Annotated in this window: 100 protein-coding genes and 2 pseudogenes (2 of these 102 only partly in view); 59 read left to right on the top strand and 43 right to left on the bottom strand. The window is 72.1% G+C overall.

Annotated features, from left to right (window positions below; genetic code table 11):
• Positions 1 to 713, bottom strand: the 5' portion of a protein-coding gene (locus OG753_RS14195) for a TIGR01777 family oxidoreductase (RefSeq protein ID WP_327262155.1). 175 nt of this gene lie to the left of the window's left edge; the window shows 713 of its 888 coding nt (coding positions 1-713); the start codon lies at positions 711 to 713; its stop codon lies off the left edge, out of view.
• 188 nt (positions 714 to 901) lie between these two features.
• Complete coding sequence (locus OG753_RS14200) at positions 902 to 1,660, bottom strand: VIT family protein (protein WP_405788637.1); 759 nt, start codon at positions 1,658 to 1,660, stop codon at positions 902 to 904.
• 89 nt (positions 1,661 to 1,749) lie between these two features.
• Between OG753_RS14200 and OG753_RS14205 the strand changes: the two genes are divergently transcribed.
• Positions 1,750 to 2,844 (top strand): PP2C family protein-serine/threonine phosphatase, encoded by a 1,095-nt coding sequence (locus OG753_RS14205; RefSeq protein ID WP_405788638.1) that lies wholly within the window; start codon positions 1,750 to 1,752, stop codon positions 2,842 to 2,844.
• Between the two features lie 166 nt (positions 2,845 to 3,010).
• On the opposite strand, the gene OG753_RS14210 is transcribed toward OG753_RS14205, so the two are convergent.
• Positions 3,011 to 3,262, bottom strand: coding sequence for a hypothetical protein (locus OG753_RS14210; protein ID WP_327262157.1), 252 nt, complete (start codon positions 3,260 to 3,262; stop codon positions 3,011 to 3,013).
• Between the two features lie 107 nt (positions 3,263 to 3,369).
• Between OG753_RS14210 and OG753_RS14215 the strand changes: the two genes are divergently transcribed.
• Both OG753_RS14215 and OG753_RS14220 read left to right on the top strand, forming a co-directional pair.
• Positions 3,370 to 3,741 (top strand): ArsC/Spx/MgsR family protein, encoded by a 372-nt coding sequence (locus OG753_RS14215; RefSeq protein ID WP_405788640.1) that lies wholly within the window; start codon positions 3,370 to 3,372, stop codon positions 3,739 to 3,741.
• A gap of 23 nt (positions 3,742 to 3,764) precedes the next feature.
• Entirely contained in the window at positions 3,765 to 4,148 is a 384-nt protein-coding gene (locus tag OG753_RS14220) for a VOC family protein (RefSeq protein WP_327262159.1), read from the top strand.
• Positions 4,149 to 4,180: 32 nt separating this feature from the next.
• Here OG753_RS14220 and OG753_RS14225 read toward each other — a convergent pair whose 3' ends face one another.
• Positions 4,181 to 5,074 (bottom strand): alpha/beta fold hydrolase, encoded by an 894-nt coding sequence (locus OG753_RS14225; protein WP_405788642.1) that lies wholly within the window; start codon positions 5,072 to 5,074, stop codon positions 4,181 to 4,183.
• A 172-nt stretch (positions 5,075 to 5,246) separates the two neighbouring features.
• Here OG753_RS14225 and OG753_RS14230 point away from each other — a divergent pair, with 172 nt between their 5' ends.
• The 3 genes from OG753_RS14230 to OG753_RS14240 all read left to right on the top strand — a co-directional run bounded on the left by OG753_RS14230 (position 5,247) and on the right by OG753_RS14240 (position 8,853).
• Complete coding sequence (locus tag OG753_RS14230; protein ID WP_405788643.1) at positions 5,247 to 5,669, top strand: MarR family winged helix-turn-helix transcriptional regulator; 423 nt, start codon at positions 5,247 to 5,249, stop codon at positions 5,667 to 5,669.
• Positions 5,666 to 7,066 (top strand): PLP-dependent aminotransferase family protein, encoded by a 1,401-nt coding sequence (locus OG753_RS14235; RefSeq protein WP_405788645.1) that lies wholly within the window; start codon positions 5,666 to 5,668, stop codon positions 7,064 to 7,066. Before OG753_RS14230 ends, OG753_RS14235 begins: the two co-directional genes overlap by 4 nt.
• Positions 7,067 to 8,328: 1,262 nt before the next feature.
• Positions 8,329 to 8,853 carry a hypothetical protein gene (locus tag OG753_RS14240; protein ID WP_327262163.1) on the top strand — a complete coding sequence of 175 codons (525 nt, stop codon included), beginning with the start codon at positions 8,329 to 8,331 and terminating at the stop codon, positions 8,851 to 8,853.
• On the opposite strand, the gene OG753_RS14245 is transcribed toward OG753_RS14240, so the two are convergent.
• A complete protein-coding gene (locus OG753_RS14245; protein WP_327266753.1) occupies positions 8,846 to 9,712 on the bottom strand; it encodes a Gfo/Idh/MocA family oxidoreductase in 867 nt (288 codons plus the stop codon). The two genes, OG753_RS14240 and OG753_RS14245, sit on opposite strands and share 8 nt — an antisense overlap.
• Positions 9,713 to 10,012: 300 nt before the next feature.
• Here OG753_RS14245 and glnII point away from each other — a divergent pair, with 300 nt between their 5' ends.
• Both glnII and OG753_RS14255 read left to right on the top strand, forming a co-directional pair.
• Complete coding sequence (gene glnII, locus OG753_RS14250; protein ID WP_327262164.1) at positions 10,013 to 11,032, top strand: glutamine synthetase; 1,020 nt, start codon at positions 10,013 to 10,015, stop codon at positions 11,030 to 11,032.
• A gap of 524 nt (positions 11,033 to 11,556) precedes the next feature.
• Positions 11,557 to 12,165 (top strand): winged helix-turn-helix domain-containing protein, encoded by a 609-nt coding sequence (locus OG753_RS14255; protein ID WP_327262165.1) that lies wholly within the window; start codon positions 11,557 to 11,559, stop codon positions 12,163 to 12,165.
• Positions 12,166 to 12,229: 64 nt separating this feature from the next.
• Here the strand turns inward: OG753_RS14255 and OG753_RS14260 are convergent, their stop codons facing one another.
• Both OG753_RS14260 and OG753_RS14265 read right to left on the bottom strand, forming a co-directional pair.
• Positions 12,230 to 13,762 carry a PepSY domain-containing protein gene (locus OG753_RS14260; RefSeq protein ID WP_327262166.1) on the bottom strand — a complete coding sequence of 511 codons (1,533 nt, stop codon included), beginning with the start codon at positions 13,760 to 13,762 and terminating at the stop codon, positions 12,230 to 12,232.
• Between the two features lie 63 nt (positions 13,763 to 13,825).
• Complete coding sequence (locus OG753_RS14265; RefSeq protein ID WP_327262167.1) at positions 13,826 to 14,533, bottom strand: hypothetical protein; 708 nt, start codon at positions 14,531 to 14,533, stop codon at positions 13,826 to 13,828.
• Positions 14,534 to 14,617: 84 nt separating this feature from the next.
• Here OG753_RS14265 and OG753_RS14270 point away from each other — a divergent pair, with 84 nt between their 5' ends.
• The 3 genes from OG753_RS14270 to OG753_RS14280 all read left to right on the top strand — a co-directional run bounded on the left by OG753_RS14270 (position 14,618) and on the right by OG753_RS14280 (position 18,206).
• Positions 14,618 to 15,205 (top strand): rhomboid-like protein, encoded by a 588-nt coding sequence (locus OG753_RS14270; protein ID WP_327262168.1) that lies wholly within the window; start codon positions 14,618 to 14,620, stop codon positions 15,203 to 15,205.
• A gap of 164 nt (positions 15,206 to 15,369) precedes the next feature.
• Positions 15,370 to 16,164 carry a tyrosine-protein phosphatase gene (locus tag OG753_RS14275; RefSeq protein WP_405788648.1) on the top strand — a complete coding sequence of 265 codons (795 nt, stop codon included), beginning with the start codon at positions 15,370 to 15,372 and terminating at the stop codon, positions 16,162 to 16,164.
• A gap of 131 nt (positions 16,165 to 16,295) precedes the next feature.
• Positions 16,296 to 18,206 (top strand): hypothetical protein, encoded by a 1,911-nt coding sequence (locus OG753_RS14280; RefSeq protein WP_405788649.1) that lies wholly within the window; start codon positions 16,296 to 16,298, stop codon positions 18,204 to 18,206.
• A gap of 55 nt (positions 18,207 to 18,261) precedes the next feature.
• Here OG753_RS14280 and OG753_RS14285 read toward each other — a convergent pair whose 3' ends face one another.
• The gene (locus tag OG753_RS14285) at positions 18,262 to 19,515 is read right to left on the bottom strand and encodes an NAD(P)/FAD-dependent oxidoreductase (RefSeq protein ID WP_405788650.1); all 1,254 of its coding nucleotides are present in this window, start codon (positions 19,513 to 19,515) and stop codon (positions 18,262 to 18,264) included.
• A 574-nt stretch (positions 19,516 to 20,089) separates the two neighbouring features.
• Between OG753_RS14285 and OG753_RS14290 the strand changes: the two genes are divergently transcribed.
• The 5 genes from OG753_RS14290 to OG753_RS14310 all read left to right on the top strand — a co-directional run bounded on the left by OG753_RS14290 (position 20,090) and on the right by OG753_RS14310 (position 24,943).
• Positions 20,090 to 21,514, top strand: a complete 1,425-nt coding sequence (locus OG753_RS14290) for a hypothetical protein (RefSeq protein WP_405788651.1) — start codon at positions 20,090 to 20,092, stop codon at positions 21,512 to 21,514.
• Positions 21,515 to 21,618: 104 nt separating this feature from the next.
• Entirely contained in the window at positions 21,619 to 22,515 is an 897-nt protein-coding gene (locus tag OG753_RS14295) for a metal-dependent hydrolase (RefSeq protein ID WP_327262173.1), read from the top strand.
• Positions 22,512 to 23,558 carry a PDR/VanB family oxidoreductase gene (locus OG753_RS14300; RefSeq protein WP_405788653.1) on the top strand — a complete coding sequence of 349 codons (1,047 nt, stop codon included), beginning with the start codon at positions 22,512 to 22,514 and terminating at the stop codon, positions 23,556 to 23,558. Before OG753_RS14295 ends, OG753_RS14300 begins: the two co-directional genes overlap by 4 nt.
• 23 nt (positions 23,559 to 23,581) lie before the next feature.
• Entirely contained in the window at positions 23,582 to 24,310 is a 729-nt protein-coding gene (locus tag OG753_RS14305) for a TetR/AcrR family transcriptional regulator (RefSeq protein ID WP_405788655.1), read from the top strand.
• 96 nt (positions 24,311 to 24,406) lie between these two features.
• Positions 24,407 to 24,943 carry a GNAT family N-acetyltransferase gene (locus OG753_RS14310; protein WP_327262176.1) on the top strand — a complete coding sequence of 179 codons (537 nt, stop codon included), beginning with the start codon at positions 24,407 to 24,409 and terminating at the stop codon, positions 24,941 to 24,943.
• Here OG753_RS14310 and pulA read toward each other — a convergent pair.
• Together pulA and OG753_RS14320 are read right to left on the bottom strand one after the other, a co-directional pair.
• Complete coding sequence (gene pulA, locus OG753_RS14315) at positions 24,930 to 30,275, bottom strand: pullulanase-type alpha-1,6-glucosidase (RefSeq protein WP_405788657.1); 5,346 nt, start codon at positions 30,273 to 30,275, stop codon at positions 24,930 to 24,932. The two genes, OG753_RS14310 and pulA, sit on opposite strands and share 14 nt — an antisense overlap.
• Positions 30,276 to 30,369: 94 nt before the next feature.
• Complete coding sequence (locus tag OG753_RS14320; protein WP_405788659.1) at positions 30,370 to 32,082, bottom strand: carbohydrate-binding module family 20 domain-containing protein; 1,713 nt, start codon at positions 32,080 to 32,082, stop codon at positions 30,370 to 30,372.
• A gap of 320 nt (positions 32,083 to 32,402) precedes the next feature.
• On the opposite strand from OG753_RS14320, the gene OG753_RS14325 reads away from it, so the two are divergent.
• A complete protein-coding gene (locus OG753_RS14325; RefSeq protein ID WP_405792666.1) occupies positions 32,403 to 32,663 on the top strand; it encodes a multicopper oxidase domain-containing protein in 261 nt (86 codons plus the stop codon).
• Positions 32,664 to 33,034: 371 nt separating this feature from the next.
• On the opposite strand, the gene OG753_RS14330 is transcribed toward OG753_RS14325, so the two are convergent.
• The 5 genes from OG753_RS14330 to OG753_RS14350 are packed head-to-tail and all read right to left on the bottom strand — an operon-like array spanning position 33,035 to position 38,946.
• Positions 33,035 to 34,045, bottom strand: coding sequence for a LacI family DNA-binding transcriptional regulator (locus tag OG753_RS14330; protein WP_327262180.1), 1,011 nt, complete (start codon positions 34,043 to 34,045; stop codon positions 33,035 to 33,037).
• Positions 34,033 to 35,622 (bottom strand): glycoside hydrolase family 13 protein, encoded by a 1,590-nt coding sequence (locus OG753_RS14335; protein WP_327262181.1) that lies wholly within the window; start codon positions 35,620 to 35,622, stop codon positions 34,033 to 34,035. The genes OG753_RS14330 and OG753_RS14335 overlap by 13 nt, the downstream gene beginning before the upstream one ends.
• 51 nt (positions 35,623 to 35,673) lie before the next feature.
• Entirely contained in the window at positions 35,674 to 36,600 is a 927-nt protein-coding gene (locus OG753_RS14340) for a carbohydrate ABC transporter permease (RefSeq protein WP_327262182.1), read from the bottom strand.
• Between the two features lie 2 nt (positions 36,601 to 36,602).
• Positions 36,603 to 37,664, bottom strand: a complete 1,062-nt coding sequence (locus OG753_RS14345) for a sugar ABC transporter permease (RefSeq protein ID WP_327262183.1) — start codon at positions 37,662 to 37,664, stop codon at positions 36,603 to 36,605.
• A 7-nt stretch (positions 37,665 to 37,671) separates the two neighbouring features.
• Entirely contained in the window at positions 37,672 to 38,946 is a 1,275-nt protein-coding gene (locus OG753_RS14350; RefSeq protein WP_327262184.1) for an extracellular solute-binding protein, read from the bottom strand.
• 222 nt (positions 38,947 to 39,168) lie between these two features.
• Here OG753_RS14350 and OG753_RS14355 point away from each other — a divergent pair, with 222 nt between their 5' ends.
• The 4 genes from OG753_RS14355 (at position 39,169) to OG753_RS14370 (ending at position 44,239) form a co-directional block, all read left to right on the top strand.
• The gene (locus tag OG753_RS14355) at positions 39,169 to 40,902 is read left to right on the top strand and encodes a glycoside hydrolase family 13 protein (RefSeq protein ID WP_327262185.1); all 1,734 of its coding nucleotides are present in this window, start codon (positions 39,169 to 39,171) and stop codon (positions 40,900 to 40,902) included.
• Between the two features lie 26 nt (positions 40,903 to 40,928).
• Positions 40,929 to 41,963: a LacI family DNA-binding transcriptional regulator gene (locus tag OG753_RS14360; RefSeq protein WP_327262186.1), complete on the top strand. Its 1,035-nt coding sequence runs from the start codon at positions 40,929 to 40,931 to the stop codon at positions 41,961 to 41,963.
• 275 nt (positions 41,964 to 42,238) lie between these two features.
• Positions 42,239 to 43,246, top strand: coding sequence for a DUF389 domain-containing protein (locus tag OG753_RS14365; RefSeq protein ID WP_405788661.1), 1,008 nt, complete (start codon positions 42,239 to 42,241; stop codon positions 43,244 to 43,246).
• Between the two features lie 102 nt (positions 43,247 to 43,348).
• Complete coding sequence (locus OG753_RS14370) at positions 43,349 to 44,239, top strand: phosphatase PAP2 family protein (protein WP_327262188.1); 891 nt, start codon at positions 43,349 to 43,351, stop codon at positions 44,237 to 44,239.
• A gap of 23 nt (positions 44,240 to 44,262) precedes the next feature.
• Here OG753_RS14370 and OG753_RS14375 read toward each other — a convergent pair whose 3' ends face one another.
• The 4 genes from OG753_RS14375 to OG753_RS14390 form a co-directional block, all read right to left on the bottom strand.
• The gene (locus tag OG753_RS14375) at positions 44,263 to 44,694 is read right to left on the bottom strand and encodes a GNAT family N-acetyltransferase (RefSeq protein ID WP_401680973.1); all 432 of its coding nucleotides are present in this window, start codon (positions 44,692 to 44,694) and stop codon (positions 44,263 to 44,265) included.
• 143 nt (positions 44,695 to 44,837) lie between these two features.
• A complete protein-coding gene (locus OG753_RS14380; protein ID WP_327262190.1) occupies positions 44,838 to 45,335 on the bottom strand; it encodes a GNAT family N-acetyltransferase in 498 nt (165 codons plus the stop codon).
• 39 nt (positions 45,336 to 45,374) lie between these two features.
• The gene (locus OG753_RS14385; protein ID WP_405788662.1) at positions 45,375 to 46,163 is read right to left on the bottom strand and encodes an SMI1/KNR4 family protein; all 789 of its coding nucleotides are present in this window, start codon (positions 46,161 to 46,163) and stop codon (positions 45,375 to 45,377) included.
• Between the two features lie 64 nt (positions 46,164 to 46,227).
• Positions 46,228 to 47,433, bottom strand: coding sequence for a hypothetical protein (locus OG753_RS14390; protein ID WP_405788663.1), 1,206 nt, complete (start codon positions 47,431 to 47,433; stop codon positions 46,228 to 46,230).
• 576 nt (positions 47,434 to 48,009) lie between these two features.
• Between OG753_RS14390 and OG753_RS14395 the strand changes: the two genes are divergently transcribed.
• Positions 48,010 to 48,783 (top strand): CAP domain-containing protein, encoded by a 774-nt coding sequence (locus OG753_RS14395; protein ID WP_405788664.1) that lies wholly within the window; start codon positions 48,010 to 48,012, stop codon positions 48,781 to 48,783.
• 133 nt (positions 48,784 to 48,916) lie between these two features.
• Here the strand turns inward: OG753_RS14395 and OG753_RS14400 are convergent, their stop codons facing one another.
• Positions 48,917 to 51,904, bottom strand: a complete 2,988-nt coding sequence (locus OG753_RS14400; protein WP_405788665.1) for a bifunctional [glutamine synthetase] adenylyltransferase/[glutamine synthetase]-adenylyl-L-tyrosine phosphorylase — start codon at positions 51,902 to 51,904, stop codon at positions 48,917 to 48,919.
• A gap of 541 nt (positions 51,905 to 52,445) precedes the next feature.
• Here OG753_RS14400 and OG753_RS14405 point away from each other — a divergent pair.
• Positions 52,446 to 54,506 carry a PIG-L family deacetylase gene (locus OG753_RS14405; protein WP_405788667.1) on the top strand — a complete coding sequence of 687 codons (2,061 nt, stop codon included), beginning with the start codon at positions 52,446 to 52,448 and terminating at the stop codon, positions 54,504 to 54,506.
• A 23-nt stretch (positions 54,507 to 54,529) separates the two neighbouring features.
• Here OG753_RS14405 and OG753_RS14410 read toward each other — a convergent pair whose 3' ends face one another.
• The 3 genes from OG753_RS14410 to OG753_RS14420 all read right to left on the bottom strand — a co-directional run bounded on the left by OG753_RS14410 (position 54,530) and on the right by OG753_RS14420 (position 57,289).
• On the bottom strand, positions 54,530 to 54,922 hold the full coding sequence (locus OG753_RS14410; protein ID WP_405788669.1) for a hypothetical protein: 393 nt from the start codon (positions 54,920 to 54,922) through the stop codon (positions 54,530 to 54,532).
• A gap of 4 nt (positions 54,923 to 54,926) precedes the next feature.
• Entirely contained in the window at positions 54,927 to 55,856 is a 930-nt protein-coding gene (locus tag OG753_RS14415) for a MerR family transcriptional regulator (protein ID WP_405788670.1), read from the bottom strand.
• A 248-nt stretch (positions 55,857 to 56,104) separates the two neighbouring features.
• Positions 56,105 to 57,289: an IS701 family transposase gene (locus tag OG753_RS14420; RefSeq protein WP_405788671.1), complete on the bottom strand. Its 1,185-nt coding sequence runs from the start codon at positions 57,287 to 57,289 to the stop codon at positions 56,105 to 56,107.
• 114 nt (positions 57,290 to 57,403) lie between these two features.
• On the opposite strand from OG753_RS14420, the gene OG753_RS14425 reads away from it, so the two are divergent.
• Entirely contained in the window at positions 57,404 to 57,616 is a 213-nt protein-coding gene (locus OG753_RS14425; RefSeq protein WP_327262198.1) for a hypothetical protein, read from the top strand.
• A gap of 141 nt (positions 57,617 to 57,757) precedes the next feature.
• Here OG753_RS14425 and OG753_RS14430 read toward each other — a convergent pair.
• Positions 57,758 to 57,844 (bottom strand): annotated as a pseudogene (locus OG753_RS14430) (glutamine synthetase); the annotation flags it as partial.
• A gap of 346 nt (positions 57,845 to 58,190) precedes the next feature.
• Here OG753_RS14430 and OG753_RS14435 point away from each other — a divergent pair.
• Positions 58,191 to 58,838: a hypothetical protein gene (locus tag OG753_RS14435; RefSeq protein WP_327262199.1), complete on the top strand. Its 648-nt coding sequence runs from the start codon at positions 58,191 to 58,193 to the stop codon at positions 58,836 to 58,838.
• A gap of 36 nt (positions 58,839 to 58,874) precedes the next feature.
• Here OG753_RS14435 and OG753_RS14440 read toward each other — a convergent pair whose 3' ends face one another.
• Positions 58,875 to 59,204 (bottom strand): hypothetical protein, encoded by a 330-nt coding sequence (locus OG753_RS14440; RefSeq protein ID WP_405788673.1) that lies wholly within the window; start codon positions 59,202 to 59,204, stop codon positions 58,875 to 58,877.
• A gap of 289 nt (positions 59,205 to 59,493) precedes the next feature.
• Here OG753_RS14440 and OG753_RS14445 point away from each other — a divergent pair, with 289 nt between their 5' ends.
• Both OG753_RS14445 and OG753_RS14450 read left to right on the top strand, forming a co-directional pair.
• Positions 59,494 to 59,751 carry a hypothetical protein gene (locus OG753_RS14445; protein WP_327262201.1) on the top strand — a complete coding sequence of 86 codons (258 nt, stop codon included), beginning with the start codon at positions 59,494 to 59,496 and terminating at the stop codon, positions 59,749 to 59,751.
• 150 nt (positions 59,752 to 59,901) lie between these two features.
• Positions 59,902 to 60,960, top strand: a complete 1,059-nt coding sequence (locus tag OG753_RS14450) for a pentapeptide repeat-containing protein (protein ID WP_405788674.1) — start codon at positions 59,902 to 59,904, stop codon at positions 60,958 to 60,960.
• Positions 60,961 to 61,616: 656 nt separating this feature from the next.
• On the opposite strand, the gene OG753_RS14455 is transcribed toward OG753_RS14450, so the two are convergent.
• On the bottom strand, positions 61,617 to 62,978 hold the full coding sequence (locus tag OG753_RS14455; protein WP_030012459.1) for a glutamine synthetase family protein: 1,362 nt from the start codon (positions 62,976 to 62,978) through the stop codon (positions 61,617 to 61,619).
• 232 nt (positions 62,979 to 63,210) lie between these two features.
• Here OG753_RS14455 and OG753_RS14460 point away from each other — a divergent pair, with 232 nt between their 5' ends.
• From OG753_RS14460 to OG753_RS14475, 4 genes are all read left to right on the top strand, one after another.
• Positions 63,211 to 63,531, top strand: a complete 321-nt coding sequence (locus OG753_RS14460) for a hypothetical protein (RefSeq protein WP_405788675.1) — start codon at positions 63,211 to 63,213, stop codon at positions 63,529 to 63,531.
• 57 nt (positions 63,532 to 63,588) lie between these two features.
• Entirely contained in the window at positions 63,589 to 64,290 is a 702-nt protein-coding gene (locus tag OG753_RS14465; protein WP_327262205.1) for a DUF3105 domain-containing protein, read from the top strand.
• On the top strand, positions 64,287 to 64,994 hold the full coding sequence (locus OG753_RS14470) for a DUF305 domain-containing protein (protein ID WP_405788677.1): 708 nt from the start codon (positions 64,287 to 64,289) through the stop codon (positions 64,992 to 64,994). Before OG753_RS14465 ends, OG753_RS14470 begins: the two co-directional genes overlap by 4 nt.
• Positions 64,995 to 65,149: 155 nt before the next feature.
• Positions 65,150 to 65,569, top strand: coding sequence for a CBS domain-containing protein (locus OG753_RS14475; protein WP_327262207.1), 420 nt, complete (start codon positions 65,150 to 65,152; stop codon positions 65,567 to 65,569).
• 10 nt (positions 65,570 to 65,579) lie between these two features.
• On the opposite strand, the gene OG753_RS14480 is transcribed toward OG753_RS14475, so the two are convergent.
• On the bottom strand, positions 65,580 to 66,422 hold the full coding sequence (locus OG753_RS14480; RefSeq protein WP_327266754.1) for an alpha/beta hydrolase: 843 nt from the start codon (positions 66,420 to 66,422) through the stop codon (positions 65,580 to 65,582).
• Positions 66,423 to 66,541: 119 nt separating this feature from the next.
• Entirely contained in the window at positions 66,542 to 67,243 is a 702-nt protein-coding gene (locus tag OG753_RS14485) for a DUF998 domain-containing protein (RefSeq protein WP_327262208.1), read from the bottom strand.
• Between the two features lie 72 nt (positions 67,244 to 67,315).
• Between OG753_RS14485 and OG753_RS14490 the strand changes: the two genes are divergently transcribed.
• From OG753_RS14490 to OG753_RS14505, 4 genes are all read left to right on the top strand, one after another.
• Positions 67,316 to 67,843, top strand: coding sequence for a hypothetical protein (locus OG753_RS14490; RefSeq protein ID WP_405788678.1), 528 nt, complete (start codon positions 67,316 to 67,318; stop codon positions 67,841 to 67,843).
• Positions 67,844 to 67,983: 140 nt separating this feature from the next.
• Positions 67,984 to 69,582: a multicopper oxidase family protein gene (locus OG753_RS14495; RefSeq protein ID WP_405788680.1), complete on the top strand. Its 1,599-nt coding sequence runs from the start codon at positions 67,984 to 67,986 to the stop codon at positions 69,580 to 69,582.
• Positions 69,583 to 69,744: 162 nt separating this feature from the next.
• Positions 69,745 to 71,031 carry a DUF4190 domain-containing protein gene (locus OG753_RS14500; protein ID WP_405788682.1) on the top strand — a complete coding sequence of 429 codons (1,287 nt, stop codon included), beginning with the start codon at positions 69,745 to 69,747 and terminating at the stop codon, positions 71,029 to 71,031.
• A 71-nt stretch (positions 71,032 to 71,102) separates the two neighbouring features.
• Positions 71,103 to 72,857, top strand: coding sequence for an NAD+ synthase (locus OG753_RS14505; RefSeq protein ID WP_327262212.1), 1,755 nt, complete (start codon positions 71,103 to 71,105; stop codon positions 72,855 to 72,857).
• 67 nt (positions 72,858 to 72,924) lie between these two features.
• On the opposite strand, the gene OG753_RS14510 is transcribed toward OG753_RS14505, so the two are convergent.
• Positions 72,925 to 73,953, bottom strand: coding sequence for an endonuclease/exonuclease/phosphatase family protein (locus tag OG753_RS14510; protein ID WP_327262213.1), 1,029 nt, complete (start codon positions 73,951 to 73,953; stop codon positions 72,925 to 72,927).
• A 287-nt stretch (positions 73,954 to 74,240) separates the two neighbouring features.
• Here OG753_RS14510 and panB point away from each other — a divergent pair, with 287 nt between their 5' ends.
• The 3 genes from panB to OG753_RS14525 all read left to right on the top strand — a co-directional run bounded on the left by panB (position 74,241) and on the right by OG753_RS14525 (position 77,133).
• Entirely contained in the window at positions 74,241 to 75,119 is an 879-nt protein-coding gene (gene panB, locus OG753_RS14515; protein WP_327262214.1) for a 3-methyl-2-oxobutanoate hydroxymethyltransferase, read from the top strand.
• Positions 75,120 to 75,271: 152 nt separating this feature from the next.
• Positions 75,272 to 76,285, top strand: coding sequence for an ATP-binding cassette domain-containing protein (locus OG753_RS14520; protein ID WP_405788684.1), 1,014 nt, complete (start codon positions 75,272 to 75,274; stop codon positions 76,283 to 76,285).
• Positions 76,282 to 77,133 (top strand): ABC transporter permease, encoded by an 852-nt coding sequence (locus tag OG753_RS14525; protein ID WP_327262216.1) that lies wholly within the window; start codon positions 76,282 to 76,284, stop codon positions 77,131 to 77,133. Before OG753_RS14520 ends, OG753_RS14525 begins: the two co-directional genes overlap by 4 nt.
• A gap of 57 nt (positions 77,134 to 77,190) precedes the next feature.
• Here the strand turns inward: OG753_RS14525 and OG753_RS14530 are convergent, their stop codons facing one another.
• Positions 77,191 to 80,568 carry an AfsR/SARP family transcriptional regulator gene (locus OG753_RS14530; RefSeq protein ID WP_405788686.1) on the bottom strand — a complete coding sequence of 1,126 codons (3,378 nt, stop codon included), beginning with the start codon at positions 80,566 to 80,568 and terminating at the stop codon, positions 77,191 to 77,193.
• Between the two features lie 72 nt (positions 80,569 to 80,640).
• Here OG753_RS14530 and OG753_RS14535 point away from each other — a divergent pair, with 72 nt between their 5' ends.
• The gene (locus tag OG753_RS14535) at positions 80,641 to 81,441 is read left to right on the top strand and encodes a site-2 protease family protein (protein WP_327262218.1); all 801 of its coding nucleotides are present in this window, start codon (positions 80,641 to 80,643) and stop codon (positions 81,439 to 81,441) included.
• Positions 81,442 to 81,447: 6 nt separating this feature from the next.
• Here OG753_RS14535 and OG753_RS14540 read toward each other — a convergent pair whose 3' ends face one another.
• Both OG753_RS14540 and npdG read right to left on the bottom strand, forming a co-directional pair.
• Positions 81,448 to 81,636: a hypothetical protein gene (locus OG753_RS14540; RefSeq protein ID WP_327262219.1), complete on the bottom strand. Its 189-nt coding sequence runs from the start codon at positions 81,634 to 81,636 to the stop codon at positions 81,448 to 81,450.
• 90 nt (positions 81,637 to 81,726) lie between these two features.
• Entirely contained in the window at positions 81,727 to 82,431 is a 705-nt protein-coding gene (gene npdG, locus OG753_RS14545) for an NADPH-dependent F420 reductase (protein WP_033226682.1), read from the bottom strand.
• Between the two features lie 94 nt (positions 82,432 to 82,525).
• Here npdG and OG753_RS14550 point away from each other — a divergent pair, with 94 nt between their 5' ends.
• Positions 82,526 to 83,146 carry a hypothetical protein gene (locus tag OG753_RS14550; RefSeq protein WP_405788688.1) on the top strand — a complete coding sequence of 207 codons (621 nt, stop codon included), beginning with the start codon at positions 82,526 to 82,528 and terminating at the stop codon, positions 83,144 to 83,146.
• Between the two features lie 3 nt (positions 83,147 to 83,149).
• Here OG753_RS14550 and OG753_RS14555 read toward each other — a convergent pair whose 3' ends face one another.
• Positions 83,150 to 83,407: a hypothetical protein gene (locus OG753_RS14555; RefSeq protein WP_327262223.1), complete on the bottom strand. Its 258-nt coding sequence runs from the start codon at positions 83,405 to 83,407 to the stop codon at positions 83,150 to 83,152.
• Positions 83,408 to 83,478: 71 nt separating this feature from the next.
• Here OG753_RS14555 and map point away from each other — a divergent pair, with 71 nt between their 5' ends.
• On the top strand, positions 83,479 to 84,336 hold the full coding sequence (map, locus tag OG753_RS14560) for a type I methionyl aminopeptidase (protein ID WP_150257214.1): 858 nt from the start codon (positions 83,479 to 83,481) through the stop codon (positions 84,334 to 84,336).
• 138 nt (positions 84,337 to 84,474) lie between these two features.
• The gene (locus OG753_RS14565) at positions 84,475 to 85,122 is read left to right on the top strand and encodes a biliverdin-producing heme oxygenase (protein WP_327262224.1); all 648 of its coding nucleotides are present in this window, start codon (positions 84,475 to 84,477) and stop codon (positions 85,120 to 85,122) included.
• A 96-nt stretch (positions 85,123 to 85,218) separates the two neighbouring features.
• On the opposite strand, the gene OG753_RS14570 is transcribed toward OG753_RS14565, so the two are convergent.
• From OG753_RS14570 to OG753_RS14580, 3 genes are read right to left on the bottom strand one after another with little or no spacing between them, the layout of a single operon-like run.
• Entirely contained in the window at positions 85,219 to 85,884 is a 666-nt protein-coding gene (locus tag OG753_RS14570) for a PhzF family phenazine biosynthesis protein (protein ID WP_405792669.1), read from the bottom strand.
• A gap of 11 nt (positions 85,885 to 85,895) precedes the next feature.
• On the bottom strand, positions 85,896 to 87,311 hold the full coding sequence (locus OG753_RS14575) for an HtaA domain-containing protein (RefSeq protein ID WP_405788690.1): 1,416 nt from the start codon (positions 87,309 to 87,311) through the stop codon (positions 85,896 to 85,898).
• Positions 87,312 to 87,363: 52 nt separating this feature from the next.
• On the bottom strand, positions 87,364 to 88,878 hold the full coding sequence (locus tag OG753_RS14580) for an HtaA domain-containing protein (RefSeq protein WP_405788691.1): 1,515 nt from the start codon (positions 88,876 to 88,878) through the stop codon (positions 87,364 to 87,366).
• 115 nt (positions 88,879 to 88,993) lie between these two features.
• Between OG753_RS14580 and OG753_RS14585 the strand changes: the two genes are divergently transcribed.
• The 6 genes and pseudogenes from OG753_RS14585 (at position 88,994) to efeU (ending at position 95,826) form a co-directional block, all read left to right on the top strand.
• Positions 88,994 to 90,010 (top strand): ABC transporter substrate-binding protein, encoded by a 1,017-nt coding sequence (locus OG753_RS14585; RefSeq protein ID WP_327262228.1) that lies wholly within the window; start codon positions 88,994 to 88,996, stop codon positions 90,008 to 90,010.
• A 1-nt stretch (position 90,011) separates the two neighbouring features.
• Positions 90,012 to 91,358, top strand: a complete 1,347-nt coding sequence (locus OG753_RS14590; protein WP_405788693.1) for a FecCD family ABC transporter permease — start codon at positions 90,012 to 90,014, stop codon at positions 91,356 to 91,358.
• A 17-nt stretch (positions 91,359 to 91,375) separates the two neighbouring features.
• Positions 91,376 to 92,188: pseudogene (locus OG753_RS14595) on the top strand (heme ABC transporter ATP-binding protein); the annotation flags it as partial.
• Positions 92,189 to 92,455: 267 nt separating this feature from the next.
• Positions 92,456 to 93,607, top strand: a complete 1,152-nt coding sequence (gene efeO / locus OG753_RS14600) for an iron uptake system protein EfeO (protein WP_327262230.1) — start codon at positions 92,456 to 92,458, stop codon at positions 93,605 to 93,607.
• 39 nt (positions 93,608 to 93,646) lie between these two features.
• Complete coding sequence (efeB, locus tag OG753_RS14605; protein WP_327262231.1) at positions 93,647 to 94,942, top strand: iron uptake transporter deferrochelatase/peroxidase subunit; 1,296 nt, start codon at positions 93,647 to 93,649, stop codon at positions 94,940 to 94,942.
• 26 nt (positions 94,943 to 94,968) lie between these two features.
• Positions 94,969 to 95,826 carry an iron uptake transporter permease EfeU gene (gene efeU / locus OG753_RS14610; protein WP_327262232.1) on the top strand — a complete coding sequence of 286 codons (858 nt, stop codon included), beginning with the start codon at positions 94,969 to 94,971 and terminating at the stop codon, positions 95,824 to 95,826.
• A gap of 76 nt (positions 95,827 to 95,902) precedes the next feature.
• On the opposite strand, the gene OG753_RS14615 is transcribed toward efeU, so the two are convergent.
• Genes OG753_RS14615 through OG753_RS14625 form a run of 3 tightly spaced genes read right to left on the bottom strand, consistent with a single transcriptional unit; the run spans position 95,903 to position 98,186 of the window.
• Positions 95,903 to 96,526, bottom strand: a complete 624-nt coding sequence (locus OG753_RS14615; RefSeq protein ID WP_327262233.1) for a GNAT family N-acetyltransferase — start codon at positions 96,524 to 96,526, stop codon at positions 95,903 to 95,905.
• Complete coding sequence (locus OG753_RS14620) at positions 96,523 to 97,383, bottom strand: PhzF family phenazine biosynthesis isomerase (RefSeq protein WP_327262234.1); 861 nt, start codon at positions 97,381 to 97,383, stop codon at positions 96,523 to 96,525. Before OG753_RS14620 ends, OG753_RS14615 begins: the two co-directional genes overlap by 4 nt.
• Positions 97,384 to 97,424: 41 nt before the next feature.
• Positions 97,425 to 98,186, bottom strand: coding sequence for an SDR family oxidoreductase (locus OG753_RS14625; protein ID WP_405788696.1), 762 nt, complete (start codon positions 98,184 to 98,186; stop codon positions 97,425 to 97,427).
• Between the two features lie 108 nt (positions 98,187 to 98,294).
• Here OG753_RS14625 and OG753_RS14630 point away from each other — a divergent pair, with 108 nt between their 5' ends.
• The 7 genes from OG753_RS14630 (at position 98,295) to OG753_RS14660 (ending at position 104,604) form a co-directional block, all read left to right on the top strand.
• On the top strand, positions 98,295 to 99,614 hold the full coding sequence (locus tag OG753_RS14630; RefSeq protein WP_327262236.1) for a Bcr/CflA family multidrug efflux MFS transporter: 1,320 nt from the start codon (positions 98,295 to 98,297) through the stop codon (positions 99,612 to 99,614).
• 241 nt (positions 99,615 to 99,855) lie between these two features.
• Positions 99,856 to 100,716 carry a helix-turn-helix transcriptional regulator gene (locus tag OG753_RS14635; protein WP_327262237.1) on the top strand — a complete coding sequence of 287 codons (861 nt, stop codon included), beginning with the start codon at positions 99,856 to 99,858 and terminating at the stop codon, positions 100,714 to 100,716.
• Positions 100,717 to 101,408: 692 nt separating this feature from the next.
• Positions 101,409 to 101,636: a hypothetical protein gene (locus OG753_RS14640; RefSeq protein ID WP_405788698.1), complete on the top strand. Its 228-nt coding sequence runs from the start codon at positions 101,409 to 101,411 to the stop codon at positions 101,634 to 101,636.
• Complete coding sequence (locus tag OG753_RS14645; protein WP_405788699.1) at positions 101,629 to 102,447, top strand: hypothetical protein; 819 nt, start codon at positions 101,629 to 101,631, stop codon at positions 102,445 to 102,447. Before OG753_RS14640 ends, OG753_RS14645 begins: the two co-directional genes overlap by 8 nt.
• Positions 102,448 to 102,815: 368 nt before the next feature.
• Positions 102,816 to 103,076: a hypothetical protein gene (locus OG753_RS14650; protein ID WP_327262240.1), complete on the top strand. Its 261-nt coding sequence runs from the start codon at positions 102,816 to 102,818 to the stop codon at positions 103,074 to 103,076.
• Between the two features lie 118 nt (positions 103,077 to 103,194).
• Positions 103,195 to 103,509 (top strand): hypothetical protein, encoded by a 315-nt coding sequence (locus tag OG753_RS14655; protein WP_405788701.1) that lies wholly within the window; start codon positions 103,195 to 103,197, stop codon positions 103,507 to 103,509.
• A 96-nt stretch (positions 103,510 to 103,605) separates the two neighbouring features.
• Entirely contained in the window at positions 103,606 to 104,604 is a 999-nt protein-coding gene (locus tag OG753_RS14660; protein ID WP_405788702.1) for a small ribosomal subunit Rsm22 family protein, read from the top strand.
• Positions 104,605 to 104,610: 6 nt separating this feature from the next.
• Here OG753_RS14660 and ddaH read toward each other — a convergent pair whose 3' ends face one another.
• Complete coding sequence (gene ddaH / locus OG753_RS14665) at positions 104,611 to 105,483, bottom strand: dimethylargininase (protein WP_383199146.1); 873 nt, start codon at positions 105,481 to 105,483, stop codon at positions 104,611 to 104,613.
• 81 nt (positions 105,484 to 105,564) lie between these two features.
• On the opposite strand from ddaH, the gene OG753_RS14670 reads away from it, so the two are divergent.
• The 3 genes from OG753_RS14670 to OG753_RS14680 all read left to right on the top strand — a co-directional run bounded on the left by OG753_RS14670 (position 105,565) and on the right by OG753_RS14680 (position 108,817).
• The gene (locus OG753_RS14670) at positions 105,565 to 106,176 is read left to right on the top strand and encodes a TetR/AcrR family transcriptional regulator (RefSeq protein ID WP_327262244.1); all 612 of its coding nucleotides are present in this window, start codon (positions 105,565 to 105,567) and stop codon (positions 106,174 to 106,176) included.
• Positions 106,177 to 106,345: 169 nt separating this feature from the next.
• Positions 106,346 to 107,095 carry a bifunctional DNA primase/polymerase gene (locus OG753_RS14675; protein WP_401280978.1) on the top strand — a complete coding sequence of 250 codons (750 nt, stop codon included), beginning with the start codon at positions 106,346 to 106,348 and terminating at the stop codon, positions 107,093 to 107,095.
• A gap of 306 nt (positions 107,096 to 107,401) precedes the next feature.
• Positions 107,402 to 108,817, top strand: a complete 1,416-nt coding sequence (locus OG753_RS14680; protein ID WP_405788705.1) for a DUF2079 domain-containing protein — start codon at positions 107,402 to 107,404, stop codon at positions 108,815 to 108,817.
• A gap of 55 nt (positions 108,818 to 108,872) precedes the next feature.
• Here OG753_RS14680 and yaaA read toward each other — a convergent pair whose 3' ends face one another.
• The gene (gene yaaA, locus OG753_RS14685; protein WP_327262247.1) at positions 108,873 to 109,676 is read right to left on the bottom strand and encodes a peroxide stress protein YaaA; all 804 of its coding nucleotides are present in this window, start codon (positions 109,674 to 109,676) and stop codon (positions 108,873 to 108,875) included.
• A gap of 112 nt (positions 109,677 to 109,788) precedes the next feature.
• Here yaaA and OG753_RS14690 point away from each other — a divergent pair, with 112 nt between their 5' ends.
• The gene (locus OG753_RS14690; RefSeq protein WP_405788706.1) at positions 109,789 to 111,231 is read left to right on the top strand and encodes an RNB domain-containing ribonuclease; all 1,443 of its coding nucleotides are present in this window, start codon (positions 109,789 to 109,791) and stop codon (positions 111,229 to 111,231) included.
• Here OG753_RS14690 and OG753_RS14695 read toward each other — a convergent pair.
• Complete coding sequence (locus tag OG753_RS14695; RefSeq protein WP_405788707.1) at positions 111,228 to 112,070, bottom strand: hypothetical protein; 843 nt, start codon at positions 112,068 to 112,070, stop codon at positions 111,228 to 111,230. The genes OG753_RS14690 and OG753_RS14695 overlap by 4 nt on opposite strands.
• Positions 112,067 to 112,760, bottom strand: partial view of a MerR family transcriptional regulator gene (locus OG753_RS14700; protein ID WP_327262250.1) — the 3' portion only. It continues 41 nt past the right edge of the window; only the last 694 of its 735 coding nucleotides appear in the window; its start codon lies beyond the right edge, outside the window; the stop codon is at positions 112,067 to 112,069. Before OG753_RS14700 ends, OG753_RS14695 begins: the two co-directional genes overlap by 4 nt.

Consider the following 112,760-nt stretch of genomic DNA (forward strand, 5'->3'; position numbering starts at 1 on the left):
CGCGCCATGGCCTCGGTGACCTGGCGGTTGGTCAGCGGCTCCGGGGCGGTGAGGTTGACCGGGCCGGCCAGGCCGGGGGTGTCGATGATGTGCCGCAGGGCCGCGATCTCGTCCCGGAGGGAGATGTACGACCAGTACTGGCGGCCGTTGCCGAGCCGGCCGCCGAGTCCCGCGCGGAAGAGGGGGAACATCCGCCCCCAGGCCCCGCCCTCCCCGGCGACGACCAGGCCGGTACGGGCGAACGCGGTCCGGATCCCGGCCGCCCGGGCCGGGGCGGCGGCCGCCTCCCACTCCACGCAGACCGAGGGCAGGAACCCGCGCCCGGCCGGGGCGCTCTCGTCCACGGCCCGGTCGCCGGTGTCGCCGTAGTAGCCGACGGCCGAACCGCTGACCAGGACGGTGGGCGGCTCGTCGAGGGCGGCGAGGGCGGTCGCGAGCGCGGCCGTGCCGAGCACCCGGCTGTCGCGGATCTCCCGCTTGTACGCGGCCGTCCACCGGTGGTCCCCGACCCCGGCCCCGGCCAGGTGCACGACGGCCCCGCAGCCGGCCAGCCCGGCGGGATCCACGTACCCGCGCGCGGGGTCCCACCGCGCCTCGTCGGCTGCGGCGGGCTCCCGCCGCACGAACCGCACGACCTCGTGCGCGTCCGCCCGAAGGGACCGCACGAGTGCACTTCCGATGAGCCCGGTCGCCCCGGTGACAGCAATCCGCATCCCCCCATCCTGCCGGGTCGCTGCGCGGGCTCGGCGGGATTCGGGGGTGCGTCGTTGTCCTTCGCCGGACGCGCGTGCCCTGGCGGGCGCCACCCCACGGCGCTCCGCGCCCGCGCCTCAATCGCCGGCGGGGCTGGAAAACCAGCCCCGCCGGCGATTGAGGCGCGGGGTCCGGGGCGGAGCCCGGTTCAGGCGGTCGTGCCGAGCCAAGTGCCGACCGCGTAGGTCACGGCCATGGCCAGGGCGCCGCCCAGGACGTTGCGGGCGACCGCCCTCGGCACCGGCGCCCCGCCCAGCCGCGCGCTGATCACCCCGCACAGCGTCAGCGCCGCCAGCACCGCAAGCACCGTCACCGGCACCCGCGCCGACGGCCCCGGCAGGAGGATCGCCAGCAGCGGCAGCAACGCCCCCACCGTGAAGGCGATCAGGCTGGCGAAGGCAGCGTGCCAGGGGTTGGCCAGCTCGTCGGGGTTGATCCCGAGCTCCACCCGGGCATGGGCCCGCAGCGCGTCCCGCTCCGTCAGCTGCTCGGCGGCCTCCCGCGCCACCTCCCGGCTGAGTCCCCGCTCCGCGAGCAGGTCGGTCAGCTCGTCGAGCTCCGCCTCCGGCTCCTCGGCCAGTTCCCGGCGCTCCATGTCCAGGGCGGCCCGCTCGGAGTCCCGCTGCGAGCTCACGGAGACGTACTCCCCCGCCGCCATCGACAGCGAGCCCGCCAGCAGCCCGGCGACGCCCGCCGCCAGGATGGCCGGGCGCGAGGTGGTGGCCCCGGCCACGCCGACGACCAGGCCCGCGGTGGAGATGATCCCGTCGTTGGCGCCGAGCACACCCGCGCGCAGCCAGTTGAGCCGCGTGCTGATCTCCGCGCTCTGCGTGCCGCCGCCCTCCCCGTGCGCCTCGATGTGTGCCCGGCCGGGCGGCCGTTTCCCCGCGCTCTCGCTTCCGCTCACGCCCCCACTGTCAGGGGCCGGGGCCCATGGGGCCACCCGGCGGACCGGTCCGGGGTGCGCGGGCCCCGCCCCCGTACCAGGGTGGAGTAGTGAGACGCCGACGTCAGGAGACGGGCTGGCTGCGCGGCGAGCCGCCGCCGCGCTGGGCCCGGATCGCGCCCGCGGTGGCCCTGGTCGTGCTGGTCCTCGCCCAGGCGATCACCCCTGGCGATGTCGAGCTCGGGTTCTTCCTGGCCGGCCTGCCGCCGGTGGCCGCCTTCGCGTACGGGGCGGCCGGCACCGCGGTCTTCGCCGCCATCGTGCTCCTGCTTCTGGGGGTGCACGAAATCGGCGTCGCCCACGCCCGCGGGACGGACCTGGCCACGGTGGCCGTCGTCGGCGTGCTGAGCGTGGTGATCGCCTGGGTACGGCAGCGCCGGGACGCCCAGCTGGTCAGCGTGCGTACGGTGGCGGAAGCGGCCCAGCTCGCGGTCCTCCCGCCGGTGCCGGAGCGGGTGGGTCCGGTGCGCTGCTCCGGCCTCTACCGGGCGGCGCAGCAGGGCACCCTGGTCGGCGGGGACCTGTACGACGTACGGGCCGGGCCCTACGGCGTGCGGGCACTGGTCGGGGACGTGCAGGGGCACGGCCTGGCGGCGGTCGGCACGGTGGCGGCGCTGCTCGGCGCCTTCCGCGAGGCCGTGATCGACGACGTCGGACTGGGCGCGGTCGCGGCCCGGCTGGACCGGCGGCTGGTGGCGGACGCGGCGGCCACCTCGGTCGAGCCTGCGGAGCTGTTCGCGACGGCGATGCTGCTGGAGTTCCCGCCCGGGCTGGATCTCGTACGGATCGTGTCGTGCGGGCATCCGCCCGCCCTGCGGGTGCGCGGGTCGGTGGTGGAGGAAGTGACCGTGGAGCCGGGGCCTCCGCTCGGCCTGGGTCTCTCGGGCTCCAGCCCACCGGCGGTGAAAGAGCTGTCGGTGCGCCCCGGGGACCAGCTGCTGCTGCACACGGACGGCGTGACGGAGGCCCGGGACGCGACGGGGCACTTCTACCCGCTGGCGGCCCGGGTGCCCGTACTCGCGCGGGATCCGGACGGCCTGATCGGGGCGGTCTGGCGGGACCTCGCGGCCTTCACGAACGGCGGTCCGCACGACGACGTGGCCATGCTGCTGCTGTCCCTGGACGGCGCGGAACCGGAGGTTTAGGCGAGGACCGGACAGCCGTGCGCGGTGCAGCCGTGCGCCATGCAGCCGTGCGCCGCGCCCGGGGCCCCGACCACGCTCGGTCGGGACCCCGGCTCACGGTGACGCGCCGCAGCGACGACCACCGCTGCGGCCGCGACGGCGACTGCGCCCGGGCCTACGCTTTCGTCTACGCCTCCGTGATGAACGCGCGCACCATCTTGCAGGTGACGTTCGACGGCCGGTGGATCCCCGTCCGGACAGCCATCGTCCGGATCTTCCGGTTGGTCGCGCGCCGAGCGTCGTACGTCCCCGAGTCGAGCAGGGATATCGCCAGCCGCATCGCCTTCAGCCGCCGGTTGTGGCTCTCGTACCACTCGCGGGGCAGGCCCGCCGGCAGCGGCTTCTTCTTGACGTGCTGAATGGTGGTGGCAGTGGCCATCTACAGCCTCCCAAACGGTAGTTGGCTTCCTGTCGTTCTCCCTCGATTTTACCGGGGACCACTGACAAAAGACCCTGGCCAGACCGGCCCTGGGTAGGGTTGGCGGCATGGAGATCTGGATCAATCCCGCCTGTTCCAAGTGCCGCAGTGCCCTGACCCTGCTGGACGCGGAGGGCGCCGACTACACGGTGCGCCGCTACCTGGAGGACGTGCCCTCCGAGGACGAGATCCGCGAGGTGCTCGGCCGCCTCGGACTGGAGCCCTGGGACATCACCCGCACCTCGGACCCGCTGGCGAAGGAGACCGGCGTACGGGACCTGCCGCGCGAGGAGACGGCCGTGGCGCGCGGGCTCTGGATCGCCCACCTGGCCGCCCACCCGAAGCTCATCCAGCGCCCGATCATCACCGCCGAGGACGGTACGGCCGTGGTCGCCCGCTCCGAGGAGGCCGTCCGCGACGCCCTGTCCCGCAAGAGCTAGAGGTTCTCCCTAGACTGGCGGGCATGGCATGCCGCATCAGTGAGCTCGTCATCGACGCCGCCGACCCCGGCCGGCTGGCCGCGTTCTGGAGCCAGGTCCTCGGCTACGTCGAGATCGGCCGGGAGGACGACGGAAGCATCGAGATCGGGCCGCCCGGCGTCGGTTTCGGCGGCCCGCAGCCCACCCTCGTCTTCGGCCCCAGCAGCGACCCGCGGCCCGGGAAGCTCAGACTGCACATCGACGTCAACGCCACCGACCGCGACCAGGACGCCGAACTGGAGCGGCTGCTCGCCCTCGGTGCCAGGCCCGCGGACGTCGGCCAGAGCGGCAACGAGAGCTGGCACGTCCTGGCCGACCCCGAAGGCAACGAGTTCTGCCTCCTGCGCAGGCGGCTCCAGCCCTTGTGACCGGCCGGTGCGGCCCTACGACCCGTACGGCCTCAGGGCGCGAACCGCTGCGCGATCTCCGCGGCCCCGGTCAGCGGCAACGCGTGGTGCGAGACGCCGGGCAGTACGTCGACCCGCGCGCCCGGCAGCACGGCACGCGCGGCCCGGGCGGCCCGGGCGGAGTCGTGGCAGCGGGCGCGTTCGGCGAAGAGGACATCGACCCGCGGGCCCGCGAGTCCCGCCAGGTCCGGGCGCGGCCCGGTGACCGGCCGGACGGCGGGGAAGCCTGCGCTCTCCTCCTGCAGCCGCAGCCAGGCCGCGTCGAGCGCGGCCCCACGGGTCTCCCAGGCGAGGAAGGAGCGGATCCGCTCCGGGGTGGGCCGTACCAGAATGGGCAGCGCGCGCACCGCGTACCCCGGGCGCAGCCCCGCGAAGACCTGCGTCGGGTCGAGCAGCACCAGCCGGCCGAGCCGGGCCGGGCGCCGGGCCGCGTAGTGGGCGGCGATCCAGGCCCCGTACGAGTGCCCGGCGAGCGTCACGGACCTGCGCGGACCGGGCCCGCCGCGGTCCTCGCCAAGGAGGCCGTCGCGGCCCTCGCCAAGGACGCCGCCCACGACCGCGTCGAGGACTGCATCGAGCCAGCCGATCAGGTCCTCGGCCGTCCGGATCGCCCGCCCGGGCGCCGGGACGCTGAGCCCCGGATCCCCTACCAGGTCCACGGCGTGCACCCGGTGGGCGCGGGCCGCCCCGGCGGCGACGCAGGACCCCCACACGACGGAAGTGGCCCCGCCGCCCGGCAGCAGCACCAGCGGCGGGGCGTCGGCCGGGCCGCAGCTGTTGACCCGGGTGACCCCGTACGGGGTGGCCAGGTCGACGGCCTCGACCGACCCGGGCCACCGGCCGAGCGCCTCCTCGTAGGCGGCGCGGAAGGAAGACGTTCGGGGCATGTCCGGCTCCAATGTCTCGCCAGGCGTTAATCTCGCTCAGCGAGAGATTTTAGGCGGGGACGAGATGGACGACAACGACGGCCTGGACCAACGAGCAGCCGGGGGCGGGGAATTGAGGAGCGAGGAGCCCGTGGCCGGACCCGCGAACCGGGAACCGGACAACCTTCGACTGGTGCATCTACTGAGGGCGGTGACCGTCGAGTTCGGCCTGCGCCAGGCCGACTTCGCCGCCCGCAACGGCATGCACCCCACCGACGTACGCGCCCTCATCTGCCTGCTGGACTCGGCCCGCGCGGACGAGCCGGCCACCGCCGGCCTGCTCGGTGCCCGGCTCGGCCTCAACTCCGCGGGCACCACTGCAGTGATCGACCGCCTCGAGCGGCTCGGCCACGTGGCACGGATCCGCGACGGCCATGACCGCCGCCGGATCCTGCTGCGCGTGGAGCCGGGGGCGATCCGCCTGGGCCGGGAGTTCTTCGGCCCCCTCATCGACGGGGTGCTCCACGTGCTCGACTCCTTCGACCCCGCCGAACGGGAGACCGTGCGCCGCTTCCTGACCGCCGCCCACACCGTCTTCACCGCGGAGCGCCCATGACCTCCCCCGACCCGGGCGGCTCCGACCTGCACCTGGAACTCCCCGCCGGAGGCGCCCGGCGGACCGCCCTCGCCCAGGCCCTGCGCGAGGCCGTACGCAGCGGGCGGCTGGCCGGCGGGACCCGGCTGCCGCCGTACCGGACACTGGCCGCCGACCTCGGGCTGGCCCGCAACGCCGTCGCCGACGCGTACGCCGAACTCGTCGCCGAGGGCTGGTTCACGGCCCGGCAGGGCTCCGGCACCCGCGTCGCCGAAGGAGCCGCCACCGCGGACGCACCGGCCGCCGCGGCCGGACCCGCGCCCGCACGGCCGCGCCACGACCTCCTCCAGGGCAAACCGGACCCCGCCTCCTTCCCCCGTAGCGCCTGGGCCGCCAGCGCCCGACGGGCCCTGGCCGAGGCACCCACCGAGGCCTTCGGCCCCGGAGATCCGCAGGGCCGCCCCGAACTGCGGCGGGCCCTGGCCGGCTACCTGTCCCGGGCGCGGGGCGTGCACTGCACCCCCGAGAACATCGTGATCTGCTCCGGCTTCGCCAACGGACTGCGGCTCCTGGCGTCCGTCCGGCCCCGCGACTGGGCGGTCGAGGAGTACGGACTCCCCTTCCACCACGGCATCCTCCAAGCCGCCGGGGTACGACCGCACCCGGTCGCGATCGACGAGGACGGCGCCCGCACGGACGAACTGCCCTCCCGCGCACGTACGTTGCTGCTCACTCCGGCACACCAGTTCCCGACCGGCGCCCGCCTGCTGCCCGCGCGGCGCGCGGCTGCCGTGGAATGGGCCCGCGCCGGCGATGCGGTGATCGTGGAGGACGACTACGACGGGGAGTTCCGCTACGACCGCAAACCGGTCGGCGCACTGCAGGGGCTGGCGCCCGAACACGTGGTGTACGCGGGCTCGCTGAGCAAGAGCCTCTCCCCCGCGCTCCGCCTGGGCTGGCTCGTCCTCCCGGACCACCTCCGCGATCAGGTCCTCGCCGCCAAGGGCATGCGGGAGTCCTGGGCGAGCGCGCTGGACCAGCTGGCGCTGGCCGACTTCATCGAGTGCGGGGCGTACGACCGCCACGTCCGCCGGATGCGGCTGCGTTACCGGACCCGCCGCGACCAACTGGTCGCGGCACTGGCGGCACGCGCCCCGGAGGTCAAGGTGACGGGCATCTCGGCCGGACTGCATGCCGTACTGGAACTCCCGCCGGGCCGGGAAGCCCCCGCTCTCGCGGCGGCCCACGCCGCGGGCCTGTCCCTGGACGGCCTCTCGTCCTACCACCACCCGGCGGCCGGCACCCCACCCCGCGAGGGCCTGGTGGTCGGCTACGCGGCACCCCCGGACGCGGCATTCACCCGGGCGGTGGCAGCACTGGCGCGGGTGACGGGCGGGCACGGCGGGGCGGGGGCCTGAGAGGCGGGGGGCTTCGGGGGCGGCGGGAGCCGAGCGCTCGGGAGTCAGGGATGTGTATGGGGGTTTCCCGTCAGTCCCATCGTCTCTCCGTGTCGGGCCGGCCCCTCAAGGGCGCTCCCTACGGTCGCGTCGCTGCGCGATGGCCTGCGGCCACCCTTGACCGACCGTCCCGCCCCGGACATACGAAGACTGTCGGGAAGCCCCCAAAGGAACGGGCCGGGGGACAAGAGGCAGGAGCGGGGCGGCCGGAGAAGCCCTGCCCGGTCGGGCGCGAAAGGGCACCTTCCCGAGACGGGGCCCATCCAGACCACCGGCCGGGTCGGTGGGCGCATCAAATCGCTACGCGCTCCTCATCTCTCAGCGTCCGACGACCGTCCGGGGCCGGACATAGGCCGCCCACGGCCTCGGTTCGTCTCACGAGATGCGTCCGACGGCCGTCCGGGGCCGTTGAGAGGGATTGACGGCTGATTCCCCTGCCATTCCGTCGTGGATCCGGGTCAGTGCACAAGTGACACCACAAACCCGCCCCCAAACAGGGGTAATTGGGGCAAACGGTCGGCGATCCGAGCGGTCCGCTCTCGCTGACCCGACTCCACGACGGAAAGGCCGCTGTCCGACGCTTTTCCACCCCGGACAGCCCTCAGACGCCCTCCATGAGGAGTGCTGGGGCCTCTTGGGCGGCTTATGACCGGCCGCAGACGGTCGCCGGACGCATCTCGACAGAGGAACTGAGGCCGTGGGCGGCCTATGTCCAGCCCAAGACGGTCGTCGGACGCCGAGAGATGAGGAGCGCGTAGCGATGGGACGCGCTTCCCCCGACCCGGGCCCTGGTCCGGATGGGCCCCGTCTCGGGGGCGTGCCTTCCCCCGACCGGGCAGGGCTTCTCCGGCCGCCCCGCCCTTGGAAGCTCGGACCGGCTCGTTCTTTTGGGGGCTTCCCGACAGTCTTCGTATGTCCGGGGCGGGACGGTCGGTCAAGGGTGGCCGCAGGCCATCGCGCAGCGACGCGACGACGAAGGAGGAGCGCCCTTGAGGGACCGGCCCGACACGGAGAGACGATGAGACTGACGGGAAACCCCCATACACATCCCTGACTCCCGAGCGCTCGGCTCCCACCATCCCCCAGCCACCCCGCGCCCCTCAAGCCCCCGCCCCACCACCTCCGCCCCGCCCCGCCCCACACCCTCTTCATCTCACCCCCACCTCGCACCCCCTAGGGTGACCGGAGAGCCAAAAAGGATGAATCGCACCAAAGGACGCGTCGTGAGTGAGCAGCAGTCGCAGCCCCAGGCCCGGCCGGCCCGACCCTCCCGGCGGGGGGCCGACTGGATGTTCGGCGGGGTGTACGGGACCGTTCTGGCGAGTGCGTTGCTGGCCGCGCTCGACCAGAAGGGGGACGAGTTCACCCCGTACTACGACGCCAGCTGGGTGTTCGTGACCGCCGCCACGGCCGGGCTCGCGCACGGGTATTCGCACCACATGGCCTCCCACCATCAGGACTCCGCCGCGCACCGGTGGCGGATGCTGGTCCTGGCGCTGTGGAACGAGTGGCCGCTGATCGTGGCCGCCCTGCCCACGGTCCTGCTGCTGGTCGCCGCCGGGCTCTTCGGCTGGGACTCGTACGGGGTGACCGCCGTCGGGCTGGGGCTGAACACCGCCCTGCTGTTCGGCTGGGGGTCGTTCGTGGCGCTCCGCGTGGGATACCGGCTCGGCTCCGCCCTGCTGATCGGCCTGGCCGACGCCACCATCGGCCTGGCCATCATCGTGGCGAACGCGGTGATCAAGTAGGGAGCTGGGCCTCCGCCTCGGCCAGGATCTCCGTCAGGCGGGCCCCGAACTCCACCCCGCGAGGGTCCGGCACTCCGGTCCGGGCCGCGGTGAGCAGGGCGTCAAGCGCACGGCCGTAGGCACCGGGTACGTCGCTCCAGCCGGGCAGTTCGTGCACGCCTTCGGTGCCGCGCAGTTCGAGTCCCACGCCGGCGGCGGCGCGCGGCGCGCCCAGGCTGAGCACTGCGGTGCTGGCCGCGCCCGAGGAGTGCCGGAGCGCCAGCTGGACGACGTCGGAGGGGCCTCGGGTGGCGCTGACCTCGGTGACGTCGCCGAGGATCGGGATCAGGACGGAGAGTGCGTGGGGGCCGACGTCCCACAGTCCGCCCTTGGCCTTGCGCCAGGGCGAGTCGGCGTAGGCGCTGGGCGTTCCGTCGGGCGGGAAGACGGCGCCGAGCCAGTGGGCCGCGGCCGTGAACCAGCCGGAGCGTCCGGCCTGCTCCTCGACCCAGCCGGCGGTGGGTTCGGCGAAGCGCAGGGTGAGGAAGACGACGGAGGCGACCCGGTGGCGCGCGACGGCTTCGGCGAGTGCGCGGGCGTCCTCGGCGGTGGTGGCGACGGGCTTGTCGAGGAGGACGTGGCATCCGGCGGCCGCGGCGCGGACGGCCATGGGGGCCTGCACGTCGGGCGGCAGGGCGAAGGCCACGGCGTCACATTCGGCGAACAGCTCGTCGGGGTCTTCGTACACCTTCACCCCGTACTCGTGCGCCAGCTCGGCGGCGGCCTCGGGCCGGCGGCCCCATACGCCGGCGAAGTCGGAGCCTGCGTGCGCGGCGAGGGCGGGCGCGTGGGTGCGGTGCGCCCACGGGCCGGTGCCCATGAGTCCGACCCGGGGCAGGCGGCCTGCGGCGGCCTGCTCGGCGGCATGTCCGGCCACGCTCTCGGCGGGACCCTCGGCAGAGTTCAAATCAGACGAAATGCTCACGCGGCAAGTCTGCCGCACCCGGAAGGGCGCGCCGCCACCAACCCGCACAACCCGCCCGACCTGCGGCGCAAACCTCGGTAACACGGGGTTCACACACGGGCAACGGAAGAGAAATCGCGGGCGGGCACGCTGCGGTCATCACCGCAGCGATGAAGCAGCGACCAGCAGCACCCGCAGAGTCTGAGGATGGGGCCCGTGAGCTACAAGGCTGAGTACATCTGGATCGACGGCACCGAGCCGACGGCGAAGCTTCGCTCCAAGACGAAGATCCTCGGAGACGGCGACGCGCTGCCGATCTGGGGCTTCGACGGATCGAGCACGAACCAGGCCGAGGGCCACGCCTCCGACCGGGTGCTCAACCCGGTCTTCTCCTGCCCGGACCCGATCCGCGGCGGCGACAACGTCCTCGTCCTGTGCGAGGTCCTGAACATCGACATGACGCCGCACGAGTCGAACACCCGCGCGCTGCTGCGTCCGGTCGCCGAGAAGTACGCCGGCCAGGAGCCGATCTTCGGCATCGAGCAGGAGTACACCTTCTTCGACGGCATCCGCCCGCTCGGCTTCCCGGTGGGTGGCTTCCCGGCCGCGCAGGGCGGCTACTACTGCGGTGTCGGCTCGGACGAGATCTTCGGCCGCGACATCGTCGAGAAGCACCTGGACCACTGCCTGGCTGCCGGTCTGAGCATCTCCGGCATCAACGCCGAGGTCATGCCCGGCCAGTGGGAGTTCCAGGTCGGCCCGGTGGGTCCGCTGGAGGTCTCCGACCAGCTGTGGATCGCGCGCTGGCTGCTCTACCGCACCGCCGAGGACTTCAACGTCTCCGCGACGCTGAACCCGAAGCCGGTCAAGGGCGACTGGAACGGCGCGGGCGCGCACACCAACTTCTCCACGAAGGCGATGCGCGAGGACTACCGCGCGATCATCACCGCGTGCGAGTCGCTGGGCGAGGGCAGCAAGCCGCTCGACCACGTGAAGAACTACGGCGCCGGCATCGACGAGCGTCTGACGGGTCTGCACGAGACCGCCCCCTGGAACGAGTTCAGCTACGGCGTCTCGGACCGCGGCGCGTCGGTCCGCATCCCGTGGCAGGTGGAGAAGGACGGCAAGGGCTACATCGAGGACCGCCGCCCGAACGCGAACGTGGACCCGTATGTCGTGACCCGCCTCATCACGGACACCTGCTGCACGAGCCTGGAGAAGGAGGGCCTGGTCTAGGACCCGGCCCCGCACAGCCGGAACCGCATCCGGCCGATGACCAGCTACGCCCGCCGCGCCCCCCGGGGCCGGCGGGCGTTGTGCGTGGCTGCGGCACGACGGCGGCGACGCCCGCCAGTTGGAGAAGGGCCGGGCAATCGGGCCCCCGGGGTGGCAGCCCGGGTGCGGGCACAGGGGGCGTTGCGGTTTGTCCTGGATTGACAGGGGGGTGGGCTCGGAATGTGAGATTTCGATCCATGAGGTGAGACGGGGCCTGCCCCGGAGGGGCGGCATCTGCTTGAATGGGGCCATGGCCAGCCATTCGCACACCTCGTCAGGTCGCAGCGACCTCGAGCCTTTCTGGCCGTCCCGTCAGGATCACGATTACGACCGGGAGTGTTGCCGCGCGAAGAACGCGCCGGCCCTCTAAAGCCTCCGGGATCACCCATCCGACCTTTCCCGAGGCCTTCGGTCTGCGCGGTATCGACATCGACGACGTACGCACGTCTCCCTGCCGACCACTCGCGTGAAAGAGCTGACCACTCATGGCGAACACTCGCTCCCTCTCCTCCGCCGCCACCGCTGCGACCGCCTCCCTGACCTATCCCCCCAGTCCGCGCCACCGGCTCCGTTCCGTTGACCGGGACGAAGTGGCCCGAGTCGTGGACTTCCTCCCGCCGGGGGCCACCTGGCTGCCCGCGCCCCAGCACACCCTGCCGACGCTGCCGGGCCAGCCGCCGATGATCGGCTACCTGGTTCTCGTACCGGCCGACCAGCAGCCCCCGGTCGCCTTCGCCCCGCAGGCGGTGGCCGCCGCCGTCCCGACCACACCCGCCGCACCCACCCAGGCTCCGGCCCCGGCCGGTCCGGGTGACGGGCTGGTCCGCATCGACTCGGCGCAGCGCACCGCGCAGGTCGACGGCCGGGTGCTCGACCTGACGTACCTGGAGTTCGAGCTGCTGGCCCACCTGGTGCAGCACCCGCACCGGGTGCACAGCCGGGACCAGCTGGTCACCACGGTCTGGGGCTACGGCCACGTCGGCGACGGCCGGACCGTGGACGTCCACATCGCCCGCCTGCGCCGCAAGCTGGGCGCGTCCCACCGCTCCGCGATCCAGACCGTGCGCCGGGTCGGCTACAAGTACGCGCCCTGACCGGCCGGTTGACCCGAAAACGACGGCGGGCCCGTACTCCCCCGGGGAGTACGGGCCCGCTTCGCTACGCGGCCTTGGCCCGGCGGCCCGCGACGAAGCCCAGCAGGACGTCGATCGCGAGGAAGACGACCAGGCTGATTCCGAGCAGCGGAATGAACCAGCCGGTCAGGGCGGTCACCGCGGCCAGCGGCAGCAGCGCGGTCACCGGCAGCCTGCGCCAGGCGCCGCGCGGCTGCGGACGGCCGGCGGACAGCTTGCGGTCCTTGGTCGGACGGCGCAGCCACCACATGCGGTAGCCCCAGAAGACCAGGAACATCACGGCTATGGCGAGCGCGGCCAGCGCGAGCTGGTTGGCGAGCCCGAAGGTCGTGCCCATGTGCAGGTCGATACCGAAGCGGGTCATCTGGGCGAGCACGGGATAGTCTCCGAAGCGCAGTTCGTCCATGACCCGGGCGTCCGCGGGGTCGACGGACACCGCGTCCAGGTGCACCGGCACCAGCTTGTCCTGCTCCTTGATGACGTACCCGTTGCCCTTGGCGGGCAGGGTCACGCGCAGCGCCTCGGTGACCCCGGCGTCCCGGGCGGCGTCCACGGCCCTGTCGAGACCGACGTCGGCGGTGGGCGCGGGCGGCGGGGTCATCTGCGTGCCGTCGGGCATGGTGTGCCCGGCGTGCTCGCCGGAGCCGGTGTCCGCCCCGGAGCCCAGCTTCGCGGAGACGGCGGGGGTGGCCCCGCCGAGCTTGTCCTGGAGCTGCCCGATGTTCTCACCGGCGTACTGGGACCAGGTCAGACCGGTGGCGGACAGTACGACGAGTCCCGCGACGGCCCACAGACCGACGGCGCCGTGCCAGGACAGGGTCCGGCGGCGGCCGGTGGCCTTGCGGTCCGGGAGGACGAGCTGCGCACGGCTCTTGCGGCGGCGGCCTGCCCACAGGGCGAGGCCGCCGAGCGCGACGACCCACATCCAGCTCGCGGCGAGCTCGCTGTAGTTCCGGCCGAACTCGCCGAGCTGGAGGCTGGAGTGGAACTCGCTGAGCCAGGCCCGCAGCGGCAGCGCGTCGCCGACGGTGGCGAGCTGCCCGCGCACCTCGGCCGTATACGGGTCGACGAAGACGGTGAGGGTCTCGCCCTCGGGGAGGCCCGGGGCCTCCATGATCACCCGGGTGGTGGCCTCGGTGTCGGGGGCGGGCCACACGGACACGACCCGGCCCTCGGGGGCGGCGCCCTTGGCCGCGTTCACCTGGGAGCTGAGCGGCAGGACGCTCTCGCCGACGCGGGCGACGGTGAGCTCGTCCGAGTAGATGATCTTCTCGGCCTGCCAGGAGGCGGCGTAGAGCAGCCCGGTGGCGGCGGCGAGGAAGAGCAGCGGGGCGATGAGCAGGCCGGCGTAGAAGTGCATGCGCAGGAGCAGCGGGCGCACGGCGGCCCAGTTGCCGCCGCGGCTGTTGGCCGCCGCGGCCGGTTCGGTCGCCTCGGCCGGTTCGGTCACACCGGCCGGTTCGGTCGCCTCGGCCGGCTGGGTCGTATCGGCGGATTGGGTCGTATCTGCCGGTTCGGCGTCCGGGGTGCGGACGTCCTTAACCTCGTCAAGAGACATGGGGATCCTAGGTGTTGGCGAAGACATGGGGAGTCGGCCCCGGTCGTCGCCGCTTCGCCAGGGTCAGGCGTGGGCAGGGCGGCCGGGGGCCGTGAAGTTCAGGAGCGGACGGCGTCCGGGCGGTCCGCGGCGCACCACGGCATGGGCGTGCACGGCTCCGCGCAGGCGGCGCGGCCGTTCGCAGGGGGCCGGGAAGGCGGGCGGTGCCGGTACGGCGGCCACTCGGGCCCGGACCAGGGCGAGCGCGCGGGCGAGCGGGCGGGCCGCGTGCAGTGCGGCGGCGGCCAGGACGCGGGCCAGCCGGAAGACGGCGGCCTCGCCGCGCGCGAGCCAGGCGGCGCAGAGCAGCCCGGCGAGCACGTGCGCGGCGAACATTCCGGCGCCGCCGTGACCGGCCGCGCCCGTCACACCGGCCAAGTCGGCCATGACTGCCATGTCGGCCGTTCCGGTGACTTCGGCAGCCAGCGCGCCCGCCTCCGCGGCGGGCATGTGCTGGTGCCCCGGCATAGGGGCGGAAGCGCTGAAGGGCTCGGCGGAGGCGCCGGTCCCCGAGAAGACGAGGTGCAGCACGCCCTGCACGGCGAGCACCGAGACCGTGATGCCCACGGGTCCGCGGCGCCGTCCGGCGGCGAGCCACGCGAACCCGGAAGTCACCCCGAAAGCACCCAGAAGGCCGTAGAGGGGAATATCCGTTCCGGACATGTACGAATGCCCCACCGCGCCCAGGGCGACGCACATCGCCGCGAAGGTCGCGGCTCGCGTGGCGCGCATCGGCGCGAAGGATTCGAACATGGCCGGGACATGTTCGCACGGGGCCCCTTGGTTTCCGCCAGAGGCTTATCCGATCATGAGTGGATGAACGCAATTCCGTGGGGAGCGGTGTACGCCGCCGGGGTCCAGCTCGGGGCGTACGCCCTGGAGCGCACGGGAACGGCCGAGCGGGAACGGCTGCTCCGGGACTGCTCGACGAATGTCGACAATCTCGCCGCCGGCCGTTGGGAGACGCTGCTGAGCAGCGCTTTCCTCGTCGAGGAGCCCATGCCGCTGCCCTACGCGCTGCTGCTGGTCGCGGTGCTCGGATACGCCGAGTACGCCTACGGGGCCTGGTGGGCGGCCGCGGTGTTCCTGTTCGGGCACGCCTCGGCGACCCTCCTCGTCTACGGCGCCCTGCGCAGGACGACCGATCCGCAGACCCGGCGCTCGCTGGACGTGGGGACGAGCTACGGGTTCAACGCCGTGCTCGGCGCGCTGACCTCGGCCCTTCCGCGCGGGGCGGTCCGCACGGCCGCCCGGGTGGGGCTGCTGGCCCTCGCGGCGGCCCCGGTGGTCCGGCGCGGGCGGAACTTCACGGACGCCGGACACCTGGCCGCCCTCGGAGTGGGCGTGGGGGTCTCGCTGGCCTTCGATTGCCTTTCCGGGGCGAAGCATCAGAAAATTGCATGAACCGGAACACGGTCGCCGTACAACCGACTGACCTCCCGGCCCGACCCGCCGGCCTGGCCCCCGGCCCGACCGCGGACCGGACCACCGCCACACCACCGCTGGACCACCGCATGGCAGTACCGCCTCATGACACGAGTAACTCGCACCTCGCTGGAGCCGCCACGATGACCGCCACCCCGTCCACCACCGTCGCCAATCTCCGCGACCTCGGCGGCACCCCGCTCCCCGGCGGCCGCACCGTCCGCCCCGGCCTGATCCTGCGCTCCGGCCAGCTGGACCGGCTCGACCTCGACGCCGACCCGGTGGTGGCCGCGCTCGGCCTGCGCACCGTCATCGACTTCCGCACCGACGCCGAGCGCGCCGACCACCCCGACCGGATACCCGCCGGGGCCCGGGTCCTGGTCGGCGACGTGCTCGCCGACAAGCTGAACTCCGCCAGGGTGCCGGCCGCGGTGCAGCTCAAGGACCTGCTGTCCGACCCGGCCGTGGCCGAGGAACACCTGGGCGGCGGGCGGGCGCAGGCGCTGTTCGCCGACACCTACCGGTCCTTCGTGAACTCCGGCTCCGCGCAGGCCGCGTACCGGATGCTGCTGACGGAGGCCGCCGACGCCGGATCGGGCCCGCTGCTGTTCCACTGCACGGCCGGCAAGGACCGTACGGGCTGGGGCGCGACGGTCATCCTGGCGCTGCTGGGCGCGGACGACGAGACGCTGATGGCGGAGTACCTGTCCGTCAACCCGGCGGTCAAGCAGGCCTTCGCCCCGATGATCGAGGGCTTCACGGTGGCCGGCGGCGACCCGGACATCGCGCTCGCGCTGATCGGGGTCTTCCCCTCCTACCTGCGGGCGGCGCTGGACGAGGTCGAGACGCGCTACGGCTCGATGGAGAAGTACGTGCGCGAGGGACTCGGCATCGGCGACGAGACGGTCGAGGCGCTGCGCGCCCGTCTGGTGCTCTGACCCCGAAGCCTTCCTGACACCGGGATACCGGAGGCCGGGGCACGGGACGCCAGGGCACCGCTGACCGGTGACCATCCGACGATTCGCTCGTTCTGCTGAACGTGACTGCGCCGGATACCGCCACCCGCTCCATGCCTCCCGTGTCTCCCGTGCCTCCGGACGTCGAGCAGGCCGAGGCCGCCATCGTCGAGCACTACCCCCGGCTGGTGCGGCTCGCCTATCTCGTGCTGCCCCCCTCGCTCGGCCGCAACCGGCGGGTGCTCACCGCGCACTCGCTGGTCCAGCGGGCGCTGCCGCGCGGGCGGCGGGACTCGGCGGCCGCCGCGGCCACCGTGCAGGGCGGGGTTCCGGGGCAGCGGGGCGGCCCCGACGACTCCGGGTACGCGTACATCCGGCTGCGGGTCCTGCGCGCCGCCCTGGAGGCGGGTATTCCGCTGACGTTCCGGGCGCTGCCCCGGCGGGCGCAGCTCCCGCCGCTGCTCCCCCAGGTGTGGGGGCTGCGGCTGTTCCCCCGCGCGGGCGGGGCCGAGGAGCTCGCCCTCGACCAGTGGCTGGCCACCCTCGACGGGCCCGGCCGGGCGGCCTGCGTACTGCGGGCCCTGGAACGGCTGCCCGAGTCGGACGTGCTCCGGGTGCTCGACGAGGCCGGGGTCCCGGACCCGGCCGCCGCGGTCGCCGAGTCCGGCGATCCGGCGAACGACGCCCTGTTCGCCTCCCCCGAGTTCGACCCGTGCGTGCTCCAGGCCCGGCCCACCGACCTGCTGCGGCGGCGCCGTCTCGGGCGGGCCGCCCTGGCAGCCGGGGCCGCCCTCGCCGTGTGCGGGGCACTGCTCGCGCTGCCGGGCGGGGGCTGGGGGTCGGACGGGGCCGCCGCCCCGCTGTACTCGCGCAACGCGGCGGCCGAGCAGGCCCTGGATCCCGGGAAGCTGGTCCGGGCCGCGCCCGCCCTCTGGCGCGCCTCGTCCCGTACGGACTTCTCGACGTGGCCCGCCCGCGGCGACCGCGCCGCCGACACGGAGCTGCTGCGCCGGGCGCTGGCCGTCTGGGCCCGGCCCGGCCCCTCGGTGGTCACCTCGGCCACTCCTGGCACGCCCTCCGGACCGCCGATGGGGCCGGCGCAGCTGCTGTTCGCGGGCGCCGTGGACCAGGCCGTCGTGGTCCTGATGTACGACGGCCTGCGCGTGGTCCGCTACGCCGAGCCGCGGACCGGGACGGCGGGCGCCGCCCTCGACTTCGCCCGGACCGACGGCGCCTCCGCGGACACCGCGACCGCGCTGGTGCTCAGCCGGGTCGACGGCAACGTCCGCTACCTCACCGCGCCGTGGGTCACCGGCGTGGCCGTGCGGGACCTGATCAAGCCGGCCGCTGCGGCGGTGGTGCTGAAGCCCGCTCCGGACGGGGTGACGCCGCCGGTGGCGAGCCCGGCCCCGGCGGGCAGCTGCACGAGCTGGAACGCCCTGGCCCTGACCGGTGACGGCGCCACCCGGCTGATCACCGACCTCGGTGAACTGACCCCGGCCCGGCTGACGTCGGGCGCGCCGGGCGCGGAGCGCAATGTGACGGAGGCCGCCGAGCTCGGGGACTGGTCGAGGATCGCCTGCCTGCTGCCGGCGGTCCGCTCGCACGGGGTGCGTACGGTCAACGCCTGGACGTACGCGAAGCAGCCGCTGCCGGAGGGCGACGGGACGGCGGCCTGGCTGTGCACGCGCGCCGAGACCTGGCAGGGCGCGGCGGACCGGGTGCAGGCGCAGTTCCTGGCCCCGGGCGCCCCGATGGCGGCGCAGGCTGCCAGGTCGGAGGGCTCGGCCGCGTGCGGGCCGCGGGAGCCGCGGGTGCTGGCGGGCGTGCTGTGGAAGTCGCGTGCGGGCCAGTGGTACGTACTGGCGGCGGGCAGCGCGCAGTTCGCGTCGTTGTCGGTGTCGGGCGGCGGGGTGAACGGTTCGGCGAACGGCAACCGGCTGGCGGTGAAGGCACCGGCGGGCGCGCAGGTCGACCTGTCGGGCAGGCTGACGGACGGGACGAAGGCGGGCGTGCTGCGCTAGGAGTTGTCGTCAAAGTGTCACGCCCACATCAGGAGCGATGCCTGGACGTAGCCGTTCACGCCACGCCATTGCGCCGCAGGTCGTGCAGTACCTCGCGGGCGGCCCGCGCACCGGAGGCCAGCGCACCCTGGGTCGAACCGGTGGCCCGGTGGTCGCCGCACACGTAGCGGCCCGGCGCCACGCGCGTGGTACGGGTCAGCGGCTGCGGCGGAGCCATGACGGGCAGCGCGTCCTCGATGGTGCGGACGGTGACGAGGTCCCAGCCGTCCGTGCCCGTGCCGTACGCCTCCGCGAGGGCCGTTCGGAGCTCGTGCTCACGGCCCTGCCGGTCCCGGCCGGTGACCGACGTGGCGATGAGGGCGTGGCCGGGTGGGGCGTAGCCGGGCGCGACGTCGCTCAGGACACAGGTGTTGAGGAAGCGGCGGCGGGCATCCACGAGCAGGGTCGGCTCGCCGATGGGGGACCGCGGAGCGACGTGGTAGTACGTCGTCACCATTCGGTAGGCGGGCAGGGTCACCTCGGGAAGCAGTGCCGGGACGGCTCCCGGTCCGGTGGCGACCACGACGGCGAGCGCCGGGATCTCCCGTCCCTCGGTGGTGAGCACACCGTCGGCCGTGAGCTCGGCCACCGGGGCCTCGAGCTGCACGGCCCCCTCTGGCAGGCCGGTGGCGAGGGCCTGCGGGACCGCCCCGATGCCCTCGGCCGGCAGGCAGATGGTTCCGCGCAGCATGCTCCGCCAGACCATGTGGAACACCCGGGCTGAAGTCTCCAGTTCGTCCTCCAGGAAGACCCCCGCCACGAAGGGGCGGAAAAACCGCTCGACGAACGCTTCGGAGATCCCGGCGTCGGCGAACGCGGTGCGGGCGGTGGTGTCCGGCCGCCGTTTGAGCCGAGCAGGGGGCAGCAGCATGTCACGAGCAGACAGCAGGCCGAGGGCGGCCAGGTCGCGACGGCCGGCGAGGCGCCCCGAGAGCAGATCGGGCAGCGTGCGCGGGCGACGGGTGGGATCGTTGAAGCTGAGCCTGCCGGTCGGAGTGTGGACGAGGAAGCCTGGCGTGAAGGGCCGAAGGCGGAGCTTCTTCAGGTCGAACCTGCGCCGGACCTGGGGGTAGGCGGTGTTGAACACCTGGAACCCGCGGTCCACGAGGAAGCCGTCGACCCGGTCCGAGCGCATGCGTCCGCCGACCGCGTCGCCGGCCTCCATCACCCGTACGCGCATGCCGGCCGCCAGCAGGTCCCGGGCGCACGCCAACCCGGCGACTCCGGCACCGACGACCAGCACGTCCGCCGCGTCGAGGCCTGAGGACATACGACCACCTCTCTCACGTGTCGCTTCGATGCGGCCCGTGCCGCTCGTTCACTGTGTGCCGCGTACGACCCCGACACACAGGCGACACCGCCCGGAGGCTCGACGGCCGCCCGTCCGGGTGTGTCCCTGTGCGTGTGCGGGTACGGGACGGACGGCCGTCGCCGACTTCCTGCGCGCCTCCGGCACGGGCAACCGACCAGCGTCGCACACCCCCGTCGGCCGCGTCGGGATGGACGGTGGTGCCGGCCGCCGAGGTGGTGCCTGCGGCATCGACCGCAGCGTCCACGAGCGCCACAACGTCGTCGAACGGTGCTTCAACCGCCACTCGGGAGCCCCGACAACGCAGGCAGGCGCGGTGCCGGGCAGCGGGGGCCGGGGGCACCTTTCAGCGGTAGCTGGGGGAACAAGATCCGGAAGAGACGGCCCAGGGGTGGGTGAAGCTTCAACAGTGGGGCAACGCAGGGCAGTTGGCGGGATCCGGACATGACGGTCGCAGGGGACACATGGCATGATCGGGTTCCGGTTACCAAGCGGTAACCGCCAACACCCCTCCCCCACCTGAAGGTCACCCCACGTGCGCACGCTCGCCCGACGCCTCCTCATACCCGGCCTGACCGCCCTCGCGCTCACCGCCACCGGCTGCTCCTCCTCCCCCCACACCGGCGCCGCCGGGTCCACCTCCCCCGCCACCCGCACGCCCGCGGCCGACGGCACGTCGCAGCAGCTCGACGTGGCCGCGGCGCCCGAGGGGTCGCCCACCCCGGCGGCCGTGGCACGCGCCGACGGCAAGGGCCGGACCGAGAAGTCCACTCTGAAGGTCGCCTCCTACGACAAGGCCAGCGGCCGGGCCGTCATCGCCAAGGCCGCGCAGGAGCCCGGCCGTTCGCCCTCCCCGGGCAAGTCCCCCGACAAGTCGCCCGGAAAGTCGCCCGAGGCGGACAAGCCCGTCGCCGTGGGCGACGTCATCGCCAGCGCACCGGCGCCCGGCGCCCCCGCCGGTCTGCTCGCCAAGGTCACCGAGGTCGTCGGCAAGACCGACAAGGGCACCGAGGTCAAGACCGCCCCCACCACGCTGGCTTCCGTCCTGGGCGACGACAAGGCCGACGGCAAGGTCCCCGTCGATCCGGCGGCGGTCACCGTCGAGCCCCTGATGAAGGGCGTCACCTTCTCCTGGGCCAAGGGTCAGGGCCTGACGTTCGGCCCCGAGGGCGCGAAGCTGCCGCTCGGCAACCTGCGGCTCGACGTGAACGCCGCCGTCGACACCGCCCCGGGTGCCCCCGCCTCGGCCGGCGCCTCGGTGTCCGGGTTCGTCCAGCTCGCCCCGCAGGTCGAGTTCGCGTACGACGGCGGCCCGGGCGGGACCCCCGGGCCGCGCGGCGCCTTCCTCGGCATGAGCGGCGACTGGTCCTCGCAGTGGAAGCTCCAGGGCCGCGCCGCCGCCAGTACGGGAGCGCCCAAGCGGATCCCCTTCGCCAAGCTGCACAGCTCCCCGGTCATCCAGGTCGGCCCGGTGCCGGTCGTCGTCAACCTCGACCTGACCTGCTACATCCAGGTGGAGGCCGACGGCAGCGTGACCCTCGAGGTCCAGCAGGACGTCAAGGGCGACTTCAAGGTCGGCGGCAGCTACGCCGCGGGCAAGGGCTGGACCCCGGTGAGCACCTCCAACGTGCAGAGCACGCCCGTGCGGGCGAGCGTCACCGCCGCCGGGCGGGTCAAGGGCGCGCTCGGCGCCGAGGCCTCCGTCGGCCTCTACGGGGCCGTCGGCGTGACCGCTGACTTCGCCCCGTACCTGCGCGGCGAGGCCGACCTCAAGGCGGCCGCGTCCAGTGACGGCAAGACCTCCGTCGAGGGTGCCTGGGCGCTCTACGGCGGCTTCGACCTGAGCGGGAACCTCCAGCTCCAGCTGTCCCTGTTCGGCACGCCCCTCTTCGAGCGCCGCATCCCCCTGGGCACGCTCAACCGCGAGTGGGCGCTCTCGACCGGCCACACCGGCCGGTAAGGGCCAACGGCCGGCCCACGACGGGCCCACGGCCGACACCGGCCGGGAGGAGAAGTCCGCGCAAGGGGCTTCTCCTCCCACTTACCCATCAGTACATTGACGCCATGTCTAATACGCCGCTCGCGCCCGCCCCCGTGGCGTCGGAACACGTGGACCTGAGGCCCCGGAACGTGTCCTTCGGCTGGGAGGACACCCCGCTCCACTGGCTCCCCGGCGACCCCTTCGCCGGGCACATGATCAATGTGCTGCACCTGCTCCTCCCTGCCGGAGAGCGCTGGTTCGTGCACGTCTACAAGCAGGTGCTCCCCCACATCAAGGACGAGCGGCTGCGGGCGGACGTCGTCGGCTTCATCGGCCAGGAGGCGATGCACGCCACCGCGCACGACGACGTGCTCCCCCACCTCAAGCGGCTCGGGCTCGACCCGACCCCCTACACCGCCCAGGTGGACTGGCTGTTCGAGAAGCTGCTCGGCGACCGGACCCTGCCGCCGGGCCGGGCCCGCCACTGGTGGCTGATGGAACGGGTCGCGATGATCGCGGCGATCGAGCACTACACCGCCTTCCTGGGCGACTGGGTGCTCAACGCCGACGCGCTCGACCGGCGCGGCGCCGACCCGACCATGCTGGACCTGCTGCGCTGGCACGGCGCGGAGGAGGTCGAGCACCGCTCGGTGGCCTTCGACCTCTTCATGCACGTGGACGGCAACTACCGCCGCCGGGCGCGGACCTGGGCGACCGCCTTCTCGGCCCTGGTCTTCCTGTGGCAGCGCGGGGTCCGCTTCTTCATGGAGAACGACCCGCACCTGGCCGACGGCAAGGCCTCCCTCGGGCAGTTCTTCCTGGCCGGGCAGCAGGGCGTGCTCCCGTCGACGGGAGCGATGCTGAAGTCCATCCCGAAGTACCTCTCCCGTACCTACCACCCCTCGCAGGAGGGCTCGACGGCCCAGGCGGTGGCCTACCTCGCCGCCTCCCCCGGCGCGAACGGCGGGGTGCGGGCATGAGGCGCGCGCTCGCCGTCACGGCCGTCGCGGGAGCGGCCTGGGTGACCAGGCGCGCCCTGCGGCGCCGCATCGAACGGTCCCCGCTCTGGCCCCTGCCGGCCCTGGAGACCCCGGTCTCGGGCCACTCTCCGCGCCGTGCGCTGCGCGCCCTGATCGTCTCCCGTACGGAGCCGGCCCGCGGCGTGCTGCAGCTGACCCTGGAATCACCGGACCTCCCGGCGTGGTCCCCGGGCGCGCACGTGGACGTCACCCTGCCCTCCGGCCTGGTCCGCCAGTACTCGCTGTGCGGGGACCCGGCGGACGGCGGCCGGTACACGATCGCGATCCGGCTGATCGAGGACGGCCGGGGCGGCTCCCGCGAGGCGCACGCGCAGCTGGTCGAGGGCGCCGAGCTGGAGCTGCGCCCGCCGCGCAACCGCTTCGAGCTGGTTCCGGCGGCCTCGTACGTCTTCGTCGCGGGCGGCATCGGGATCACCCCGATCCTGCCGATGCTGCGGGCCGCGACGGCGGCCGGTGCCGACTGGACCCTCCTCTACGGGGGCCGCTCGCGCGCCTCGATGCCCTTCCTGGCCGACCTCGCGTCCTACGGGGAGCGGGTGTCGGTCCTCGCCGAGGACGAGTCGGGCCTGCCCGACCTGGCCGCGGTCGCCGGGGCGGGGCCGGGCACGCCGGTCTACTGCTGCGGTCCGGAGCCGCTGATGCGGGCCGTGACGGAGGCGGCCCCGGATCCGGCGGCGGTGCACCTGGAGCGCTTCTCCCCGGCGGCGGAGCCCGGTCCGGGGAGGGCGTTCACGGTCGAACTGCGCCGCTCGGGACGGGTCGTCGAGGTGGCGGCGGACGAGAGCGCGCTGGCCGCGGTGCGCCGGGAGCTGCCGGACACCCCGTACTCCTGCGAGCAGGGATTCTGCGGTACCTGCCAACACCGGGTGCTGGCGGGCGGAGTGGACCACCGGGACGAACTGCTCACGGACCAGGAGCGCGAGGACTCGATGCTGCTGTGCGTCTCGCGCGCGAAGGAGGACCGCCTCGTCCTGGACCTGTGAACGCGCCCCAGTAGGGTGTCCGCATGACAACCGGAGTGCGACGCAGGATGGGTGTCGAGGAGCGGCGGCAGCAGCTGATCGGGGTTGCCCTGGAGCTGTTCAGCCACCGCTCGCCCGACGATGTGTCGATCGACGAGATCGCGGCGGCCGCGGGGATATCCCGGCCGCTCGTCTACCACTACTTCCCGGGCAAGCTGAGCCTGTACGAGGCCGCGCTGCGGCGGGCGGCCGACGAGCTGGCGCTGCGGTTCGTGGAGCCGCGGGAGGGGCCGCTCGGGGCCCGGCTGCTGCGTGTGATGGGGCGGTTCTTCGACTTCGTCGACGACCACGGGCCGGGCTTCTCGGCGCTGATGCGCGGCGGTCCGGCCGTCGGCAGCAGCCGGACGAACGCGATGATCGACGAGGTCCGGCAGGCGGCGTACGAGCAGATCCTCACGCATCTGGGCATCGGGGCCGAGCACACGCCGGCCCGCCTGGAACTCGTGGTGCGGTCCTGGGTGTCGCTCGCCGAGTCCACGGCGCTGATCTGGCTGGACGGGCGCCGGATCCCGCGGGCCGAGCTGGAGTTGCAGCTGGTGCACGACTTCGCGGCGCTGGCCGCCGTGAGCGCCGCGTACAACGCGGAGATGGCGGGGGTCCTCGTACGGATCCTGGCCGACGAGCCCGCCGACGGGCCCTTCGGGGAGCTGGTGGGGCGGCTGGCCGGTCTGGTGCCGGGCGAGGCGCCGGCCGAGGTGCCGCAGCCGCGCTGATCCGCGGCGATCACAGGTGATCAGGGGATGATCTGCGGGCGATCCGGGGGTGATCCGGGGGTGTGGCGGCCGCCCATGATCATCGATAATGCCCGCGTGATCATTGACGACGAGATCCTGTTCCGGCCGGCCCAGGAGAAGGACGCCGGCACGCTGGTGCAGCTGTACGACCAGGCCGCCCGGTGGATGCGCAAGCACGGGATCGATCAGTGGAAGCCCGGCGACAAGGACGCCGCGCACTTCCGGTCGAAGATGCGCGAGGGCGAGGTGTGGCTCGCCGGCGACGCCGACGGGCGCGTCTGCGGGGCCTACGAGTTGTGGTGGTCCGACGAGGAGGCCTGGGGGGTCCAGCCGCCCGTGGCCGGCTACGTGCACCGGCTGATGGTGGCCCGCGAGGTGGCCCCCGCCGGTGCCGGGCGGCGCCTGCTCGAACATGCGGAGCGGCGTACCGCCCGGACCGGTCGGGAACGGGCACGGCTGGACTGCGTCTCCACCAACCCCCGGCTGCTCGCGTACTACCGGGGTGCGGGCTACCGGGTGGTCGGGGAGCTCCCCGACAAGCAGGGGAAGGACGGCAGGACCTACGGGGTGATCCTGCTGGAGAAGCGGCTGGACCGGCTCAGCGCCGTGTGAAGACCGAGACGGTGCGGGCGGGGACGGTGAACTCTCCTGTCTTCGCGTCGTACGCGGACTGCTTGACGGTGGCGTCGGAGCCCGCCGCCTGGACCGGGTGCAGCCGGTAGGCGGTGCCGGCGAGGGCGGGAACGCGCTGGGCCGAGGCGGTGGGGGCCGCGTTGAAGACGACCACCAGGTCGCCCAGGGTCATGGTGATCACGCCGGGGGTCTCGTCCTTGCCCGAGAGGGGGAAGGCCAGCCGGGACTGGACCGCCTCGGTCGTGGTGAGGGCGAAGTCCGGTTCGGTGGTGCGGATCCTCAGCAGGTCGCGGTAGGCGGCCGAGGTGGCGTTGATCTCGGTGCAGGTGGGCGCGGGTCCCGTCAGGAGCGGCTTCGCGTGGAGCCACTTCGAGGCGTTGTCGGCGGCCGGGGGCAGGCCGCGGCCGAAGCCGTTGCCGTCCCGGCAGTCCCAGTGGATGGCGTTGAACCAGTCGCCGCTGTCGTAGGAGTTGCGGTCCAGGGACTTGGAGCGGAGCAGGTCGGTGCCCGCCTGGGAGAGGGCCGGGCCCTGCGAGAGGGCGGCCGTCGCCATCGCCAGGACCTGCATGCGGGCCTGGTCGCGAGGGGTGGTGCCGGTCGCGAGCTTGTAGGTCAGGGCGTCGGCGAGGCTCTCGTTGTCGTGGGCGTCGGCGTAGGCGAGGGCGTCGCCGGGTGCGGCCGCGTAGCCGGCCGGGGCGCCGTTGTAGTCCAGCTCGGAGCCCTTGATGCGGCGGCCGGTGGTGTCGGTGAAGGCGTACGAGGCGAGGTTGCCGGAGAGCCCGACCTTGATCAGGTCCTGGGAGTGCAGGAGGCGGGCCTTCTGCTGCTCGGCGGTGCCGTTCGCGGGCGAGGTGTTCGGGCTGGTGAACAGGCCCGACGCGAAGCCCTGTACGCGCGGGTCCTCGTCGAAGGGGCCACCGCCGCGGACGGCGTCGCGGGCCCGGTCGGAGAAGGTGGCGATGCCGGTGCCGGCCATGTTCTTCTGCGTGGCCTGTACGAAGCGGGCGTCGTCGGCGATCTCGCCGAAGTTCCAGCCCTCCCCGTAGAGGACGATCTTCTTCCCGTCGACCCCGTCCTTGGCCGGGGTCAGGGCGTCGAGGGCCTGGCGGACGGCCAGGATGTTGGCCTTCGGGTGGTGGCCCATCAGGTCGAAGCGGAAGCCGTCGACCTTGTACTCCTTCGCCCAGGTGACGATCGAGTCCACGACCAGGCGCCCCATCATGGCGTTCTCTGGGGCGGTGTTGGCGCAGCAGGTGGAGGTGGCGACGCTGCCGTCGGCCAGCAGGCGCTGGTAGTAGCCGGGGACGATGCGGTCCAGGACGGACTTGTCCGACTGGCCGGCGGCGACGGTGTGGTTGTAGACGACGTCCATCACCGTGCGCAGCCCGGACCCGTTGAGGGACTGGACCATCCTGCGGAACTCGACGGTGCGGGCCGTGCCGTTCGGGTCACTGGCGTAGCTGCCCTCGGGGACGGTGTAGTGCAGCGGGTCGTAGCCCCAGTTGTAGGCGTCCTTCGCGGCCGCGGCGGCCACGCACGCCTGCTGTTCCTGCGAGTCCGGGGCGTACACCTTCAGGTCGCACGCGGGCTCGGTGCGGTCGGCGGCCTTCTCGGGGATGGTGCCGATGTCGAAGGCCGGGAGGAGGTGGACGTACGAGGTTCCGGCGGCGGCCAGGTCCCGCAGGTGCCGCGTGCCCGCCGAGGCGGTGTCGGTGAAGGCCAGGTACTGGCCGGGGTGGGTGCTGGTGCGGTCCGCGACGGAGAAGTCGCGGATGTGCAGCTCCTGGATCTGCGCGGAGGTGAAGGGGACGGCCGCGGGCTTGCGCAGGGTCTTCCAGCCGGGCGGGGCGAGCTTCGGGTCGGCCAGGTCGACGACCAGGCTGTGGACGGAATCGGCGGTCAGGGCGGTGGAGTAGGGGTCGGTGACGAGGTTCCGGACCACCTGGCGGGTGGTCGGGGCCCAGACGGTGACGTCGAAGCGGTACGGCTTGCCGGTCCAGGAGCGTTCGCCGCGCACCGACCAGACGCCGGTGGCGTCGTCGCGGCGCATGGCGACGGTGCGGCCGTCGAGTTCGAGGGAGACCTGCTGGGCGGTGGGGGCCCAGACGGAGAGGGTGGGGCGGCCGTCCTTGAAGACGGGGCCGAGGGAGGCGGTGGTCGCGTACAGGTCGTCGAGGACGCCGGCGAGCTGTACGCCGGTGGCGGCCAGGACGGCCCCGCCCGCGGCGCGGGCGCTCGCGACGAGCTGGCCGCGCAGGGCCTCGCGGACGCGGTCGCGGTCGCGCGGGTCGACCGTGTACGCGCCGTAGGCGGCGAGGTGCGGGAACTTCTGCTTCTGGGCGGCGGTGAGCTCGGTCCGGGCGCCCAGGCGCAGCCACTGGGCGCGGCCGGTCAGGGTGCCGTTCTCCGCCTTGACGGCGCCTTCGCGCGAGGCGAGGAGCTGTACGGAGGCGGCTGTCGCGGGTGCGTTCCAGGCGAGGGTGTCGCGGTCGATCCAGACGGCCTGGGACTTGGTGAGGTCCAGGGCGGCGGCGGAGCCGGCGGGCTGCGGGAGGAGGTACTTCTCCTGGCCGCCGAGCATCCAGACCTCGTGGCCGGTGGCCTTGAGGTCGAGGGACTGGTCGGAGGGGAGGTCCTTCTCGTCGCCCTTGTGGAGGATGTAGCTGAGGCCGGTGGCGCCGGCCGCGAGCGGGACCTCGTAGACCGCGCCGTAGGAGTCGGTGCGGGTGGGGAGGACGGGCTTGGACCAGTCGGTGGGGTTCGCGGCGCCGGTCCAGACGTGCAGGCCCCAGCCGTCGTAGGCGCCGTCGGGGCGCTGGTAGTGCAGGACGGCCTTGTTCTGGTCCTGCGGCGGGTAGGAGGGCCGGTCGGTGCGGGCGGGCTCCTTGCCCTGCTCCAGCCAGATCTCGCCGGTCTTCGTCACGTCGACGGTGCGGTCGGCGGCGACGTCCTTGTTGCCGTCCTTGTCGATGACGAGGTAGCCGACGGAGGAGGCACCGGGCTTGAGCTTGACGTACGCGAAGGCGCCGTAGGCGTCGCGGCCGGTGAAGTCGTGGCCGGCGGGCCAGGGGGTGGCTTCGCCGTCGGCGATGTCGCCCCAGGCGTAGAGCCGCCAGTTCGTGTAGTCGCCGTCGGGGCGGTTGTAGTGAACGACCGCGTAGTCCCGCTGGGTGGCGGTGGGTACCTCGGTGGGCGGGGCCTGGCCGGCGGCGGACTCGGCGAGGGCGCTCGCGGTGCGGCCTGCGGCGTCGATGACGACGGCCTTGTAGCGCAGGGCGGTGCCGGCCGGGGCGGTGACGTGCTGGGTGACCTTGTAGGGGGCGTGGTCGGCGGAGCCGAGGACCTGCCACTTGTCGGTGCCGGTCTGGGCGGCGAAGACGACCCGGTTCTGGCCGCCACCGGTGACGTCGGCGGAGAGCTCGACGGTGCCGGTGGCGCCGGGGGCGGGGGCCTTGAGGGTGAGGCCGGGCTTGACGGCCGGCTTGGCGGCGGGCGTCACCGCCTGGAGGACCACGGAGCCGAGGGCCGGCACGGGGACGGTGAGCTTGCCGGCGGCGGAGGCGCGGATGAGCGCGGTGCCGCCGTGGAGGGTGCGGTACTGGGCGCCGGCCGGGGCGTCGATCTCGATGGTGCGGGACTCGGCGCCGTTGTTGGCGGCGACGAGGTATTCGGTGCGGGTCTTGGTGTCGGTGCGGGCGAAGGCGTAGACGGAACCGTCGGAGAAACGTTCACTCTGAACGCCGTCGCGCAGGGCGGGGTGCGCCTTCGTCAGCTTCGCGAGAGCACTGATCTGCTTGTAGAGCGGGTGTCCCGGATCGTAGGCATCGCTCCCATGCGTGCGCACCGTTCCGAGCTGGTCGTCATCGAGGTAGTCGGCGACCTGCGTGGCGAACAGCGGCTGCCGGGCGTCCTTGTCACCGCCCGCGCCCGTGAAGCCCTGCTCGTCACCGGAGTAGATCACCGGGTTGCCCCGGGAGAAGAACATCAGCTCGTTGGCCAGCCGGTAGCGGTCCAGCAGCTCCTGCTCCGTGGCACCCGGCCGGTCCTGCTTCAGGAAGGCGGCGAAGCGGCCCATGTCGTGGTTGCCGAGGAAGGTCACCTGCTCGTAGGCGTTGGCCTTGCCGGAGGTGTACCGGTAGTCGTCACCGAGTACGGAGGCCAGCCGGCCGGCGGGCGCGCCCTGGGAGGCGTACGCCCGGATCGCGTCCTGGAGCGGGAAGTCGAGGGTGGCGTCGAGCTTCCCGCGCGTCACGTACGGGGAGGTGACGGCGGTGTCCGCGGAGTAGACCTCGCCGAACATGAAGAAGTCGTCGCGGCCGCGCTTGGCGGCGTAGGTGTCGAGGGCCGTCGCCCACTGCGTCCAGAACCCGGTGTCGACGTGCTTGACCGTGTCGATCCGGAAGCCGTCGATGTCGAAGTCGCGGACCCACTTCTCGTAGATCTTCTCCATCCCGTCGACCACCTCGGGACGCTCGGTCCACAGGTCGTCGAGACCGAAGAAGTCGCCCTGGTCGGAGGACTCACCGGCGAAGGTGGAGTCCCCGCGGTTGTGGTACATCGTCGGGTCGTTCAGCCAGCCCGGCACCTTGAGGTTCTTCTTCGCGTCCGGCACGAAGGGAGTCCTCGGGAAGGACTCGCCGTCCACCTTCGGGAACTTCCCCTTCCCGCCCGCGTAGTCGGCGTCGTCGAACGGCACGCCGTCCTTCGTCAGATAGGGGAACGCCCCCTTCGACAGGTAGGAGTAGGAGGCCTCCCGGTAGTCCACGACATCGGCGGTGTGGTTGGTGATGACGTCGAAGAAGACCTTCATCCCCTTCCCGTGCGCCTTGTCGATCAGCCGCTCCAGGTCCGCGTTGGTGCCGAAGTGCGGGTCGACCTGGGTGAAGTCGGTGATCCAGTAGCCGTGGTAGCCGGCGGAGACATCGGCCCCCTTGCCCTGCACCGGCTGGTTCTTGAAGATCGGCGCCAGCCAGATGGCCGTGGTGCCGAGCCCCTTGATGTAGTCGAGCCGGTCGGTGAGCCCCTTGAGGTCGCCGCCCTGGTAGAAGCCCTTGTCCGTGGGGTCCAGGCCGGTCTCCAGGCGCGAGCCGGTCAGGCCGCCCCGGTCGTTGCGCGGGTCACCGTTCGCGAACCGGTCCGGGAGTACGAAGTAGAACTGCTCCCTGGTCAGGTCGTGCCGGGCCGGTTCGGCGGCCAGTTTCGCGTCCGAGGGCGGGGAGGGCGGCCCGGCCGGGGCGGCCGCGGCGGGGAGGGCGGGCAGGAGCGTCACGGCCAGGGCGGCGGCGAGCACTCCTGCGGCAGGGCGTATCAAGGCAGGTCTCCTTGTGTACGTGTCGCATGGATGAGGGCCGCCCGGCACGGCGGGGATGAAGGTGCCGGACGGCCCTGGTCGGTGGAGCGGCGGCTCAGCTGCGCCAGGTGTCGGTCAGCGTGACCCTGCCGCTCGCGGGGACGGTGGCGGTGCGGTTGGCGCCGCTCTCCCAGGTGACGTTTCCGACGGCGTCCTTGCGGACGTACTTGTACGAGAACGCGGTCCCGGCCGGAAGGCTCACGTCGAGCTTCCAGACGGGGTAGGCCGCCGGGTCGAGCTTGAGGGCGCTCCCGGTGTTCCAGCCGCCGAGCTCGGCGCGGTCACCGGTGACGTAGATGTTCTGCCCGGGAACGGTGGTCGCGCTCACACCGAAGGAGGCTCCGGCGGGCCCCGCCGGGGTGCCCGGGCAGGTGCGGGCACCGGCGTGCAGGGCGAGGGCCGTCCCGGCGCCGAGGGTGGCGGTGAACTGCCCGCCGGCGTTCACGGTGACGGTCCGCCCGCTCTGCACGTCGCAGTAGTCGCCGCCCGGCAGCGAGGTCTGGAAGGTCCGGGTCAGGGCGGAACCCTCGTGGTTGATCGCCACGTACGCCTTGGTGCCGCGCCCGAAGGCGATCCGGTCGCCGCCGTTGTCCCACCAGTTCGTGACGGACTGCCCGCGGGCGGCGTTGCGGAAGCCGACCATGGAGGAGATCTCCCGCCAGGCGTGCTGGCACTTCCAGCCGTCGGAGTAACAGGCGTTCACCGTGCCGCCGTTCGGCGGGCCTGCGTCCTTGTCGCTCCACTCGTAGCCGGAGTGCACGTCGGGCGAGCCGTAGGGCCAGGCCAGCGCGAAGACGCTGGCCAGCGTGTAGGCGGACCCGTCCTTGTAGCTGAGGGTGTCGCCACCGCGCTCGGTGTCGTGGTTGTCGACGAAGACCCCGGCCTGTCCGCCGGGCATGTAGCCCCAGGCCTCGCCGAAGTTCTTCAGGTGGGCGAGGTTTTCGCTCTGGAAGACGCGCTTGAGGTCGCGGGCGTACCGGAACTCCTGCACGTCCCCGTTCCCCAGGTACTCGCTCGGCGAGACGGCCTCGCCCGCCCCGTATATCGCCTCCTGCTTCCAGTACACGCCGGGGTTGGTCAGCCGGGACTTGATGTTGGCGAGGTCGCCGGCGGGCATGTGCTTGGCGGCGTCGATCCGGAAGCCGTCCACGCCCAGCGACAGCAGGTCGTTCAGGTAGCCGGCGATGCGCCCGCGCACGTAGTCCTCACCGGTGTCCAGGTCGGCGAGCTGCACGAGTTCGCAGTTCTGGACGTTGCCCCGGTCCTGGTAGTTCGTGATCGAGGCGCGGCAGTCGTCCATGTCGGCGCCCGAATAGATCCCCGGGTACCCGTACTTCGTGTACGAAGATCCCCCGGTCCCGGTGTGGGTGGCGCCCGCGTCCGCGGGGCCGGCCATGTGGTTGACGACGGAGTCGACGACGACCTTCACACCGGCGGCGTGACAGGTGTCAACCATCGCCTTGAAGGCGGCCCGGTCACCCAGCCGTCCGGCGATCTTGTAGCTGACGGGCTGGTACGAGGTCCACCACTGGCCGCCCTGCACGTGCTCCTGCGGCGGCGAGACCTGCACGTACCCGTACCCTGCGGGCCCGAGCGAATCGGTACAGGCCCTGGCGACGGAGTCGAAGCGCCACTCGAACAGCACGGCGGTGACGTCCTTCTCACCGGGGGGCGTGGCGACGGCCTGCGGCCCGACGGCGGTGAGCGTGGCGGCGGCGAGTGCGGTGGTGGCGAAAAATGTTGCAGCTCTGGCGGCTCTGGCAGGCATGCGGGGGGCCTCCTGGCGGAAGACGTGGGGATTGGAGCGACCGTAGGGGCCAGGTAGGAGCCCTGCAAGAGTTTGCGCAAGAGATTGCAGAATTGTTTCCGAGGCGTGTCCTGCCGGGCGGGGGCCCCGACTCCGGGTGCTGCACGGCGAGTTCGGCCTCCTGCCCCGTCCTCGCGGCCGCCCGGAGGGAGGGCGGACCGCCGTCGGCCCGACACCCCGGGGGGCGGAAACGGCCCGCACCGCACGCTCCACCGGGCGGGTCGGTTTACAGGAATTCGGACGGGCGGTAATCATTCGATGCCAAGGCGGGCGCGAAGGAGATCTGGGAGTACGTCAATCCCCACCACGACGCGCACCCCATGCACGTCCACCTCGTCAACTTCCAGGTGCTGAACCGGCAGCCGATCGACGCGGCCGCCTATCAGGCGGATTCCGAACAGCGGAACCGAGCTCCCGGCGACGTACGTCCACCACTGCCACCTCCTCGAGCACGAGGACGACGACCTGATGCGCCCGTTCACGATCGTCGACCCCGACGCCCCGCTCCCGGTCGAGCAGGACGGCGGCCACCGCGGGGGTAACGGCGGCGGAGGCCATGGCCGATGAGGTCGCGGCCGCTGCCGCATCGACCGCGCGCTGATGATCGGACAGCCCGCCCAGGGGGCCACGTGGGCGGGTCATCACAGCGTCGGCTCGGCATCGCACCGGGGGCGGCGTCCGCCGCCGGGTTCGGGACGGCCGCAACGGCCCTGGGCGCCGTCGTGCTGGTGGCCTCGCTGTGCTCGGGGGCCGGAATGGACGACGTGGACCACTCCGGGACCTGGACCGCCCGCGAGGGCGGCCCCGCCCTCACCCTGAGCAGCAGCTCCCCCGGGCAGAGAGAGGAGCGGAAATGGCGGAGCGGGGCCGGGCGGGGCCGCTCGCGCACCCCGGTCCGGCCCCGCCCGGAAAACTACGGCACCTGTCCCGTCGAGCCCCGTACCACCAGTTCCGGCTGGAAGACGTACTCCGTGCGCTGGACCGGGGTGCCCGACACCGCCTCCAGAAGGGCGCCCACCGCCGCCGTCGCCATCGCCCGCACCGGCTGGCGGACCGTCGTCAGCGGCGGGTCCGTGAACGCGATCAGCGGTGAGTCGTCGAAGCCGACCACCGACACGTCCTGCGGCACCCGCAGCCCCCGCTCGCGCGCCGCGCGGATGACGCCGAGCGCCATCGGGTCGCTGCCGCACACGATGCCCGTGCAGCCGCGGTCCAGCAGGGCCATGCCCGCCGCGTGTCCGCCCTCCACCGTGAAGAGGGTGCGCTGGATCAGCCCGTCCGCCTCCGCCGACGGCAGGGCGGTGAGGAAGCCCTGCTCCTTGCGGGCCGACGGCACGTACCGCGTCGGTCCGATCGCGAGGCCGATCCTGTGGTGCCCGAGGTCCTGGAGGTGCCGTACGGCCATGTCGGCGGCCGCACGGTCGTCCGGGGAGATGAACGGGGCGTTCACCTGCTCGTTGAAGCCGTTGATCAGAACGAACGGCACCCCGCGCGCCGCCAGTCGCTGGTAGCGCGCGGGGTCCGCGTGGGCGTCGGCGTGCAGGCCCGACAGGAAGACGATCCCGGTGACCCCGCGTTCCTCCAGCTGCTCCACCAGCTCGTCCTCGGTGGCCCCGCCGGGGGTCTGCGTGCAGAGCACCGGCGTGTACCCGTGCCCGGCCAGCGCCTGCTCTATGACCTGCGCGAACGCCGGGAAGATCGGGTTGGTGAGCTCCGGGATGAGCAGCCCCACCAGCCCGTTGCTGCGCCGCTTGAGCCGTACGGGCCTCTCGTAGCCCAGCAGGTCGAGCGCGGCCAGCACCTTGTGACGGGTGCCGGCCGCGACGCCCGGTTTGCCGTTCAGCACGCGGCTGACGGTCGCCTCGCTGACCTCGGCCTGCGCGGCGATGTCCGTCAGCCTCAGCGGGGAAGTCACCCCTGCCACCACACCGTGCAGTCCGCCGGAAGGACATCGGGCTCGGCGAGGTCACCGCTCGCGAGCAGGACCGTGCCCTGCGCGGGCAGCCGCACCGGCTCGTCCGTGGTGTTCACGGTGCAGACGAAGTCCCCGCGCCGGAAGGCCAGCACGCCGGCCGGGGCGGGAAGCCACTCGACGCCGTCGCCCGCGCCCAGCGCCGGGTGCGCGCGCCGCACCTGCAGGGCGGAGCGGTACAGCTCGAGCGTGGACTCCGGGTCTCCGGTCTGCGCCTCGACGCTGAGCCCGGCCCATTCCGCGGGCTGCGGGAGCCAGCTGCCGCCCGTGCCGAAGCCGTACGGGGCCTGGTCGCCGCTCCACGGGATCGGTACGCGGCAGCCGTCGCGGAGCCCGTCCTGGCCGTTCGCCTTGAAGAAGGAGGGGTCCTGGCGCACCTCGTCCGGGAGGTCCACCACCTCCGGCAGCCCGAGCTCCTCGCCCTGGTAGACGTACGCCGACCCGGGCAGGGCCAGCATCAGCAGGGCGGCGGCGCGCGCCTTCTCCAGGGTGCCGAAGCGGGTGCGGTGGCGGACCACGTCGTGGTTGGACAGCACCCAGGTGGTGGGGGCGCCGACGGGCCGCATCGAGTCGAGCGACTCGTCGATGGTGGCGCGCAGGGCCTCGGCGTCCCAGCCGGTGTTCAGGTAGTGGAAGTTGAAGGCCTGGTGCAGCTCGTCGGGGCGCAGGTACATGGCGGTGCGGTCGGCGCTGGGGGTCCAGGCCTCGGCGACGCCGATGCGGTCGCCCGCGTACTCGTCGAGGACCAGGCGCCAGGAGCGGTAGATCTCGTGGACGCCGTCCTGGTCGAAGAAGGGCAGGACCTGGTTGCCGAGCAGCTTGAGCTGTTCGTCGCGGCCGAGGTCGGGCAGGCCCGGGGCCTTGACCAGGCCGTGGGCCACGTCGATGCGGAAGCCGTCGGCGCCGAGGTCGAGCCAGAACCGCAGGATGGAGCGGAACTCGTCCTGGACGGCGGGGTGTTCCCAGTTGAAGTCGGGCTGCTCGGGGGCGAAGAGGTGCAGGTACCACTCGCCGTCCGCGACGCGGGTCCACGCGGGACCGCCGAAGATCGACTCCCAGTCGTTGGGCGGGAGCTCACCGTTCTCGCCCTGTCCGGGGCGGAAGTGGAAGCGCTCGCGCAGCGGGGTGCCGGGGCCTTCGCGCAGGGCCTGCTTGAACCATTCGTGCTGGTCGGAGCAGTGGTTCGGGACGAGGTCGACGATGATGCGCAGGCCCAGTTCGTGGGCTTCGCGGATCACGGCGTCGGCATCGTGCAGGGTGCCGAACATCGGGTCGATGGCCCGGTAGTCGGCGACGTCGTAGCCGGCGTCGGCCTGCGGGGAGGCGTAGAAGGGGCTGAGCCAGACGGCGTCGACGCCCAGCTCCTTGAGGTAGGGCAGTCGGCTGCGGATGCCTTCGAGGTCCCCCATGCCGTCCCCGTTGGAGTCGGCGAAGCTGCGCGGATAGACCTGGTAGATCACCGCTTCTCTCCACCAGCCGGGCTGCGTGCCGGTGGAGGTGGGGAGCGCGTCGGCGAGGTGCTGGGTCATGGTGTCCTTGGAGAGATCGGGCCGGGGGTGAGAGGGGGCAGGCTCGGGTGGTCAGCCCTTGGTGGCGCCTGCCGTCATCCCGGCGACGAGGTGACGCTGGGCGAAGACGAAGAAGATCGCCGCGGGGATGGCGATGAGGACCGAGGCGGCGCTCATGGCTCCCCAGTTGGAGGTGTACTGCGTGACGAAGGTCTGCAGGCCGCCGGCCAGGGTGAGGTTCTCCTCGCCGACCATGAAGGCGGAGGCGTACGCGACCTCGCCCCAGGCGGTGATGAAGGCGTAGAAGCCGGTGACGGCGAGGCCGGGCTTGGCGAGCGGCAGGATGAGGCGCCAGAAGGTGCCGAAGGGGTTGAGCCCGTCGACACGGCCGGATTCGTCGATCTCCACCGGGATGGTGTCGAAGAAGCCCTTCATCATCCAGGCGCAGAACGGCACGGCGATGGTGAGGTAGGTGATGATCAGGCCGAGGGGCTGGTTGAGCAGGCCGAGATCGCCCATGAGGTTGTAGAGCGGGACGATGAGGATCGCCATGGGGAACATCTGCGTGATGAGCAGGGTCCACATGAGCGGCCGCATGCCGGGGAACTTGAACCGGCTGACCGCGTATCCGGTGGTGGCGGCGATGAAGACACCGAGGACGGTGGTGACGCCGGCGACCAGGACGGAGTTGGCGAACCAGCTGAGGAAGTGACTCTGTTCCAGCAGGTACGTGTAGTTGCCGAGGGTCGGTTCCTTGACGAAGTCGGTGGTGATCGCGTGCTTGGCCGGCTTGAGCGAGGTCAGCAGGATCCACAGCACCGGGAAGACTGCGATCACGGATGCCACGACGAGGGTGGCGTGCAGGGCGACGGAGGCGAGCGGGGAACGGCTGCCCCGGGGGCGCCCGGCCGGCGCGGCCGCGGTCGCCCCGGGGGCGGCGGCCTTGGGGGCGGTCGCCTCGGGGGCGGTGGCCGTACGGGCGGTGTTCGCAGTGGACATGGTCACCACACCTCTCCCTGCTTGCGCAGCGAGCGCCGGTAGACCAGCGCGAAGATCATGAGCAGCGCGAGGATCAGTACGCCCCACGTCGCGGAGCCGGCGAAGTCGCGCGGGCTCGACACGAACGCCTCGCGGAAGGCCTGGGTCACCAGGATCTCCGTGGAGTCGCCCGGTCCGCCCCGGGTGAGCAGGAAGATCACCGGGAACATGTTGAAGGTCCAGATGGTGGAGAGCAGGATCACCGTCATGCTCACCGCGCGCAGTCCGGGCAGGGTGATGTGCCGGAAGCGCTGCCAGGCGCTGGCACCGTCCATCTCGGCGGCTTCGTAGAGCTCGCCGGGGATCGACTGCAGGCCGCCGAGGAGGGCGACCATCATGAAGGGGACGCCGAGCCAGACGTTGACGGCGACGACCGAGAACTTGGCCCAGGTCGGGTCGTCGAGCCACGGGATCGCGGCGATGCCGCCACCGTCGAGGATCTTGTTGAGGATGCCGTTGTCGCGGTTGAAGAGGAACCGCCAGGCGAAGACGGAGACGAAGCCGGGGACGGCCCAGGGCAGGATGAGCGCCATCCGGTAGGCGGCGCGGCCCCGGAACTCCCGGTTGAGCATGTTGGCCAGGGCCAGGCCGAGCGTGAAGGTGATGGACACGCACGCGACGGTCCACACCACCGTCCACACCAGCCGCTGCAGGAACACCGGGTCGCTGAGCACGTCCACGTAGTTGTCGAGTCCGATGAACTCGTACGTGGCCTCGATGTGCCGGACGCCGATGGTCCGCGAGACGTTGCGCTCATTGGCGTCGGTCAGCGACAGGTAGATGCCCCGGACCAGCGGCCAGCCGATGATCACGCCGAGGACGAGCACCACCGGGGCGACCATGGCCCAGGCGTACCAGTGCGTGCCGAGGGCGCGCCGGAGACCGGACGCGCCTTTTGCACCGCGGCTGCCGCCGCGGTTACCGCTGTCGCTGTCAGTCCTGCGGCTCCGGCCGCGGGCGGCGACGTCGTTCTCGACGTCGTCGCCCGCGGCCTTCGCCACCGACTGGCTGGTGTGAGCAGCCATGGTTTCGTTACTTCCAGCCCTTGAGGATCTTGCGGAACTCGACGCCGGCCGCCTTGGCCGCGTCCTCCGGGCTCGAGGCCCCGGTGATCGCCTTGGTGTATTCGACCTTCAGCGGCTCGAAGAGGGAGCCGTTCTCCGGGATCCAGGCGCGCTCGACGGCCTTGTCGACGGCCGGCTTGAAGAACTGGACCATCTCGCTGCTCTTGACGTCCGGCTGGTCGTAGGCGGCGGTACGGGTCGGGAGCAGGCTGAGCTCCTTGGCCGACTGCACCTGGACCTCCTGCGAGGTCATGTACTCGACGAAGGCGTGCGCCGCGGCGGTGTTCTTGGAACCGGCGTAGACGGCGAGGTCGTGGCCGCCCTGCGGGGCGCCCGCCTTGACGGAACCGGCCGGGACCGCGGCGATGCCGAGGTTGGCCTTGTCCTTGAACTGGTCACCGGCGAAGCTGTCGGCGACGGCCCACGGACCGTTGATCATCATGGCGGCCTCGCCGGACTTGAAGGCCGTCTGCATGTTGGTCCAGCCGTCGGTGGCGTTGGTGATCGCCGCGCCGGAGGTGACCAGGTCACGAGCGGTCTTGAAGGCCTTGACGCCCGCCTCGTTGTCGACGGTGACCGTCTTGTTCTTGGCGTCGACCAGGTCGCCGCCCTCACCGTAGATGAGGGGGAGGAACCAGTACGAGTCGTCGCCGCGGAGGTAGAGGCCGGCCTTGCCGGTCTTGCTCTTGATGGCGGCGGCGGCGGTCTTCACCTCTTCCAGCGTCTTGGGGGGCTGGACGCCGGCGTCGGCGAGCATCTTCTTGTTGTAGAAGAGGCCGAGGGTGTCGATGACCTGCGGGACGGCGTAGGTCTTGCCCTCGTACTTGCCGCTGGCCGCGGCCTGCGAGAGGAACTCGGCGTCGATCTTCTTCGCCGTCTCGGCCGGGACCTCGTCGAGGTAGCCCAGCGAGGCGAAGTCCGCGACCCAGCCGACGTCGGCGCGGATCACGTCAGGTGCCTCGGAGCCGCTGCTGAAGGCGTTCTTGACCTTGTTCTGCGCGTCGCCGTACGGGACGTTGACGTACTTGACGGTCACCTTCGGGTGCTTCGCGGTGAACGCCTCGGCGAGCTTCTGGAAGCTCGCCTTCTCGGCGTCGTTCGAGGTGTCCCACCACGTGACCGTGCCGGAAAGCTCGCCGCCAGCCTTGGACCCGCCGGCTGCGTCCTTGTCGTCCCCACCGCAAGCCGTTGCCGCGAGCGCCAGGGTCGCGACCAGCGCGGTGGCCGCTATGCCACGCCGCATATGAACTCCTTCGATGATCCCGGCCGCGCCCTCGCGGTCCCGAGTTGCCGAGAACGTAACAAGACTGAAAGAGGACCGAAAGGCCTTGCGGCAATTTTCTGCAAGCGACGCCGATCGTTACATCCGTGTGTCCGGACGGTTGCCGTGCCTTGCTGTTAGTTCGAGTCACCTTCGACCGTCCGGGCCCGCAACCAGGGGGCGTGTAACCGCGTTGACCCCGATATGACCCATGACGCGACGGCCGTCGAGCTTGCAAGATCTTCCAGCAACGTGACCGCGACCGGTGGCGGCTGGTGGCGCGATGCCGTCATTTATCAGGTGTACGTACGCTCCTTCGCCGACAGCGACGGGGACGGCATCGGCGACCTGCGCGGGGTCCGCTCCCGTCTCCCCCACCTCGCCCGCCTCGGGGTGGACGCCGTGTGGCTCACCCCCTTCTACGTCTCCCCGCAGGCGGACGGCGGCTACGACGTCGCCGACTACCGGGCCGTCGACCCCCTCTTCGGTGACCTCTCCGACGCCGACGAGCTCGTCCGGGCCGCGCACGCCCTGGGCCTGCGGGTCATCGTGGACGTGGTCCCGAACCACACCTCCGAGCAGCACCCGTGGTTCCGGGCCGCGCTCGCCGGCGATCCGGGGGCCCGTGAGCGCTACCACTTCCGGCCGGGCCGGGGCGCCGCCGGGGAGCTTCCGCCCAACGACTGGGAGTCGATCTTCGGCGGCCCCGCCTGGACCCGGGTCGCGGCGCCGGCAGGCGATGGGGGCACCTCCCGGCCGGAGGCCGGGGGAGACTGGTACCTGCACCTCTTCGCCCCCGAGCAGCCCGACCTCGACTGGAGCCGTCCCGAGGTCTCCGCGGAATTCGCCTCCGTCCTGCGGTTCTGGCTCGACCTCGGCATCGACGGCTTCCGCATCGACGTCGCCCACGGCATGGTCAAGGCCCCCGGCCTCCCGGACATCGGCCGCGGCGCCCAGGCCACCCTCATCGGCACCGAGCCGCTCCCCTTCTTCGACCAGGACGGGGTCCACGAGATCCACCGCTCCTGGCGCCGCCTCCTCGACTCCTACGGGGGCGGGCGCATCGGGGTGGCCGAGGCCTGGGCGCCGACCTCCGAGCGGCTCGCCCTGTACGTGCGCCCCGACGAGCTCCACCAGGCCTTCAACTTCCGCTTCCTCAATTGCCCGTGGGACCCCGCCGCGATGCGCACCGTCATCGACGAGTCCCTGGCCGCCACCACCGCCGTCGGCGCCCCGACCACCTGGGTGCTGTCCAATCACGACGTCGTACGCCATGTGACCCGCTACGGCGGCGGGGCCCGCGGCCTGGCCCGGGCCCGGGCCGCCGCCCTGCTGATGCTGGCCCTGCCCGGGTCCGCGTACATCTACCAGGGCGAGGAGCTGGGCCTGCCGGAGGTGGTGGACCTCCCGGACGGGGCACGCCAGGATCCCGCCTTCCTGCGCACCGCCGGACAGGACGGACTGCGCGACGGGTGCCGGGTACCGCTCCCCTGGTCCGGTGCGGAGCCCCCGTACGGCTTCGGGCCGACGGGCAGCTGGCTCCCGCAGCCCGCCGGCTGGGGCGACCTCAGCGTCGCCGCCCAGACCGGCGACCCGCACTCCACCCTGGAGCTCTACCGCGCCGCACTGGAACTGCGCCGGGTGATGCCGGGCCTGGGCGCGCCCGAGGCCGGGAGCGGGCCCGGAGCGGAGAGCGGGCCCGGAGCGGGGGCCGGCCCGGAGGACGAAGCCGCGTACCCCTGCGGGATGCGCTGGCAGTCCGCCCCCGAGGGCGTGCTCCTCTTCACCCGCCCCGGCTTCGCCTGCACCCTCAACAGCCGCTCCGTCCCGGTCGAACTTCCGGCGCCCGGACGTCCCGTACTTTCCAGCGCCCCGGTGGAGACGGACGGCCGGACCGTCCGGCTTCCCCCGGATTCGTGCACCTGGTGGTCATCGTGAACGTCCGACCGGTACAGTCCAATCCCGTGACCGCACGGCTAGCCGACATCGCAGCCCAGGCGGGGGTCAGCGAAGCCACAGTCAGCCGCGTGCTCAACGGCAAGCCCGGTGTGGCCGCAGGCACCCGTGAATCCGTGCTGGCCGCCCTCGACGTACTCGGCTACGAGCGGCCCGTGAAGCTGCGCCAGCGCAGTGCGGGGCTCGTCGGTCTGATAACTCCGGAACTGGACAACCCCATCTTCCCGGCACTCGCCCAGGTCATCGGCCAGGCCCTGACCCGGCAGGGGTACACGCCGGTGCTGGCCACGCAGACGCCCGGCGGGTCCACGGAGGACGAGCTGACCGAGATGCTGGTCGACCGCGGGGTCTCCGGGATCATCTTCGTCTCCGGCCTGCACGCCGACACCACGGCCGACATGGGCCGTTACGACCAGCTCCGCGGGCAGGGCGTTCCCTACGTCCTCATCAACGGGTTCTCCGACAAGGTGCAGGCCCCCTTCGTCTCCCCCGACGACCGGGCCGCGATGGTCCTCGCCGTCACCCACCTCACCGCGCTCGGGCACACCCGCATCGGGCTCGCGGTCGGGCCGAAGCGGTTCGTGCCGGTCCTCCGCAAGATCGAGGGCTTCCGGCTCGGGATGAAGGAGCGGCTCGGGCTCGGCGAGGCCGAGGTCGAGGAGCTCATCCAGCACTCCCTCTACTCGCTGGAGGGCGGCCAGGCCGCCGCGGCCGCACTGATCTCGCGGGGCTGCACGGCGGTGGTGTGTGCGAGCGACATGATGGCGCTCGGTGCGATCCGGGCGGCCCGGCAGCTGGGGCTGAAGGTGCCGCAGGACGTGTCGGTGGTCGGCTTCGACGACTCCCCGCTCATAGCGTTCACCGATCCGCCGCTCACCACCATCCGGCAGCCCGTGCTGGCGATGGGGCAGGCCGCCGTCCGGACCCTGCTGGAGGAGATCGGCGGTACGCCGGCCCCGCACAGCGAGTTCGTCTTCCTGCCCGAACTGGTGGTGCGCGGCTCCACGGCCTCGGGCCCCGGCCAGCGCCGCAGGGACAGCTAGGCCGTCTCTTTCGGATCTTGCCGGGCCCGCGTTGCCCGGCACCGCACCTCGCTGTGTTGTCGGGGCTCCCGAGTACGTCCAGTACGCGGGGAGCTCCTCCGCCTTGCGATGCACGGCACCGGGCAACGCGGGCTCGGCCGACAAGATCCGAAAGAGACGGCCTAGCCGTCCAGGGACAGCCGGGCGGTCCGGGCGCGGCAGGAACGGCCTGGCGGCCCGTGCCGACGGACGTGTCCCTGCGGGGGCGGACCGGTCCCGGTCCCGATACTGGGCAGATGCCCATGCCCGGCCGTGTCCGCGACAGGATCCTGCCCGACCATCAGCGCCGCTCCCTGGAGGACCTCCAGCAGGATCTCGATCTGTCGTCGGGGGACCACCGGGCGAAGCAGTCGGCCTTCTGGACCATGCTCACGCTGTCCTCCGTGATCGCCGCGTGCGGGATCCTGACGGACTCCACCGCCACCGTCATCGGCGCGATGATCATCGCGCCGCTGTCCACGCCGATCATGGGGATCGCCCTCGGCGCCGTGCAGCGCCGCCGCTCCACGGCCGCCGCCTTCGTGGCGCTCGGCGGGCTGCTGGTCCTCGCCATCGGCGCGGTGGCCTCCCTGGTGGTGCCCGGCTCGTACGACCTGCTGACGGACAGCCAGATCTCCAGCCGGACCTCCCCCGGGCTGCTCGACCTGGTCGGCGCGCTGGCCACGGGTTTCGCCGGCGCGGTGGCGCTGTCCCGCAAGGACGTCGCCGCGGTCCTGCCGGGGGTGGCGATCGCGATCTCCCTGGTGCCGCCGCTCGTGGTCACGGGCGTGTGCGCCGGCCAGCAGGCGTGGTGGCTCGCGCTGGGTGCGCTGGTGCTGTTCCTGTCCAACCTGCTGTCGATGGTCTTCGCGGGCATGGTGGTCTTCGCCGCCCTCGGGTTCAGCCGCGACGGCGGACCCGGCGGTCGGCGGGCTCCCCGGCGCGCCTACGTGATGCTTGGGCTGCTGTTCGCCGCGGTCGTGCTGCCCCTGGCCGCCAACACGGTGGCCACCGTCCTGCTGGACGCGTGGACGGCGCGCACCAGGAGCGCCGCGCAGAAGTGGCTCTCGGACAGCCCCGGCGCGGCCGTCACCAGTGTCGACGCCCAGTCCAGAACCCTGTACGTCCACGTGCGCAGCCCCGGCGCCCTCCCTCCGATCGCAGATCTGCTCGATGACCTCGAAGGGCAGGTTCCGGACGGCGTGCCCATCGTCGTCGATGCCACGCGGGGCCAGCAGATCATCGCCGGGAAGGTGGGAGACTGACGCCGCCGGGTCGAGGTGTCGTACTCAAGGGGGACCGGAGGCGCCGAAGACCGTCCCGAGGGATGATCGGAGGCGAGAACGCATCTGGCAGACTCTCTCCCCATGGGTGAATCGAGCGTGAAGACACTGGAAACCCGGACGGATGTCTCATCACCCACGGTGGCTGAGACCGAGACCCGCCCGGGGTCCGAGCGCACCCTGATGTCCCGGTTGCGTGCCCCGCGCCGGCCTCGGATCTGGTTCGAGGTCCTGCTCATCGCGGTCAGCTACTGGATCTACTCGCTGATCCGCAACGCGGTGCCCGAGCAGAAGGCGGCCGCCCTCGCCAACGCCGACTGGATCTGGGGCGTGGAGCGGACCCTCGGCATCGCCGTCGAGGAGTCGGTCAACCACGCGGTCAACTCCGTGACGTGGCTGATCGTGGGCATGAACTACTACTACGCCACGCTCCACTTCGCCGTGACCATCGGCGTGCTGGTGTGGATCTACCGTTTCCATCCCGGGCGGTACGCCGCCACGCGCATGGTCCTCTTCGCCACCACGGGCGTGGCCCTGGTCGGCTACTACTGCTACCCGCTCGCGCCGCCCCGGCTGATGAACGGGCAGAACTTCATCGACACCGTGCTGGTCCACCACACTTGGGGCTCCATGGCCTCGGGCAACCTCAAGCAGATGTCGAACCAGTACGCAGCGATGCCGTCCATGCACATAGGGTGGTCGCTCTGGTGCGGGCTGACGATCTTCGCGGTCGCCTCGGCCCCCTGGGCCCGGATCCTGGGCCTGCTCTACCCGACGGCGACGCTCGTCGTCATCGTGGCCACCGCCAACCACTTCTGGCTCGACGCCGTGGGCGGCATGCTCTGCCTGGCCTTCGGCTACACGGTCTCGCGTTCCTGGTACGGGTCCTTCGCCCACCACCTGCCCCGCCACCCCGAGCACGCGGGTCCGCACCCGGCGTCGGAACTGCTGAACCGCGTCCGCGGGCGGGCGTAACCCCCGCGGCGCCGGGAGGACGGCTACTGCTCCCCGAGGGCCATCCACTTCTCGGGCGTGGCCAGCGGCTCGAAGCCGGACCGGGCGTAGACGGCGTGCGCATCGGCGGTGGCGAGCATGACCCGGCGCAGCCCGTAGGGCTCCAGGTGCGCGCACACCGCGTCGACGAGGGCCCCGCCGAGCCCCTTGCCGCGGGCGCCCGGATCGACGTACACGTCGCAGAGCCACGCGAAGGTGGACCGGTCGGTGACGATGCGGGCGTACGCGAGCTGCGCGCCGGAGGCCTGGTCGTAGAGGCCGAAGTTCAAGGAGTTCGCGATGGCGTCCTCCTGCTTCTGCCGGCTGCGGCCGAGGGCCCAGTACGCGTCCTCGGACAGCCACCGGTGGAGGAGCCCGACGTCCAGTCGGGCGGCGTCGGTGGAGATCTCGTAACCGTCGGGGAGGTCTTGGCTCATCCCGGCATCCAATCAGCGCCCGCGCGCTCCGCGCCAGCGCATATCCGCCGCCGGCCGGACCCGGTTGCACCGCGTCCACCGCGGCAGACTGCCGTACGACCCGAGGCGACCAGCGCCGACGCCGAGCGGGGAGTCCGGGGGTGTCAGCACGTCCGCTCGTATTCGACCTGGGTGAGGGGATTCCCGTCGCCGAAGTCGAAGGGGCGTACGGTGCCGCTCTCGGTGAAGCCGCACTTGGTATAGAAGCGGCGGGAGCGCGGGGTGTCGCGCAGGGTCCACAGGTGGGTGCGAGCGAACCCGCCGTCGCGCAGGTGGCGCAGGGTCTCGGTCATCAGCGCGGCCGCGATGCCGCTGCCCCAGCTGTCGGGGTGGGTGTAGAAGGAGAGGATCTCGGCAAGGCCCGGCCGGGTCGCGGATGCCCGGAAGGCGGTCAGCGCGAGCGGGCGACCCTCGTGTTCGGCCAGCAGGATCGGGGTGTCCGCCTGCCCGACCCTTTCGTGCCACCGCGTCCGCCTGCTCCGGACACCGTCTGCGGCGAACCCGGGATCGAAGAAGGGGGCGTAGGCCGCCTCCCAGGCCGCGGCGTGGATCTCGCCGAGGACGTCCCCGTCGTACGGGCCGGCGCGCCGAACTGTGAACATCCGAGCACCCTATCCGCGGGCGGCGGGCGGCGCGCCGGTTCAGCCGTGGGGCCGGGATCCGGGGACGAAGCGGAACCTGTCCTCCGGGTCGATGTCGTCGTCGTGGTCGCTGAAGTAGAGCGATGTCGTCGTGCCGGCCACCACCTCGAGGAGGAACTGGCTGCACGAAGCCGGGTGGGCCTCCCAGAGGGGGCCGCGGCCCTCGTTGAGGATGACCGTCCACTCCTCCGGCTCGACCCCGGGCCGGACCAGCCAGTACAGGACGTGTCCCGAACCCTCCGCGTACCCCCAGGGCACCAGCCGGGTGTCGCCGTCCAGGAGTTCCGCCGGCTTGGCCTCGCCCGCCTCCCAGAAATCGGCGAGGTTCTCCTCGCGCTCCGCGGTCTGGGCGAAGAGGTCGTACATCTTCTCCGGGCAGTCCGGTTCCAGCAGCCAGATCATTCCCGCGAAGACCCCGCCCCCATAGGTGTCGACGAGTCGCTTGTAGTCGGCCGGCAGGGCGGTGCCCATCGCCTCCTCCACGACGGCCCACTCCACGCTCCGGGCTTCGCCGGGCGGCGGACACAGCCGCCTCAGCGGTTGGGTGTGGCGCAGGCTCCGGGCGATCCGGACGTCGTCCGGCAGGGCACTGAACCGGGCCGGTGTCCTGGTGGGGTCCAGCACCACGGCGAGCATCCGGTCTCCGACCTCGGCGCGTGGCACGTCCGCCCACCACGAGGGGTGTTTGGCCCGGTCGATGAAACCGTCGTGCCCGTCCGCGTCCACGGCGCATCCCACCGGGGCCACGGCCGTGACGACCACGTCGCACTCCTGATGATCCATGAGCATGCCCCCACCCTGCACCATGCCGACAACGTGCCTGCCGCCCGGGCCCGTTCGGTCGCGCAGGCGGTCAGCGCAGCCGTCTCCGGAGGAACCCCGGCCCGGCCGCGGGCGAGGACACCGGCACGAGCTCCTTCGAGGGCGGCGCCGGTACGGAACCGGCCGCGCCCGGAGCGATCCGCTGCAGGGCCTCGGTGAGGGTGCGGACGTAGGCCGTGTCCGCCAGGATCCGTACGCTGTCGAAGGGGTGGCCGAGGCGTTCCTCCTGCGCCAGGATCCAGCCCAGCAGGGGTGCCGCGGCGGCGGCCGGCGCCCCGATCTCCCCGAGGTGGCGGACGGCCTCCAGCACCGGCATGGCCGGCCGTCCCGTCCAGGCCGGATCGACCTCCGCCAGCAGCACCGGTACGGCGGGCTCCGGATCTCCGGTGATCCGCCGGTACGCGTGCGCGGCGGCGACCCGGGTCCACGCACCGGGCGACTCCATCAGCCCGCGCACGGCGTCCGCGTGGGCGGCGGCCAGCGGGCCGAGACCGGCGAGGAAGGGCAGACCGTGGGCGGCCGTCCCGGACCGCACCGCCACCCCGCACACGTCGAGGGCGAGGGTGGGATCACCGGTCACCCTCCAGTGCGCCCAGGCGGCCCGCCGCCGGAGATGGCCCGGCCCCTGGCGCCCGGTGGCGTACGAGGCCAGCCGGCTCGCGGCGACGGCCGCCGCGGGGCCGATCCGGCCGAGGACGCGCAGGGCGTCGTAGGCGTACGGCGTCCCCAGGTACCGGACCACTTCGGGCACGGCGGGCGCGGCGGCCGGGCCCCAGGCGGCGAGGAGTTCCAGCATGGAGGTACTCGTGTGGTACTGCTCCGGCTCCCGCCGCAGGCCGGGCAGCAGGGTGGGGAGCAGCTCCGCGGCGGGCAGTGCGGCCAGGATGCGTGCGTGGGCGCGGTTGTACGTGAGCGGTGGGTCCTGCGCGAGCCGCTGCAGTCCGGGCAGCGCCCGGAGGTCGCCCATCCCGGCGAGGGCGAACGTGACCGCCTCGACCTCGTGGTGGGAGACCCGGACGAAGAGGCCGAGCCGCTTCTTGAGGGAGGCGGCGATCCGATCGGCATGCGCGGAAAGGGCAGGACCGGCCTGGGTCAGCGCGCGATCGGCGTTCCAGGTGCCGCGGCTGCGGATGCCGTCACAGACGGCCTCGACGACGAGCTCCCAGCACCACGCCTCGGGCCGCCGGTATCGGAGTACGGCCTCGGTGGCCGCGTCGATTCCTCTCACGCGGCTCATGCCTCCCCCAGCACCTTCTCGATGAACGCCCTCGACTCACACTACGCACGGCCGTTGCCGTCCGTGCCGCGGCTCCCCGACCCGGGCCCGCGCGCGGCCCGCCCGCCGGACGGCGGCTGCCGACCGGCCGGCGGCCCAGGAGCGGCGGTAGTTACACCGGGAGCGATGGCGGGGGGCGATGGCGGGCGGCCCGGCGGGAATCAGTGACATGCGTCACGCAACGGCTGCTGGTCGAAGTCCTTCTTGACGGAGCGTTAACCCTCCGACATTTCGATATTTGTCCCTTTTGGAATTGACATTCCCCTCTCCGCCGGAAACGGAATCCACGGCACCGATGCACCCGCCCCCGACCGGCCAGGTCACAGCCGTTTCTGATCACCCATCAGACGGTTGCGGGGGTGACCAAATCGTGATGATGCACGATCACGGTCCTGTTTCAAGCCGTGCGCCGACCGCCCCGGGCTCGTGATCAGCGGAAACTTGCCAGGCCATTCAGGCGCTTTTAAGAATGGCGGCCTCTTCGGCGCCCTGCACTTCCGGCGCCGGAAGCTTCGCGATCACTGAATGAGGTCAGGCATGCAGAAGCATCGGAAGAAGTCGTCCTACAAGAAGATAGCCATCGGCGTCGGCGCGCTCGCCATCGTGGGTGTCCCCACCGCCGCCATGGCCTGCTTCGACGGTCAGGACGACGGCAACAGCCGGACGCGGACCGCGAGCCACCAGCAGCAGCGCCCGTGGCAGTGGCAGCAGACGCCGTCGGCCGCGCCGACCACCCCGGCACCCGTGGACGCACCGCTCCCGAGCGAGACGCCGAGCAGCAGCCCCTCCGAGGCCTCCCCCAGCAGCCCCGCCGCGCCCGCGCAGCCGGTCGTCGAGACCACCCCGCCCGCGCAGCCCAAGCCCGCGAAGCCGCCGGTCGCGACGGAGAAGCCGCAGGCGCCCCAGCCGTCGAAGACCGCCGCCCCGCCGGCCACCGGCTCCGTCGCCCAGGTGCTCGCGCTCGTCAACCAGGAGCGCGCGGCCGCAGGATGCTCGGCCGTCTCCCTGAACGCGAAGCTCACGAAGGCCGCGCAGGACCACAGCGCCGACATGGCCTCCCACAGCAACATGTCCCACACCGGCTCCGACGGCTCGGACCCGGGCACGCGCATCACCCGCGCCGGGTACACGTGGCGGACGTACGGCGAGAACGTCGCCTACGGCTACAGCACTCCCGAGAAGGTCATGGAGGGCTGGATGAACAGCCAGGGCCACCGGGAGAACATCCTGAACTGCGCCTTCAAGGAGATCGGAATCGGCCTGGCGCAGCCCGGCAACTACTGGACGCAGGCCTTCGGCACGGCCCGCTGACGCCGGCGCCGTCCCGACACGACGGACCGCCAACCACGGACCGCGGACCGCGGACCCACTCAGGGTCCGCGGTCCGCCCGTCCGTTCCGGTCACAGCCTGAACAGCACTCCGCGCCCCCGGGGCGCCGTCCGGCTACGCGCCGTAGAAGAGTTCGTCCACCACCGCCCGGGCACGGCGGGTGATGCGGCGATAGTCGTCGAGCATCTCCCCGGCCGTGCCTTCGGCGTATCCGAGGTAGCGGCCCACCGCCCCGAGTTCGCGGGCCTCGGTCGGAAAGGTGTCCCCGGCGCGGCCGCGCACCAGCATCACGGCGTTGCGGACCCGGGTCGCCAGGACCCAGGCCTCGTCGAGGATCTGCGCCTCCTCGGTCGGGATGAGCCCGGCCGCGTGCGCGGCCGCGAGGGCCTCGCGGGTACGGGTGGTGCGCAGGCCCGGTTCGGCCCAGGCGTGCCGCATCTGGATCAGCTGGACGGTCCACTCGACGTCGCTGAGGCCGCCGCGGCCGAGCTTGGTGTGCAGGGTCGGGTCGGCCCCGCGGGGCAGCCGCTCCGACTCCATGCGGGCCTTGAGCCGGCGGATCTCCCGTACGGCGTCCTCGCCGAGCCCCTCCATCGGGTAGCGCAGCGGATCGATCAGCTCGATGAACCGCGCTCCGAGGTCGGCGTCGCCCGCCACCGGTTCGGCGCGCAGCAGCGCCTGGCTCTCCCAGGTCAGGGACCAGCGCCGGTAGTAGGCGGCGTAGGAGGAGAGCGTGCGCACCAGCGGGCCGGAGCGGCCTTCGGGGCGCAGATCGGCGTCGATGAGCAGCGGCGGGTCGGTGGTGGGCAGCTGGAGCAGCCTGCGCATTTCGGCGACGACGTTCTGGGCGGCCTTGGCGGCCTCCTGTTCGTCGACGCCCTCGCGGGGTTCGTGGACGAACAGGACGTCGGCGTCGGAGCCGTAGCCGAGTTCGTGGCCGCCGAAGCGGCCGACGCCGATGACGGCGAAGCGGGTGGGCAGCGTGTCGCCGTAGTGGCTCTGGACGGCGGCGCGCAGGGCCCCGGCGACGGTGGCGGCGGTGAGGTCGGAGACGGCACCGCCGACCCGGTCCACGAGGGCTCCGTGGTCCTCCTCGGCCGGGTTGTCCTCCGTACCGTACGAGCCGATGATGTCGGCCGCGGTGGTGCGGAACAGCTCCCGGCGGCGCACTCCGCGGGCGACGGCGACGGCGGCCTCGGGGTTCTCGGCGCGGCCGACGGCGGCCAGGACCTCCTGCTGGAGGGCCTCGTTCGTACGGGGCTGCAGGCCTTCGGGGTCGCCGAGCAGGGCCACGGCCTCGGGGGCGCGCATCAGCAGGTCGGGGGCGAGGCGTCCGGCGGACAGGACGCGGGCGAGGTTCTCGGCGGCGGCGCCCTCGTCGCGCAGCAGGCGCAGGTACCAGGGGGTCTTGCCGAGGGCGTCGGAGACCTTGCGGAAGTTCAGCAGGCCGGCGTCCGGGTCGGCGGAGTCGGCGAACCAGCCGAGCATGACGGGGAGCAGGGTGCGCTGGATGGCGGCCTTGCGGGTGACGCCGGAGGCGAGGGCTTCGAGGTGGCGCAGGGCGGAGGCCGGGTCGGCATAGCCGAGGGCTTCGAGGCGCTGGCCGGCGGCGCGCGGGGAGAGCCGGGTCTCGCCGGGGGTGAGCTGGGCGACGGCGTCGAGCAGCGGCCGGTAGAAGAGCTTCTCGTGCAGGCGGCGGACCACGGAGGCGTGCCGGCGCCAGGCCTTGTTGAGCTCGGCGACGGGTTCGGTGCGCAGGCCCATGGAGCGGCCGAGGCGCCGCAGGTCGTTCTCGTCCTCGGGGACGAGGTGGGTGCGGCGCAGCCGGTAGAGCTGGATGCGGTGCTCCATGGCGCGCAGGAAGCGGTACGCGTCGTGCAGTTGGGCGGCGTCGGCGCGGCCGACGTAGCCGCCGGCGGCGAGGGCGTGGAGGGCGTCGAGGGTGGTGCCGGAGTGCAGGGTGGCGTCGCTGCGGCCGTGCACGAGCTGGAGGAGCTGGACGGCGAACTCGACGTCGCGCAGACCGCCGGGGCCGAGCTTGAGCTCGCGGTCGACATGGGCGGCGGGAATGTTGTCGACGACGCGGCGGCGCATCTTCTGGACGTCGGCGACGAAGTTCTCGCGTTCGGCGGCCTGCCAGACCAGCGGGCTTATGGCGGCGATGTACTCGGCGCCCAGGGCCTCGTCGCCGGCCACGGCGCGGGCCTTGAGGAGGGCCTGGAACTCCCAGGTCTTGGCCCACCGCTGGTAGTAGGCCAGGTGGGAGGAGAGGGTGCGGACGAGGGGCCCGTTGCGGCCCTCGGGGCGGAGGTTGGCGTCGACGGGCCAGATGGTGCCCTCGACGGTGGTCTCCGAGCAGATCCGCATGAGGTGGGAGGCCAGGCGGGTGGCGGCCTGGAGGGCCTTGGCCTCGTCGGCGCCGGGGGCCGAGTCCCCGACGAAGATGACGTCGACGTCGGAGACGTAGTTCAGCTCGTTGCCGCCGCACTTGCCCATCGCGATGACGGAGAGCCGGCACAGGGCGGCATCCTCGGGGGCGGCGGCGCAGGCGATCCGCAGGGCCGCGCGGAGGGTGGCGGTGGCGAGGTCGGCGAGCTCGGCGGCGGTCTGGGCGACGTCGATGGTGCCGCAGACGTCGCGGGCGGCGATGGAGATCAGGCAGCGGCGGTAGGCGACGCGCAGGGCGACGGGGTCGTGCGCGTCCGCGAGCCCGCGTTCGAACTCGGGAAGTCCGGGGTGCAGGTCGGCGGCCTCGTAGGTGATGAGGCTGAGCCAGTCGCGGGGGTGGCGGGCGAGGTGGTCGCCGAGGGCCTCGGAGGCGCCCAGCACGCCGAGGAGGCGGTCGCGCAGCGGCTTGGCGCTGACGAGGGTGTCGAGGAGCCCGGGTAGCTCGCCGTCCGGCTGCGCCTCGGCGAGCCGGACGAGCCCGAGGAGGGCGAGGTCGGGGTCGGCGGTCGCGCCGAGGGCGTCGAGGAGCACCGGGTCGGTGCGTACGGCCGCCAGTGCGTCGGTGTCGAGCAGCCGGGCGGCGGCCGAGGGGTCGGTGAAACCGCTGCGGAGCAGCCGGATGAAGGTGCTGCTCCTGCGTCCCGGGACCGTCATCCCGCCGCCTCCCGCGGTCGTCGCTGCCACTGCCCTGCTGGTACTGCCCTGCTGGTACTGCCCTGCTGCGGCGGTGCCGCTGCGGTGCTGCTGCCCTGCCACTGCCCTGCCGCTGCCGGAACAGTGACGGTCACTCCTTGTCACCGTTCCGGGGTGCTCTGGTCCTGAGCCTAGGCCCTGGGACCTGTCGACGGAGTTCCGCCCCGGCCGCGGCGCAGCCCGGGGCGTGTCCGGACCAGGCGTTCGGCTCGGGCACACACCGTGCCAGGGGTGATCGGATGCTCCGGACAACCGGGCTCGGAGCACCGGGGTCGGGGCGGTCCGGCCCGCGCCGGGGTCGGGGCGGTCCGGCCCGCGCCGGGGTCGGGGCGGGCGGGGTCGGGGCGGCCGCTTCTCCCCGTGGCCGGCCGGGCAGGGTCCACATCCCGTTCTCGGAAAAGGGGAGTCACCGGCGGGTCCGGAGAACCAACTCCCCTGATTTCGCCTCTCTCTGACTGCTCAGCGCTTTCTTCCGCCGGATCGAACCCGAGGGCGTGACCCGATGCCCGTGACCCGTCGCCGTTTCGCGGCCCTGCTCACCGTGCTGACAGCCGGCGCCACCGGCGTGCTCTCCGTGGCCGTCGGCCAGCAGACCTCCGCCGAAGCCAACCAGGAGAAGAACCCGGCCGCCGCCCTCGCCGCGAGCGTCACCGCCGGGTCGGTCGTCCAGGTCGTCGCCCACCCCGACGACGACCTGTTCTTCATGAACCCGGACCTCAGCCGTTCCCTGCTGTCCGGCACCCAGGTCACCACCGCGTTCCTCACCTCCGGCGAGTCCGACGGCCGCAACGAGGCCCGCGGCGCCGCCGCCACGGACCCCGAACAGCCCGCCGACCGCACCCACTACGCGGAGGCCCGGCAGAACGGCATCCGCTCCGCGTACGCGCAGATGGCCACCGGGGACCGCACGAGCGCGTGGAAGCGTACGGTCATCCCCACCGCCGGCGGCGGCCGGGCCGAGCTCGACGTCCTCATAGCGAAGCCACAGGTCAACCTGGTGTGGCTGATGCTGCGGGAGGCCCGCAGCACCGGTGGCGACACCCCCGAGAGCCTGCGCGGCCTGTGGAACGGCCGGATACCCTCGCTGGATGCCCAGCTGACCTCCGGGACACCGGTCAAGCAGCCGTTCACGTACACGAAGGACCAGCTCGTCCTGGCGATAGCCGGGGTCCTGGAGCGCTACCGGCCGACGACGATACGGATGCAGGACCCGACGCCGAACCGGTACGGCGAGAACGGCCGTTACACCGACCACCAGGACCACATGTACGGCGCCCGCTTCGTGCAGGCCGCCACCGCCGCCTACGCCGAACGGGTCCGGAACCGCCCGCACTTCTCCGTCCAGAGCTACCTCGGATACCACAACGGCGCCCTCCCGCACGCGCTGGACCCGCAGACGGCCGAGACCAAGACCGGCTTCCTGAAGACCTACGCCTGGCAGGACCGCCAGGACCACTGCGGCAGCCCGTCGGGCTGCGGCGACCGCAAGGTCGCGGGCAGTCCGACCGGGCGCAACTGGGCCCAGTCGCTGCGCTACACCCGCGCCGAGACCACCTCCTGGCTGACGGAGGGAACGCCCGGCCGCCTGTGGGCCTTCGCCGCGCTGGACGGGCAGACCGCGTACTGGACGCGCAGCCCGGGCGGCACCTGGGCGGGCCCGGTCCTCCTCCCCGGCGCGGGCATCGATCCGGGCGCCAGTGCCGTCCGCCTCCCCGGGGGCCGCATCGGCGTCCTGGCCACCCGCACCGCCTTCGGCTCCACGCCCTCGGAGTACCGGCGCGAGGTCGTGTACGCGGTCCAGTCCGTGCCCGACGGCCCGTTCGGCCCGTGGCAGTCGCTCGGCACCCCGGAGCGGACCGACGACGAGGGCACCTCGGCGATCAGCGCCCCCGCGGCGGCCGTGGACGCGGGGGGCCGCCTCACCGTCTACCTGCGTGACGCGCGCCGCACCCTGCGCGCGACCACCCAGCAGCCGGACGGCCGCTTCTCCCCGTGGGAACGCCTCGGCGGCGAGGACCTGCAGAGCGACCCGGTGACGGCGATCGACGCGGCCGGGCGGCGCCACGTGTACGCGACCACCACCACGTCCGTCCTGGCCTGGACCCAGCGCACCCCGGACACCCCGCTGGTCGGCCCCGCACCGACGGGCCTGCCGGCCACCACGGTCCCCCTCTCGGCCTCCCCGGACGGCACCGGGGTCCGGCTGTTCTTCCGTCGCCCGGACTCGGGGGTCGTCCGCACCGCCCTGGTCACGGCGGGCCCAGCGAGCCGTCCCCGGGTCTCCAGCGTCACGGAGGCGGGCGGCCGGGCCGGCTACGGCGCGGTCGGCGCGGCGGGCCGCCTCGTGGTGGGCCGCGCGGAGACCGGCACGATCAGCACCACGGGCCTCGGCGGCCCGCCGGCCTGGGCGGAATCCCTCATGCTCTTCACCGGAGCCCCCTCGGCCGTCCTCGAAGCCTCCGGCACCGCCACGACAGCGGTCCTGGGCCTGGACGCCGAACTCCACACCACAACCACCCCCACCACCCCGGCCCGCCCCACCTGGCACCGCGCGGTCCGCTGACGCGCGCGCGTGACGCGCGCGCGTCAGTAGGCCGACCAGGGAACGCGGCAGGTGTGAGGACCCGTCCCCTCCGGGCACAGGGTCCTGATCACCGTCTTGCGGATCGCCCGCCAGGTACGCAGCGAGCACGCCAACCGGACGTGCAGCTCCAGCGGTTGCCGTGTGCCGCTGCTCTCTCCGGGGTGTTCCACCGCCCACTGCTCCGCCAGGAAGTCGTACGCGTCGGCGATCGACAGCTCGCTCCCGGGAAGGGTCCGTACAACACTCTCGCCGACGACCCGGGCGCGGCGGACGCCCCGGGAGCCGCGGGAGCCCTGGGAGCCGCCGGAGCCGACGGCGTCCTCGACGAGCCCCCTGACCCAATACAGCCCCTGCTCGTCCGCGTACAGACCGAACTTCAGGTCTCTCGTCCTCATCGCGTCAGCCCTTCGCCAGAACGGTGGTGAACCAGGAGTGCACGGGGGCGAGCGTCGGCGACGCGGGCCATCCGTTGACCGCGGCCAGAAGCTGCCAGTAGCGCCTGGTGTGCGGGTCGGCGGTGGTCCGCAGCCGGGCGAGGAGCCAGCGTCGCAGACCGCCTTCGTCGGCGCGCTCGAACGCGTGGGCGTACAGACCGCCCAGTGAGCCGGTGACGTCCGCACCCTCGGCCGGGGCCGGCAGAAGCCCGGCCGCCACGGCTTCACCGATCCGTGCGCGCATCTCCCGGCCGAGCTCGTCGTGCAGCGCGCCGACGCCCTCCGCGGCGGGCTCCTGCGCCTGCTCCTCGGCCGTACGGCGGATCGCGGCACGGAAGTCCTCGTCCTGGCAGAGTCCGGCCAGTTCGGCCCAGGCCTCGACCTGTTCGGGCGTGGGGTCGTCGGGGAGCTCGGGCATGACGGATCGCATCAGGGTCACGAACTCGGGATTGGAGTGCGGACCTGGGAAGGCGGCGTCGATGAATCCGCGGACCAGTCGGTGCTGTTCGGCCCGGGAGAGCGTGGCAAGTCGGTGCATGAGGTCCATCTCCATGGTGGTGGGGCCGCCTCCGGCGACCGCGCGGAGCACTGCCCGGCGCAGGCGGAGCGTCCGGATCTGTACGTCCAGGGCGTCGGCGTGCGCTGCCGCGACCTCCGCCACGGATGCCTCCTGGTCCAGCACCGTGCGGACGGTCGCGAGATCGAGCCCGAGATCGCGCAGCGTGCGGACGAGGCCGAGGCGGGCGAGTGCGTCAGCCCCGTAGAGCCGGTATCCCGCCGGGCTCCGCCCGGCGGGCGGGACGATGCCCTGGTCCGAATAGAACCGGATGGTCTTCACGGTCAGACCGGTCCGCCGGGACAACTCCCCGATGGAATAGAGCGCGTCGCTGTCCATGCCCCCAGCTTGGGGTCTCCCCCGGGGGGAGACTCAAGCCGGTCCGCCGGACAGCGTGTGAGCAGCCGCCCGAAGGTCATCGCCCTAGTACTGCAACGGTGTTTGCTGTGATGGTTTGTTGGCTTCTGGTGGTGTGTGACCGCGTTGTTTGTAATGGCTGACACGTGCCTGGAACTGTCGACGCCGTCGCCAGTGTGACCAGTGCAGGACGTGGTCGATGCTCGGGCGGGGCCGGGTGAGGCGGTGGATCAGGCGTCGGAGTTCGGGGAGGGTGAGGGGTACGAGCTGGGAGGATCCGTTTCTGCTTTCCCGGTGTCGATTTCGCGGGCCCGCAGGACGGTGAGGCAGGCATGGGCGGCGATAGCCAGGGTCATGTGGCGGTGCCAGCCGTCATAGCGGCGGACCTGGTAGTCGTCCAGGCCGCACTCCTGCTTCGCGCTCTGGAAGCATTCCTCGACCGCCCACCGGGCACCGGCGATACGGATCAGCTCGTCGAGTGTGGTCTCGGCCGGGCAGTAGGCGATGTAGTAGGAGATCTCGTCCGGCCGTCGGACGCTGCGGCGGGCGATCACCCAGTGCCGGCGGTCCTCGCGATGCCAGGGACGGACCTCGACCCTGGCCCAGTCGTAGACCCGCGGGCCGTGGGCTCCCTCCCCGCAGGAACGGCGCTTCCACTTCTGCCGGGGCAGCCCCGGGAACAGGTCGTGGACGGGGTGGTCGATGGCCCAGCGGGTGACGACGGTGTCGTGCCGGGTGGTGGCCATGACGTGAAAGACATCGGCCCGCTCCAGCTCCGTGCGCCAGCCTTTGGAGAAGCCGTAGGCGGCATCCGCCGTCACCCACCGGAACGGGATCCGGTCCGCGATCGCCCGGCGGACCATGGCCTTGGCCATCACCACCTTCGTCTCGAAGCCGACCGTGTCAACGATGCCGGCGGCCCGGCACCGATCGCGGTCATCGGTCCATGACGTGGGCAGATAGAGGCGGCGGTCGATCAACGTGCGGCCACGGGCGCCGGCATAGGCGAGGAACACCCCGATCTGGGAGTTCTCCGTCCTCCCGGCGGTTCCGAAGTACTGGCGCTGGACGCCGGCCGAGCGGACACCCTTCTTCAGAAACCCCGTGTCGTCCACGATCAGCACCGCTCCCGGGTCGCCGAGATGCTCGACGACGTAGTCCCGCACATCGTCCAGGACCTGATCCGCGTCCCAGTCGATCCGGTTCAGCAGCCGGTGGATCCGGTCCGGACCCGCATACCCGGCCTCCTCCGCAAGCGTCCAGCCGTTCTTCCGCTCCAAAGGAGCTATCAGCCCCCGCATATAGGCAAGAGCCGACTCCCGCGGCTCCGACCTGGCGAAACGCTGCACGAAACGCTCATGCAAAACCTTCAGTTCACCAGCCCACAACCGAGCATCCCCAAGTTCCCCACCCATGAACTGACCAACGAACGACCTGCCCAACCGTCACAGCAAACACCGTTGCAGTACTAGGGGGGAATCGGTCCGTTCGGCGGCGAGGCCGTGCTCACCACCGCTTCAATGTCCATCATGGAACTCCGAGAGAAGTGCCCATGGGCGGCGGACAACCACCGGGCCGGTACTGCCTCCGCGCGGGGCGAGTGCACCTGGGCGGCCCCCTGCTCCCACCCCGCGGTGTGGAGCGTGCTGGTCAGCAGCGCCGGCGGCGACAGCTGGTGGGCCGCCTGCACGGATCACGCCGACTCCTCCCCGGTCCTGTCGCCCGAAGCCACCGACCGATAGCCGCACGGCTCCGGAGCGGCCGCGCGTGGTCTCACGAACCTGCACCAGACGGCCCGGGGCCGGTGAGACAGCTGCGGGCCGGTGGTCATCGACCACCGGCCCGGAGTGTTGTGCGTGGCCCGCAAGGGCGCTGACCTGTGGTTACAGCACCGGGAGGTTCTTGCGGAGTTCGAAGGCGGTGACCTCCGAGCGGTACTCCTCCCACTCCTGCTTCTTGTTGCGCAGGAAGTCATGTCCGCCTCACCCCTCCAGGCGGATCCTCTACAGACCCCATCCCAACCAGCATCTGAGGGGCCGTCGTCGGTCGTTGCCGGTGACCTCTGGCCACCCTCCGACGGCCCAGAGACGGCCCAGGTGTGTCCCGACCGCAGCTTCCGACGGCTTCAGCAACGACTCCGGAGGCCCCGCGCGTCTCACGAGTTTCAGCAGTTCAGAGCCTTGTAGACGTCGATGCGCCCATGTTGGGTCCGCGAATCGGCCGCAGACCGCCGATCTGAGGTAGGACGTACGGGATAGGGCTCGGCTCGTCCTGCGACCCCGGCCCTAACTACACGGCAGGTACTAGCCTGTCCCGATGGGACTCGACATCACCGTGCTCATGGTCGACTGGGAGCATCTGGCGCGGATACCGGCGGACGACAGGGTGAGCGTACTGGGCGATGCCGCCTGCCCTGACTTCTGCTGCGAGGCGTGCGAAGACGCCGACTACGCCGTGACGGGCGGCTGGGTGTGGCAGCGGCAGGTGTCCTGGTGCGCCGAGTACCGGTTTCACGGAACCACCGGTTCCTACGGCTGGCACCCCCGATTGGGCAATGCCTGGGAGGACATCCGGACCTCGGTGGCGCCCGAACTGCGGGACGCCCTGGACCACTTCCTGTGCGGCCTGTTCTGGGACAACCCGGACGACCTCACGGGAACAGACCCCACGACCGCCGCGGGGAGGGAACGGCCCACCGCGCACGGCTTCCCCGACGACCCCGCTCCGTGGCGCCCCCGGGTGCTCCTGCTCAGCGCTCCCGAGGAGGTGTCGGAGCTGGTCCGCTCCTGGCACGTGGCCGCGCCTCGGCTGGAGGAACTGCGCGGGCCCTTCGAAGCCGAGGCCGCCGGGTGGGCGGGCCGGCCCGCTGGCTTCGACGCTGCCGCAGCGCTGTTGCGTGAATGGGGCGACGTGGCCACGGAGGCCGGCGCCCGGCGATGGGGCCTGGTAGGTCTCCCCTTCTAGGCCCGATGCCGTGTCGTCAGCGTTTGGTGTCCGGCGTCAAGGGGTCCGGGTGGTCAGGACGTCGATGGTGGCCTTGTAACTGGTCCTGTCGACGGCGCCTTTGGCGTTGTACTTCGAGATGGCGCGTTTGGCAGCGCATGGCCGGGTACGCACGCGCCTGGCGGGCATAAGGGAGGCCAGGGCCCGGTGGCCTATGGTGCCGGCGAGGTCGACGGTCGTGTAGCCGAAGATGGCCGCGGCCTGGACGAGCAGGTCGCGGGCGATGTTCAGCGCGCTGGAGAAACTGGCCCGGTCGAGGTCGGTGTCCGACCGAGTACCGGTGGCATCGGCCATGGCCAGTCGCAGGGCCTGGTAGGTCACCAGCAAGGCGAAGGCTTCCTGGGCAACGCCGGCCGGGTCGGGGCACGAAGGACCCGGCCGCCCAGAATGGTGGACGGACACGGTTCTAACAGGATCCCCATCTCTCCTTCAGTCTGCTTGACGCACCGACCCCGGCCCTAACTACACGACATGGGGCCTAGAACGCGAGGGGACCCTCTGTGCCAGAATCCGGGGCGAGGGACCAGCTGGGACTGGTTTTGCCTCACAGCTGAAAAGGCGTACGCCGGGTTGCAGCCTGTCTTTCACTAAATCTCCGCCGCACGTCAGGGGGGCCATGCCCCGTTACCAGTTCTCGTTGTATGAGATCAAGATCCGTCGACTTCGCGACAAGGAATTTCTGCCGGTTTCTCAATTTGGGTTGCCCCGAAAGGACCTGATCGAGGCGTACAGTCAATTCCTGGACGAGAACCTCAAGGGGGCGGGGAAGAAAATCGGCAAAGGCGAGCGATACCTGCGCCTAAAAGAGGCTGATGTCGACTTCCGGACGCTGTGGTTCACTGTCGAGGCGGGGAGAGGGCCCGTGCAGCGGTGAATGAGGCCGCGCCATACGCATGCCGATTGATCGCTGTAGCAATGCGAGGGCCCAACGGTCGGCTGGCAGCAATACCGCTTCAGCCTCGCAACGTTCACAGATGGGTGCCTCAGGTGGCGGCAAGGGCCAAGACGAACAACACTGACACCCGTGACAGCTCCACGCTTCGGAAAGCGCCAGGCAACAGGGTCAAGCGGCCGGCATGCGCCGAGGCTGTCGAATGTCTGGATCGCAGGCACACTAGCCCTCATTGTTGCTGTAGCAGTCGGCTGCGGGATCTACTGGATCGTCGAGCATCTTGAGGAAGGCGAGGCTAAGACAGGGGAATCCATCAGGAGCACTCTCGCAATGCTCACCCTGATCGCTGCCATCTTTGCCGGAGTATACGCCTACCGTAAGCAACGAATTGCCGAAAGTGAAGCTGACCGCGCCGACGACAAACAGCTCCTTGAGCGCTACACTTCCGCAGCCGAACAGCTAGGTCACACCATGGCCGCCGTACGCCTCGCTGGCGTTTACGCCATGGCGCAGCTCGCGGATGAGTGGCTCGAGCAACGGCAGGTTTGCATCGACGTCCTATGTGCGTACATGCGTATGCCTTTCGAGCGCGACGAAGCATCCGACAACCATAAGCCGGGCGAAAGGGAAGTACGCCAAACAATCATCCGGGTCATCCGCAGCCACCTCCAAGACCCACAATCTCCAACGTCCTGGTCAGAGTCTGATTTCGACTTCACCTCTGCCAGGTTCGAAGGCGCCGACTTCTCCGACTGCCACTTTCATGGCAAAGCGTCCTTTAAGCTCGTAATCTTCGACATGTGGTTCAACTTCACAAATTCAGTTTTTAAAGGCACAACATCTTTCGCCGCCGCACGTTTTTACGCCGGCGGGACAACAATTTTCAATGGCGCACAGTTCAGCGGCGGCGACGTATACTTTAACGCACTATTCGGCGGCGCCAAGGTCTCCTTCGAAGGAGCTAACTTCAGCAGCGTAATGATGAATTTCAAAGCCTTGATCACTGATGGTGAGGTCTCGTTTAACGGTGCGACGTTCAGCGGCAGCGAGGTTGACTTCGCTGCCGCTTTTGAAGGCGGCACAGTCTCCTTCGACGGCGCACAATGCGACGGAGGAACAGTCTCCTTTGATGGGGCCGAATACGGTGGAACTCGCATTATTTGGGGTGAATTCTCTCCCTCAATGAGTTGAGCGGGAATGACGTCAACCAAGCTGGCCGTGGACGCAGTCAGCCACGAGACCCGTGGCTCCACGTAGCCCATCAAGTGAAGGTGGTCAACGGCCACCTTGGGTTCTCGCCTCCCAAGGGTGGGAAGGAGCGAGATGTTCCGCTCTCCAACCGCATCGCGCATGTCCTCAAGCAGCACTGCCCTGGCCCCGACCGGACGGGCCTCCCGTCACCAACGACCGCTGTTCTCGCTCTCTGGCGGTGGAACGGTGCGGCGGACCGACGACTTCAACACACGCGTGTGGAAGCCCGCCCTCGTCGAGGCAGGGGGGATCGAGGAGCCGAAACCCGGGCAGCGGCACGAGGCCGCACGGGAGCACGAAGTGCATGCCCTGAGGCACTTCTACGCCTCAGTGCTGCTGGACGCCGGGGAGAACATCAAGGCGCTCAGTACGCACCTTGGGCACGCCGTCCCGGGCTGCACCCTCCGCACGTACACGCACCTCATGCCGAGCAGTCAGGGACGGACCCGGAAGGCCGTGGACGGGATGTACGAGGCCTCAGCTTCTGCGTCGGACGGCCCACAGACGGCCCAGGGGGATTGAGACGGCTCCGGGCCGGCAGTCAACGACCGTCGGCCCGGGATTCCGTGCATCCCCAAAGGGGCTTTGAGCTGCGGTTACAGCACCGGGAGGTTCTTGCGGAGTTCGAAGGCCGTGACCTCCGAGCGGTACTCCTCCCACTCCTGCTTCTTGTTGCGCAGGAAGAAGTCGAAGACGTGCTCGCCGAGGGTTTCGGCGACCAGTTCGCTGCGTTCCATCAGGGCGATGGCCTCGCCGAGGTTCTGCGGGAGGGGTTCGATGCCCATCGCGCGGCGTTCGGCGTCGGAGAGGGCCCAGACGTCGTCGTCGGCGCCCGCCGGGAGTTCGTAGCCCTCCTCGATGCCCTTGAGGCCGGCCGCGAGGAGGACGGCGTAGGTGAGGTACGGGTTCGCGCCCGAGTCGATCGAGCGGACCTCGACGCGCGAGGAGCCCGTCTTGCCCGGCTTGTACATCGGGACGCGGATCAGGGCCGAGCGGTTGTTGTGGCCCCAGCAGATGTACGAGGGGGCTTCGCCGCCCGCGCCCGCGCTGCGGGAGGAGCCGCCCCAGATGCGCTTGTAGGAGTTGACCCACTGGTTGGTGACCGCCGCCGTCTCGGCGGCGTGGCGCAGCAGGCCCGCGATGAAGGAACGGCCGACCTTGGAGAGCTGGTACTCGGCGCCCGACTCGTAGAAGGCGTTGCGGTCTCCCTCGAAGAGGGAGAGGTGGGTGTGCATGCCCGAGCCGGGGTACTCCGAGAACGGCTTCGGCATGAAGGTGGCCTGCACGCCCTGCTCCAGCGCGACCTGCTTCATCACCAGGCGGAACGTCATGATGTTGTCGGCCGTGGAGAGCGCGTCGGCGTAGCGGAGGTCGATCTCCTGCTGGCCGGGGGCGCCCTCGTGGTGGCTGAACTCCACCGAGATGCCCATCGATTCGAGCATGGTGATCGCCTGGCGGCGGAAGTCCATGCCCACGTTCTGCGGAGTGTGGTCGAAGTAGCCGGAGTTGTCGGCCGGGACCGGGCGGGTGCCGTCCAGCGGCTTGTCCTTCAGCAGGAAGAACTCGATCTCCGGGTGGGTGTAGAAGGTGAAGCCCAGGTCGGAGGTCTTGGCCAGGATGCGCTTGAGGACGTACCGCGGGTCCGCGAAGGACGGCGAGCCGTCCGGCATCAGGATGTCGCAGAACATCCGGGCGGTCCCGGGGGCCTCCGCGCGCCACGGCAGTATCTGGAACGTGCTCGGGTCCGGCTTGGCGATCATGTCGGACTCGTAGACCCTCGCGAAGCCCTCGATCGCGGAGCCGTCGAAGCCGATGCCCTCGTCGAAGGCCTGCTCCAGCTCCGCGGGCGCGACCGCGACGGACTTCAGGAAGCCCAGTACGTCGGTGAACCACAGGCGCACGAAGCGGATGTCGCGCTCCTCAAGCGTCCGGAGGACGAATTCCTGCTGCTTGTCCATGCCTTCATCCTCGCAGTTCAGACGGCCTGTGCACCACCGCCTCGACGGTCGGGGCACAGTCGGGCGGACCCAGTATCGCCAGCGGTGGTTTCCGCCACATTACGCACCCCGGAAAGCCGGCGGCACCCCCGCACTGACCTGGGAGCCGTCATGAGCATTACCATCTGCGCCCATGGGGGGCCGGCAGTACACGCAGCAGGGGCGTCGAGGACGTCCCGGACTTCGGCGTGCCGTGCTGTTCACGCTCTTCGGGGTGCTGGCCGGAGCGCTCCTGCTGTGTGCGCGCTCGGGCGAGTCGCACGTCTCGGCGGGGGCGCATTCCGTGCAGGCTGCGAAGGCGCACGCCGTCTGCGTGTCGCCGTACGACCTGCCCGGCTGCTCTCCGCTCGCGCACGTCACCCCGGGTGTGCTGCCCGTTCCGCCGCCGGCCGTGACCGGTCCCGTCGGGGATCCGGCGCCCGCCGCGGCGTCCTTGGGGGCGTCGCGGATCCGGCTCTACGGGGCGTCGCCGCGCGCTCCCGACCTGTATGCCCTCCAAGTGCTGCGGACCTGACGGGTCCGGTTTGGTTTCGCGTTCATCCACCCCCCTCAGCAGAAGGAACCAGGGCACATGGCCAGCAAGTCCGGCAGGACCAACCAGAACACCGACCCGAACTCCCGGCAGGCGCGCATAGCCGAGATGCGCCGCGCCGAGAAGATCCGGGAGCGGCGCAACAAGGCCATCGCGATCACCGCCGCGTCGGCGATCGTCGTCGGCCTGGTCGGCTTCGGCACCTGGGTGCTGATCGACCAGAAGCAGGCCGAGGAGCGCAAGCAGGCGGCCGCGGAGAAGCTCCGCAAGGAGGCCGAGGAGATCCGCAAGCAGCCCGTGACGGGCGAGCAGCTCTGGGACGCGAAGAAGCTCGGCCGCAACCACGTCGAGACCCCGGTGAAGTACGAGATGAACCCGCCGGTCGGAGGTGACCACCACCCCCGCTGGATGAACTGCAACGGTGACGTCTACAAGAGCCCGGTGCCGGAGGTGAACGCCGTGCACTCGCTGGAGCACGGCGCGGTCTGGGTGACGTACAACGAGAAGGCTCCCAAGGCCGACGTGGACAAGCTCGCGGCGACCGTCGGCAAGACCCCGTACACGCTGATGAGCCCGGTCAAGGAGCAGACCGGCTCGATCATGCTGAGCGCGTGGGGCAAGCAGGTGACCGTGGACAGTGCGGACGACCCCCGGGTGGCGCAGTTCTTCACCAAGTACGTGCAGGGCGAGCAGACCCCGGAGCCGGGCGCGGCGTGCACGAGCGGGCTGGCCGGCAAGTGAGCCGCCCGGTCCGCGCGGCCCGCCCGGTTCCCCGTACGTACTGGGTCGCGGGCACGGCCGTCCTGCTGGCCCTGCTGTTCGCGGCGGCGGCCACGGTCGCCGCCGCGAACGGCAGCGGTTCCGCCGGCTCCGGCACGCCTGCCGCGACGGCGCCGCGTACGCCGGGGCTGCACTCGCCGGACGCGGGCTTCGCCCGGGACATGGCGGTGCATCACCAGCAGGCGGTGGAGATGTCCTTCATCGTCCGCGACCGCACGCAGGACGAGGCGGTGCGCAGCCTCGCCTACGACATCGCCAACACCCAGGCCAATCAGCGGGGCATGATGCTCGGCTGGCTGGACCTGTGGGGGCTGCCGAAGGTGGTGGCCGGCGAGCCGCCCATGTCCTGGATGGCGGCCTCGGACGGCCACGGCGGGCACGCGGGGCACGGTGCGGCCAAGCCCGGCGCGCTGATGCCCGGCATGGCCACCAAGGAGGAGCTGGAGCAGCTGGGCGCGGCCTCGGGCCGGGACGCGGAGGTGCTCTTCCTCCAGCTGATGACCGACCACCACAAGGGCGGCGTCACGATGGCCGAGGGCTGTGCGCAGCAGTGCGAGACCCCGGTCGAGCGGGCGCTGGCGCAGGGCATGGTCGATGCGCAGCGCTCGGAGCTCACCCTGATGGCGGACATGCTGAAGCAGCGCGGGGCTGCGCCGCGCGGGTGACGGGACACGCCCGTACGGTGGGGGGAGGCGCCCCCTCACCCCTACGGGCGTGTGCTCCACCGCGTGGGCGTGGGCCCGGCGGGCGGGGCGTACGGGGACGCCGCGCCGGACGTGTCCGCGCCCGGCGCCGAACGGCGTGCTCAGGAGGTTCAGCGATGACCACTGCCGCAGACATCATGCACCCCGGGGCCCAGTGGATCCCTGCCACCGAGACCCTCGACCGGGCTGCGCAGCTGATGGCCCGGCTCAATGTGGGCGCCCTGCCGATCAGCGACTCCGAGGAGCGGCTGTGCGGCATCATCACCGACCGCGACATCGTCGTGAACTGTGTGGCCAGGGGCCACGACCCGGAGAAGGTCACGTGCGGTGAAATGGCTCAGGGGACGCCGCGCTGGATCGACGCGGGCGCGGACGTCACGGACGTGCTGGAGGAGATGCAGAGCCACCAGATCCGCCGCCTGCCCGTGATCCGGAACAAGAAGCTGGTGGGCATGATCAGCGAGGCCGACCTCGCCCAGCACCTCTCCGAAGACCAGATGGCCACCTTCGTGGAGAAGGTCTACGCGCGGGTCTGAACCGGCTCCTTCAGCACCCGGCGTTCAGGATCGTCCGGGCCACCTGGTCCGGACGATCCAGCATGATCAGGTGTCCCGCGGGCTCGGCGACCTCGAAGCGGGCGCCGAGCAGGTCGGCGAGGTCCGCCTGGCGGGACAGCCAGTGCAGGGCGCCGCGGCCGGCCGAGCCGTCGTACGCGGCCAGGACGGTGGTGGGGGCGGCCAGCGGGTGCGTCCCGCGCAGGGCCTGCAGTTCGGCGGCCATGTCCGGGTAGCGGGAGTTCTCCAGCAGGGCTCCGCGCCAGACCCGGCCGGTGCGGTAGCAGCGTCGTACGAGGTCCTGCGCGGCCGGGTCGGAGCCGCCGGTGCGGGAGGCCCGTACGGTGGCGCGCCGGGCCGACGGCCCCAGCGCGGCCGGCAGGCCCACGGCGGTCACGGCCCGGCCGAGGGCCCGGGCGGCGCCGGTGCGCAGCGCGACGGGCAGGGCCGTACGGGGGTTCTCCTCGACGCTTCCGTCGACCAGGACCAGCGCGGCGGCGCGCTCGGGGTGGAGGCGGGCGAAGGCCTCGGCGTGAAACGCGGCGATGGAGTGCCCGACGACGGTGACGGGGCCGGCCGCGTCGGCGCCGAGCACGAGCGCGAGCGCGTCCAGCAGGCCGGCGATCCGGTGGGCCTCCCCGGCGGTGGTCGGCGGCTCGGTGGCCGGGCCGCTGAGGCCGTGTCCGGGGCGGTCGAAGCGGACGACGGTGCGTCCGGCGGCGACGAGCGGTGCGACGACCGGGTCCCAGTCGAACCAGGCCATGGCGAGCCCGGCGCTCAGTACGCACACGGGGCCGCGGCCCTCGACGACGACGTGCAGCGGGACCCCGTCCACCCGGACGAAGCAGTCGGCGCCGGCGGCGCTCCAGGCACCGTCCCCGTTTCCGTCCCCGTTCCCGTCCCCGTTCCCGTTTCTGTTCCCGCGCACGTTCGCGTTCACGTTCACCTTCACCTTCACGTACGGCCTTCCTTGTGCACCGAGTAGGCGAGCAGGCCCAGCCAGAGTGCGACGAGCAGCACCTGGAGCCGCTGGCCGGCGCCCAGGGCCCAGGTGCCGCGCCCGGCGGTGAACATGGCTATCGCGTACAGGGTCCAGGCGGTGGCGGCCAGTTCGAGGGCGACGAGTGCGGGGCCGTAGCGGGCGAGCGGGGCGAACCAGCCGTAGCGGCGGGCGGCGATCGTCAGGGCCACCAGGCCGACCAGCGCGCCGGTCATGGCGAGGCTGCTGCTGACGGCGTGGGCCTGGTGGGTGGCGGGGACCAGTTTGGCGGTCTCCCTGGCGGCGCATTCGGGGTCCACGGTGGGGGTGCAGCTCAGCGGCAGCCAGGCGTCGGCGGCGGTGGCCGCGCCGAAGAGCGTGACCCCGGCCCAGCCGATGACCGCCCAGGGACGGCGGGACTCGGCGTACTTCAGCAGGCGGGAGAGCGCCAGCAGCCCCCCGGCGAAGGCGAGCATCCCGGCGGTGAAGTCGGTGGCCCGGAAGAGGCCGCCGAGCGGCTGGTCCTGGGCGGCGAGTTCGCTGACGTACGTCTGGATGGGGTTGAGGCCCGTGGAGAGGACGACTTCGAGCACCCACGCGGTGTAGGTGGCCGCGGCGAGACCGATCAGTACGGCGACCGGCCAGGCGGTCCGTCGAGAAAGTCCATGTGGGGACATAGTGTGACTAATCCTAGGCAGACCCGGGGTCGGTCCTCCGGTCGGATACCCACCCCGGGTAGGGTTCCCGCCATGACGCGCAGCGCTCAGCGAGCCGCCCCCGGGGCCCGGCTGCTGCTGCTCGCTGCACTTCTGCTGGGCATCGTCACCATGCACACCTTGGGCCATCCGGCTGAATCCCACGCAAGGGAGGACGGATCCCCGGCGCACTCCGTTGCCTCGGAGAAGCAGCCCGAACCGGCGGCGCATGGTGGTGCTCGCCACATTCAGGCACCGGAACCCGCCCCGGCACCCGCCCCGCAGCCGGTCCTGGAACCGGTTCTGGAACCGGCCCCGGAACCGCGGCCGGCCGCCGAAGGGCCCTCCTCGACGTCCTCCTCGTGGGGTCGCCCGACGCCCGCGACCGGCATGGACCCGATGTCGGTCTGCCTCGCCGTGCTCGCGGGGCTCGTCGTGCTGCTCATCAACGCCGGCCGGGGCGGAAGCCGCGGCGCCGCGCCGCTCGGGGGTGCGGCCCGCATACCGGGCCGGTCCGACAGCGGTCCCGACCCGCCCTCCCCCCGCGAGCTCCTCACCCGGCTGGCGGTCCTGCGGGTATAGGCCCGGCCCCGGCCGTCGCCCCCACATGCCCGTATGTGCCCGTATACGCCCGTGCATGCCCTCGCATGCCCGCGCATGCCCGTGAGGCGGCGCCGAACCGTGCCCACGCATCCGTAACACCACACCCACGAGGTGCTCCCATGCGCTCTCTTCCCACCCGTCGCACCGTGCTCGGCGCGTCCGCGGCCGTCCTCGGCTCCGGGCTGCTCGCCGCCTGCTCGGGCCCTTCCGGATCCTCCGGCGCCGCCGGCGCCGGCCACGGCTCCATGAACCACGGCGGCCCGGCCGCCGACGTGCCCGAGGGGTACGTGGACCCGGCCGGGCCCGAGGTGCGGGCCGCCGAGGCCGCCCGCAAGGCCACCGGCCCCCTCACCGAGGTCAAGGTCACCGCCACCGCCACCCCGCTCGACCTCGGCGGCGGAGTCACCGTCCGCTCCTGGGCATACGGGGACAAGCTGCCGGGCCAGGAGATCCGGGCCACCGCGGGCGGCACCCTCGCCCTCACCCTGGCCAACAACCTCCCCGAGGCGACCTCCGTGCACTGGCACGGCCTGGCGCTGCGCAACAACATGGACGGGGTCCCGGGACTGACCCAGCGGGACATCGCCGCGGGCGGGACCTTCCCGTACAGGTTCGCCGTCCCGGACCCGGGGACGTACTGGATCCACCCGCACACCGGGGTCCAGCAGGACCGCGGCCTGTACGCCCCGCTCATCGTCGAGGACCCGAAGGAACCCCTCTCCTACGACAAGGAGTGGGTGGTGGTCCTGGACGACTGGATCGACGGAGTGGACGGCGCCACTCCGGACGCCGTCCTCGCCGAGCTCCGCAAGGGCATGAGCAAGGACGGGGCCCACGCGGCCCACGGGAAGACGCCCACCCCCGCCACCGGCGGCAGCGGCAAGCGCTCCTACGTCGGCATGGGCGGCCACAGCGACTACCTCGGCGGCGACGCGGGCGACGTCGTCTACGCGCACTACCTGATCAACGGGCGGGTGCCGGCCGACCCGTCCGTCTTCACCGCCCGCCCCGGGGACCGGATCCGGCTGCGCATCATCAACGCCGGCGGTGACACGGCCTTCCGCATCGCCCTCGGCGACCACGAGCTCGACGTCACCCACACCGACGGCTTCCCGGTGGAGCGGACGAAGGCGGGATCGCTGCTGCTGGGCATGGGCGAGCGCTACGACGTCCTGGTCACCGCCAAGGACGGGGTGTTCCCGCTCACCGCGCTGGCCGAGGGCAAGGAGGGGTCGGCGCTCGCGGTACTGCGCACCGGGTCGGGGACGGCGCCCACGGCCGGGACCCGGCCCGCCGAGCTGAACGCGCCGCCGCTGATGGCGGACGCGCTCAAGGCCGCCGGAGCGGCCGTACTGGCCCCGCGCGATCCGGACCGTACGGTGGAGATCCGGCTGACCGGCTCCATGACCAGGTACAACTGGGCCTTCGACGGCAAGCCGTACACGCCCGACCAGCGGCACCCGGTGAAGGCGGGCGAGCGGGTGCGGCTGGTGTTCGCCAACGCGACGCGGATGTGGCACCCGATGCACCTGCACGGGCACACCTTCGCCCTGGGCGGGGAGGCGGGCGGGGCGCGCAAGGACACCGCGATCCTGCTGCCGGGCCGGAGGCTGACGATGGACTTCGACGCGGACAACCCCGGGCTGTGGATGATCCACTGCCACAACGTCTACCACTCGGAGTCCGGGATGATGACGGTGCTCGGCTACCAGCTGTAGGCCACGGCCGCCCGGCCGCCGCCCGGCCCCCGGTTCACGGGCGGCCGGGCGAGACCGGGCGCGGTCAGGCGCGGCCGGGCTGGAATTCGGACGGGCTCCGGGCGCGGACATGGCACTCTTGCGGTGATCACGACTACCGCGACAAAGGACGACCCCGCCGGTATGAGCACCCCGCCGACCCCGCCCAGCACCCCCGCCGGTCCGCCGACCGAGCCGGAGGGCACCCCGATACCCGAGACGGACTCCATACCGGCGCCCGCGCAGCCCCTCTCACTGCAGAAGACCCCGGCAGCACCCGAGGCAGCGGCAGCACCCGGGACCCCGGCGATGGCCGAACCGGAGCCCGCGCAGCCCCTCTCACTGGACAAGACCCCGGCAGCTCCCGAGGCACCTGCAGCCCCGGCAGCCCCCGAGGCACCCGCGGCCCCCGCGGAGACGCCCGCGGCGCCGGCCCCCGCCCCGTGGGCGTTCGCCCCTCCCGGCGCCGGGACGACGCCCCCGCCCGCACCCGCTGCCGCCCCTGCGGCACCCGCGGCCGCAGGCTTCGCCCACCCCGGCGCGCCCGCAGCACCCGGCACGCCCGGAGCCCCCGGCAACGCATGGGGCGAGCCCGCTCCCGGCTTCGCCGGAGCCCAGTACCCCGCGTACCCCGCCTACCCGCAGGACACCGCGCCCGGCAACGGCCTGGCCGTCGCCTCCCTCATCACCGGCGGCTTCGGCATCATCCTCGGCATCATCCCCCTGCTCTTCTGGATGGGCGCCATCACCGCCGCCGTCGGCGTGGGCCTCGGCATCGCCGCGATCGGCCGCGCCAACAAGGGCGCCCCGAACAAGACGATGGCCGTCGTCGGCACCGTGCTCTCCGTGCTGGGCCTGCTCGCCTCGGTCGGCGGGTTCTTCCTCACCGCCATGGTCTTCGACCGGGCCGACCGGGGCTTCGACCGGCGCATCGAGGAGGAGATGGACCTGGACGGGCTCCACCCCAGCGGTGAGCCCTGGCCGTCCGGGTACCCGTCGCCGTCCAAGTCCCCGTCGCCCTCCCAGGTCCCGGGCCTGACCAGCGCGCTGCCCTTCGGCGAGACGTTCACCTACCCGAACGGCATCAAGGTGAGCCTCTCGGTCCCGACGAAGTTCGAGCCGAAGGACAAGTACTCCCGCGAGCGGATCAAGAACGCGGTCCAGATGACCGTCACCATCACCAACGGCACGAGCACCCCGCACGAGGTGATCTACGCCATGCCCAACGTCCGCGACGACAAGGGCATGACCGCGGAGGTGGTCTTCGACGGGGGCAGCGTGCCGAAGATGATCCGGGGCTCCATCATGCCGGGCGAGTCCGCCAGCGGACTCGTGGCCTTCGAGGTCCCCGAGGGCACCAAGAGCCTCACCGCGGACATCTCCGCCGGGACGATGCTCGACGACGTGAAGTACGCCGGCCCGATCGGCTGACGGAGCGTCACCACGCAGGAAACAGGCGGGGCCCAGGACATCGCGTCAGAAAGACGATTACACTGGGCCCCGTGCCTCAACTTCGACTCGCTCTGAATCAGATCGACTCGCACGTCGGCGACATCGCCGCCAACGCCGACTCGGTCGTCCACTGGACCCGGCACTCCGCCGAGCAGGGCGCCCACCTGGTGGCGTTCCCGGAGATGATGCTGACCGGGTACCCCGTCGAGGACCTCGCCCTGCGCGGCTCCTTCGTGGAGGCCTCCCGTACCGCTCTGCGCGAGCTCGCGGCGCGGCTCGCGGCCGAGGGCCTCGGCGAGCTGCCGGTCGTCGTCGGCTACCTCGACCGCACCGAGCGGGCCGTGCCCCGGCTGGGCCGTCCGGCCGGCTCCCCCGAGAACGCGGCCGCCGTGCTGCACCGCGGGCAGGTCGTCCTGCGGTTCGCCAAGCACCACCTCCCCAACTACGGCGTGTTCGACGAGTTCCGGTACTTCGTGCCGGGCGACACGCAGCCGGTGATCCGGGTGGGCGGGGTCGACGTGGCCCTGGCCATCTGCGAGGACCTCTGGCAGGAAGGCGGCCGGGTGCCGGCCACCCGCTCCGCCGGGGCCGGGCTGCTGATCTCCGTCAACGCCTCCCCGTACGAGCGCAACAAGGACGACCAGCGCCTCGAACTGGTCCGGAAGCGGGCCCAGGAGGCCGGCTGCACCCTCGCCTACCTGGCGATGATCGGCGGCCAGGACGAGCTGGTCTTCGACGGCGACTCGATCGTCGTCGGCGCCGACGGGGAGGTCATCGCCCGCGCCCCGCAGTTCTCCGAGGGCTGCGTCCTGGTCGACCTCGACCTGCCGGCCGCCGGCACCGAAGCGCCCGAGGGCGTGGTGGACGACGGACTGCGGATCGAGCGCGTGATCCTCTCCGAGGAGCCCGTGGAGCCGTACGAGCCGGTCGTCACCGGCGGCTACGCGGAGCGGCTCGACGACGACGAGGAGGTCTACGACGCGCTGGTCGTGGGGCTGCGCGCCTACGTCAGGAAGAACGGATTCCGCTCCGTTCTGATCGGGCTCTCCGGCGGCATCGACTCCGCACTCGTCGCCGCCATCGCCTGCGACGCGATCGGCGCGCAGAACGTCCACGGCGTCTCGATGCCCTCGAAGTACTCCTCGGACCACTCCCGCAGCGACGCGGCCGACCTGGCCGAGCGCACCGGGCTGAACTTCCGGACCGTCTCCATCGAGCCGATGTTCGACGCCTACATGGGCTCGCTGGGCCTGACCGGCCTGGCCGAGGAGAACCTGCAGTCCCGGCTGCGCGGCACCATGCTGATGGCGCTCTCCAACCAGGAGGGCCACATCGTGCTGGCGCCGGGCAACAAGTCGGAGCTGGCCGTCGGCTACTCCACCCTGTACGGCGACTCCGTGGGCGCGTACGGCCCCATCAAGGACGTCTACAAGTCGGACGTCTTCCGGCTCGCGGAATACCGCAACCGGGCCGCCGCCGAGCGCGGTGAGGTCCCGCCGATCCCGGAGAACTCGATCGTGAAGCCGCCGAGCGCCGAGCTGCGCCCGGGCCAGGTGGACACGGACTCGCTGCCGGACTATCCGGTGCTCGACGCGATCCTGGCCATGTACGTGGACCGCGACCAGGGCATGGACGCGATCGTCGCGGCCGGCTTCGAGGCGGAGCTGGTGGCCAGGACCCTGCGGATGGTGGACACGGCGGAGTACAAGCGCCGCCAGTACCCGCCGGGCACGAAGATCTCGGCGAAGGGCTTCGGCAAGGACCGCCGGCTGCCCATCACGAACGGCTGGCGCGAGCGGGCGTAGCGGATGCGCGAGGGCCCCGGCCACTCTCCGGGGAGAGCGGGCCGGGGCCCTCGCGCAGGTACGTCCGTCAGGGCTTCACGGTGACCCGGGCCGCGACGGGAAGGTGGTCACTGCCCGTACGGGGCAGGGTCCAGGAGGCCTCCGGCCGGATCCCGCGGACCATGATCTGGTCGATCCGGGCCATCGGGAACTCCGCCGGCCAGCTGAAGCCGAAGCCGTCGCCCGCGGCTCCCTGGGTGGAGCGCATCTGCGAGGTGACCTCGGAGAGGGCGCGGTCGTTCATGGTGCCGTTGAGGTCGCCGAGCAGGATGACCTTCTTCAGCGGTTCGGCGGCGAGCGCGGCGCCCAGCGCGTCGGCGCTGTCGTCGCGCTGGTTGGCGGTGAAGCCTGCGTTCAGCTTGACCCGGACCGAGGGCAGGTGGGCGACGAAGGCGGCGACCGGCCCGTGGGGGGTGGCGACGGTGGCGCGCATGGCCCGGGTCCAGCCCATCCGGATGTCGACGGGCGCGCTGCCGCTGAGGGGGTACTTGCTCCACAGGCCGACGGTGCCCTCGACCGAGTGGTACTTGTACGTGGCCGCGAGGGCCTTCTCGTAGACGGGGACGGCGCTTCCCTTGAGCTCGGTCAGGGCCAGGACGTCGGCCCCGGAGCGGGCGACCGACTCGGCGGTGCCGCGCGGGTCGGGGTTGTCGGCGTCCACGTTGTGGGTGGCCACCACCAGGTTCCCGCCGGCGCCGGACTTGTCGCTGACCAGGCCGCCGAAGAGGTTCGCCCAGACCGCGGCCGTCAGCAGGACGGCGATGAGCGCGGTGGCGGACCTGCGGTAGACGGCGCCGGCCAGCAGGAGCGGGACGGCCAGGCCCAGCCAGGGCAGGAAGGTCTCGGTGAGGCTGCCGAGGTTGCCCACGTCGTTGGGCAGATCGGCGTGGAAGATCATGACCAGCGAGATCAACACGGCGATCCCGGCGAGCACCAGTCCGCGCCGCCAGATGCCCGGGTCCCTGCGCAGTGCGGTCAGCCGGCGCCGGAGGCGGGTTCCGGAGGGCTCGGGGTCCGAGCCGCCGTTCCCCGACTCCGTCATGTACGCCTGTGCCATACCACTGCCCTCACTGCCGCGCTCGCGCTCCGTCCCCGCCCCTTGACCCTAGGCGATGAACCGGAGCCTTCCGTGCCGTACGTCACGACCGCCGGTCACGGTCGTACGTCCGGGAGGACGAACGGCCGTGCGCAGGGGGTTCCGCTTGTCACGAAACGCGCACATTGGATCCCGTGGCGGGGCTCGCAGCGCGGACCACTTCCGCCTTCGGCCCCGCGGGTGCCACCATGGGGGGTGAGTCCGGGGACGCCGTAAGGGCGCCTCGAGATGAACAAGGAGCAGTTGCAATGACGCATGCCGTTTCGCCTGCCCGCGAACCCGCAGCAGCATCTCCGTCGGGCACACCCACCCTGTACGGAGGCACGGGCACCCGGCGCATCACCGTCCGCGACCTCACCCTCGCCAAGGAACGCGGCGAGAAGTGGCCCATGCTCACGGCCTACGACGCCATGACCGCGTCCGTCTTCGACGAGGCCGGCATCCCGGTCATCCTCGTCGGCGACTCCATGGGCAATTGCCACCTCGGCTACGACTCCACCGTCCCGGTGACGATGGACCAGATGACCATGCTCTCGGCGGCCGTCGTACGCGGCACGAGCCGCTCGCTGGTCATCGGCGACATGCCGTTCGGCTCGTACCAGGAAGGCGCCGTGCAGGCCCTGCGCAGCGCCACCCGTCTCGTCAAGGAGGCCGGGGTCGGAGCGGTGAAGCTGGAGGGCGGCGAGCGCTCGCTGGCCCAGACCGAGCTGATCGTGCAGTCCGGCATCCCCGTCATGTCCCACCTGGGCCTGACCCCGCAGTCGGTCAACGCCATGGGCTACCGGGTGCAGGGGCGCGGTGACGAGGCCGCGCACCAGCTGCTGCGCGACGCGAAGGCGGCGCAGGACGCGGGCGCGTTCGCGGTGGTGCTGGAGCTCGTTCCGGCCGAGCTGGCCGCCGAGGTCACCCGGTCCCTGCACATCCCGACGGTCGGCATCGGTGCGGGCGCGGAGTGCGACGCGCAGGTACTGGTGTGGACCGACATGATGGGCCTGACCGGCGGGAAGATGCCGAAGTTCGTCAAGCAGTACGCGAAGCTCCGCGAGACCATGACCGGCGCGGCGAGGGCCTTCGCCGAGGACGTGGTCGGCGGAACGTTCCCGCAGGCGGAGCACGCCTTCCACTGACGGGGTGGGCCGGGCTCCCCCGGCTCCCCGGCAGTCCGCCGACAGCCCGCCGACCGCGTGTCGGCGGGCTGTCGTACGTCTGCCGTACGTTTGTCGTACCTCTGTCGGTCGGCTGTCGGTGCTTTGTCAGTGGCGGCTGCTCCCATAGGGGCATGACGCGAAACGACAACAAGCCCAACGCCGTGGAGGTACGGGGGCTGGTCAAGCACTACGGCGAGACCAAGGCCCTCGACGGTGTCGACCTGGATGTCCGGGAGGGCACGGTCCTCGGGGTCCTCGGCCCCAACGGCGCAGGCAAGACCACGCTGGTCCGCTGCCTCTCCACCCTGATCGTCCCGGATGCCGGCACCGCGACCGTCGCGGGCTACGACGTGGTCCGCCAGCCGCGCCAGCTGCGCCGCACCATCGGCCTCACCGGCCAGTACGCCTCGGTCGACGAGAAGCTCTCCGGCTGGGAGAACCTCTACATGATCGGGCGGCTGCTCGACCTCTCCCGCAAGGACGCCCGCCGCCGCGCGGGCGAGATGCTGGAGCGGTTCTCCCTGACCGAGGCGGCCAAGAAGGCCGCCATGAACTACTCCGGCGGCATGCGGCGCCGGCTGGACCTCGCCGCCTCGCTGATCGGCAACCCGGCCGTGCTCTACCTGGACGAGCCGACCACCGGTCTCGACCCCCGCACCCGCAACGAGGTGTGGGACGAGGTCCAGCGCCTCGTCGCCGAGGGCGCGACCGTGCTGCTCACCACCCAGTACATGGAGGAGGCCGAGCAGCTCGCCAGCGAGCTCACCGTCATCGACCGCGGCAAGGTCATCGCCAACGGCAAGGTCGACGAGCTGAAGGCGCGCGTCGGCGGCCGCACCCTCAAGATCCGCCCCGTGGCCGCCTCGGACCTGCCGGGCATGGCCCGCTCGCTGGCCGAGGCCGGACTGGACGGCGTGGCCGGCAGCCAGGCCGTACCGGACGAGGGCGTCCTGCTGGTCCCGATCCTGAGCGACGAGCAGCTGACGGCCGTGGTCGGCCTGCTGGCCGCCCGCGGCTACGCGATCGCCGACCTCGGCACCTACCTGCCCAGCCTCGACGAGGTGTTCCTGGCCATCACCGGCCAGAAGCCCGCCGCCGTCGAGGACTCCGTTCCCACCGAGAAGACCGAGGAGGTCGCGGCATGAGCACCGTAACCACGACGAAGCCCGCGCCCACCGCGCCCGGTCCGGCCTCGGTGGCCGCGTACCCCGGCGAGGGCCGGATCGGCCTGCGGGCCAACCTGCGGCACATCGGCGCCCTGGTGCGCCGCAACGCCCTGCAGATCAAGCAGGATCCCGAGTCGATGTTCGACGTCGTGTTCATGCCGATCATCTTCACGCTGCTGTTCGTGTTCGTCTTCGGCGGTGCGATCTCCGGCAAGGGGAACCAGGCGGACTACGTCAACTACGTGGTCCCGGGCCTGATGGCCATGATGGGCATGAACATCGCCATGGGCGTCGGCACCGGGGTCAACGACGACTTCAAGAAGGGCGTCATGGACCGGTTCCGGTCGATGCCCATCGCCCGGTCGTCGGTGCTCATCGCCAAGATCCTCGTCGAACTGGGCCGGATGATGGTCGCCATCGCGATCCTGCTCGCGGTGGGCTTCCTGCTCGGTCTGTCGATCAAGGGTCCGGTGGTGGGCCTGTTCCTCGCCATCGCTCTGTCGGCCGTCTTCGGCGCCTCGCTGATGTGGATCTTCGTTCTGCTCGGTCTCACCCTGAAGACCCCGCAGGCCGTCCAGGGCATGGCGATGATGGTCCTGATGCCGCTGCAGTTCGGCAGCTCGATCTTCGCCCCGCCGACCACGATGCCGGGCTGGCTGCAGTCCTTCACGGACTACAACCCGCTGTCGAACCTGGCGGACGCCGCCCGTGCGCTGATCAACGGCACTCCGGTCGGCGACTCGGTGTGGATGACCCTGGTCTGGTCGCTCGCCATCACCGCGGTCACCATGCCGCTCGCGGTGCGGAAGTTCCGCCAGAAGACCTGACCCGCGGACCGATCCGTTCCGGATCGCGTCCCGGACGGACACCGGCCGGGGGCCGGGTCAGATGAGGGCGGTGGCCTCCTCCAGGGAGAGGCCACCGCCTTCGGCGTACGCCTTCTCGTAGGCGGCGTCCCCCAGCGCCGCCCGTGCCAGATCCTGCGCTCGGGCGAAGTCATCGCGCTCCGTGGTGACGGGGAAGTGCCCGGGCGGCAGCAGCGCCCGGTAGGCGCCCAGCAGCCGGGCCGCGTCGTACTCGCGGCGCGGGCCCCCGAGCGAGGCCAGGGAGACGGCCGCGGTCATCAGGTAGACCGCCGGCATCTGCGGGGCCACCATCCGCGCCATCGGGTCCGAGGCGGTCCCCAGAGCCTGGCGCAGCCGGCCGAGGGCCTCCTCGTACAGCCCCTCCTGGTTGTCCAGCCAGCCCATCGTGCCGAGCAGGAAGCCGTCGAAGATGGCGAACGCGCCGAAGGCGAACTCGTCGCGCAGGAGCTGCAGCTGGCGGCGTGCCTCGGCGAGCCGACCCGTGCGTCCGAGGATGCCCGCGAGGAACATCCGGGCGGCGGGCATGGCCTCGTTGCCGTACCGCTGCACCGTGGCGGTGATCTCGGTGAGGATCTCCTCGGCCTCCTCGATCCGGCCGTCCTCGGTCAGCGTTCCGGCCATGCGTACGCGCAGCACCGTCACCTGGGCCATGGCGCCGAGGCGTTCGGCGTACGCGATCGCCTCGCGGTAGTCGCGGGCGGACAGCGCGTACTCCCCGCGCTTCTCCCGGGCCTCGGCGCGGGCGGACAGGGCCTCGGCGCAGCCCCAGGCGTCGCCGAGTTCGCGGAACAGGGCCAGGCTCTCGTCGGCGTCGCGCGAGGCGTCCCCGGCCCAGTCGGCCCGGTTGGCGAGGATATTGGCGCGCAGCTGGAGCGCGGAGGCGAGCTCCCAGCGGTAGCCGAGCTCACGGGCGGTGGCGACGGTCGCCTCGACGACCTTCCGGAGCAGCCCCGGGTCGCCGGCGATCATGACCGCGTAGATCCACAGGGAGGCGGGGGTCCGGCAGGTCTGCGGGAGTCCGGGCCGGTAGGTGGCGAGGACCCCGTCGATCAGGGCACGGACCGCGGGGGTGTTCCAGTTCTCGTTGGTCTGGTCGCGCGAGGCCAGCAGGACCAGGTTGAGGGCGCGCCAGCCCTCGGTGCGCGTTTCGCCGGAGTAGGGCGGGGGCGTGTCGACGAGCCGTTCGTAGACGGGCTCGGCGGGGGTGACGGGCGCCTCGAACGGGTTGGGGCCGAGCGCGGCGGCGGCCTCGGCCCAGTGCCGGGACTCGGAGCGCAGGTCGTGCATGTGCCAGTACCAGCCCAGGGAGTGGACCAGGCACAGGGCTTCGTCTGCGTCGCGGACGGCGATGGCCCGGCGCAGGGCGGTACGCAGGTTCTCGTACTCGGTGGCGAGCCGGTCGGCGGCGGCGCGCTGGCCGTGGCCGCGCAGCACCGGTTCGGTGGTCCGGGCCAGTTCGCGGTAGTGGACGAGGTGGCGGTGCTCGGTGGCCTCGCGGTCGCCGTGGGTCTCGGCGAGGCGCTCGGCGGCGTACTCGCCGACCGTCTCCAGCAGGCGGTAGCGCATGGCGGAGCCGTCGGATCCGGGGGCGGCGACGACCAGGGACTTGTCGACGAGGGAGCCGATGACCTCGGCGGCGTCGTAGGAGGCGGGATCGGAAGGGTCGGCGCAGACGGCCTCGGCGGCGGCCAGGTCGCAGCCGCCGGCGAAGACGGACATCCGGCGCAGGGCCGTGCGCTCGGCCTCGTCGAGGAGGTCCCAGGACCAGTCGACGACCGCGCGCAGGGTCTGCTGGCGGGGCAGGACCGTACGGGCGCCGCTGGTCAGGAGCCGGAAGCGGTCGTCGAGCCGGTCGGCGATCTGGCGCGGGGTGAGCAGCCGCAGCCGGGCGGCCGCCAGCTCGATGGCGAGCGGCAGACCGTCGAGGCGGCGGCAGATCTCGGCGGCCGCGGCGGGGTCCTCGTCGACCGTGAAGCCGGCGCGGGCGGCGGCCCCGCGGTCGCCGAGCAGCCGCAGCGCGATCGGGTCGGGCAGCGGTTCCACCGGGCGCAGGGACTCCCCCGGGACGCCGAGGGGTTCGCGGCTGGTGGCCAGGATCCGGACGCCGGGGCAGTGCGTGAGGAGCCGTTCGGCGAGGGCGGCGGCCGCGCCGATGACGTGCTCGCAGTTGTCGAGGAGCAGCAGGAGCCGGCGCCGTGCGCAGTGCTCGGCGAGCCGGTCGAGGGGGTCGTCCCCGGCGCGTTCGGTCAGGGCCCGCAGTTCCTCGGCGGCGGCGGCGCGCAGCTTGGTCTCGCGGGCGCCGAGCGCGGCGAGGGTGGCTTCGGCGACGTCCTCGGGGTCGCCGGGCCCGTCGATGGGGGCCAGTTCGACCAGCCACACGCCGTCGGGCCAGGCACTCTCGTCCTGGGCCTCGGCGGCCTCCTGGGACAGCCGCGTCTTGCCCGCGCCGCCGGGTCCCAGGAGCGTGACGAGGCGGGACCGCGCCAGGTCCTCGCCGATGGTGCGGATGTCGTCCTCGCGCCCGACGAAGGTGGTCAGGCGGGCGCGCAGGTTGCCCGCGGACACGGGGGCGGGTTCGGGGGCGGCCGCGGACGGGGCGGCGGTCGTGGCGTTGGCGGTCGTGGCGTTGGCCGTGGCGTTGGCCGTGGCGTTGGCCGTGGCGTTGGCCGTGGGGCGCGGGGCGGGATCCGAGGCCAGCAGTTCGGCGTGCAGGGCGCGCAGTTCCGGGCCCGGGTCGGTGCCCAGCCGGTCGGAGAGCTCCCGGCGGACGCTGTCGTACGCGGCCAGTGCCTCCGCCGGGCGGCCCGCGTCCCGCAGGGCCTTGATGCGCAGGGTGTGCAGCGGCTCGTCCAGCGGCTGCCGCGCGCACAGCGCGGTCAGCTCCGGCAGGAACCGCTCCGCCTCGCCCAGCGCCAGGGCCGCGGCGAGGCGTCCCCGGCGCGCGTCCGTCCGTACGGCCTCCCAGCGCGCGGCCTCCGCACCCGGGTCCGGCAGGTCGGCGAGGGCCGGTCCGCGCCACAGGGTGAGGGCCTCCTCGTACAGGGCCGCCGCGCCGGCCGGATCAGCGGCCTCGCCCGCGGCCCGGACCAGCCGCTCGAAGCGGTACAGGTCGATGTCCTCCCGCCCGGCGACCAGCTCGTAGCCGCCCTCCGCGGAACGCACGGCCGCGTGCCCGAGCGCCCGCCGCAGCCGGGCCACCAGCGCCTGCAGGGCCGCGGGCGCGTCGGCCGGCGGGTCCGCGTCCCACACCTCGGCGACGAGCAGCCGGGCCGTCACCACCCGCCCCGGCCGCAGCGCGAGCGCGGTCAGGAGCGCCCTGAGGCGTGCTCCGCCGACGGCCACGGGGGTCCCGTCGTCGTGGATGGCCTGGGCGGTTCCGAGGATTGCGTAACGCACCGGCCCATTGTCCCCGCACCCGGCCCGGGACCCGCACCGTTTTCCGTCGAGCCCGCGGGATAGGTTGCCCGCATGGGTCATCAGGGCGGCCGCGGTGAGCGGCAGATCAGTTCGGTATTCCTCGGCATCGTCGCGATCATGGCCGTCACGGGCTGGGCGGTGTGGACGGGCTACTCGACGAGCGCCGGTCTCGCCGTGTTCCTCTTCGTGACGTCGGCGTGGATCGTCTCCCTGTGCCTGCACGAGTACGCGCACGCCCGGACCGCCCTGCACGGCGGCGACCTCACGGTGGGCGCAAAGGGCTACCTGACGCTGAACCCGCTCAAGTACACGCACGCGCTGCTCAGCATCGTGCTACCGGTGATCTTCGTGATCCTGGGCGGCATCGGCCTGCCCGGCGGCGCGGTCTTCATCGAGCGCAGCCGCATCCAGGGTCGCTGGAAGCACAGCCTCATCTCGGCGGCGGGCCCCCTGACCAACGTGGCCTTCGCCCTCGTGTGCACGGCCCCGTTCTGGCTGGACGCCCTCGAAGGGGTGCCGCTGGGCTTCCGCTACGCGCTCGCCTTCCTCGCCATGCTCCAGGTCACGGCGGCGATCCTGAACTTCCTTCCGGTACCGGGCCTCGACGGCTACGGGGTCATCGAGCCCTGGCTGTCGTACCGGGTGCGCCGGGAGGTGGAGCCGCTGGCGCCGTTCGGCCTGCTGGCCGTGTTCGCGCTGCTGTGGATCCCTGGCGTCAACGCGTTCTTCTTCGACGCGGTGGACGGCCTGATGTCCGCGCTCGGCGTGTCGGACCTGGAGACGTACTGCGGCCGCGACCTCTACAACTTCTGGCGGGACACCGACGGCTTCTGCGCGATGCCGCAGGACTAGGCCGTCCTAGGCGTTGCGGGCGGCGGCGGCCTTCTCGGCCTTCGCCTTGCGCAGGTAGTACCAGGCCATGTTGGACGTGAGGCCGGCCAGCAGCACCCACACGATCCCGAGGAAGCTGCCCTCCACGAAGGCGACGACGGCCGCGGCCACCGCACAGACGCAGACGACAACGGCGAAGACGGCAAGGCGGGGCATGGGTGGGGCTCCTCGGAAACACTGAACGGGGTCGAACCCGTCCAGTGTCCCCCATGCCGCGCAGTGCTGCCGTAAGGACCGCCGGGCGGGTCAGACGTCCGTGATGCGCAGGCCCGCGTGGGCCTTGTAGCGGCGGTTCGTGGAGATCAGGTTGGCCACCAGGGACTCGACCTGGTGGGCGTTGCGCAGGCGGCCCGCGAAGACTCCGCGCATGCCCGGGATGCGGGCGGCCAGGGCCTGGACGATGTCCGTGTCGGCGCGGACCTCGCCGAGGACCATCACGTCGGTGTCGATCTCGTCGATCGACTCGTCCTGGAGCAGGACGGCCGACAGGTGGTGGAAGGCCGCCGTGACGCGGGAGTCCGGGAGCAGGGCGGCGGCCTGCTGGGCGGCGCTGCCCTCTTCGACCTGGAGGGCGTAGGCGCCCTGCTTGTCGAAGCCGAGCGGGTTGACGCAGTCCACCACGAGCTTGCCCGCGAGGTCCTCGCGCAGCGCTTCGAGGGTCTTGGCGTGGCCCTCCCACGGCACCGCGATGATGACGATGTCGCTGCGGCGCGCGCACTCGGCGTTGTCCGCGCCCTCCACGCCGAGGCCCAGTTCCTCGGCCGCGGTCCGCGCGCGGTCGGCGGCGCGGGAGCCGATGATCACCTTCTGGCCGGCCCTGGCGAGCCGGTAGGCCAGGCCCCGGCCCTGGTCGCCGGTGCCGCCGAGGACGCCGACGACGAGGCCGGACACGTCCGGCAGCTCCCACGGGTCCTTGACCGGCGGCTTCTGCGTGTTGTCTGAGGAAGTCATGGGGGCGAGGGTACTGCCGGGTAGCCCACAGTCGAAGGGTGTCGAAGAGGAAGGAATCCCTCCCCGTGTCCCCTGCATGGTGCAGGATGCCGATATGGACGCCGTGAGGGTCGCGCTGCTGCGCGAGGTGCTCGCCGGTACGCAATGGCCGGGCGCCGCACGCTGCTTCGCCGCATCGCTGCGCCGGTCCGTCGTACCGGCCGGCGGGCACCTGCTGCTCGTGGGGACCGAGGGCTACGAGCCCTGGCACATGGCGGCGCACCTGGTGGACGAGGCCGCCTGGTCGGGCCGGCCGGAGCTGGCGCCCACGCTCGTACGCCACCACGTGCGGCCCGGGGAGCCGCCGCACCTGTCGGTGGGGCTGGGCCGGCTGGAGGCGGCCCGCCGCGGGCACACCCTGCTGGTGGTGGCGCCCGGGGCGCCGGGCGAAGGGCTGCTGGAGCGCGTCCACGACGCGCGGCGCGCGGGGGCGACCGTACTGTCCCTGGACGGCGGGGACCCGGGTCTGGGCACGCTCGCGCACGATGTCCTGTCCGTGCCGGGCGGGGACACCGGCGCGCAGGACGGTGGGATGGATCTGGACACCGTGCAGCACCTGGTCAGCGCGGCGGCCGGGGAGAACGGTCTGCCGGTGCAGCGCGGAGCCCGCCGGTTCCGGGACCGGCTGGCGCGGCTGGCCGACCAGCTGACCTCGCCGCCGCCCAGCCGCTGGTAGGGCCTACGCCGTACCCGTGCCGGTGGTGCCGGTGGTGCCCTCTTCGTCCTCGCGGGTCCTGTCGTTCCACTTGGGGTCGTTCTGCCATTCGAGGTTGCGTTCCTGCGCCGTCTCCATGGCGTGGTTCGCCTCCTCCGGGGTTTCGTACGGCCCGAACCGGTCCTTGGCCGGGCACTCGGGGCCTTCCTCGACCTTCTTGTGGACCAGGCAGTAGTACCACTCGCCGGGTTTGCCCACCTGACGCTTCTTGAACAGGGCCATCGTCGTCGGGCTCCTCTCGTACCTCTCTATGCCGCCATGCTGCCCCATCCCCGCTGGATACACTCGCTCGCATGTCTGGCCAGTCGCTGCTCGTACCAGGCGAGCTCTCTCCCGTCCGTTCCGTTCCCGGAAACATCCGCCGGCCCGAGTACGTGGGCAAGCCCGCGCCCACTCCGTACACCGGACCGGAGGTGCAGTCGGCCGAGACCATCGAGGCCATGCGCATCGCCGGCCGGATCGCCGCCCAGGCGATGGAGGAGGCCGCCAAGCTGATCGCGCCGGGGGTGACCACCGACGAGCTCGACAAGGTCGCCCACGCGTACATGTGCGACCACGGGGCCTACCCCTCGACGCTCGGCTACCGGGGCTTCCCCAAGTCGCTGTGCTCCTCCGTGAACGAGGTCATCTGCCACGGCATCCCCGATTCCACCGTCCTGCGCGACGGCGACATCGTGAACCTCGACGTGACCGCGTACATCGGCGGCGTGCACGGCGACAACAACGCGACCTACCTGTGCGGAGAGGTGGACGAGGAGTCGCGGCTGCTGGTGGAGCGCACCCGGGAAGCCCTGAACCGGGCCATCAAGGCCGTCAAGCCGGGCCGCCAGATCAACATCATCGGCCGCGTCATCGAGTCGTACGCGAAGCGCTTCGGCTACGGCGTGGTCCGGGACTTCACCGGCCACGGCATCAACTCGTCGTTCCACTCCGGCCTGATCGTCCCGCACTACGACAGCCCGCACGCCACCACCGTCATCGAACCCGGCATGACCTTCACCATCGAGCCGATGCTCACGCTGGGCACCCACGAGTACGACATGTGGGAGGACGGCTGGACGGTCGTCACGAAGGACCGCAAGCGCACCGCACAGTTCGAGCACACGCTGGTGGTGACGGACTCCGGCGCGGAGATCCTGACCCTGCCGTAGCCGGTCCGGCCGGCTCCGCGGCCCGGGATTTTTTACCGACAGGACGTCGGGAACACATTGACTTAGGCAAGCCTAAGTAGGAGGATCAGGCGTGGCGGCATTGCCGTCACGCCTGTTTCCTCTTCCTGGAGGTCCGCCTTGGACGCCTTCTCTACGGTCATCCGCGTCGCCTCGCACGAGCAGCACACCGAGGCCGAGACGTCGACCTTCATGAGCGATCTACTGGGTGGACGGCTCGGCGTGGACGCATACACGCGCTACACCGAGCAGCTGTGGTTCGTGTACCGGGCCCTGGAGGACGCGGCCGAGTCCCTCAAGGACGACGCGGTGGCAGGACCCTTCATCCGGCCCGAGCTCATGCGCGTCGCCGAGATCGAGCGCGACCTGGCACACCTGGTGGGCCCCGACTGGCGCGAGCGCGTGGTGGCCCTGCCCGCGACGCGTGCGTACGCCGACCGGGTCGCCCAGTGCGCCGCCGAATGGCCGGGCGGGTACGTCGCCCACCACTACACCCGCTACCTGGGCGACCTCTCCGGCGGACAGATCATCCGCGACAAGGCCGAGCGCACCTGGGGCTTCGAGCGCAAGGGCGACGGCGTCCGGTTCTACGTCTTCGCGGACATCTCCAACCCGGCGGCCTTCAAGCGGACCTACCGCGAGCTGCTGGACGCGATCGCCGCGGACGACCTGGAGAAGCAGCGCATCATCGACGAGTGCAAGCGCGCCTTCGACTTCAACGGCGCGGTCTTCCGCGAGCTGGGCGAGCAGTTCCCGCTGAGCGCGTAGCCCCTCCGGGGAGGTCCGGGGAGCGGGACGGAAACGGAAGCGAGCGTGGGACCGGTCCGGGTGCACATGTGTACCCGGACCGGTCCCACTGCCGTTTCAAGCGTGCGGGGCGAAGCGGACGCGGCCGCCGATCTCGACCGTGCCGTCCGGGCCGGGGGCGGTGAGGATCTGGGAGCCGGCGCCCTGGGTGATGTTCAGGGCGCGGTTCAGCTGGGCCGTCAGCAGGATCGCGGCCGAACCGGTGGCCTCGTCCTCGGTGATGACCCCGTCGGGGCGGCGCGGAAAGCCCCGGGCGCGCACGCGGCCCGCGGCCTCGTCCTCCCAGGCCCAGGCGTACAGCCAGCCCTCGCCGGGCGGCGGCGCGGGCAGCGCCTCGACCTCGGCGACGGACCCGAACTGCTCGGTGCGCTTGCCCTCGACCCACTCGGGGCGGGCCGTGATCCAGGTGAACTCCCCGTCGTCGCGGGCCCATACGGATCCGGCGGGCGGCTGGAGCTCCTCCACGTCCAGCAACCACGCGACCCCGACCAACGGATGTCCCGCGAAGGACATGCGCGTGCCGGGGGTGCGGATGTCGACGACCCCGCGTTCGGGGTCGTCGACGAACACCGTCTCGCTGTAGCCGAGTTCGGCGGCCAGGGCCTGCCGCGACGCGTCGTCGGGGCAGGTCCGGCCGTCGCGTACGACACCGAGCAGGTTGCCGAACCGGCCGTCACCCGCGCAGAAGACCCTCAGCACGTCCAGATCATTCACGCGGGAAATTGAAGCACGGCTCAGACGTGCGACGTACGGCGCCTGCGCGCGAAGTACACCGCGCCCGCGCCGGCCGCGATCACCACGCCGGAGGTGGTGAGCAGGGCCGCGGCCGGGATCTCGGCGCCGGTGTTCGCGAGATTGCCGCCGACGGTGGAGGAGCCACCGCCCACCGTGCCGCCCGTACCGCCGGTGGTGCCGCCCGTCGTTCCGCCGGTGGTGCCGCCGTTCGAGCCGCCCGTGGAGCCGCCGGTCGTGCCGCCCGTCGAGGGCAGCTGGGCGTCCTTGTCGACCGCCACGGCGAAGGTGAGCGGGTCGATCGGGTCGCCGGCCTTGTACATGGAGCCGGTGGTGTCGTTGGCGAAGGCCGCCGCACCCTCGGCGGTGAAGGCCGCCGGGACCGCGTTCAGCGCCAGGACGCCCTTCGTGGTCTTGTAGTCGGTCTTCGACAGGTCGAGCGTGGCGAAGCGCAGGCCCGTCTTGGTGCCGGAGCCGTTCTTCACGTCCACGTAGAGCGTGCCGGTCTTGCCGGTGGCCTCCACGCGGGGGTTGCCGAAGGTCATGTCTATGCCGTGGGCCGCGTACTGGAAGCGGAGGTTGCCCGCGAAGGAGGCGTTCAGCTTCTGCTTCTTGACGTCCAGGTCACCCTTGCCGAAGGCGAAGTCGAAGGTGTCGCCGTTCTTGGCGGCGCCGCCGGCCGGGGTGATCGAGCCCGCGCTCAGGACGTACTTGCGGAAGGACTCCTTCACGCCCCACGTCAGCTTGCCGCTGAGCACCTTCTGCGTGTCGTCGGCCGGAGGCGTCGGGTTCTTGGTGGTGTTCTCCGGGGTGGGCTCGGGGGCGGGCTTCTCGAACTCCAGCTTCGCCGTGAGCGGGTCGCCGGGCTTGTCCTTGTAGCCCGGCGACCCGAGCGCGTCCGCGGCCTCCTGGGTGAGGGTGGTAGCCAGGCCGGTCATCGACTGGCCGGCGAAGGCCACGGTGGCCATGGGCACGTCCTGGGTGGTCGTGCCGCCCTTGGTGACGTCCGCGGTGAGCTTCTTGGTGCCGGTGTCGATACGGATGTCCGAGAGCTTGACCTCGAAGCCGTGGCCGGTCGGCGGGGCGGGCGACGAGAAGGTCACGCTGCCCTTGAAGGCCGCCTTCACCACGTGCCCGTTGGCCGGCTCGTACGCGCCGGTCGGCTCGACGAAGCGCAGGGTGCCGTCCTCGTTCTGCTTGGCCCCGTCCGCCACCGTGATGGTGCCCTTGGCCATGCCGGTCACGTAGGCGCGGTAGCTCGCAAGCACGCCCCAGTCGAGGGTGCCACCGGTGATCTTCATCGGTTCGGTGGGGGCGCCGCCCGCGGCGGTGGCGGGCAGGACGAAGGCGGTGGCGCCGAGCGCGGCGGCGGTCAGGACTGCGGCCGCGAGGGAGATCGGGCGTCGGATGGACGACATGGCTGGGTACTCCTGAAGGAACGGAGGGAGAAGGGAAGGAGGAGCGGGCCTGCTACGGAGCGTCGGTGGACGTGCCCTTGGGGGCTGCGGCGTCCGGGTCGGAGGCGGCGGCCGGGTCGGAGGCGGCGGCCGGAGCGGGGGCAGCAGCCGGAGCGGGGGCAGCAGCCGGGGCGGGGGCAGCGGTCGGGGCCGCCTGGGCCGTACGCCGCTTGCGCACGACCAGGAGGGCACCGCCGCCGGCCAGGACCAGGACGGCCACGGCGAGGGCGATGAAGAGCCCGGCGTCGGAGGACTCCGCGTCCTTCGCGACCGGGGCGGGCTCGGCGGAGGGCGACGCGGCCGCGGGGGCGGCGGGCGAGGCCGTGGAGCCCAGGTCGGGCAGGGCGGGAAGCTTGGCGGTGGCGTCCAGGGCGACGGCGAGCGAGACGGGGTCCATCTCGGTGCCGGCCTTGTACATGGAGTTGAAGGCCTGGGAGCCGCCGTCGGTGAGGGTGGCGGGGGCTTCGGTCAGGGTGGCCAGCTTGCCCTCGGTCTTCAGGCCCTTCGCGTCGAACTCCACGAGGGGGACGGCGTTCTTCGTCTGGCCGCCGGCGGTGACGTCCGCGGACAGGACGCCCTTTCCGTCCGCCACCTTCACGCTCAACTTGCCGAGCGTGAGGTCCAGGTGGGCTCCGGTGAACTGGACGGTGCCGGCGAAGGCCGCGTCGAGAGTGCCTTTCGCGCCGTCGAACGAACCCTTGCCCTGCGGGAAGCGGAACAGCGCACCGCCGTCCTGGGCGCCCTCGGCGAGGGTCCACTTGCCCTGGCCGATCGAGCCGGTGACGTACTCGCGGAAGGTGCGGCGCACCCCCCAGTCGACGGCGGCGTCGGTGAAGGCGCCGGGCGCCTGGGCGGCTTCGGTGGTGGCGCTCGACTGCGGAGTCGCCGACTGCGGGGGCGCGGCGGCCGGGGCGGTCCTGACGTCGGCGGAGAGCGAGACGGGGTCGAGCTGGGTGCCGGCGCCGTAGTAGCCGGCGAAGGCCTTGGCGCCTTCCGCGGTGAGGGTGGCCGGGAGGTTCGTGAGGGTCAGCGGGCTGGCGCCGCCCTTCATGTTGATGCCGCCGACGCCGAGGGAGGCGAAGGCGACCTGCGACTGGCTGGTGACCGCGCCGCTGTCCTTGGCCTTGCTGGAGACGTCCACGTACAGCGTGCCCTTGCCGCCGGAGATCTTGACGGTCGGGCGGCTGATGGTCATGTCCAGTTCGTAGACGCCGTCGGACTTCTGGTGCCCCTGGAAGGTCACCCCGCCCGAGTAGGAGGCCTCGAAGGCACCGGAGTCCGGGTCGTACGAACCGCTCGCGGAGTGGAAGCGGAAGAGGCTGCCGCCCACCGTGGCGGCGCCGCTCTTCAGCTTGAAACTGCCTTTTGCCACCGGACCCGTGACATAACTCTGGAAAGACGATTTGATGCCCCAGTCGAGTCGGCCCCCCTGCACGGTGCCCGCCCGGGCGGCGGTCGCCGGGAGCAGTGCGCCCAGCAGGGCCGCCAACAGGGCGACGGCGAACGTACGGACGGGTCTCGTGGGCATGACCGCCCCCTCCTAAGGCCTAGCGGGCAAGGTTAGGCTAACCTAAGCTAACCACGGCCGGATGAACACCCCCCGGTCCCCAGAACCTCAGTCGGACGATCAGGACGGTGCATTCGTGCCTACGCCCGCCGCGTCACACCGCTTTCCCCGTCTCGCCGTTGCCGTGGCAGCACTGGCACTCGCGCTGACGGCCTGCGGAGGTACGGCCACCACCCCGGGCTCATCGGCCCCCGGCGCAGCCTCGGTTCCGGACCGGGTGGAACCACTCGCTCCGGCGCCCCGGCCCGCCCTTCCCGTCACGGTGCCCTCCGTCGACGGCGCCCAGGTCACGATCACCTCCGCGGATCGGGTCGTCCCCCTCAGCGGCAGCCTCAACGAGATCGTCCACACCCTGGGCCTCGGCGAGCAGGTCGTCGCCCGGGACATCACAGCCACCTTCGAACAGGCCGCCCGGCTGCCGGTGGTGACACGTGGACATGACGTCTCCGCGGAGAGCGTGCTCTCGCTGCGCCCGACGCTGGTGCTCGCCGAGACCACCACCGGACCGGGAGAAGCGATTCAGCAGATCCGCGACGCCGGTATCCCGGTCCTGGTCATCGCCCCCGCCAAGGGACTGGACGACGTACCGAAGCGGATCGACGCGGTGGCCGCCGCGCTCGGCGTCAACGAGGCAGGCACGCAGCTGAACCGGCGCACCGCCGACCGGATCGCCACCGTCCGCAAGGACATCCCGGCCGCCTCCGGCAAGAAGCCCCGGGTGGCCTTCCTCTACCTCCGCGGCACGGCCTCCGTCTATCTGCTGGGCGGATCCGACTCCGGCGCCGCATCGCTGCTGGAGGCGGCCGGCGCGGTCGACACCGGCAAGGAGTCCGGACTCGGCAAGGACTTCACCCCGATCACCAGCGAGGCCCTGGCGGCCGCCGCGCCCGACGCGATCCTCGTCATGTCCAAGGGCCTCGAATCGGTCGGCGGCATCGACGGCCTGGTGAAGATCCCGGGCGTCGCCCAGACCCCGGCCGGCATGGACCGCCGGGTGGTCACGGTCGACGACGGCGTCCTGCTCAACTACGGCCCGCGCACCGACCAGGTCCTCTCCTCCCTGGTCGACCAGCTCTACGGCAAGGGCGCCTGAGGTGGCCCTCCACGACCCGGAAGCCCGGGACCTGCCCGCGACCGCCGGATCCGACGGGACCGCGAGCGCGCCCGGCCCATCCCCGCGTGCCGAACGCACCGCCGCCACCCCCACCACCGCCACCGCTCCCCGCGACACCTCGTCGCATTCGGCGCCCGAGGAGCTGCCCAGGCAGGCACCCGGCCCCACCGGAACCGGCCCGGCCGACCCGGCCGGCGCACCCGGCCCCACCGGAACCGCAGCCACGGGCCCCGCCGACCCGGCCGCCCTCGCCCCGGCCCCCGACCCCGCCCCGGCAACGCCCAAGCCGCGGTCGCGCGGCCACCGCCGGGGCGCTCTGCTCACCACCGCCCTCGTGGCGGTCCTCGCCCTCCTCGCCCTCTTCTCCGCGGGAACCGGCGCCTACGACATCCCCCTGCCCGACGTCCTCGCCTCCGTCCAGCACCACCTCGGCCTCGGCGGAGCTCCCCTCGACCGCGTCGGCGAGAGCGTCCTGTGGAACGTCCGCCTCCCCCGCGTCGTGCTCGCCCTGCTCGTCGGCGCCAGCCTCGGCTGCGCCGGCGCGCTCATGCAGGGCGTCTTCGGCAACCCCCTCGCCGAGCCCGGCGTCATCGGCATTTCGGCCGGAGCCGCCGTCGGCGCGGTCGCCGCCATCGGCCTCGGCCTCAGCTTCTTCGGCAACTGGACCATCACCGTCTGCGCGTTCGTCGCGGGCCTGATCACCGTCAGCTCGGTCTACCTCCTCTCCCGCAACGGCGGCAGGACGGAGGTCGTCACCCTCATCCTCACCGGCATCGCCGTCAACGCCTTCGCCGGCGCCCTCATCGGCCTGTTCGTCTTCTTCGCGGACAGCGGCCAGGTCAACCAGATCACCTTCTGGCAGCTCGGCTCCCTCGCCCAGGCCACTTGGCCCAAGGTCCTCGCCGTCCTTCCCTGCGCCCTGGCCGGCCTGTTCGTCGCCCCCTTCTACGCCCGCCGGCTCGACCTGCTCGCGCTCGGCGAACGGCCCGCCCGCCATCTGGGCATCGACGTCGAACGGCTGCGCCTCGCCCTCATCCTGGTCGTCGCGCTGCTCACCGCCGCCGCCGTCGCCGTCGCCGGCGTCATCACCTTCATCGGCCTGCTCGTCCCGCACCTGCTGCGCATGGCCAACGGCCCCGGCCACCGCTTCCTGGTCCCCGGCAGCGCCCTCGCCGGCGCCGTGGTCCTGGTCGCGGGCGACCTGGCGGCCCGGACCCTCGCCCAGCCCGCCGAGCTGCCGCTCGGTGTACTGACCGCCCTGCTCGGCAGCCCGTTCTTCTTCTGGCTGCTGCGCCGCACCCGCCGCAAGCAAGGAGGCTGGGCGTGACCAGCAGACTGACGGGGCTGCTCACCCGCACCCGGAGGACCGTCCCGGCCCGCCCCGCCCCCGGTGAAGCCGTCGCCGAGGCCGTGGACCTGCACGTCCGGCTCGGGCACCGCGAGGTCCTCGCCGGGATCGACCTGACCGCCCGGGCCGGTGAGGTGGTCGCACTGGTCGGCCCCAACGGAGCGGGCAAGTCCACGCTGCTGAGCGCGCTCGCCGCCGACCTGCCCGCCGCCTCCGGGGAGATCCGGATCGACGGCCGCCCGGTGGGCGACTGGAGCGCCCCGGATCTCGCGCTGCGCCGCTCCGTCCTCCCGCAGTCGGCCGCACTGTCCTTCCCCTTCCCCGTGGAGGACGTCGTACGGATGGGCCGCGCGCCCTGGGCCGGCACCCCCCTCGCCGACGCCGACGAGGAGGCGGTGGCCCTCGCCATGGCCGCCACCGAGGTCACGGACTTCGCCGCGCGCCCCTTCTCCGCCCTCTCCGGGGGTGAGCGGGCCCGGGTCGCGCTGGCCCGCGTACTGGCCCAGCGGGCCCCGCTGCTCCTGCTCGACGAGCCCACCGCCGCCCTCGACCTGCGCCACCAGGAGCTCGTGCTGCGCATCTGCCGGGAGCGGGCCGCGGCCGGGGACGCGGTCGTCGTCGTCCTGCACGACCTGGGGCTGGCCGCCGCCTACGCGGACCGGGCCGCCGTCCTGCACGACGGGCGGATCGCCGTGGACGGCCCGCCGGCCGAGGTGTTCGAGGGCGAGCTGCTGAGCCGCGTCTACCGGCAGCCGGTGGAGGTGCTCCCGCACCCGCGCACCGGGGCGCCGCTGGTGGTTCCCGTCCGGGCCGCGAAGGCGTCCGCCGGTTCCGCGGGTTCCAGCGCTTCCGCCGGTTCCGCCATACCGAACGCACACCTGACTTGACCCCGGCTTGACCGTGCCATGGGCCTGCCGTGGAGGGCCCGTGACAGGGCCGTGTCCGGAGCGAAAACCTATGACCTGAATCACGGTACGAGAGGGTATGGGTGAGGTAAGCCTCGGTTAAGTTAGGTCCGCCTCACCGGCCTCTCCCTCCTCGGGACGGCCCCTTCGCCCGACGCCAGGAGCCTCCGTATGCGCCCCGCTCGCCTCACCGCCATCGCCGCAGCCACCGTCGCGGCCGCACTGACCGCCGTCACCGGCTGCTCCCAGAAGAGCGCAGCGGGCGGCGACGACGTGATCAAGGTGGCGGCGTCCGACAGCGCCTGCGAGGTGTCCAGGACGGAGTTCCCGTCCGGCAAGGTGCAGATCGACGTCGAGAACAAGGGCTCCAAGGTCACCGAGGTCTACGTCCTCTTCCCGGACGCCCGCATCGTGACCGAGCGCGAGAACATCGGCCCCGGCACCAAGGCCTCCATCACCGCCGAGATCAAGGCGGGCGACTACGAGATCGTCTGCAAGCCCGGCATGAAGGGCGACGGCATCGCCCAGAAGGTCAAGGCCACCGGCAAGGGCGGCGAGGAGAAGCGCAGCCCCGAGATGGACGCCGCGGTCTCCGCCTACCGCGGTTACGTCGTCACCCAGGCCGAGGAGACCCTCCCCAAGGCGCAGGCCTTCGCGGACGCGGTCAAGGCCGGCGACGTCGAGGCCGCGAAGAAGCTCTACGCGCCCTCCCGCATCGGCTGGGAGCGCACCGAGCCGGTCGCCGAGTCCTTCGGCGACATCGACCCGAAGGTCGACGTCCGCGAGGACGGCCTGGAGGCCGGCCAGGACCTGGAGAAGGACTGGACGGGCTGGCACCGTCTGGAGAAGGCCCTCTGGGTCGACGGCAAGATCACCGACCGGGAGAAGCAGCTCGCGGACACCCTGATCGCGGACCTGACCGACTGGCAGAAGAAGGTCGGCCAGGCGGAGATCACCCCGACCTCGATCGCCAACGGCGCCAAGGAGCTCCTCGACGAGGTCGCCACCGGCAAGGTCACCGGTGAGGAGGAGCGCTACTCGCACACCGACCTGGTCGACTTCAAGGCCAACGTCGAGGGTGCGCAGCAGGCGTACGAGCTGCTCAAGCCGATCGCCGTGAAGAACGACCCGGAGCTGGTCAAGCAGCTGGACACCCAGTTCGCGGCGCTGACCGTGCTGCTGGACAAGTACCGCGCCGACAAGACCACCTACGAGTTCACCTCGTACGACAAGGTCGGCGAGCCGGAGCGCAAGGAGCTCTCGGACGGCGTGAACGCGCTCGCCGAGCCGCTCTCCAAGCTCGCCGCCGCGGTCACCAAGTAGCGGACAGGGACAGGGACGAGAAGCAGGCGGGAGAACACGATGACCGAGTCGGACTCGGCTGCGCAGCAGCCCGGGCAGGACGGTGACGGCGGCGCGCCGGTTTCCGGCGGCGCGCCCTCGCGGCGCGCGGTGCTGGGCTGGGGCGGGGCCGGTTTCGCGATCGGCGCCGCCGCGGCCGGCGGTGCGGTGGCTTCGTTCGGCGGCGGCTCGGACATGGTGTCGGCGGCGGCCGCCGGGGCGGCCGTGCCGTTCCACGGCGAGCACCAGGCCGGAATCGCGAGCGCCGTGCAGGACCGCCTGCACTTCGCGGCCTTCGACGTGAAGACGAAGGACCGCGGGGAACTGGTCGAGCTCCTCAAGGAGTGGACGGTGGCGGCCCGGCTGATGACGGCCGGTCTGCCGGTCGGTGACGGCGGCTTCGGCGGTCTCCCGGAGGCCCCGCCGGACGACACGGGCGAGGCGCTGGGGCTGAAGGCCTCCCGGCTCACCCTGACCATCGGCTTCGGGCCGGGGCTGTTCGCCAAGGGCCGGTTCGGTCTGGAGGGCAAGCGCCCCGAGGCGCTGGTGGACCTGGAGCTGTTCCCCGGCGACAACCTGGATCCGGCCCGCTCCGGCGGCGACCTCTGCGTCCAGGCCTGCGCCGACGACCCGCAGGTCGCCGTGCACGCGATCCGCCAGCTGGCCCGCATCGGCTTCGGCCGCACCGCCATGCGCTGGTCGCAGCTGGGCTTCGGCAAGACCTCGTCGACCACCCCCGACGAGCAGACCCCGCGCAACATGATGGGCTTCAAGGACGGCACCCGGAACATCTCCGGCACCGACCGGGCCGCCCTGGACAAGCACGTGTGGGTCGGCGCGGGCGACGGCAGCGACTGGCTGACCGGCGGCTCGTACCTGGTGGCGCGCCGGATCCGGATGAACATCGAGACCTGGGACCGGACCCCGCTCCAGGAGCAGGAGGACATCTTCGGCCGCGACAAGGGCGAGGGTGCCCCGGTCGGCAAGTCCAAGGAGCGCGACGAACCGTTCCTGAAGGCGATGAAGCCGGAGGCGCACGTGCGTCTCGCGCACCCGGACACCAACAACGGTGCGACGATCCTGCGCCGTGGCTACTCCTTCACCGACGGCACGGACGGTCTGGGCCGCCTCGACGCGGGCCTGTTCTTCCTCGCCTACCAGCGCGACATACGCAAGGGGTTCGTCCCGATCCAGCGCAATCTGGCCCGGTCCGACGTGCTCAACGAATACATCCAGCACGTGGGTTCGGCCGTCTTCGCCGTCCCGCCGGGCGTCCGCGACAAGGACGACTGGTGGGGCCGGACGCTGTTCGGTTAAGCAACCGCCGGAGAGGAACAACCGCCGTGTTCGGCAATTATCTGATCGGCCTGCGCGAGGGGCTGGAGGCCAGCCTGGTCGTCTGCATCCTCGTCGCGTACCTGGTGAAGACCGAGCGCCGGGACGCCCTGCGTCCGGTGTGGCTGGGCATCGCGATCGCCTGCGGGCTCTCGCTGGCCTTCGGCGCGATGCTCGAATTCGGCACCCAGGAGCTGACCTTCGAGGCGCAGGAGCTGCTCGGTGGCGCCCTGTCGATCATCTCGGTGGGTCTGGTGACGTGGATGGTCTTCTGGATGAAGCGCACCGCGCGCCATCTGAAGGCCGACCTGCACGGGAAGCTCGACACGGCGCTCGCCATGGGCACCGCCGCGCTGGTCGCCACCGCCTTCCTGGCCGTCGGCCGGGAGGGCCTGGAGACGGCGCTGTTCGTGTGGGCGTCGGTACGGGCCAGCGGCGAGGGTTCGTCGGCGCCGCTGATCGGTGTGCTGCTGGGCATCGGCACGGCGATCGTGATGGGCTACCTGTTCTACCGGGGCGCCGTGAAGATCAATCTGGCGAAGTTCTTCCGGTGGACCGGCGCCATGCTCGTGGTCGTGGCCGCGGGCGTGCTCGCGTACGGGGTCCACGACCTCCAGGAGGCCCGTTTCCTGGGCGGACTGGGCGACAAGGCCTTCGACATCAGCGAGACGATCCCGCCGGACAGCTGGTACGGGACCCTGCTCAAGGGCGTCTTCAACTTCCAGCCGGACCCGACCGTCCTCCAGCTCACGGTGTGGCTGCTGTACCTGGTCCCCGTGCTGACGCTCTTCCTCGTCGACCGCGGACGCCCGGCGGCCGCGCCGCAGGCGCGGCCCGCGGACTCGGGCTCCACGCCCGCCGGCTGACCGGCCGCGGGGACACTGCCCCCCTCTGCGGATACAGCCGAGGCCGACGGGCTGTGGTGAAGGGCTCGCGGGCCCGTCACCACAGCCTGTCGGTGTTTCCGGGGTGCAGCGGGACGCGGACGCCCGTGAAGGCGGCACGGTCCCCTTCCGGGTCGTCCGTGAAGAAGGCCGCCGGGACCACCTTGTCGAAGCCAGGGGCGTCGGTGGGCAGTGGGTCCTCGGGGGTTCCGCCCACCAGCACCGTTCCGGGCAGCACGGCAAAGCCGGCCGCCCCGTAGAAGGGCGCCAGGGGACGGTCGCAGCTGAACAGCGCCAGGTCCACGGCCGGGTCGGCCGCCAGCTCGGCGTGGGCCGCCGCCACCAGCCGGCCGCCGTGCCCGCGGCCGCGCAGCTCCGGCCCGGTGGCCACGGAGCTGAGTCCGGCGGCCCGGTACGTCCGCCCGGCGAGCGGGACCGGCTTGTACAGCAGCGACAGCGAGGCCGCAACCGTCCCCGCCCCGTCCACGAGCAGCATCGTCCGCGGGTGGAGCGCCGGGTCGTGGCCGGGTGCGGAGCCCGGCCAGGCCGCCGCCTCGATGGCGGCGACCTGCCGGGCCAGCTCCGCCGGCACCTCGGCCTCGGCGAAACGCAGGACCCGCATGCCCCGGTCCCGCTGTGCCTGCCGGTGGGGGGCCGGCTCCGGTCCGGTGTGCGCGCTCACGCGATCCGTACTCCCGCGCCGCCGACCCGCACCCGCGGGTCGCCCTCGCGCAGTTCCACGGTGAGCACGCCGGGGCGGCCCATGTCCTCGCCCTGGTGGAGGGTGAGCACGGCGTCGGCCGGGACCAGGCCCCGCTCGCGCGCGTACGCCCCGAAGGCGGCCGCGGCGGCTCCCGTGGCGGGGTCCTCGACCACGCCGCCGACCGGGAAGGGGTCCCGTACGTGGAATTCGGCCGGGCCCGCCCGGTGCACCAGCTGGACCGTGGTGAGGTCCAGACGCCGCATCAGGGCCTCCAGCCGGGCGAAGTCGTAGGCGAGGTCCGCGAGCCGGGCCCGGGTGCGGGCGCCGATCACCAGGTGCCGGGCTCCGGCGTAGGCGATGGCGGGCGGGAGGGCCGGATCCAGGTCGGCCCCGGGCCAGTCCAGCGCGGCCAGTGCTTCGGTGAGGTCGGCGGCGCCGATCTCCTCGGTGTGCGGCTCGACGCTGGTGAGCGTGGCCCGCAGCCGCCCGTCCTCGGAGGTGACGGACACCGGTACGGTCCCCGCCTGGGTGGAGAAGAGGAGCTGTCCCGGCCCGATCCGCTCCCCCAGCGCCACGGCCGTGGCCACGGTCGCGTGCCCGCAGAAGGGGACCTCCGCCTTCGGGCTGAAGTAGCGGACGGTGAAGGACCGGCCCTCCTCACCGCCGAGCCCCTCGGGGGGAGCGGTCAGGAACGCCGTCTCGCTGTAGCCCAGCCCGGCGGCGATCTCCAGCATGGCGTGCTCGTCCAGTCCGGAGGCATCGAGCACGACCCCGGCGGGGTTGCCGCCGTCCGGGTCGTGGGAGAACGCGGTGTAGCGCAGCACTTCGGTCGTCATGACCGCCTCAACCCCGGCCGGCCGGGCGCCATTCCCGTCCCTCAGCCGCGGCCGATGTACGGCATGGCCGTCGCCATGACGGTCGCGAACTGCACGTTCGCCTCCAGCGGGAGTCCGGCCATGTGCAGGACCGTGCGGGCCACGTCGGCGGCGTCCATCACCGGCTCGACGGCCAGCTGCCCGTTGGCCTGCAGGATGCCGGTCTGCATCCGCTCGGTCATCTCGGTCGCCGCGTTGCCGATGTCGATCTGGCCGCAGGCGATCCGGTACGGCCGCCCGTCCAGCGACAGGGACTTGGTCAGGCCCGTCATCGCGTGCTTGGTCGCGGTGTAGGCGATGGAGTTCGGGCGCGGCACGTGCGCCGAGATGGAGCCGTTGTTGATGATGCGGCCGCCCTGCGGGTCCTGCTGCTTCATCAGCCGGAAGGCGGCCTGCGCGCACAGGAAGGCGCCGGTCAGGTTGACGTCGACGACGGAGCGCCAGGCCTCGTAGGTGATGTCCTCCAGCGGGACCCCGCCCTGGCCGAAGGTGCCCGCGTTGTTGAAGAGCAGGTCGAGGCGCCCGTACCGCGCGCGGACCGACTCGAACAGCGCAGTCACGTCGTCCGGGTCGCTCACGTCCGCCGGTACGCGCAGTACGTCGGCGCCGTCACCGGCGGCCTCGGCGGTCTCCTCCAGCGGCTCGGGCCGGCGGCCGGCCACGGCCACGGACCATCCGGCGGCGGCCAGGGCCAGAGCCACGGAGCGGCCGATTCCGGATCCGGCACCCGTCACCACGGCGATCTTCTTCGTACTTTCGTCCATGGGGCCGCAGGGTACGTCACACGGCGCCCCGCTCCCCGGACGTTCCGATTGCTGAGAGCATGGGTCGGTCAGGGGTGCGTAGATCAGATGAGAAGACTGGAGTTCCGCATGTCGGAGAGAGGCCCCGCGACGGCCCCCCCGCACGACTCGTCGCCCGCATCGCCCTCTGCCCCCACCGCCACGACGCCCCTGACGGCCGCACGCCGCACGGGCCTTCTGGTCACCTTCATACTCGGCGGGCTCACCGCCCTCCCGCCGCTGTCCATGGACATGTACCTGCCGGCCCTGCCGCAGGTCACCGACGCCCTGGACAGTCCTGCCGCGACCATCCAGCTCACCCTCACCGCCTGCCTCGCCGGCATGGCCCTGGGCCAGCTCGTCATCGGCCCGATGAGCGACAAGTGGGGCCGCCGCCGGCCGCTGCTCATCGGCATGGTCGTCTACGTCCTGGCCACCGCGATCTGCGCGCTCGCCCCGACCGCCCAGCTGCTGATCTCCTTCCGGCTGCTGCAGGGCCTCGCCGGAGCCGCCGCGATCGTCATCGCACGGGCCGTCGTGCGCGACCTGTACGACGGCGACGAGATGGCCCGCTTCTTCTCCACCCTGATGCTCATATCCGGGGCCGCCCCGATCATCGCCCCGCTCATCGGCGGCCAGGTGCTCCGCTTCGCCGACTGGCGCGGGGTCTTCGTCGTCCTCACCGTCGTCGGCGCGGTGCTCACCCTGATGGTCTGGCGCAGCCTCGGCGAGACCCTGCCGCCCGAGCGGCGCCACACGGGCGGCGTCGGCTCCGCCCTGCGGACCATGCGCGGCCTCCTCGGCGACCGCGTCTTCGCCGGCTACACCCTCACCGGCGGCTTCGCCTTCGCCGCGCTCTTCTCCTACATATCCGCCTCGCCCTTCGTGGTGCAGGAGATCTACGGGGCTTCGCCCCAGGCCTTCGCCCTGCTCTTCGGGCTCAACTCCGTCGGCCTGATCCTCGTGGGCCAGATCAACGGCAAGCTGCTGGTGGGCCGCGTCAGCCTGGACAAGGTCCTGGCCGTCGGGCTCGGCGTCGTCGCGGCCTCCACGGTGGCCCTGCTGCTGATGTCGACCGGGGTGTTCGGGGAGGTCGGGCTGACCCCGATCGCCGCCGCCCTGTTCGTGCTGATGTCCGCGATGGGCGTGGTCCTGCCGAACACCAACGCGCAGGCCCTGATGCTGACCCCGCACGCGGCCGGATCGGCCTCCGCGCTGCTCGGCACCACCTCGTTCCTGGTCGGCGCGATCGCCTCGCCGCTGGTGGGCATCGCGGGCGAGGACACGGCGGTCCCGATGGCGCTGGTGCAGCTGGTGTGCGCGGTGCTGGCCCTGAGCGCCTTCTTCGGCCTGTGCCGCCCGTGGCAGAACCGCAAACCGCTGGAGCCCGCGGAAACCCGGATGGGCTAACGCGACCAGCGGGGGCATCAGCGGTGTCACGCCGTGACGGTTTCCGCTGGCCAGAGACACGGCGAGGCGTGCGGCCGGCTGGCGTCGGGGGCATCATTGCGGGCGATTCCCTTGGGCCGAACAGGTGGTCTTCGCCGCCCGGGTGCACGCCTCGTCGGCTCGGGTATGCAGAATGCTTTTGGCGACAGTTGTCGGGTTGTGCACTTCTGCATGAGGCCCTGTAGTTGGAGGTAGACCGCCCATGGCGGCGAACGGAAGCCCCACCGTCAGAAGACGCCGCCTGGGGGCGGAACTTCGCCAACTACGCCGCGCCGCGGGCATGACGTCCCAGCAGGTTGCGGGTCGGCTGCTGGTGTCCCAGTCCAAGATCAGCCTGCTGGAGACGGGTCGTCGCGCCATCAACCCGCGCGACGTGCGTGATCTGTGTGAGCTCTACGAGGTCACCGACCAGTCGCTCGTCGCCTCGATGATGCGGATGGCGAAGCAGTCCCGGCAGCAGGGCTGGTGGGTCGCCTACGGCGACGTCCCCTACAGCGTGTTCGTCGGGATGGAGACGGAGGCCGTCGCCATCCACTCGTACGAGCCCCTGGTGATCCCCGGCCTGCTGCAGACCCCCGCCTATGCCGCCGCGGTCATCGGGGAAACGAACCCCCACATCACAGCCGAGCAGGCCGCCACCTGTCTCGAGGTGCGGCTACGGCGCCAGCATCGCGCCCACCACCCCGCCCGCTCCCTCCGCTTATGGGTGGTTCTGGACGAATCGGCGTTACACCGCGCCGTCGGCACCGCCGACATCATGCGCGAACAGCTTGAGCATCTGAACCGGCTCGGCGCACAACCGCACATCACCGTGCAGATCCTCTCGCACGACGCAGGAGCCCACCCCGGCGTCTCGGGGCAGTTCTCCATCCTCACGTTCCCCGACAGCGACGCGGGAGTCGTGTACCTGGAGCGCTTCACCAGCGACCTCTACCTGGAGAAGCCGGCGGACCGCCAGCCCTACCACCTCATGTACGACCATCTCCAAGCACAAGCGCTCGGCCCCGAACAGAGCCGCGGGTTCATCCGTGACACCAAGCGGATCTACACCCGGCCCTCGTAAGCGGTGGGCAGCGCCGGAGCTCAGCCGGGTACACCGCCTTCCCAACCGGACAGGGCCCCGCAGGCGGCACACGTCGCACCGCCGCCGGGTTCTCGCGCCGGTTCGGCGGCCGCCGGGGCTTCCGGCGGGGAGGGCCGGCCGGCATGCGCGTTCCGGGCCAGGACATACCTGAAGCGCTGCTGACGCCTCAGCTCGAGGATGTCCCTGTGCCGCATTCGGCCCACCCCGGACGATGCCAGTGCGCTCCAGAACGCACCCAGTACTGCACAGATCAGCACAAGCCTCATCAACACATCTGCCACAGCGGTCCCTTTCCGGTGACGGATTCATTCAGCGGGCCCGCGGTCGAACCCTCAGCAACACAACGACACAACGCATCGGCATATGCAGGGTTATGGCCCCGCCCCCTCATTGCAGCCATGTGCAGCAGCACGAAGCCGGATTGCAGTTTTTCCGATTTGCATGAGGCGGCACCGAGGGCACGAAGCGCGACGCCGAGGTGTTGGGCAGGGTGCAGAAACGATGAACGGAAGCGGTCAACACGCGCACGCCCCGCCATCATCACTCGCATGGCGCATACCCTGCCCGCCGCCGGGAGCGTTGGGTGGACTATGACAAGAGCAAGCCTCGGAAGAATCTTCAATCGTCAAACAACAGACATGGATGTCCCCGTTCCGCCCGGGGGCGCCCACATGGGCAAATGGACATTCACGCCGGCCTCACCGGACCGCGCTCAAGGCGAGAACGCGACTCTGCATCACGAAGGCCGGGAAATCGAACTGAGTTACTCGGCCTCGGTCGTCGAGGACTTCCTGAAGGAGATCAGCGCGATCCATCGCGAGTTCGACCTGCGGTCGCGCGCCGTGGCCGCGTCCGGGACGTGCCCCGACGACCAGGTGAGGCACGACTCCCGTGTATGAGACGTACGGATCGCTCGGTCATCCCGACTGGAACGGCTTCCCCACACCACCGGAGGCCCGCACGTTCCGGCCGGGGCCGGATCCTGAACAGCACACGGCCACGGGGCATCCATCGCTCGGACTGGGCCGGGCGAACAGCGGATGGGATCCGGCGGAGGAGCTCGCCTGTCTCCTTCAGGAGAGCGCGGCCGCCAGCCGGGAGCAGGCCTTCGGCAAGGCCGTCTTCGACGATGCGAACGACACGATGAGCACCGACGGGCTGGTGGCCGGACCGCCGGACATCATCGGATTGCCGGAGGCGCACGTGTCCCGCGGACACCGTCGGACCGTCGCGGCCAAGGCGCCGGCCATGGCCCTGATGCGGACGGGCAGTCTGTGCACGGCCTTGCTGGTCGCGCTCATCGCCGCCGTCGTGAGCACCCTCAGCGGCCTTGCCATCTGTGACGCCCTTCGGCACAGCGCCATGGACCGCACCGCCCAGGACATGGTCGGCTGGTGGCCGCTGCTGATCTACGGACCATGGACGGTCGCCTCCCTGTCCATCCTCAGGGCGGCCCTGCACCAGCGCCGCGCCACCCACTCGTGGTCCGTCGTCCTGCTGTTCTCCACTCTGGCCACGCTGCTGTGCGTGTCACAGGCGCCGCGAACGCTCGCCGCCCAGGCCGCGGCGACCCTTCCCGCCATCGCCGCGCTCGCCTGCTTCCAACAGCTCGTCCGCCAGATCACGCTCACCCGGCCGCCCCGCCAGCCGGCGCCACGGCACCGCAACTCCAGGCCCCCCGCTGCCCCCAAATTCCATTACGGGGCATGACGACAACGTCCGGGAAGCCCCCCGCCGGATGCGGCCCGCCGGGCAGCGCCGGAGCCTGCCACCCCAGCCGTGGCCGCCCCGGCGAGCCCAGAGCCGGTGCAGCCGCGTACGGCGCCAGGGACGAAGGCGCAACAGCCGCTAACCGCATGGAGAACGTGGTCCTTCCCAGAGCCGCAGTGATCGTTTTCACCTGAGGAACGACAACCGAATCCGATAAGTCACGGGCGGTCCGCGATCTTGCGCCGACGGCTGCCCGGACTCCGTTGCCACCTGCGCGACCGCACGGTTCACCGATCCGGACCGACCCGGCTCGCGCAGCGCCGAAGCACCACGCACCACACCCACGACAGACCGAGAGGACAGCAACGATGGCGTACGAGCCCTCCCACGCCGAGCGGATCCGTTACAAGCGACTTCAGGACGCCGCCTACCAGGCGGGCCTGGACGCTGTCACCAGTCTCGAGGCGGCCCTCGCACTCGCAGGGCTGGTCCTGCCCTCCTTGACCAACGACGGGCCCGTGGGCTCACGCGGGTTCGTCCGGCTCGGCGGGTGCAGCGTATCCGTCGCCAACCAGCTCGCCGCGGTGATCGCCGCGGGCGCCCATGTCCTGCATGAGCAGCGGACGTGAGTGCGTGCCCCCTCCTCCACCGCGCCCGAAGACGTCCGATCCGCCGCCCACCCGCGCCGCCCCCGCACGGCCCCACCGCAACGTCCCCGCACTCAGGCAGATTCCAGGAGGTCCCTGCATGAAACCGTGGCGAGCTTCCTCGCACGCGCTGAAACCACAGGAGGCACTCGACCCCTACCGCTTCCCCGGTGTGCGGGGGCTCGGGGACAAGGAGCAGGCCCGCCTCGAAAGCACCGCGGCGACCCCGGACCCACAGGAGCAGTCTGCCGGCCGGATCAGTGCGGCACACGGCAGGCGCCTCGCCCTGCACGCCGCGCTGACCACCGCCGGCATCCCACCACTCGCCGGAGACTGTCACGCCATCGAAGTCGTCTCCGCACTCGACGACACCACCAATGCGGCCATCCGGCGATGGATCGCGGGCACCCGATGACCCACCGCACCTCGCGGCGCTGCGGTCCGCTCGCTCCGTCGCCGTTCCCGCCCGTCCCGTGCGGGCCCACGCGGACGGGCGGCATAAACTTCGCAGGTGAACGCCTCCGCCCCCACCTCCGCCGAGACCCTCCGCCGCACCCTCGGCGGCCTGCTCGACGGACTCCCGCCGAAGCAGGCCGCGGCCGCCGTCGAGCGGCTCATCGCCAGCTACCGGGGGCAGACCCCGACCGACGCGCCCGTACTGCGCGACCGCTCCGACGTGGCGGCGTACGCGGCGTACCGGATGCCCGCCACCTTCGAGGCCGTCCGCAGCGCCCTCGACGCGCTGGCCGAGGCCGCCCCCGACTGGGTTCCGGGCTCGCACGTGGACGTGGGCGGCGGCACGGGAGCCGCGACCTGGGCGGTGGACGCCACCTGGGACGGCCCGCGGGAGACCACGGTGCTGGACTGGGCGGAGCCGGCGCTGGCCCTCGGCCGGGAGCTCGCGGCGGCCTCGGCCTCCGAGGTGCTGCGCGGCGCCGCCTGGCGGCGGGCCGTCATCGGCTCGGGGCTGAGCATCCCCGAGGCCGACCTGGTGTCGGTGTCGTACGTGCTGGGCGAGCTGACCCCGCAGGCGCGCACGGCCGTCGTCGCCGAGGCGGCTCGGGCCGGACAGGCGGTGGTGCTGATCGAGCCGGGCACTCCGGAGGGCTACCTGCGCATCCGCGAGGCCCGTGACCAGCTGATCGCGGCCGGGCTGCGGGTCGCCGCCCCGTGCCCGCACGACGGGACCTGTCCGATCGAGGTCGGCCAGGACTGGTGCCACTTCTCGGCGCGGGTCAGCCGTTCCTCCCTGCACCGGCAGGTCAAGGGCGGTTCGCTGCCGTACGAGGACGAGAAGTTCAGCTACGTCGCCGCGACCCGCTTTCCGACGGAGCCGGCCGCCTCCCGGATCACGCGGAAGCCGCAGATCCGGAAGGGGCTCGTCCTGCTGGAGCTGTGCGGCACCGGGGAAAAGGGCCTGACCCGGGTCAATGTGACCAAGCGCCAGGGCGATCTCTACAAGGCCGCACGGGACGTCGACTGGGGCCAGGCCTGGCCCCCGGCGCCGTAGCCGTTCCTACGGCCGCAGCTCCTGGGTGCAGCACTTCACGCTGCCGCCGCCCTTGAGCAGCTCGCCCAGGTCCATCGGGACCGGCTCGAAGCCCCGGTCCCGCAGCGGTGCCAGCAGTCCGGTCGCCGCCTGCGGGAGCAGGACGTGCAGACCGTCGGAGACGGCGTTCAGTCCGAGCGCGGCAGCGTCCCGGCCGTCGGCGATCAGGGCGTCCGGGAAGAGCCGCCTGAGCACTCCCTGGCTGCCGGGCGAGAAGGCGTCCGGGTAGTACATGATCTCGTCGCCGTCGAGGACGCTGAGCGCCGTGTCCAGGTGGTAGTAGCGCGGATCCACCAGGTCGAGGCCGATGACCGGACGGCCGAAGAACTCCTGGGCCTCGTCGTGCGAGAGCGGGCTGGAGCGGAAGCCCCGGCCGGCCAGGATGTAGCGGTCGGTGACGGCGAAGTCCCCCTCGCCCTCGTTGACGTGGGACGGCTCGTGGATCTCGGTGTAGCCGTCGGCGCGGAACCAGTCGAGGTGGAGCTCGGCCTCGGCGGCCCGTTCGGGGTGGGCGAAGCGGGCCCCGAGGACCCGGCCGTCGACGACGAGGGCCCCGTTCGCCGCGAAGACCATGTCGGGCAGCGCCGGGTCGGGTTCGAGGGTCTCGACGATGTGCCCGAGGGAGCGGTAGCGGTCCCTCAGATCCTCCCACTGGGCCAGTGCGAGGGGCAGGTCCACCGGTTTCGTGGGATCCATCCACGGATTGATGGAGTACGTGACCTTGAAGTGTGCGGGTGGGCACATCAGGTAGCGCCGGGGTGTGGCGTCTCTGCGCAAAGAAGGCTCCTCACGACTTTCACGACTCGGGACGAGTGCTGGAGAGAATCGTCTCTCCTCCACCAGGACAGCACAGTGAACTGATTGGGTGGTTTAAGCAAACCTATGGAAAGACGAGACGTCTCGCTTTGATAGTTTCGGGCCATGCCCAAGACCCCTGACGCCACCCGCCGCAGCGACCGCTCCCGGCGCGCCATCCTCGACGCGGCACTCGCCCTCGTCGGGGAGGTCGGCTACAACAAGCTGACGATCGAGGCCATCGCCGCCCGTGCGGGCGTCGGCAAGCAGACCATCTACCGCTGGTGGCCCTCGAAGGCCGCCGTCCTCCTCGACGCCTCCCTGGCCCTGGCCGGCGACGCGGAGACGGAGGCCGAGTGGACCGGCTTCCCGGACACCGGGGACCTGGCGGCCGACCTGAAGAACGTCCTGCGGGCGACGGTCGACGAGTTCAACGACGAGAAGTACGACGCCCCCGCGCGCGCCCTCACGGCCGCCGGGGCCACCGACCCCGAGCTCGGCGCCCGCTTCACCGAGCAGCTGCTGGAGCCGCAGCTCGCCCTGTACGAGGCCCGGTTGGACACCGCCCGGGAGGCCGGCCAGCTCGCACCGGACACGGACCTGCGGCTCACGGTGGAAATGCTGCTGGGGCCGCTGACCTACCGCTGGCTGCTGCGCACCGCGCCCCTGACGCACGCTTACACCGACGCGCTCGTGGACCGGGTGCTGGGCGGGGTGGCCAACGTCACCGACCGCTAGCAGGCCGGCGATCCAAGATCGGCCGCGAAATTTGGCCTGTTTCTGTGCTTATGTGGGGCTTTCCGGTCGCACATCTCCAACCCCCCGCTCGTCAAGAGCGGTCACCCGGGGCTCAGGATGGTGGGACGATGGGTTGGTCCGCCGGGGATACGGTGAGGTGAGGGGATAGATGGGGTCTGAGTCCGGCCGCGTCAAACGCGGCGAGCAGAGCAGGATTTCCCAGTGGCTGCGCCGGCGGCAGAAACCCACCGCCGAGGATCCCGGAGCCGAGCGCGAGGCGCTCCTCCTGGCCGTCGCCGCCGCAGGCCTGCCGCTCGCCCCCGCCGCCCATCCCGCCGGTTACCGGTGTTCGTGCGACCGGATCGGCTGTCCGACGCCCGCAAGGCACCCCGTCTCCTTCGCCTGGCAGACCCAGTCGACCACCGACCGTGCACAGGTCGAACGCTGGGCGCGCAACGAGCCCCAGGCCAACTTCATCACCGCGACCGGCATGGTCCACGACGTGCTCGACGTCCCGCTGGAAGCCGGAGCCGACGCCCTCTCCCGCCTGCTGGAGGCCGGGATCGAGGTCGGCCCCGTCGCCGAATCGGGCGGCACCGGCGACCAGGCCCGGATGCTCTTCTTCACCGCCACCCGCGGCACCCCCGAGGACGAGGACGAGTGGTGGCCGTGCGCACTGGACTGCCACCCCGAGACGATGGACGAACACCCGGGCCTGCGCTGGCACTGCCGCGGCAGCTACGTCCTGGTCCCGCCGGCGGCCCTGCCCGGTGACCAGGCGGTGACCTGGATCCGCGGCATGGAACACCCCCTGCCGGACCCGCTCACCCTGCTGGAAACCTTGACGGACGCCTGCGCCGCGTACGCGGACACCACGGACCGCACCCCGACGGCGGTCGCCTGGCCCCTGGGCCGCTAGCGCCTCTTTCGGACAAGATCCGAAAGAGGCGGCCCGGGTCCGGGGACCTGAGGAAACGGGGTCCGGACGCGCCTGCACGTACGGGGTTCGTGCGGGGGGCCCGTGCGTCCGCCATTCGGGGGAAACCGCCCACACGGGCGGCAGCTCCGCGCTCGGCCCGTGGGGTTGCTGGCATCTTGAGGGTTCATGCAAGCACCCATCGGCAACGCCGCCGCGCTTCCACTGCAACAGTCGGGTACTGAGGAACGGGCGGCTCCGGAGACGCCTGCGGGAAGACGCCCCGGGGCCACCTGGTGGATCTGGGCCATGGCGGGGGCACTGTGCTTCGCCTACACGGCCTTGTCCCTGCGGATCCACGAGCATCTGCTCTCCCACTCCTTCGACCTGGGGATCTTCGTACAGGTCGTGCAGTCCTATGCGGACGGGAACCTGCCCGTCTCCGAGGTGAAGGGGCCGGACTTCCCCGTCCTGGGCGACCACTTCTCTCCCGTCCTGGCCCTTCTCGCGCCGCTGTACCGGTTGTGGCCGTCGGCGGAACTGCTGCTCGTCGCGCAGGCCGCACTGGTCGCCGCGAGCGTGCTGCCGCTGGCGTTCTGGGCCCGCAGGACACTGGGGTCCGCCGCCGCCGTGGTCATCGGCACCTGTTACGGCGTCTCGTGGGGCATCGCGAGCGGGGTCGGCTACGACTTCCACGAATGGGCCTTCGCAGTTCCCCTGCTCGCCTTCTCCCTGACCGCCCTCGGCAGCGGCCGGCTGCGCGCCGCCGCGTACTGGGCGCTGCCGCTCGTGCTGGTGAAGGAGGACCTCGGCCTCACCGTGGCCGCGATCGGCCTGGTCATCGCGTGGCGGGGTGGGCGCGGTGGCCGCAGGCTGGGGTTCGTCACGGCCGCGGCCGGGCTGGCCGCGGTCGCGCTCGCCGTGCTGGTGCTGGCCGCCTCCCACCCGGGCGGCTTCGACGGCTACTTCGCCTCCCACAATCCCGGAGGCGGCGCGGGCACGTCGGGAGGCGGCCTGATCGGGTTCCTCCACCAGGTGACCCTCGGTCTCATCACCCCGCAGGAGAAGGTCACGACCCTCATCCTCATCCTGGCTCCCACCCTGTTCCTGGCGCTGCGCTCGCCGCTCCTGTTGATCGCGCTGCCCACCGTGGTGTGGCGTCTCGCCTCGGATTACCCGGCCCACTGGGGCACCGGCTACCACTACGCGCTGCCGATCATGCCGATCGTCTTCGCGGCATTCATCGACGCCCTGCACCGGCGGCGTGCGAGTGGCCACAGCCTGGGCCGCTACCTGGCGGGCTCCGCGGCCGTCACTCTGCTGCTGCTGCCGCACTTCCCGTTGTGGCAGCTGGTCCAGCCGGCGACCTGGCGGACCGATCCCCGTAGTGCGGTGGCCCGCAGTGTGATGGCCGAGATCCCGGACGGAGCCACGGTCCAGGCGTCGAACAACCTGGGGCCCCACCTCGCCGGCCGTACCAGCGTCAGTGTCTACGGCTGGAAGGACAGCCGGCCCGATCCCGAGTGGATCATGGTTGACACCAAGGTCGTGCCGAACCACCGTTGGCCGATGTCGGTCGAGCAGGAGCTGGTCGCCCTCGACATCGCCCGGTTCCGGGGGTACCGCACCGTTGCCGAGCGGGACGGTTTCGTCCTGCTGAGCCGCACGGGGCAGCAGGACGCCACTCGGCCACGCCCGGGACAGCTCCCGGGTACGGCCGGGTAAACCCCGCCCCCGCAGCGGCAGAGCCGTGGCGCCGCCGCGGCCCCGCGACGTCGCGTCAGTGGTGGATCTGCGTCACGACCACATCGAGCGCCCAGGCCTTCGCCGCCTTCGCGGGGGCCTCGGCCTCGACGGTGTACCCCAGGTCCCGCAGGGCCGTGACCAGCTCCGCGGGCCCGCCCGGCACCGCCCCCGCCGTCAGCAGGTCCCGTACCAGCCGACCCTTCGTCGCCTTGTTGAAGTGGCTCACCACCGACCGCTTCTCCACCCCGTCCACCAGCTGCGAGTGCAGCACCCGGACGGTCGCGGTCCGCCCCGCCACCTCACCCTTCGGCTTCCACGCCGTCCCGTACGCGGCCGACCGCAGGTCCAGCACCAGCCCGTCCCCCGCCGTCTCCGGCATGACCTCCGCCATCGGCCCCCGCCAGTACGCGCCGAGCGCGCCCAGCCCGGGCAGCTTCACCCCCATCGAGCAGCGGTACGAGGGGATCGCGTCGGTGATCCGCACCGCACCCCACAGTCCCGAGAAGACGAGCAGCGAGTCCTGCGCCAGGGCGCGCGCCGCCGCGGGCAGGTCCGTCAGGCCGAGCGCGTCGTAGAGCACGCCCGTGTAGATCTCGCCCGCCGGACGCGCACCGGCCGTGCGCAGCTCCAGATTCTTGGCGACCTCGCCGCGCAGGCCCTCGCTCAGGCCCAGCACCTCGCGCGCCTTCGTCTCGTCCGCCGCGCACAGCTCGACCAGCTCCTCCAGCACCGCCGCACGGGCCGGAGCGAGACCGGGCAGGGACAGCGCCTCCGGCTTCAGGGGTGCGCCGGGGCCGCCGGCGGCCTTTCCCTCGGACGGCGGCAGCAGCACGAGCACAGTGGTTCTCCTTCGGTACGACGTCGCAGGGGGTGCGGCCCCCGAGCCAGGGTAGACGTCCGCCGCCCCCGCCCGCCGCGCCGTCCGAGCCCGCCGCACCTACGCTCGACGCATGCCACGCCGTCAGATGCACATGACCGGCGCAGACGGGACTGCTCTGCGGGCCGCGCTGCGTGAACTGCGGACGAAGCTGGACGTGCCGGAGGCCTTCGCGCCGGCGGTCCTCGCCGAGGCCGAGCACGCGGCGGCGCACCCCCGCCTCCCGGACCTGGACAGCACGGACATCCCCTTCTTCACGATCGACCCGCCCTCCTCCGTCGACCTCGACCAGGCCATGCACCTGGCGAGGCGTTCCGGCGGCGGCTACCGCGTCCACTACGCCATCGCCGACGTCGCCGCCTTCGTCACGCCCGGCGGCCCGCTCGACGCCGAGGCCCACCGCCGCGTGACCACCCTCTACTTCCCCGACGGGAGGGTCCCGCTGCACCCGGCCGTCCTCTCGGAGGGCGCCGCCAGCCTGCTGCCCGACCAGGTCCGCCCGGCACTGGTGTGGCGCTTCGACCTGGATCCGGACGCCCGGGTCGAGACCGTCGACGTGCGCCGCGCGCTGGTCCGCAGCCGGGCCCGGCTCGACTACGACGGCGTCCAGAAGGCCATCGACACCGCCACGGCGGAGGAGCCGCTCGCCCTGTTGAAGGACATCGGTCTGCTCCGCGAGGCCCTGGAGCAGGAGCGCGGCGGCATCTCCCTCAACGTGCCCGAGCAGGAGGTCGTCGAGCGCGACGGCACGTACTCCCTGGCCTACCGCGCCCCGCTCCCCGCCGACGGCTGGAACGCGCAGATCTCGCTGATGACCGGCATGGCCGCGGCCGATCTGATGCTGGCCACGGGCACGGGGGTCCTGCGCACCCTGCCCAGCGCCCCCGACGGCGCGGTCGGCAGGCTCCGGCGGACGGCCAGGGCCCTGCGGATCGACTGGCCGCACCACGTCCCGTACGCCGAGCTCGTGCGCTCCCTCGACCCGCACCGCCCCGCCCACGCCGCCTTCCTCCAGGAGTGCACGGCCCTGCTGCGCGGCGCCGGCTACACGGCCTTCACCGGCGGCGAGAGCCCCGACCCGGCGATCCATTCCGCGGTGGCGGCCCCGTACACGCACTGCACCGCGCCGCTGCGCCGGCTCGTCGACCGCTACTGCGGCGAGCTGTGCGTGGCGGCCGCGGCCGGGACCGAGCCGCCCGACTGGGTGGGGGCGGCCCTCCCCGCGCTCCCGGAGGAGATGGCGGCGGGCACGCGGCTGGCCAACACGGTGGAACGCGAGTCCGTGGACCTGGTCGAGGCCGCCGTGCTGAAGGACCGGGTCGGCGAGTCCTTCGAGGCCACGGTCATCGACGTCAAGGACCGGGAGCCGCAGGTGGGTACGGTCCATCTGGAGGACCCGGCGGTGGTCGGCCGCGTCCGGTCCGCCTCCCGGGCCCTGCCGCTGGGCGACCGGATCCGGGTCCGCCTGACGGAGGCCGACCCGGGCACCGCGAAGATCCTCTTCGCGGCCGTCTAGGAGCCGGCGGGCTGCCGGCGCAGGGCGGTGACCAGCGCGCGCGGGTCGTCGGCGTGGAAGCGGACGGTCCGGGCCTCGCCGGTGGCGCCGAGCGGCCGGATGAAGGGGAGGGTCCGGTTCAGCTCCACGGTGACGGAGGTCTGGCTGCCGACGATGAGGTCGAGCACCCCGTCCTGGGACAGGGTGACCAGCCGGCCCTCGGGATAGCGGCGGTCCACCCGTACGGAGGCCACCGCGTCCGCCGGCACGGCCAGGTCGAAGAGGGCCCCGTAGCGGATCCGCAGGGACCCGTCGGGTCCGACGACGTGCGGCCGGGTGACACAGGCGGCGTGCAGGGCGAGGACGAGCAGGATTCCGTACACGTCGAGCACGAGCACCACCCGGTGCACGACCGGCCAGGGGATGAGCACGGCCAGGGCGACGGTCTCGATCACCGAGACGAAGACCATCCCGTACATCATGGCCGTCTGCGGGCCGGTGTACGCGGCGGCGAGGTCCCCGGGGCGCACCCCGTGCTTCCGGCGGACCGCCCACCGGCCGAGGGAGGCGGTGGCGCGCAGCTCGTGCAGCAGCAGCCGCCGCACCTGCACCGGGACGACGGCCCGGACGGCCGCCCGTGCGGCGGCCCGCCGGCCGGTGCCGGCGCCGCGGGCCCGCTCGGCGGCGTAGAGGCCGTACAGCACCCAGGCCTCCAGCAGCAGTGCGCCGACGAGGACCGCCTCGGTGGCGGCGAGCGCCCAGCCGGGCAGGCGCACCCCGGCCGCCAGGCACACCACGAGCGCGAGCTCGGCCGGAACGACGGCGGTGACGGCGATCCGTGCGGCCCGTATGCGGGTCATCCCCGCCCCCTCTCGATGAACGCCTCCATGACGCCGCGGACGACTTCCGCCTGCGCGGGCGCGTACTCGGCGAGCAGCGCCTCCTTGAACCCGGTCACGACCGGCCCGCCGGTGGGGATCGAGGCGAACACCTCGTCGGGGACGGCCGCCACCAGCTCCGCCACGAGGGGCGTGATCCGCGGGTCGTCCACGGGTGCGTCGGCGAGGTCGTCGAGCCGCTCGTACAGCGCGAGCACGGCGGGATCGGCGGCGAGGGGGCCGAGCGCGGCGTAGATCTCCTGGCCTCCGGCGCCCGCGGCGTCGAGGAGGATCAGGTGTTCGCGGTCCTTGGCGGCGGCCGGGGAGTCGGTCCTGGGTGCCATCGCCAGCAGCTCGGCGAGCGCGGGCGAGAGCGGCTCGGCCTCCCCCGGGCCGGCGGCGAGCAGCACCGCGAGCCGGCGGCGGCGTTCCTGGATCTCGGCCTCCTGCCGGGCCAGGTCGGCGTCGAGTTCCGTGAGGACGTCGGCCAGTTCGCGTCCGGCGTCGTCCGCGAGGACGTCCCGGACCTCGTCGAGGCTGAGGCCGAGCTCGGTGAGCCGGCGTACGCGGGCGAGCAGGACGGCGTCGCGGACGCTGTAGGCCCGGTAGCCGTTGGGGCGCCGCTCCGGTTCCGGGAGCAGCCCGACATGGTGGTAGTGCCGGATCGCCCGG

Origin of the sequence: Streptomyces sp. NBC_00029 (assembly GCF_045160505.1) — a bacterium.
Taxonomy (GTDB): Bacteria; Actinomycetota; Actinomycetes; order Streptomycetales; family Streptomycetaceae; genus Streptomyces.

Excerpts from the sequence above, each read along its gene's own strand:
- OG753_RS14485 (WP_327262208.1), bottom strand. The coding sequence starts at position 67,243 with ATGTCCCCACATGGACTTTCTCGACGGACCGCCTGGCCGGTCGCCGTA.
- OG753_RS14280 (WP_405788649.1), top strand. The coding sequence starts at position 16,296 with ATGCCTCCCGTGTCTCCCGTGCCTCCGGACGTCGAGCAGGCCGAGGCC.
- OG753_RS14385 (WP_405788662.1), bottom strand. The coding sequence starts at position 46,163 with ATGCTCATGGATCATCAGGAGTGCGACGTGGTCGTCACGGCCGTGGCC.
- OG753_RS14650 (WP_327262240.1), top strand. The coding sequence starts at position 102,816 with ATGGCGTACGAGCCCTCCCACGCCGAGCGGATCCGTTACAAGCGACTT.
- OG753_RS14435 (WP_327262199.1), top strand. The coding sequence starts at position 58,191 with ATGGGACTCGACATCACCGTGCTCATGGTCGACTGGGAGCATCTGGCG.
- OG753_RS14465 (WP_327262205.1), top strand. The coding sequence starts at position 63,589 with ATGGCCAGCAAGTCCGGCAGGACCAACCAGAACACCGACCCGAACTCC.
- OG753_RS14625 (WP_405788696.1), bottom strand. The coding sequence starts at position 98,186 with ATGGACGAAAGTACGAAGAAGATCGCCGTGGTGACGGGTGCCGGATCC.
- OG753_RS14680 (WP_405788705.1), top strand. The coding sequence starts at position 107,402 with ATGGCGGGGGCACTGTGCTTCGCCTACACGGCCTTGTCCCTGCGGATC.
- OG753_RS14640 (WP_405788698.1), top strand. The coding sequence starts at position 101,409 with ATGGGCAAATGGACATTCACGCCGGCCTCACCGGACCGCGCTCAAGGC.
- OG753_RS14210 (WP_327262157.1), bottom strand. The coding sequence starts at position 3,262 with ATGGCCACTGCCACCACCATTCAGCACGTCAAGAAGAAGCCGCTGCCG.
- OG753_RS14475 (WP_327262207.1), top strand. The coding sequence starts at position 65,150 with ATGACCACTGCCGCAGACATCATGCACCCCGGGGCCCAGTGGATCCCT.
- OG753_RS14445 (WP_327262201.1), top strand. The coding sequence starts at position 59,494 with ATGCCCCGTTACCAGTTCTCGTTGTATGAGATCAAGATCCGTCGACTT.
- OG753_RS14355 (WP_327262185.1), top strand. The coding sequence starts at position 39,169 with ATGACCCATGACGCGACGGCCGTCGAGCTTGCAAGATCTTCCAGCAAC.
- OG753_RS14425 (WP_327262198.1), top strand. The coding sequence starts at position 57,404 with ATGGAACTCCGAGAGAAGTGCCCATGGGCGGCGGACAACCACCGGGCC.
- OG753_RS14490 (WP_405788678.1), top strand. The coding sequence starts at position 67,316 with ATGACGCGCAGCGCTCAGCGAGCCGCCCCCGGGGCCCGGCTGCTGCTG.
- OG753_RS14555 (WP_327262223.1), bottom strand. The coding sequence starts at position 83,407 with ATGGCCCTGTTCAAGAAGCGTCAGGTGGGCAAACCCGGCGAGTGGTAC.
- OG753_RS14405 (WP_405788667.1), top strand. The coding sequence starts at position 52,446 with ATGCCCGTGACCCGTCGCCGTTTCGCGGCCCTGCTCACCGTGCTGACA.
- OG753_RS14395 (WP_405788664.1), top strand. The coding sequence starts at position 48,010 with ATGCAGAAGCATCGGAAGAAGTCGTCCTACAAGAAGATAGCCATCGGC.
- OG753_RS14495 (WP_405788680.1), top strand. The coding sequence starts at position 67,984 with ATGCGCTCTCTTCCCACCCGTCGCACCGTGCTCGGCGCGTCCGCGGCC.
- map (WP_150257214.1), top strand. The coding sequence starts at position 83,479 with ATGTCTGGCCAGTCGCTGCTCGTACCAGGCGAGCTCTCTCCCGTCCGT.
- OG753_RS14270 (WP_327262168.1), top strand. The coding sequence starts at position 14,618 with ATGAACGCAATTCCGTGGGGAGCGGTGTACGCCGCCGGGGTCCAGCTC.
- OG753_RS14260 (WP_327262166.1), bottom strand. The coding sequence starts at position 13,762 with ATGTCTCTTGACGAGGTTAAGGACGTCCGCACCCCGGACGCCGAACCG.
- OG753_RS14455 (WP_030012459.1), bottom strand. The coding sequence starts at position 62,978 with ATGGACAAGCAGCAGGAATTCGTCCTCCGGACGCTTGAGGAGCGCGAC.
- OG753_RS14380 (WP_327262190.1), bottom strand. The coding sequence starts at position 45,335 with ATGTTCACAGTTCGGCGCGCCGGCCCGTACGACGGGGACGTCCTCGGC.
- npdG (WP_033226682.1), bottom strand. The coding sequence starts at position 82,431 with ATGACTTCCTCAGACAACACGCAGAAGCCGCCGGTCAAGGACCCGTGG.
- OG753_RS14375 (WP_401680973.1), bottom strand. The coding sequence starts at position 44,694 with ATGAGCCAAGACCTCCCCGACGGTTACGAGATCTCCACCGACGCCGCC.
- OG753_RS14275 (WP_405788648.1), top strand. The coding sequence starts at position 15,370 with ATGACCGCCACCCCGTCCACCACCGTCGCCAATCTCCGCGACCTCGGC.
- OG753_RS14655 (WP_405788701.1), top strand. The coding sequence starts at position 103,195 with ATGAAACCGTGGCGAGCTTCCTCGCACGCGCTGAAACCACAGGAGGCA.
- OG753_RS14215 (WP_405788640.1), top strand. The coding sequence starts at position 3,370 with ATGGAGATCTGGATCAATCCCGCCTGTTCCAAGTGCCGCAGTGCCCTG.
- OG753_RS14295 (WP_327262173.1), top strand. The coding sequence starts at position 21,619 with ATGTCTAATACGCCGCTCGCGCCCGCCCCCGTGGCGTCGGAACACGTG.
- OG753_RS14420 (WP_405788671.1), bottom strand. The coding sequence starts at position 57,289 with ATGGGTGGGGAACTTGGGGATGCTCGGTTGTGGGCTGGTGAACTGAAG.
- OG753_RS14300 (WP_405788653.1), top strand. The coding sequence starts at position 22,512 with ATGAGGCGCGCGCTCGCCGTCACGGCCGTCGCGGGAGCGGCCTGGGTG.
- OG753_RS14220 (WP_327262159.1), top strand. The coding sequence starts at position 3,765 with ATGGCATGCCGCATCAGTGAGCTCGTCATCGACGCCGCCGACCCCGGC.
- OG753_RS14410 (WP_405788669.1), bottom strand. The coding sequence starts at position 54,922 with ATGAGGACGAGAGACCTGAAGTTCGGTCTGTACGCGGACGAGCAGGGG.
- OG753_RS14500 (WP_405788682.1), top strand. The coding sequence starts at position 69,745 with ATGAGCACCCCGCCGACCCCGCCCAGCACCCCCGCCGGTCCGCCGACC.
- OG753_RS14510 (WP_327262213.1), bottom strand. The coding sequence starts at position 73,953 with ATGGCACAGGCGTACATGACGGAGTCGGGGAACGGCGGCTCGGACCCC.
- OG753_RS14525 (WP_327262216.1), top strand. The coding sequence starts at position 76,282 with ATGAGCACCGTAACCACGACGAAGCCCGCGCCCACCGCGCCCGGTCCG.
- OG753_RS14580 (WP_405788691.1), bottom strand. The coding sequence starts at position 88,878 with ATGCCCACGAGACCCGTCCGTACGTTCGCCGTCGCCCTGTTGGCGGCC.
- OG753_RS14670 (WP_327262244.1), top strand. The coding sequence starts at position 105,565 with ATGCCCAAGACCCCTGACGCCACCCGCCGCAGCGACCGCTCCCGGCGC.
- OG753_RS14675 (WP_401280978.1), top strand. The coding sequence starts at position 106,346 with ATGGGGTCTGAGTCCGGCCGCGTCAAACGCGGCGAGCAGAGCAGGATT.
- OG753_RS14635 (WP_327262237.1), top strand. The coding sequence starts at position 99,856 with ATGGCGGCGAACGGAAGCCCCACCGTCAGAAGACGCCGCCTGGGGGCG.
- OG753_RS14320 (WP_405788659.1), bottom strand. The coding sequence starts at position 32,082 with ATGCCTGCCAGAGCCGCCAGAGCTGCAACATTTTTCGCCACCACCGCA.
- OG753_RS14350 (WP_327262184.1), bottom strand. The coding sequence starts at position 38,946 with ATGCGGCGTGGCATAGCGGCCACCGCGCTGGTCGCGACCCTGGCGCTC.
- OG753_RS14245 (WP_327266753.1), bottom strand. The coding sequence starts at position 9,712 with ATGGGCACCGGCCCGTGGGCGCACCGCACCCACGCGCCCGCCCTCGCC.
- OG753_RS14365 (WP_405788661.1), top strand. The coding sequence starts at position 42,239 with ATGCCCATGCCCGGCCGTGTCCGCGACAGGATCCTGCCCGACCATCAG.
- OG753_RS14415 (WP_405788670.1), bottom strand. The coding sequence starts at position 55,856 with ATGGACAGCGACGCGCTCTATTCCATCGGGGAGTTGTCCCGGCGGACC.
- OG753_RS14575 (WP_405788690.1), bottom strand. The coding sequence starts at position 87,311 with ATGTCGTCCATCCGACGCCCGATCTCCCTCGCGGCCGCAGTCCTGACC.
- OG753_RS14345 (WP_327262183.1), bottom strand. The coding sequence starts at position 37,664 with ATGGCTGCTCACACCAGCCAGTCGGTGGCGAAGGCCGCGGGCGACGAC.
- efeO (WP_327262230.1), top strand. The coding sequence starts at position 92,456 with ATGCGCCCCGCTCGCCTCACCGCCATCGCCGCAGCCACCGTCGCGGCC.
- OG753_RS14225 (WP_405788642.1), bottom strand. The coding sequence starts at position 5,074 with ATGCCCCGAACGTCTTCCTTCCGCGCCGCCTACGAGGAGGCGCTCGGC.
- OG753_RS14235 (WP_405788645.1), top strand. The coding sequence starts at position 5,666 with ATGACCTCCCCCGACCCGGGCGGCTCCGACCTGCACCTGGAACTCCCC.
- OG753_RS14690 (WP_405788706.1), top strand. The coding sequence starts at position 109,789 with ATGCCACGCCGTCAGATGCACATGACCGGCGCAGACGGGACTGCTCTG.
- OG753_RS14695 (WP_405788707.1), bottom strand. The coding sequence starts at position 112,070 with ATGACCCGCATACGGGCCGCACGGATCGCCGTCACCGCCGTCGTTCCG.
- OG753_RS14285 (WP_405788650.1), bottom strand. The coding sequence starts at position 19,515 with ATGTCCTCAGGCCTCGACGCGGCGGACGTGCTGGTCGTCGGTGCCGGA.
- OG753_RS14620 (WP_327262234.1), bottom strand. The coding sequence starts at position 97,383 with ATGACGACCGAAGTGCTGCGCTACACCGCGTTCTCCCACGACCCGGAC.
- OG753_RS14550 (WP_405788688.1), top strand. The coding sequence starts at position 82,526 with ATGGACGCCGTGAGGGTCGCGCTGCTGCGCGAGGTGCTCGCCGGTACG.
- OG753_RS14535 (WP_327262218.1), top strand. The coding sequence starts at position 80,641 with ATGGGTCATCAGGGCGGCCGCGGTGAGCGGCAGATCAGTTCGGTATTC.
- OG753_RS14305 (WP_405788655.1), top strand. The coding sequence starts at position 23,582 with ATGACAACCGGAGTGCGACGCAGGATGGGTGTCGAGGAGCGGCGGCAG.
- OG753_RS14390 (WP_405788663.1), bottom strand. The coding sequence starts at position 47,433 with ATGAGCCGCGTGAGAGGAATCGACGCGGCCACCGAGGCCGTACTCCGA.
- OG753_RS14255 (WP_327262165.1), top strand. The coding sequence starts at position 11,557 with ATGGCGAACACTCGCTCCCTCTCCTCCGCCGCCACCGCTGCGACCGCC.
- OG753_RS14335 (WP_327262181.1), bottom strand. The coding sequence starts at position 35,622 with ATGACCCAGCACCTCGCCGACGCGCTCCCCACCTCCACCGGCACGCAG.
- efeB (WP_327262231.1), top strand. The coding sequence starts at position 93,647 with ATGACCGAGTCGGACTCGGCTGCGCAGCAGCCCGGGCAGGACGGTGAC.
- OG753_RS14400 (WP_405788665.1), bottom strand. The coding sequence starts at position 51,904 with ATGACGGTCCCGGGACGCAGGAGCAGCACCTTCATCCGGCTGCTCCGC.
- OG753_RS14520 (WP_405788684.1), top strand. The coding sequence starts at position 75,272 with ATGACGCGAAACGACAACAAGCCCAACGCCGTGGAGGTACGGGGGCTG.
- panB (WP_327262214.1), top strand. The coding sequence starts at position 74,241 with ATGACGCATGCCGTTTCGCCTGCCCGCGAACCCGCAGCAGCATCTCCG.
- OG753_RS14540 (WP_327262219.1), bottom strand. The coding sequence starts at position 81,636 with ATGCCCCGCCTTGCCGTCTTCGCCGTTGTCGTCTGCGTCTGTGCGGTG.
- OG753_RS14630 (WP_327262236.1), top strand. The coding sequence starts at position 98,295 with ATGTCGGAGAGAGGCCCCGCGACGGCCCCCCCGCACGACTCGTCGCCC.
- OG753_RS14370 (WP_327262188.1), top strand. The coding sequence starts at position 43,349 with ATGGGTGAATCGAGCGTGAAGACACTGGAAACCCGGACGGATGTCTCA.
- OG753_RS14340 (WP_327262182.1), bottom strand. The coding sequence starts at position 36,600 with ATGTCCACTGCGAACACCGCCCGTACGGCCACCGCCCCCGAGGCGACC.
- OG753_RS14265 (WP_327262167.1), bottom strand. The coding sequence starts at position 14,533 with ATGCGCGCCACGCGAGCCGCGACCTTCGCGGCGATGTGCGTCGCCCTG.